Here is a 114475-nt window from a genome sequence, read left to right as displayed (position 1 = left end):
CCTGGTCCGCCCGGTCGGCGACGGCGCGGTGGTCACCCTGCGGCAGCGCTTCGGTGACCTGCCCGCCGGCCACGACGGCCTGGTCACCGTGGCGGTCGCCGACGGCACCGTGCTCTCGGTCAGCTCCTCGCTGTCCCGGGACGCCTCGGCCCCCGCCCCGGCCACCCGCACCGGCGCGCAGGCGTACGCCGCCGCCCTCGCCGACGCCGGCCTGGATGCCACCGGGGTGGCCAGCCACCGGGTGCGCCCGGTCGCCGTGCCCACCCCGCTCGACGGCAACCGGGCCGCGTACGAGGTGACCCTGATCGGCCGGGACAGCGACCACCCGGCCGCCTTCACCACCTACGTCGACGGGATCAGCGGGAAGGTGCTGATCCGCGAGGACCTGGTCGACTTCGACTCCGACAACCCGAGCTGGGCGGTCTACCCGGCCACCCCGCCGCAGGACCTCGCCCCCGGGCAGGACCCCCGGGTCCGCTGGTGCGCCACCCCCGCCGCCGACTGCGTCGCCGCCTTCCGCGACCCGGCGAGCGGGCAGCCCTGGGACGTCGACCTGGCCACCGGCGCACCCACCAACACCACCCGGGGCAACTCCGCCAACACGGTGGTCTCCTGGGGCGCCGGCAGCCCGCTGGTCAACGCCCCCGCCCGCCCGGACCGGCGTTACGAGTACCCGTTCACCGACCAGTGGCACCAGTCCCGCTGCGACCCGGCGGCGTTCACCTCCGCGCAGCGCAACGACGCCGACGCCGCCACCGCCAACCTGTTCGCCATGCACCACCGGATGCACGACTGGGCCTGGCACCTCGGCTTCACCGAGGCCACCTGGAACCTCCAGGCGGTCAACGTCAGCGGGGCCGGCCTCGGTGGCGACGCCGAGCAGGGGCGGGCCCAGCAGGGTGCGCTGAGCGGCAACCGGAACAACGCCAACCAGTCCACCCCGCGCGACGGGCTGCCGCCGACCACCAACATGTACCTGTGGCAGCCGCAGGCCGGTGGGCCGTACCCGCCGTGCGTGGACGGCGACTACGACATGACGGTGATCGGCCACGAGTACACCCACGCGATCACCAACCGGATGATCGCCGGCCCGGACACCGGGATCGGCGGGCACCAGGGCGGGGCGATGGGCGAGTCGTGGAGCGACCTGCTCGCCGCCGAGTACCTCTACGAGCACGGCCTGCGCGCCCCCGGCGAGACGCCCTTCGTCACCGGCGGCTACGTCACCGGCAACCTGGTCAGCGGCATCCGCAACTACGACCTGAGCCGCAGCCCGCTCAACTACTCCGACGTCGGCTACAACACCGGCGGTCCGGCGGTGCACGCCGACGGGGAGATCTGGGGCGCGACCAACTTCCGCATCCGCGCCGCCCTGGTCAAGAAGTACGGCCTGGGCACGCCGCAGCGGCAGCTCGACTGCGCGCAGGGCCGGGTGGCCGCCGAGAACTGCCCGGGTAACCGGCGCTGGGTGCAGCTGGTCTTCGACTCGTTCCTGCTCCAGGCGGCCAGCCAGGTCAGCATGCTCGACATGCGGGACAACCTGCTCACCGCCGACCGGCTGCGCTTCGGCGGGGCCAACCAGGAGCTGATCTGGGCCGAGTTCGCCCGCTCCGGGATGGGCCGGGACGCCGCCACCGTCGGCGCGGCCGACACCGACCCGACGCCGAGCTTCGCCAGCCCCTCCGGCGGCAACGCCACGCTGACCCTGCGTCCCCGGGGCGACAGCACGGACGCGCCGATCCGGCTCTACGTCGGCGACTACGAGGCGCGGGCCACCCCGGTCGCCGACACCGACCCGGCCACCGCGCTGCCGGCCACCTTCGAGGCGGTCGCCGGGACGTACCAGGTGCTGGCGGTCGCGCCGGGCTTCGGCCACCAGCGACTGGAGGTGGTCGCGAAGGCCGGCCAGCAGGGGTACGTCGACCTGCGGCTGAGCCGCAACCTGGCGTCCGTCGCGGCGGGCGCGACGATCACCGGGGACGGGGTGAACGCCGACCGGATCGGCGACGACACCGAGGCCACCAACTGGGCGTCGCTGACCGGGGTGGCCGGCAGGCAGGTGACCGTGCGGCTGCCCGGCGACGCGCCGCAGGTGGTGCAGCGGGTCAACGTCAGCGCGATGCTCCGCCCGGCGATCACCGGCGACGCCGACCCCGGTGCGCAGAACGCGCTGAGCGCGCTGCGGTCGTTCGCGGTGTCGGCCTGCGACGCGACCACCACCGACTGCGCCGATCCGACCCGCTGGACCCGGATCCACACCAGCGCCGACGACGCGTTCCCCGGTGGGAAGTTCCGGGCCTACTCCCGGGACCTCATCCTGCGGTCGTTCCGGGTGCCGACCACCGTCGCCACCCACGTCCGGTTGGAGGTGCTGGCCAGCCAGTGCACCGGCGGCCCGGCGTACGCCGGTGAGCAGGACGACGACCCGGCCACCCGGACCGACTGCGCGACCGCCAGCCCGGCGCGCGACCAGGTGCGGATCGCCGAGTTCCAGGTGTTCGGAAAGTGAAACCCGCCGGGGCCGGGTGGTGGCGCCACCCGGCCCCGGCGGCCCCCGATCACCGTCGGACGGTGGTCCAACGGACCGGTCGACGAACCGGGCGGGCATCGCCCTCCACACCGTCGGACGCGGTCCGGGTCAGCTGCCGCAGCCGCATCAGCAGGCCGACGCCGAGGAAGAGCAGCAGCCCGCCGAGCAGGAAGGCCGCCTGCACCAGACCGAAGCCGCCGCTCTGGTCGGCCGAACGGTTCGCCGCGGCCGGTGGCGGCACCTCGGCGAGCGCCTCCTCGGTCGGTTCGGTCTCCTCCCCCGTCGGCTCCAGCACCTCCTCGGTCGGCTCCGGCGACGCGCTGGTCGGCGCGGGCGCCGCCGTGGTGGGCGGCGGTGCCGTGCCGACGACCTGCCGGGTGGCACTCTGCCGGGCGAGCAGCCGCAGGTTGGGGTCGTACGCCTCGGCGGCCATGGTGATCCGGCCCCGGGTGACGTCCTCGGCGAAGGCCACCCGGTAGGTGGCGGTGACCGTCCGGTCCGGGCAGAGCGTGCCCGGGTCGAGTTGCCGGTCGGTCAGCCGGGCCACCGCCCCCTCGGCCCGGATGTCCAGCGGGAACGAGCCGGTCTCCTCGACCCGGTCCATCTTGACCTGGTCCAGCCGCAGCCCCTGCACCGAGAGCACCATCGACCAGCGGACCTTCACACACCCGCCGTTGCCCTTGCGGGACACCACCGCCGAGACCGTTCGTACCTGGTCACCGGCGGTGAACTCGGCCGGCAGGCCGCTCAGCTGGGTGGCGAAGCGGTCCGCCGCCGATGCCGGCGCCGGCCCGGCGAGCCCTGTCCCCGTGAGGCAGGCCAGCACCGCCCCGACCCGTAGCGCGTTCCGCCACACCATCACCACCGCCTCGTCCTCCCGTCGGTCTTGTCCACTCGCCACGCTATGAGGAGGATGGGAAAGCCGGTAGACGGGCGTGTTCGCGCCGAGCGGCAAGTGCGGGGCCGGTTAACACCGACAGTGGTGAACCGGTCACCCGGCACCGCCGACACGCCGGGTGACGGTGTGGGCTAGGCCGCTTCGTCGGTCCGGCGAGGGTCGACCACGCCGGGGTTCGTGCGACTGACATCCTGGGCGGGTGCCCGAACTCTCCGCCGCCTTCGTCCGGCTGCACGCCCGGCTCACCCCGGTCGCCTTCGTACCCGAGGTGCGGTTGCACCAGGCCGACGAGCCGATCGGCCTGTGGGAGCTGACCGAGGGCGAGTTCCGCAGCGCCCAGCCGCCACCGTTCTGGGCCTTCGCCTGGGCCGGTGGGCAGGCGCTGGCCCGCTACGTCACCGACCATCCGGAGGCGGTCGCCGGCCGCCGGGTGCTCGACCTCGCGTCGGGCTCCGGCCTGGTCGCCATCGCCGCCGCCAGGGCCGGCGCGGCGACCGTGCGGGCGGTGGAGATCGACGAACGGGCCGTCGCCGCCGTCGCCCTCAACGCCGAGGCCAACGGGGTACGCGTCGACGCCGAACTGGCCGACGTCCTCGACGGCGACGCCGGGGACGCCGAAGTGCTGCTCGCCGGGGACGTCTTCTACAGCGAGGCGATGGCCCGTCGGGTGCTGCGCTTCCTGCTGCGGGCCGCCCGGTCGGGTGCCCGGGTGCTGGTCGGCGACCCGGGGCGGGCGTTCCTGCCCCGGGAACGCTTCCGCGAGCTGGCCGCCTACGACGTGCCGGTGCCGGAGGCGCTGGAGAGCGTACGGGTGAAGCACACCACGGTGTGGGAGCTGGACCCCGCCCCGCCCGGGGCCGCCCGCTAGCGTGACCGGATGCTGTTCCGGGGGTGGGAGGCGGCCGTCGACGGGCCCTGGCCGGATGTGGCCACGGTCGTCGACGGGGTCGGCGGCACCCACCTGGTGGTGACCCGGCACGCGCTGGTCCGGCGGGTGCTCGCCGACCCGGTGACCTGGCGACCCGACAACGCCCTGGACGCGGTGACCCCCATCCCGGTGGCCGCGCTGCGGGTGCTCACCGGGCACCGGTTCCGGTTGCCGCCGACGCTTGCCAACAACGCCGGCCCCAGCCACCCGGAGATCCGGGCGATCGTCGCCGAGGCGCTGCACCCGGACCGGGTGGCCGCCCAGCGGCCGTGGCTGACCGCGCTGGTGCGGACCCGGGTGGCCGGGATCGCCGCCGAGCTGGCCGCCGGGCGACCGGTCGATCTGCACGCCCGGCTCGCCGCCGACCTGCCGCTGCTGGCGCTGGCCCGGCTGGTCGAGCTGCCGGACGCCCCGGTGGGCGCGGTGAAGAACTTCGCGCGGGCGGCGCTGGAGCTGTTCTGGGCGCCGTTGGACGCCGACCGGCAGCAGACCCTCGCCGTCGAGGTGGGCCGGTTCCACGCCGTACTGCGGGAGTTCGCCGGTGCCGGTGGCGGGCTGGCCGCCCGGCTGCGTGACGCCGGGCACTCCCCCGACGTGGTGGTCGGGGCGTTGTTCTTCCTGCTGGTCGCCGGGCAGGAGACCACCAGTCAGTTCCTGACCCTGCTGCTGCACCGGCTCACCGGCGAACCCGAGGTGCGTGCCGGGTTGCGGGCCGGCACCGTCGCCGTCGCCGACGTGGTGGAGGAGGGCCTGCGGCTGGAACCGCCGATCGTCACCTGGCGACGGGTGGCCGCGACGGACACCACGCTGGGCGGGACGCCGGTGCCGGCGGGCAGCTCGATGCTGCTGTGGCTGGCCCGCGCCGGCCGCGACCCGGAGGTGGTGGCCGAGCTGGCCGGATTCCGCCCCGGGCAGCGCGGTTCCCGCCGGCATCTGGCCTTCGGGGCGGGGGCGCACCGCTGCGTGGGCGCGCAACTGGCCCGGCTGGAGGCGGCGGTGGTGGTCGCCGAGGCGGCACCGCTGCTCGACGCGGTGACGGTGGTCCGGCCGCCGTGGTGCCCGGACAACCTCACCTTCCGGATGCCCGACGCGTTCGTGGTCCGCCGGACCAGCCGGGACACGGTGGCGGACACACCGGCGGGCGTAGGGGCGTAACCCACCGTCGCGGCGGCGGGTTGAACCCCTTGTCGACGCGCGTCTCGTGAGCACGCCTATCTGCCCGGGGGTGAGGGTGCAGCGCAGGCCGACCATCCTCGTCCCACTGCTCAGCATCGTCCTGCTGCTGCCCGTGGCGGTCACCCTGCGTCCCGACCCGCAACCGTCCGTTCCCGCAACCGCCTCCGCCGGGTGGGGTCCCACGGTCGCCTCCACCTCACCGGCACGAACGGCCACGCCTTTCGGCGCATCATCGCACCGCCTCCCGCACCAGTCATACGCTCGTATTAATCGCGAGCTTCCGGTAACATCAGACATTGACGTACATAAACGTCTGATGGTCGGCCCTGCCCTACCGGACCACGCCGGGGCGGACCGGGCCGGGGGGGAGGTCGGTCCGGCGATCGGACGGGCGGGACGCGGACAGCCATCGACGGAACGACGCGACCCGACAGGGCCGGAATGCCGGAGTGTGCGGGGGACGCTCAGCCGGCGACAGCGGGCAGCGGCCGGTCGGCCGACGACCGACGAACCCGAACCCGGAGCCACGCCGCTCCGATCCAGCGTGCTGCGCTGCTGAGCAGCGGCGATCGGCGCCACCCCGCCTGTCACCGTTCCGCGACCCTCCGGCCGGCCGGCGACGCCCCCGTCGTCCCCAGCCCGCAACAGACCGCCGCCCCCCTGCCTGCGTGCCGCCGCCCGGTGCGCCACGACGGAGGGTGACGACCCGTTGACCGCTGCGCAGCCTCCTGGATGTGAATCGTGCTCTCCACTGTGAACTGGCGCACCCTGCGCGCCGACCTGCCCGCCTCCCTCGTCGTCTTCCTCGTCGCCTTGCCGCTCTGTGTCGGCATCGCCGTCGCCTCCGGCGTACCCGTCGAACTCGGCCTGGTCACCGGCGTGGTCGGCGGGCTGCTCGTGGGCCTGATGCCCGGCAGCAGCATGCAGGTCAGCGGCCCGGCGGCCGGCCTGACCGTGCTGGTCGCCGAGGCCGTGGACCGCTACGGCCTGGCCGGACTCGGCACCATCGTGCTGGTCGCCGGGCTGCTCCAGATCGGGTTGGGACTCCTGCGACTCGGCCGGTGGTTCCGGGCCATCTCGGTGGCCGTGGTGCACGGCATGCTCGCCGGTATCGGCCTGCTGCTCATCGCCGGCCAGGTGCACGTGCTGGCCGGCGCCACCACGCCGCCCATCGGGCTCGCCGCATTCGCCGGGCTGCCGGCGCTGGTCGGTGACCTCACCGAATCCGGTGCGGCCCGGTTGTCGCTCGCCGTGGGGGTGGCCACACTCGCGCTGATGATGCTCTGGAACGCCCTGCCCGGCCGGCAGCGCACGGTGCCCGGCGCGTTGGTCGCCGTCGCCGCGGCGGCCGGCGCGACCGCCGCGCTGGGACTGCCGGTCGACACCATCGACGTGGCGGGGCTGCTCGCGGCGATCCAACCGTCGATCGGGCACCCGAGCCTGCTGGTCGACCTCGGGGTGCTCACCACCATCGCCACGTTCACCCTGGTCGCCTCGGCGGAGAGCCTGTTCAGCGCGGCGGCGGTCGACCGGCTGCACCAGGGGCCCCGCACCGACTTCGACCGGGAACTCGTCGCCCAGGGCACCGGCAACACGATCTGCGGCCTGCTCGGCGCGCTGCCGATGACCGCCGTCATCGTGCGCAGCTCGGCCAACGTGCAGGCCGGTGCGCGCAGCAAGGCGTCCCGGGTGCTGCACGGGCTGTGGCTGCTGGTCTTCGTCGCCGCCGCACCCGGCCTGGTCGCCTTGATCCCGCTGCCCGCGTTGGCCGCCGTCCTCGTGCACGCCGGCGTCAAGCTGCTGCCGCTACGGACGATGCCCGCGCTGTGGCGGGAGCACCGGGGCGAGGCGGTGGTGCTGATGGTGACCGCCGCCGCGATCCTGACCACCGACATGTTCACCGGCGTGCTGGTCGGTCTCGGCCTGGCGGTGGTGAAGACCGCCTGGGAGACGTCTCACCTCCGGGTCATCGTGGGCGACGGCGACGCCGGGCCGGTCGACGTCGCCCTCGTCGGCAACGCCACCTTCCTGCGGCTGCCCACCATCCTCAGCGCGCTGCACGCGCTGCCCACCGACCGCAGTGTCCGGCTGGACCTGCGCGACCTGCGGCATGTCGACCACGCCTGCCGGATGGCCCTGGACACCTGGATCGAAACGCACCACCGCTCCGTCGGCGGCCACGTGCAGGTCGTCGCCCCGCGCTCGGCGCCGGCCGAGCGGCTCGGCCCGGTACGGACCGCCGAGTGAGACCGACCGGCCCGACGAACGGCCGGTGGGCTGCCGCCCACCGGCACCGCCGGTCAGGTGCCCGACCGGTGTCGGTCCGGGTTCAGCCGGCGTCCTCGGCCCAGGTACGCCAGTCGTCGAGCACCCCGTACAGGTCGGGGGTGAGCCAGCCCGGGGCGGACCGGCGGAACACCCCCGGGTCCATCGACCCGGCACCGGTCGGCAGCGCACCCAGCATGTTCGGCACCAGCTCGGTCAGGTTCGCCCAGTGCACCAGCTGCGGCTCCGCCGGCCAGGCACCGATCACCACCCCGGCGGGTACGGCCCGCCGCTCCAACGCCTCCAGGGTGAGCGCGGTGTGGTTGAGGGTGCCGAGCCCGGCCCGGGCCACCACCACCGCCGGAGCGCCCAGCGACACCGCCAGGTCGGCGACCGTCCACGCCTCGCCGGACGGGCGCAGCCCCATCGGCACCAGCAGCCCGCCGGCTCCCTCGACGAGCACCAGGTCGTGCTTGTCGACCTCCGCGCGGATCGCGTCGACGGCGGTGTACAGCTCCAGCGGCTCCAACCCGGCGACCCGGGCCGCCGCCAGCGGGGCGAGCGGGTCCGGGTAGCTGGACAGGGTGCGACCGGTGAGCGGGGCGGCCAGCCGGGTCACCGAGTCGATGTCGCCGGGCTCGCCGGTGGCCGTACCCGTCTGGCCCGGCTTGACCACCGCGACCCGTAGGCCGGCGGCCTGCGCGGCAGCGGTGATCGCCGCCGTCACCACCGTCTTGCCGACCTCGGTGTCGGTCCCGGTGACCAGCACCGCACCCTTCCACCCGCTCACGGCAGGACCTCAGCTCGCGACTGCGGGGCTCGCAAACCCGGCTCACTCCTCGCGCTCACGGCAGGACCTCAGCTCGCGGCTGCGGGGCGCACTCCACTATGGCCTCCAGGGCGTGTTCGAAGTCCGCTCTTGTCACCCCGGTCGAGAGGGTCAGTCGCAGCCGGGAACGGTGGTCCGGGGTGGACGGCGGACGGAAGCAGCCGACGGCGACACCCCGGTCACGGCAGTCGGCCGCCCAGGCGGTGGCGGCCTCCGGGCCGGGGGCGGTCACCGAGACCACCGCGCCGTCGGGGGCGGACACGGTCAGCCCGGCCGCGCCGAGGCGGCGTACCGCGTGCCGGGCCCGGTCGACCAGCTCGGCACGCAGGTCGTCGGCGGTCCGGGCCAGCGCCACGGCGGCGCGTACCCCGGCGGCGACCGCAGGGGGTGGCGCGGTGTCGAAGATGAAGGTGCGCCCGGTCTCCACCAGGTGGCGGACGAACTCGGCCGGACCGGCGACCAGCCCACCGGCGCCCCCGAGCGCCTTGGACAGGGTCGCGGTGACCACCACGTCCGGCGCACCGGCGAGCCCGGCGGCGGCCACCGCGCCGGCCCCGGCCGGGCCGGTGACGCCGAGTGCGTGCGCGTCGTCGACCAGCAGCAACGCGCCGTGCCGGCGGGCCACGGCGTGCAGCGCGGCCAGCGGGGCGAGGTCGCCGTCGACGGAGAAGACGGACTCGGTGACCACCACCGCCGGACGGCCCGGCGCGGCGGCGAGCGCGGCGGCCACGGCGTCGACGTCGACGTGCGCGGTGACCACGGTCTCCGCGCCGGAGATCCGGCAACCGTCGATCAGCGAGGCGTGGTTGTGGGCGTCGGAGACGAGTAGGGTACGTGGCTGGACCAGGCCCCGGACGGCGGCGAGGTTGGCCAGGTAGCCGGAGGAGAAGACCAGCGCCCGTTCGACGCCGAGCCAGTCGGCCAGCTCGTCCTCCAGCGCGTGGTGGACGTCGGTGGACCCGCGCACCAGCCGGGAGCCGGTGGCACCCAACCCGTACCCGGCGAGGGCCCGGCCGGCGGCGGCGACCACCTCGGGGTGGGTGGCCAGGCCCAGGTAGTCGTTGCCGGCCAGGTCGATCATGAGGTCACCGGCGGCGCGGGGGCGCAGGGTGCGGGTGAGCCCCGCCTTCGCCCGCAGTGCGGCGCGGCGGTCCAGGGCCGCCAGCCAGTCCGCCACCGGTCATCGCCTCCGTCCGCCACTCGACCCGCTCCGCCCGGCCCGTGCCACCGGGCCGGCGCCGTCCCGCCCGGCACCTGCTGCCGGACGACCGACCCCGTCCGGCGCGATCCGCCGGACGGGTGGCGGCGCTGCCACCGCCGGGCGAAATTACCATCCGCCGGGCCGGCACCGGCGTGGCGGCGGGCCCGCCGCACCGACGCGTGACGGGTGTGGACGAGGCGGGATCGAAGGGCGGCCCGGGTCGCCCCGACACCAGGCCGGAGGCGGCCGGCGGCCGGTAGCTCGGCCGTTTCCCGGCCCGCGCCCGCCTTGTAGGGTACGAGCCATGCCAGAGATCCTCGACCAGGCCCGGACCCAGGTGCTGGGCAACGGCGTCGGCCTCGACGAGGCCGGCGTCCTCGCCGTGCTGACCCTGCCCGACGAGCACGTCCCCGCCGCCCTCCAGCTCGCCCACGAGGTGCGGATGCGCTGGTGCGGCCCGGAGGTCGAGGTCGAGGGGATCGTCTCGCTCAAGACCGGGGGCTGCCCGGAGGACTGCCACTTCTGCTCGCAGTCCGGCCTGTTCACCTCCCCGGTCCGCTCGGTCTGGCTGGACATCCCGTCGCTGGTCGAGGCGGCGAAGCAGACGGCGGCGACCGGGGCGACCGAGTTCTGCATCGTGGCCGCCGTGCGCGGCCCGGACGACCGACTCATGAAGCAGATGCGCGAGGGGGTCGCCGCGATCCGGGCGGCGGTCGACATCCAGGTCGCCGCGTCGCTGGGCATGCTCAGCCAGGAGCAGGTCGACGACCTGGTCGAGATGGGCGTGCACCGCTACAACCACAACCTGGAGACCTGCCGCTCCTACTTCCCGAACGTGGTCACCACGCACTCCTGGGAGGAGCGCTGGGAGACGCTGCGGATGGTCCGCGAATCCGGCATGGAGGTCTGCTGCGGCGGCATCCTCGGCCTCGGTGAGACGGTGCAGCAGCGCGCCGAGTTCGCCGCACAGTTGGCCCAGCTCGACCCGCACGAGGTCCCGCTGAACTTCCTCAACCCGCGTCCGGGCACTCCCCTCGGTGACCGGCCGGTGGTGGAGGGCAAGGACGCGCTGCGGGCCATCGCCGCGTTCCGGCTGGCCATGCCGCGCACCATCCTGCGGTACGCGGGCGGCCGGGAGATCACCCTCGGCGACCTGGGCACCCGGGACGGCCTGCTCGGCGGCATCAACGCGGTGATCGTCGGCAACTACCTGACCACGCTGGGTCGGCCGGCGACCGACGACCTGAAGCTGCTCGACGATCTGAAGATGCCCGTCAAGGCGCTCTCCGCCACCCTGTGAGGCGATGATGACCGACGCGGGTGACCCGACCACCGACGGCCGCACGGCGGAACTCGCCGTGCTGACGCCGGCCGCGACCTGGTGCGACCGCTGTGGTGCGGACGCCACGGCGGGCCCGCACCCGGGTTGCGCGACGGCCCGGGTGCTGGAGCCGCCCCGCTACTGCGCGCACTGCCGACGGCGGATGAAGGTGCAGGTGCTGCCGGTCGGCTGGTCGGCGGTCTGCGTCGCGCACGGCGAGCGGCGGGGCTGAGGCGTGCTGCGGGGGCGGGCGGTCCTGCTGCGGCCGGTGACGGAGGCGGACGTGCCCGCCCTGACCGCGATCCGGGCCACCCCGGAGGTGCGCCGCTGGTGGCGCGGCGGCGACGACCTGGCCGAATCGGTGCGGGCCGACCTGGCCGACGACGCGCTGACGGTCTACGCGATCGAGCACTCCGACCGGCTGGTCGGGGCGATCCAGTGGTACGCCGAGACCGAACCGGACTACCGCCACGCCAGTCTGGACGTCTTCCTCGACCCGGCGGTACGCGGCACCGGGCTGGGCGGGGACGCGATCCGCACCCTGGTCCGGCACCTGGTCGACGAGTACGGCCACCACCGGTTCACCATCGACCCGGCGGCGGCGAACACGGCGGCGATCCGGGCGTACGCGAAGGTGGGGTTCCGTCCGGTGGGCATCATGCGCCGCTACGAGCGGGGCGCGGACGGACGCTGGCACGACGCGCTGCTGATGGACCTGCTCGCGGAGGAGTTGGCCGACTGAACCGGGCGGGCGTGCCCGGCACCCACGGTGCCGGACACGCCCTGGTTGCCCGGGAACGGATATGCGTCAGCGCTGGAGGGTCAGGACACCCGGCCGCCACGGCAGCCGGTTGTAGTCGTCCTTCGCGTTGGGGTCCTTGCCCTGGTAGAGCAGCTGCAGGTTGCAGGCGTCGACGGTCTTGGTCTGGTCGGGGTTGGTGCGGACCAGGTCACCGTGGCTGATGTCGTTGGTCCACGTCGCGCCGCTGTTGGCCTTGCCGGCGAAGGGGTTGCTCTCGCTGGCGGCCTGCGGGGTCCACGAGCCGCCCAGGCTGGTGGACGTGAACGACCGGAAGTAGCGTTGCCCCTGGCTCCCGATCGCCTCGACGATCATGAGGTACTGGTTCTGGCCCTGCACCTTGTAGACCTCGACGCCCTCGAACAGGTTGTTGGACGAGTCGGTCATGATCGTCGTGTAGCTCGAGCCGAAGCTGCCCGGGAAGTTCCCGAGCGGCATGCTCGACCGGTAGATCTTGCCGTTGTCCCCGGCGAAGAACAGGTACATGTTCTGGTCGTCGCCGATGAGGGTCTGGTCGATCACGCCGTACGGGGCGTCCGGGAGGGTGGCGGTGGACAGCGTCTGCGCCGAGGACCAGCCGTTGGCGTTGGTCGGGTCGCTCGACGTCTTGTAGCTGAACGAGGTCGGCCCCCACTGGTACGCCAGCACCCAGATGTTCTTCGGGGCGAAGTACAGCAGCGTGGGCGCCACGGTGCCCTCGCTCATGCCGTTCTGGCCGGCCGAGGCCATGTCGGACCAGTTGGTGAACGTGCTGAAGTTCATCGAGCTGTACTGGCCGCTGCTGTTGACGTACGACCCGTAGACCAGGTGCTTGCCGTTGTAGACGACGTTGGTGAAGTCCTTGAGCGAGAGCCAGCCGTTCTTCGGGTTCGTCAGCGCGCCGGTCGAGGACCACCGGTAGCTCGACGGGAGCGCGCAGCCACCACCCGGCGGGGGCGTGGTGGTCGGCGGCGGCGTGGTCGGCGGCGGCGTGGTGGTGGGCGGCGTGCTACCACCGAAGTCGGTGCGCCACTGCTGGTTGGTCTGCCCGTGGCAGTCGTACAGCTGGACCTGCTGACCGTTGCCGGTGCCCCAGACGTCCAGGCAGCGGCCGGACTGCACGCCGCTGATGCTGCCGTTGGCGTTGACGTTCCACTGCTGGTTCGCCCCGCTGTTGCAGTCCCAGATGATGATTCCGGTGCCGTTCGCGGTGGCCGCGCCGTTCGCGTCCAGGCACTTGGTGCCGTAGACCCGCAACTGCTTGCTGGCGGTGTAGGTCCACTGCTGGTTCGACTGGCTGTTGCAGTCGTAGAGCTGCACCCGGGTGCCGTTGGTCTGGGTGGAGTTCGGCACGTCGATGCACCGGCCCGACTGCACGCCGGCGATCCGTCCGGCGCCACCGGAGGGCGGTGGGCTCGTGGGCGGGCTCGTGGGCGGGCTCGTCGGCGGGCTCGTGGGCGGTCCCGTGGTCGGCCCGGAGGTCGGGGGGGCCGCGTTGAGCGCGTTGAGGACCGAGTTGTACGCGGCCTTCTTGTTGCCGCCGCCGTCGAACAGCAGCGGGCTCTCGTTCGAGCGCCACGAGTCACTGTCGCGTACGCCCCACACCGTGATGCCGATGCAGCGCGGCACGTTCAGGCACGCCTGGGTCAGCCCGGCGTACTGGGTGGTCGAGGAGTTCGTGACGTCGACCTCGGTCAGCGCCACGTCCACGCCGAGGGCGGCGAAGCTGGACAGCGTGGTCTGGAAGTTGCTCGGCAGCGAGCTGCCGCCGGTGAAGTGGGTCTGCAGGCCGACGCAGTCGATCGGCACGCCCCGGGACTTGAAGTCCTGGATCATGCGGTAGACGCCCTGCGTCTTGCCGTACGACCAGTTCTCGATGTTGTAGTCGTTGTAGCAGAGCTTCACCGACGGGTCGGCGGCCCGCGCGGTCCGGAACGCCACCTCGATCCAGTCGTTGCCGGTGCCCTGGAGGTTGGACTGACGACGGCTGCCGTTCTCCTCGAACGCCTCGTTCACCACGTCCCAGGCGGCGAGCTTGCCCTTGTAGTGGCCCATCACCCCGTTGATGTGGTTGATCATCGCGCTGCGCAGCGCGCTGCCGCTCATGCGCTGCATCCAGGGGGGCTGCTGGCCGTGCCAGGCCAGGGTGTGGCCCCTGACCTTCAGGCCCCGCTGGGTCGCCCAGTTGTAGATCTGGTCGCCGGAGGTGAAGACGAACTGGTTCTGGTTCGGCTCGGTCGCGTCCGGCTTCATCTCGTTCTCAGCCGTGATCATGTTGAACTCGCGGCCGGCGATCGTGCTGTACGTCGAGTCACCGAGCCGGCCGGCCGCGATCGCCGTGCCGAAGTACCGGCCCGACTGCGCGGCGGCCGCGCCCAGCGTGGTCGCGGCGGCGTTCGCCGACGGCATCATCACTGCGACGGCTGCCACCGTCACGACGCTGACCGCGCCGGCGAGCAGCGCTCGGACGGCGGGCGATCGCCGTCGCCGACTCCCGCCGCGAGAAACGGATGGGCTCATTGCCATCGTGGCCTCCTTGCTGGCCAACACCCAGGCCGTCGGGGCGGGACGGCCGGACGTCTCGGTTGTTAAATCTAGTGCCGTCGATGTTTCCATCCTGCACCGGTCCGAACAAAGATGTTTCGGAAAAGTTTCGGAACATTTTTGGCCGGCACGGCCCGACGCGACGTGGCCGGTCACCCAGGGTGCGGTGCCGGCCACGCCACGTCGAGGATCAGGAGACCGTGCAGGCGGCCCCGTTGAGGGTGAAGGCGGTCGGCTTCGGGTTGCTGCCGGTGTGGGTGCCGTTGAACCCGATGCTGGTGGACGCACCCGGGGCGAGCGCACCGTTGTAGCTCATGCTGGTCGCGGTGACCGCCGCACCGGTCTGGGCGAACGTCGCCGACCAGCCCTGGCTGACCTTCTGTCCACTGGTGGGGAAGGTGAAGGCCAGGTTCCAACCGTTGAGCGCGGTCGTGCCGGTGTTGGTGATGCTGATGCTCGCGGTGAAACCGCTGGTCCAGTCGGTGGTGGTGTAACCGACCTTGCACGACGAGGCGGGCGTGGTCGGGGTGGGAGTGGGAGTCGGGGTGGAGGTCGGCGTCGTGGTGTCCGGCAGGGTCCGCACGGTGAGCGTCTTCGACGGGGTGGACGGGTTGCCGGCGGCGTCCACCGCCACCACGTAGAACCCGTACGACGTGTCCGGCGTCAGCCCGGTCACCTGCTGGGTGGTGCCGGTGCCCGTGGCCACGACGAGATGGGCCGGCCAGGACGTCTTGTAGATCCGGTAGGCGAGGACCCCGACGTTGTCGGTGGACGGCGTCCAGCTCAGGGTGAGCCCGTTCGTGCCGATGTTCGACGCGGTCGGGGTGCCGGGCGGGGTCGGACCGGTGGTGTCCGAGCCGGTGCCGGCCGGGGTGGCCACCGCGAGCGGCGACGACCACAACGAGCTGTTGCCGGCGCCGTCGCGGGCCAGGACCGAGAACCGGTAGTTCCTGGCCGGCGAGAGGTTGGTCAGGGTCAGGCTGTTGGTGGTGGTGCGGTGCGACGTCACCACGTCGCTGCCGACCGTCTCGTGCACGACGTCGTAGCCGGCCAGGCCGCTGCCGCCGGTGTCGGTGGACGCGGGCCAGGTCAGCGTGACCGAGGTGGGGCCGATCGCCGAGACGACCGGGGTGCCGGGGACGGTGGGCGGGGTGGTGTCCGTCGGCGTCGAGGTCGGCTCGTCACCCCAGACCCGGGTGGTCCCGGCGTACAACGGCACCTTCGGGTTCGGGCCGGCGGTCGCCTGGTAGGACGGGTCGTTGGTCGGGTCCCAGGTGCCGCCCTCCGGTACGCCGATCTTGAACTGCACCTCCATCCGGTGCTGCGACTGCCCGGCCGGGGCGATCGGGTAGCCGGTGCAGTCCACCTCGACGTACCAGATGTCGCCGGAGAGCTGCTTGGCGGTCGACGGCGACGGGCACCCCTGGGTGTAGCCGGAGGTGACCTGGACGGCGGTGCTGCCCTCCGGGCGGAAGTAGTAGCGGAACTTCCCGTTGGTCAGCGCCCGCGCCGGGAACGCCGACTTGTTGTAGACGACCGCCTTCAGCCCGGTGGCCCGGGGCTCGGCCTGCATCACCGTGGTCTCCACGGTCAGCTCGGCGATGTCCGGGGTCTCCGCGGTGGGGAAGTTGGCGAGCGGGGTGCCGCCGTACTCCTGGGAGAGCCGGGCCAGCGCGGAGGTGAAACCGGCGTTGTAGTCGGTGGCCACCTCGTTCATCACGTAGTCCGACCGGCTGTCGGTGTAGGCGTCGTTGGCCGAGGACGGGCCGCCGACCAGCGCGCCGTAGAGCACGTGCCGGGTCTCCACCGGCACCGTCTGGCTGTCCCACCAGGAACCGTGCGCGGTGCGGTGGTGCGGGTTCTTCGGCGCGTTGGCGCCGAACCCGATCACGTAGCTGGACTTACGTGGGTTGTCGCCGAGCGCGTAGTTGATCTGCCGGACGGCGAAGTCGTGGAACCGCGCCTTGCGGGTGGCGTCGGTGGTCTTGTCGCTGTAGACCAGCGCCGCGAAGCTGGTGTTGGCGGCGTAGCGCAGCGCGCCCCAGGAGTCGAGGACGGCCATCCCGCCCGGCGAGTAGGGCACCTTCTGGCCGTTGATGCCGACCGTCCAGTAGTCGAGCCACCGGTTGGCGTCGTCGACGTACTTCTGCTTGCCGGTCAGGTTGGCCAGCAGCACGTACGCCCCGAACTGCTTGTTGTCCCAGGCGATCGTCCACTTGTAGGACCGGGTGGTGGACTGCGGCTCGGTGCCGAGCTTGTCGTACTCGCTCTCGGCCTTGGTCAGGTAGGCGGCGTCGCCGGTGGCCCGGTGCAGCCAGATCGCCCCCCAGACCAGCTCGTCCTGATAGCCGCTCCACGACTTGTAGAAGCTGGTCGCGTCGGTGATGCACTCGTGGTAGCTCTTCCGCACCGTGTCGGCGAACGTGTAGAGCTGCTTGGCGTGGGTGAGCAGCTTGTCGGCGTACGCGGCGTCGGTGGGCCGGAACACCATCGACGACGCGGCCATCGCCGCCGCCGTCTCCCCCGCCAGGTCCGCGCCCCCACAGCTCGCATCGATCTTGTACGCGGGCCGCGCCATCGGCAGCACCTCGGCCGGACCCCACCACTTGTGGTCGTCGTCGCCCTTGCCGACCTGCCCGTACAGCACGTTCGCCGAGGGGTGCGCCTTGATGAAGTAGTCGTTGACGAAGCGCAGGTTGTTCAACAGCGGGGTGAGCTGACCGGAGGCGACGTACCCGTCGCGGTACTCGACCGCGCCCCAGGCGAGCATGGTGGCGCTGAACGCCATCGGGAAGCCGAACTTCACGTGGTCACCGGCGTCGTACCAGCCACCGGTGAGGTCCACCCCGACGTCCGCGCCGTCGGTCAGCGCGGAGTCGCCCCGCCAGGAGACCCGGTTCCAGGACGGCTTCTTGCCGGACTGCTGCGCCTCATAGAACAGCAGCGACTTCTGCAGCGCCTCGGGGTAGTTGAACATGCCGGTGCCGGCTACCTCGGCGCGCTCGGCAGCGGTGGGCGCGGCCCCGGCGGTGAGCGGGAGCGTGCTGACGGCGAGGGCCAGGCCGCTGGTCAGAGCGACACCGGCGGCGAGCAGGCGGCGGAGCCGAGGTCGGCCCCCGCCCGACCGGCCGGGCCGGTTCGGGTGCTGCATGACGGGACTCCTGTCGGTGGTGCCTCCGGCGGCACCCACCGGACGCGGGGACGGGCGTCGCGGTTGGTGGGGCCGCCGGAGGCGGGTGGTGGTAAGCCCGAAGGAGGCGCGGGAGCGCTCCCATGGATGTGCGCCAATGTAATCGGTCGGTCATCGTTTTGTGAAGAGGCCAACACCGTCGACACCGGAAGTAGCCTCCCGCGCACCTGCCCCGGCCGGCCCGCACCGACCCCGGTCGGAGCGGCCACGGCGGGCCTGCCGGTGACGGCCCACCGGACTAGCCTGGATCGATGTCGATGATCGAGCAGGTGTCGTTGGGGGTGACCGACGACCGTCGCGCCGGCCGGTTCTGGGCCGGGGCCCTCGGTTACGTCCGTCGCCCACCCCGCTATCCGCAGGACGAGTGGATCGTGCTGGAGCCGCCACCCGGCAGCACCGGAGTGGCCCTGGCCATGGACGTCAGCAAGAGCCCGGTGGCGGAGTTCCCCCGCATCCACCTCGACCTGGACGCGGGCGACCGGGACCTCGACGACGAGGTCGACCGGCTACGCGAGCTGGGTGCCGAACGGGTCGACTGGCAGCACTACCCGACCGAGCCGGAGCCCGGCCAACTGCCGTACGTCGTCCTCGCCGACACCGAGGGGAACCGGTTCTGCGTCTCCGGGCACCGCCGGGCGGGCACCTTCTTCGGCTGACCGCCACCCGGTGGCCGGGCGGCCCGGCCCGAGGTACGCGCCCGGCTGCTGCCGCGACGTCCGCAGCCGGCCGGCACCCGGAAATGGGCAGGGCCCCCGCACCGGGGGCCCTGCCTCTCCACCGTCCTCCGCATCGGAGTTCGGCCAGGCACCGGAAGGAAAGCCCCGCCCGGTGCGTACGGGTACGTATCGGTTTCCGGCGGGGTCAGCAGGCCCCGCCGGTCGGGCTCGTCCACCGGGTGCCGCCCACGGCCGCACCGGGGCGGGCGGTCCCCTCGGTGACCGGGCCGCCGCCCGCCGGGGCGACCAGGGGGACGGTCATGGTGAGCAGGGTGCCGTCCCGCTCGATCGCCGCAGGCCGGCCGAGCCGGGCCAGCGTCCGGACCATCGGTGTGTTCTCCGCCTGGGTGTGCAGGACCAGCGCCGCGTATCCGACCCGCTCGCCGTGGGTCAGCAGCCGGCGCAGCAGCGCGGTGCCGAGGCCACGCCGCTGCCAGTCGTCGCGGACCAGCAGCGCCGCCTCCGCCTCGTCGCCCTCGGCGAGCAGGTTGGCCAGCGCGACGACCGACTCCGCCGCCCCGCCGGAGCCGGTCGTCGTCGCCACCAGGGTCAACCCCCGGGCCGGTTCGAGCAGTCGACGCAGCCGGGTCGGTGACGGCAGCGCCGCCCCGCTCAGATAGCGCCGCTGCCGGCTGCGCGCCGAGCAGCCCTCGTGCAACTCCACCACGCCCGCCAGGTCGTCGGCGGTCGCCGGCCGGATGGTCAGCTCCGCCCCGTCGGGCAGCATCAGGGTCACCCGGTCGGCCCCCCGCCGGGCCACCGCCGCCGCCAACTCGACAAGCGCCTGCGCCCGCGCGTACTCCGCCGGGGTGAAGCTGGGCGCCTGCCGGCGCAGCTCGTACGAGCCGCCGGCCGGGTCGGTCAGCAGCATGGTCGTGGTGCCCACCGCGTCGTGCCCGGTGGCGACCGTCGGCCGCCAGGTCACCTCATCCGCACCGAGGGTGGCCCGGAGCACCTCACCCGCCTGTTCCGGGTCGCCGACCAACCGGGTGGCCAGCCCGAGCACCCGGGTCGGCTGGTCGGCCAGGCCCCGCGCCTCGCTGCGCGCCACCCAGCAGTTCCGACCCCGTCCCCGCTCGACGGCGGCGATCAGATCCGCCTCGTCGAGCGCGTCCGGCGCGTCGACGAGGAAGTCGTCGACCGCGCCGACCTCGGTGGTGTGCACCTGCACGGTGAGGATGTTGACCCCTCGCAGCGCGAGACTCGCGGTGAGGACCGACAGGTAACCCGGCCGGTCGTCCACGGTCGCCCTGAGTCGCCACAGCGCCATGTCCACTCCCTTCCCCACCACGAAGCCTGCCCGGGGCCTGTTGCCGTGGCGTTGCCCGGCGGTGTCGCACCGGCAACCGTTCGTCCAGGTCAGGTGACGGTCGTCACCGCCCGGGGGCCGACCAGGTCGAGCCGGTCGCCGAGGATCACCGCGCTGGCCCGGACCAACTGGGCGAGCCGGTCCACCTCGGTGGCGTGGAACCCGGCGGCGGTCAGCGGCTCGGTGTGGTCCCGGGCCACCACCAGCACCAGCCCGGCCCGGCCGAACGGCGCGATCGCGTAGTGCGTGCCGTCGGCCATGGTCAGCGTGCGGGCCCGCAGCGGGGTCACCTCGGGCAGCCGCGGCGGCTCCGGGGCCCGCCAGCTGGCGTGACCGATGGTCGCCGTACCGCCACCGGCCCGCGAGGCCCAGTCGACCGGCACGACGGCGGCCACCGCCCAGTCCGCGGCGAGCAGCCCGGGTACCGCGTCGACCAGGGTGGCCACCCCGTCGGTCGGGTTCGCCGCCACCTGGGCGAGCAGTTCGGCGTCCTGACCCGTGGTGGTCGGTGCCCCGATCGCCCGCCACACCCCGTCGACGCGTACCCCGGGGATGGCGGCGAGACCGGCGAGCAGCCCCTCGACCCGGGCGGCGCCCGGCCAGACCACGGTGAAGTCGTCGACGGCCCGGCCGCCGAGCCGTTCCAGCACCACGACCTGGACGATGTCGGCACCGGAGACGCCGAGCGTGCGGGCCACCTGGCCGAGTGTCCCGGGCCGGTCCGGCAGGGTCACCCGAACTCTCAGCAACATGTCAGTCCCTCCGCTCGGCGGGCCGACCGCACACGGCCGGCAGGCTGTTCCCAGCCTGCCGGTTGACCATTTCGTCCCTGTTGCCGTGGCATGTCCCCGGCGGAAAATTGCTGACCTTGACAACCTGGCTGACCTGCCATCAACTATCCGGATGACCGAGCCGGCCGTCGACGCGTCCCAGGGCGGCGGGTCCCCCGCCGGCCGGATGCCGCACGACGCTCCGCGCGGGCTGGATCTCGACCGGTTGGCCGGTTGGTTGGCCACCCACCGGCCGGAGCTGGCCGACGGGCCGCTGCGGGCCACCCTGATCACCGGCGGCAAGTCCAACCTGACCTACCTGCTGCACTGTGGTGGGCGCGAGGTGGTGCTGCGTCGCCCACCGCTGGGGCACGTGCTGGCCACCGCGCACGACATGGCCCGCGAGCACCGGGTGATCGCCGCGCTCGCGCCGACCGCCGTGCCGGTGCCCGAGGCGCTGCTGCTCTGCGCCGATCCGGCGGTGATCGGCGCACCGTTCTATCTGATGCAGCGGGTGCCGGGCGAGGTGCTGCGCACCCGGGCACAGACCGATCCGCTCACCGACGGGCAGCGCCGTGACCTGGCCTGGGCGATGATGGACACCCTCGCCGCGCTGCACACCGTCGACCCCGGCGAGGTGGGGCTGGCCGACTTCGGTCGCCCCGAGGGCTACCTGGGCCGGCAGGTGCGGCGCTGGGCCGGTCAGCTCGACCGGTCCCGCAGCCGGGAGTTGCCCGGGGTGGACGAGCTGCGGGACGCGCTGGCCGCCTCGGTGCCCGAGGGGGTCAACGCCGGCCGGATCGTGCACGGCGACTACCGGCTGGACAACCTGCTCACCACGGTCGGCCCGGTGTCGGTGCGGGCGGTGCTGGACTGGGAGATGGCCACCCTGGGCGACCCGCTGGCCGACCTCGGGCTGCTGCTGACCTACTGGGACGTGCTCGGTGACAGTGACCTCGCCGAGGGCAACCCGGTCGCCGACGGGCTCGGGCCGCGCGCGGGCTTCCCCACCGGCACCGAGCTGATCGACCGGTACGCCGGGCGCAGCGACGTCGACGTGGGGCCGCTGCACTGGCACCTGGCCCTCGGTTGTTTCAAGCTCGCGGTGATCTGCGAGGGCATCCACTACCGGCACACCCTGGGGCAGACCCTCGGCGGTGGGTTCGACCGGATCGGCGAGATGGTGACGCCGCTGGTCGAGCACGGTCTGCGCGCGGTCGGGGAGAACTGATGGACTTCGGATACGACGACCGCACCGTCGAACTACGCGAGCGGCTCGGCGCGTTCCTGGACGAGTACGTCCTGCCGGCCGAGCCGGTGCACGCCGCGCAGGTCGCGGCGGCGGGTGACCCGTGGGCGCGGTCCCCGGTGCTCGACGGGCTGAAGGTCGAGGCACGCCGACGCGGCCTGTGGAACCTCTTCCTGCCCGATCCGCGCTACGGCGCCGGGCTGACCAACCTCCAGTACGCCCCGCTCGCCGAGCTGACCGGCCGCAGCCCGCACCTGGCCCCCGAGGCGGTCAACTGCGCCGCGCCGGACACCGGCAACATGGAGCTGCTGGCCGAGTTCGGTGCCGAGGCGCAGCGCGAACGGTGGCTCACCCCCCTGTTGGCCGGGGAGATCCGCTCGGCGTTCTGCATGACAGAGCCGGAGGTGGCCTCCTCCGACGCCACCAACATCGCCACCCGGATCGTCCGCGACGGCGACGAGTACGTGATCAACGGACGCAAGTGGTGGTCGTCGGGGGCGATGGACCCGCGCTGCGAGATCTTCATCGTGATGGGCAAGACCGACCCGGGCGCCGACCGGCACCGCCAGCAGAGCATGGTGCTGGTGCCCCGGGACACCCCGGGGGTGCACGTCCGGCGGGGCATGACCGTCTTCGGCTACACCGACGCCCCGCACGGCGGGCACGCCGAGATCGACTTCACCGACGTACGGGTGCCGGCGGAGAACCTGATCGGCGTCGAGGGGGCCGGGTTCGCCATCGCCCAGGCCCGGCTCGGACCGGGCCGGATCCACCACTGCATGCGCCTGGTCGGGATGGCCGAACGGGCCCTGGAGCTGCTCTGCCGGCGGGCCAACCAGCGGATCGCGTTCGGCCGGCCGTTGGCCGAGCAGGGCGTGGTCCGGGAGTGGATCGCCGAGTCCCGGGTGCGGATCGAGCAGGCCCGGCTCCTGGTGCTCAAGACCGCCTGGCTGATGGACACGGTCGGCAACAAGGGCGCGCACACCGAGATCCAGGCCATCAAGATCGCCACGCCGGCGATGGCCGAGTGGGTGATCGACAAGGCGATCCAGGGGTACGGCGGCGCCGGGGTCAGTCAGGACACCCCGCTGGCCGGGCTCTGGGCCCAGGCGCGCACCCTGCGCCTCGCCGACGGTCCCGACGAGGTGCACCGGTCGTCCCTGGCCAAGCGGGAACTGCGCCGCTGGTCCTGACCACCGGCCGCCGGGTCGCCGGCCCGGGTGTGGGCGGGACGCAGCACCGGCCCGGGGGTAGGCGGGACGCCGGGCCGCGTGCCGCACCACCCGGCGGTGACGGGCGGAGTCACCGACCGGACGCACCGCCGACCGGGCGACGGTCCGCCGCGGCGGGGCCGGCACTGCGCAACTGTCGACCCGGACGCGCCGCCGGCCGGGCGGCGACGGCCTCCGGTGGAGGCCCGAACTGTCGAAGCGCTTCAGGTGGAGGCACGCTGAATGAGTTCGGTGTCCAGCAGGACGTGCGGGGTGGGAATCTCGTCGCCGCGGATCCGGGCCACCAGCAGTCGGGCCATCTGCCGGCCCATCTCCTCCACCGGCTGGAAGACCGTGGTCAGCGGCGGATCGGCCTGCTGGGCGACCGGCGAGTCGTCGAACCCGATGATCGCGACGTCCTCGGGCACCCGACGGCCTGCCTCGCGCAGCGTGCGCAGCGCGCCGAAGGCCATCAGGTCGGAGGCGACGAAGACCGCGTCCAGGTCGGGGCAGGCGTCCAGCAGCCGCCGCATGCAGGCCGCGCCGCTGCCCTCGCTGAAGTCACCGTAGGCGATCATGCGGGGGTCGAGCATGCCGACGGTGGACTCCACCGCCTCCCGGTAGCCCACCAGCCGGGCCAGACCGACGCCCATGTCCTGGGTGCCGGCGATGGTGGCGATCCGCCGCCGGCCCCGCCGGGCCAGGTGCTCGACGGCCTTGCGGGCGCCACCGACGTTGTCGGCGTCGACGAACCAGGACGGCCGGGCGCCGGGACGCAGCATCCGGGCCGGCCGACCGCCCAGCACCGTGGGCAGGTCGCGCTCCTCCAACAGGGTGGGCAGCGGGTCGGAGTCGTGCAGCGACAGCAGCAGGACCCCGTCGACGTGCTGGTTGGTCAGGTGGTTCTCGACCCGTTCCCGTTCGATCGGGGACTGCACCATGGCGAGCCAGAGTTGCAGTGGCGTCTCCAGCAGGCCGGAGCTGACGCCCCGGACGATGCCGGCGAAGAACGGCTCGGTGAAGACCCGCTCCCCCGACTCGGAGACCACCAGGGCCACCGAGTCGGTCCGCTGGGTGACCAGTGCCCGCGCCGCCCGGTTCGGGACGTAGCCCAGTTCGGCGATGGCCTGCTGGACGGCGGCCCGCGCCTCCGGGCTGACCTGGGGCGAACCGTTGACCACCCGGGAGACCGTGCCCCGCCCGACACCCGCGCGGGCGGCGACCGCGTCGAGGGTCGGGCGCCCGAGTGACCGGGTGCGTTGCGTTGTCATCGTCTCTCCTCCGACGTCGGACGGTCCCCGCCGTCCGCCCCCGGGGGCGGGCAGCGCGGCGGGGCCGTCCGGAATGCTGGCTGGCCTCTGCCTATTGTGCGGCCAGACCGTTGCGTCGGATCACCTCGGCGTACCACCTGGCACTGGACTTGGGGATACGGGCCTGGGTGTCGTAGTCGATCCAGACCATCCCGAAGCGCTTGGTGTAACCCCAGGCCCACTCGAAATTATCCATCAGCGACCAGGCGAAGTAGCCCCGCAGGGGCACACCCGCACCGATCGCCTCGTGAGAGGCCCGCAGGTGGGCGTCGAAGTACGCCAACCGGTCGACGTCGTCGACCCGACCGTCCTGCACCGTGTCGACGAACGCCGAGCCGTTCTCGGTGACGTAGATCGGCAGATCGGTGTACTCCTCGTGCACCCGGCGCAGCGTCTCCACCAGGCCCGGGGCGTCGATCTCCCAGTCCATGTCGGTGACCGGGACGCCCCGGGTGACGAACCGGACGTCCTCGCTGCCCGGCCAGCAGGACGGGGCCCGCCAGTACTTGTCCGGCTCCTCGCCGGGCACCGGCGCGGCCACCACGTGCCGGCTGTAGTAGTTGACGCCGACCAGGTCCAGCGGGCTGGAGATGATCTCCAGGTCACCGTCGCGGACGTGGCCGAAGTCGGTGATCTCGCTCAGGTCGGCGGTCAGGTCCGCCGGGTACGACCCGTGCAGCAGCGGGTCGAGGAAGAACCGGTTGGCCAGTCCGTCGATCCGGCGGGCGGCGTCGACGTCGGCGGGCGCGTCGCTGGCCGGGGTGACCGGGTAGAGGTTGACCGTGACACCGAGCTGGGCCTGCGGCAGCGTCGCCCGCAGTGCCTGCACGGCGAGACCGTGGCCGAGCATGAGGTGGTGCCCGGCCCGGACCGAGTCGGCCCCGTCGGAGCGGCCGGGGGCGTGCACCCCGGAGCCGTAGCCGAGGAAGGCCGAGCACCACGGCTCGTTGAGCGTGGTCCAGTACTTCACCCGGTCACCGACGGCGTCCGCGACCAGGGACGCGTAGTCGGCGAACCGACCGGCGGTGTCCCGGACCGGCCAACCGCCGGCGTCCTCCAACGGCTGGGGCAGGTCCCAGTGGTAGAGGGTGAGCCACGGTTCGATGCCGTTGGCCAGCAGTGCGTCGACGAGCCGCCGGTAGAAGTCCAGGCCCTGCTGGTTGCCGGCCCCGGAGCCGCCGGGCTGCACCCGGGGCCAGGAGACCGAGAACCGGTACGACTTGAGGCCCAGCTCGGCCATCATCCGGACGTCGTCGGGCATCCGGTGGTAGTGGTCGCAGGCCACGTCGCCGGTGTGCCCGGAAACCACCCGCCCCTCGGTGTGACTGAACGTGTCCCAGATCGACGGGGTCCGGCCACCCTCGGCGGCCGCCCCCTCGATCTGGTACGCGGCGGTCGCCGCGCCCCACAGGAAGCCGGGCGGGAAGGTCAGTTCCGGCCCTTGGTCGAGTACGCCGACAGCGGGCGGGTGGGTCGGGTTGCTCACGACTTGACGGCGCCTTCCATGATGCCGCCGATGATCTGGCGGCCGAACACGATGAACACGATCACCAACGGCACGGTGCCGATGGCGGTCGCGGCGAACACCTGCGAGTAGTCGGTGTAGTAGGCGTAGGACAGGAACGCCAGCGACACCTGCAGGGTCGGGTTCTCGGGGGTGAGCACGGCGTACGGCCACAGATAGGAGTTCCAGGTCTCCATGAAGGTGAGCAGGCCGAGCACGGCGGCGGCGGGGCGCAGCGCCGGCAGCACGATGTTCCAGAAGATCCGGAAGGTGCTGGCGCCGTCGACCCGCCCCGCCTCGATCAGCTCGTCGGAGATGGCCTGGATGGCGTACTGCCGCATCATGAACACGCCGAAGGCGCTGACCAGGAAGGGCACGGTCACCGCGAGGAGGGTGTCGTACCAACCGAGGTCCTGGATCATGCCCCAGAGCGGGATCAGGCCGAGCTGGGTCGGGATCATCATGGTCACGATGATCGTCAGCAGCAGGGCGTTGCGGCCCCGGAACCGCAGCTTGGCGAAGGCGAACCCGGCCAGCGAGCCGGTGATCACCACCGAGACCGTGACCACGGCGGAGACGATCACGGAGTTGAGCAGGCCGGTGAGGAAGTTCGCCGCGTCGTTGTCGAGCACCCGGCCGAAGTTCGCGCCGAACTCGCCGGCCGGGGTGAACGGCGGCGGCACGTCGTTGATCTGGTCGAGGCTACGGGTGGCGATGACCACCATGTAGTAGAAGGGGTAGACCGAGAAGAGCACCGCGACGACGAGCGCGATGTAGAGCAGCGGACTGGTGCGCCAGAGGCGCTGGGATGCCTTGTTCACGGCGCGGTCCTCACTTCACCGAACGGCGGACGAGCAGGAAGTTCACCAGCGAGACCAGGGCGATCATGACGAACATGGCCCAGGCCACCGCAGCGCCGTAGCCGGCGGTGCTGAGGTTCTCGATACCGAGTTCGTACATGTACATCGCCAGGGTCTGGAACTCGCGCTGGTCGCCACCGATGATGTTGCCGTTGCCGAAGACCAGCGGCTCGGTGAAGAGCTGGAGCCCACCGATCGTGGAGAGGGTGACCACGAAGACGAAGGTCGGGGTCAGCATCGGCAGGGTGATCCGCCAGAACTGCTTCCACTGGTTGGCGCCGTCGATCGCGGCGGCCTCGTAGAGGTCCTTCGGGATGGCCTGCATGCCGGCCAGCAGGATCAGGGTGTTGTAGCCGGTCCACCGCCAGTTGACCATGGAGGCGATGGCCGTCCAGGAGCTCCACTTCTGGGCGTCCCAGTCGACAGCGTCGATCCCGACCAGGCTGAGGACCCAGTTGATCAGGCCGAAGTCACGCTGGAAGAGCATGCCGAAGACGATCGCCACGGCGGCGACGGAGACCACGTTGGGCATGAAGATGGCCATCCGGAACAGCGTCCGGGCCCGCAGGAAGGTGCGGTTGAGCATGGTGGCCAGGAAGAGCGCCAGGAGCAGCTGCGGGATCGTCGACAGGATGAAGATGCCGAACGTGTTGATCGTGGCGTTCCAGAAGTACTCGTCGCCGAACAGCCGGGTGTAGTTGTCGAACCCGATGAAGCTGTGGTCACCGATGAGGTTCCAGTCGTGCAGCGACATCCACGCGGTGCGCAGCATCGGGTAGAACCCGAAGATGCCGAAGATCACGAAGAACGGGGCGATGTAGAGGTAGGGCGAGAGCTTCAGGTCGAGGCGGTTCAGGGTGATCGCCCGGCTGCGCCGCCGGGGAGGTGTGGGGGGTGGTGCGCTGGGCGACGGCGGCGCCGTCGTGGCCGAGAGGCTCATGCGGGGTCCTTTCCCGGCTCCGGCGGGGCCGGTGAGGCGGGCGGTACGTGGAACGGGACGCCTTTGGTGGCGCCCGGGACATGCCCGGACGCCACCGCCGGTGGTGGTGCAGTGATCAGAAGGCGCCCTGGGTCTTGGCGTCCTTGAGGAACTGCTCCCAGGCCTTGTCCTTGGGGGACTGCCCGTTCTCGTACGAGCGCAGCGCCGGCTCGAACGCGTTCTCCTTGATCGCCTGGTGCTTCGGGCCGAGGTGCAGCGGCTGGATCTTCTCGACGCTCTCACCGAAGATCTTGCCGGTCGGCGCGCCGCTGAAGTACTCGTTGGTGTAGCCGGTGAAGTCCGGGTTCTTCAGCGCCTCGAGGTTGGTCGGCAGCGGGCCCTTGAGCTTGAACGCCTCGACCTGGCTCTTCGCGTTGGTCAGGTACTCGGCGAGCTTCGCCGCCTCCTTGGGGAACTTGCTCTGGGCCGGCACGGCCAGCCAGGAGCCGCCCCAGTTGCCCGCACCGCCGGGAACCGGCGCCAGGTCCCACTTGCCCTTGTTCTCCGGGCCGGAGTTGTCGGCGACGATACCGAGCATCCACGACGGGCAGAAGGTGGCCGCGAAGGTGCCCTGCTTGAAGCCGGCCGACCACTCGGGCGACCAGGTGGCGCTCTTCGCGGAGATCTTCGCGTCCGACATCGCGACCGCGGTGTCCCACGCGGTCTTCACCGCGGCGCTCTTGTCGGCGATGACGTTGTCCTCCTTGTCGTAGAACAGGTCACCGCCCTGCTGCACCATGACCGCGCTGGCCGCGGTGGTGGCCGAGTCGATCAGGCCCTTGTTGGTGGCCTGCCGGTACTTCTTGCCGGTCTCGATGAAGGCGTTCCAGTCCGGCCAGAGCGCCGCCACCTGGTCCCGCTCGGTCGGCAGGCCGGCCGCGGCGAACAGGTCCTTGCGGTAGCAGACCCCAAGGCTGCCGACGTCGGTGGGCAGGCCGATCAGCCGACCGTCGGCCGCCTTGCCCAGCTCCCACTTCCACGGCAGGTATTCCTTGCTGTGGTCGGCCACCAGCGGGGCCAGGTCGGCCCAGTTGGCCGGGTTGGTCTTGAACTCGTTGAGGATGCCCTCTTCGAGCGCGGTCACGTCCGCCGCGCCCTTGCCGGTGGCGAGCGCCCGGACCACCTTCGGCCGGTACTCGTTGAGCTGCGCGGTCTTGCGCAGCTCCACCTTGATGCCGGTGTCCTTCTCGTACTGCTTGATGATCTCGTCGTATCCGAACTCGCCGAAGGTGTCGACGACCAGCTTGCTGGGCTTGCCGCCGGACTCCTTGGCGTCGTCGTCCTTGCCGCAGGCCGCGAGACCGCCGATGGCGGTGACCGCAGCCAGGGCGGCGACCGCGAAGCGGGTACGCCGCGTGGTGACGCTCATCCTGACCCCTTTTCGATGGTGAGGCTGGGTGGGTGTGGTGGGGGTGCTGCCGCATGTCCCGGGCCGGTCCGACGTCTGCCGCCGGTCGGTCGGAGGTGGCCACGGGTGATCCGCACCACGCCCTTGGGAACGCTCCCATGAGATTGCCGGGAGGTGTCGGGGGTGTCAATAGACCGTTGGGAGCGTTCCCAGATCGTTACCAGCTATGGCGTTTATCTCACTCGACCTGATGACCGGCGCACGCCGACGGGCCGGCAGGGATCAGCAGAAGCGGCGCAGCAGGGTGGTCGTCCGACCTGGGTCGAAGACCGACGGGTCGTACCAGGGGCCGACCCAATCCCGCATCGTGGTGTGCTCCGGGTGGGCCGGATCGGCCAGCGCGGCCAGCAGCAGCACCTGCCCGGCGGGGCCGCCGACCCCCTCCGGTGGGCCCGCCCGCGCCCCCTCCGGGCAGCACGGATAACGCTCGTCCGGGTCGGCGGCGAGAACGTCCTCCACCACCAGTTCGTGCTCCCACCAGTCGCCGAAGTCGTAGAGGTAACCGAACCGGCTGTCCTTGCCGGCCACCGCGTCCAGCCGGGTGTCCAGCTCGTCGCGGACCGCCGGCTCGGCGTGCGGGTCGGGTTCGCCGTACGGTACGCCGTCGATCTCGAACGAGTGCAGGTGACAGTCCCGCCAGCCCATGGCGTGCTGCACCACCCGGTGCAGCCGGTCGAGGGTGTAGCCGCCGGGGACCAGCACCCGCCGCCAGATCGACGGCCGGACGCCGGTGAGGGACACCTTCAGCTGGAAGATCTGACGTGGCATGCTGCCCCCTCCACCCACCGCATAGGCTGCCCGCATGATCTGCCGAGCGTGCCGACAGCGGCGGCACGACGACTGCCCCGGCCGGAAGTGGTGCGACTGCCAGCACCGTACCCCCACACCCACCCCGCCGGTCACCGGTCCGGCCGGCGAATGAGCGTCGGGATTCCGATCTCCCGGATCTGGCCCACGCCGGCCGCCGGTCCGCTGGACGACGCCGCACTGACCGCGCTCTACGCCCGCGCCGACACCCCCCGGTTGCGGGTCAACTTCGTCACCAGCGCCGACGGCGCGGTCAGCCTGGACGGCTACTCCGCCGGGCTCTCCGGGGCACCGGACAAGCGGGTGTTCGGGCTGCTCCGGATGCTCTGCGACGGGCTGCTGGTGGCCGCCGGCACGCTGCGGCACGAGGGCTACCGGGCGATCCGGCTGAACGCGCCGCGGCGGGCCTGGCGACGCGCGCACGGGCTGGCCGAGTACCCGACGCTGGCGGTCGTCTCCGGGTCGCTGCGGCTCGACCCGGCGCAGGCCGCCTTCGCCGACGCGCCGGTGCGCCCGGTGGTGCTGACCACCGAGACGGCCGTCGCGCCGCCCGGCCTCACCGACGCCGTCGACCTGGTCCGGGTGGGCCGGGACACCGTCGACCTCGTCGCCGGCCTGGCCGCGCTGCGCCGACGGGGGCTGGGTCAGCTGCTCTGCGAGGGCGGTCCGCACCTGTTCGGCGCGCTCACCTCGGCCGACCTCGTCGACGAACTCTGCCTGACCGTCGCCCCGCTGCTGGCCGGGGCCGCGCCGGGACGGATCACGGCCGGCCCGGACAGCCCGCCCCGGGCGCTGCCGCTACGGCACGCGCTGGCCGCCGGGGACGGCGTACTCATGCTGCGCTACGCCCGCGACGCGCCCGGTCCGCCGCCCGCCGGGACCGCGCCCACCGGCTGAGGCCCCCGCCCGCGCGGGCGGGGCCCGGTCACGGCGAAGGGCGTGGACCCACCCGGTCGGTGTGCCCACGCCCCCGCGACGAACGCGACGGTCCGGCGGCGACGGAGAAGGAGCCGTCGCCGCCGGACCGGGATCAGCTGACGCTCACGGCCGCCCAGGCGGCGGCGACCGTCTTGTACTCGGTGCTGGTGGCGCCGTACAGGTCGGTGGCGGCCGACAGGGTCGCGGTGCGGGCGCCCTTGTAGTTGGTGGTGGTGGTCATGTAGCGGGTCAGCGCCCGGTACCAGATCGCCCCGGCCTTGGTGTTGCCGATGCCGGCGACGGTGGTGCCGTTGCAGGTCGTGCTGGTGCCGTACGACGAGGTGCCGCTGCCCACGGCGAGCAGGTAGAAGAAGTGGTTCGCCACGCCCGAGGAGTAGTGCACGTCCAGGCCGCCGACCGAGCTGCTCCAGCAGTCCGCCGACTTGCCGTCCTTGGAGGGCTTGTCCATGTAGCGCAGCGGCACGCCGGAGCTGCGCAGCTTCTCGCCGATCAGGTAGTCACCCGGGTCCTTGGCGCTGGCCGCGTAGAACTCGACCAGGGTGCCGAAGATGTCGCTGGTGGCCTCGTTGAGGCCACCGGACTCGCCGCTGTAGCGCAGCCCGGCGGTGTTGCTGGTGACCCCGTGGGTCATCTCGTGCCCGGCCACGTCGAGCGAGGTCAGCGGGTACCAGCCGGAGCCGCCGTCGCCGTAGGTCATGCAGAAGCAGGAGTCGGACCAGAACGCGTTGGCGTAGTTGCTGCTGTAGTGCACCCGGCTGTACGCGCCGACACCGTCGTTGCGGATGCCGTTGCGGCCGTGCGCGCTCTTGTAGTAGTCCCAGGTCTTCTGCGCGCCGAAGGCGGCGTCGGCGGCGGCGGTCTGCCGGTTGGTCAGGCTGCCGTTGCCGAACACGTTGTTGGTGCTGGTGACCAGAGTGCCGGTGCCGCTGGTCCTGCCGTTGAGGTCGTAGGTGCGGTGGTTGCCCCGGGCCGGGTCGGCGAGCTGGTAGGTGCTGCCGGAGAGGTTGCTGCCCACCGAGACCGTGCCCGAGTGGTAGGTGTTGCCGGTGCCCTCACGCTGCACCCCCTCCCACGAGTCGCGGACCGCGCCGGTGGTGGCGTCCACCAGCACGTGCAGCTCGCTCGGGGTGCCGTCGGCGTGCGTGCCGCCCACCACCACCTCGTAGGCGAGGGTGGTCGCGGTGTCGCCGGCGTCGAAGACGAGCTGCGCGCCGGCGACCGCACGGCCGGTGGCGGTCGACGCGGCATAGGCGATCTTGCCGGCGGCGGCCTCGCTGAGCTTGGCCTTCGGGGCGCGCTGCGGAGCGTTGGCGAGGCGGTGGGTCGCGCCGCGCCAGGAGTCGCCCTTGCCGAGGTGGACGACCAGGTCGCCGCCGAGGACGGGCAGGCCGTCGGAGTAGCGGTTGAGCCGGACGTGCTCGGTGCCGTCGGCGTCGGTCACCACGGTGCGCGGGGTGAACGTCTGCCCGTCGGCGGCGAGGCCGGCACCGGAGTGGGCCTTGAGCTGGGCGACGGCGCGGGTGAACGGGTCGGCGGAGCCGGCGGGCGCGGCAGTGGCCGCGGTGGGCACCGTGACGACGGTGGCCAGGAGAGCGGCCGTGGCGAGGCCGCTCATCAGGGGGGTTCGGCGCATGGGGGTTCTGCCTCCACAGGGACAGTCGGGGGGGGTGCCGACTGACGGTGACCCGACGGTGAGGGACCGCGGGCCAGCCAGATGTCCGCAGGTTACGGACGTGGCGACCGGCATCGAAGGACAGAAGATCCTCGATATCGGCTGTGGCTATTCTCAGCCCAACCGGACCTCTTCTGTCACGCCTTGGCCCGAGTTTTTTTCGGGGTATTTCCGTCACCCCCCGCCACCTGCCGAAACGACGCCACCCGCGGCCAACTTCTCGACCGACGGTGACACCCCGATCCCTGCGGGTCACCGAATCGGGGTCCGGTGCGCCCCGGGCGGGCCCGGACCGGCCGCCCGCCGGTGGCCTCCGCCGCGTCGCGTGGCAACCTGTCGCACTCCTCGGGCAGGATGCAGGTCGTGCGCCCTGACCGAGACGACCAGCTGACCGGAGCCCGCGGATGACCGACGACCGGACCGACGGCCGGATCGACAGCCCCGGCGAGCCCGTCGGCCGGGTGCTCGGCACCGCCGACGCCACCCCGTTGCAGTTCTGGACGGCCGTCTCGCCGGGCAGCTACCTGCAGCTCGACGACGTGGTGGTCACCCGCCGCGACCTGCCCGACCGGGAGCCGGTCACCATCGCCGGGGTGGTCACCCAGGTCCGGGCCCGGCACGAGGGCGCCCAGTTCGAGTCGGACGTCTTCGCCATCGCCGACGGCACCCTCCCCGCCCAGGTGCAGGAGGCCGCCGAGATCACCACCACCCGGGTCGACCCCGAGCTGTACGTGCCACCCGCGCCGGGCGCCACGGTCTACCGGGCCGAGGGCGACGCCCGGGCCCGCGCGCTGCACTTCGACCGGATGGAGCGGCGGATCCCGATGGGGATGGGCCGCGACGGCGTCCCCGTCTATCTCAACGCCGACTTCCTCGACGGCAGTCGGGGTGCGCACGTGTCGATCTCCGGCATCTCCGGGGTGGCCACCAAGACCAGCTTCGCCACCTTCCTGCTCTACTCGGTCTTCCGCTCCGGGGTGCTCGGCGGGGACGCCGTCAACGCCAAGGCGCTGATCTTCAACGTCAAGGGCGAGGACCTGCTCTTCCTCGACCACCCCAACGCCCGGCTCGACGATCCCACCCGGGCCGCGTACGCCAAGCTGGGGCTGGCCGCCGGGGCCTTCCCCGACGTGCGGGTGTACGCCCCGCCCCGGGTCGGCGACGCCTCCGGCACCCCCGACGTGAGCAGCCGGCTCACCGGCGTCGACGCCTTCTACTGGACGCTCAGCGAGTTCTGCGCCGACCGCCTCCTGCCCTACGTCTTCGCCGACGCCGACGACGAGCGCCAGCAGTACACGATGGTGGTCCACTCGGTCACCGCCCACCTGGCCCGCTACGCCCAGCCCGCCGACGGTGGGGTCAGCGTCGACGGGGTGCGCCTCGGCTCCTACGCCGACCTGGTCGACCACGTCGTCGAGCAGCTCAACGACGACGAGACCCGGGGCGACTGGGCGGGCAGCGCGGTCGGCCTGGGCACCGTCAACGCCTTCGCTCGCCGGCTGATCGGCAGCAAGAAGGACCTGGGCCGGCTGATCCGGGGCGACCTGGCCACCCGCCGCCCGCACTCGATCAACACCGCCGAGAGCGCCCAGGTCACCGTGGTCGACCTGCACAACCTGCCGGACCGCGCGCAGCGCTTCGTGGTCGGCGTGACGCTGCGCGGCGAGTTCGAGCGCAAGGAGAAGGCCGGCACCGCCAAGCCGCTGCTCTTCGTCGTCCTCGACGAGCTGAACAAGTACGCCCCGCGCGAGGGCTCCTCCCCGATCAAGGAGGTGCTGCTCGACATCGCCGAGCGGGGCCGTTCGCTCGGGGTGATCCTGGTCGGCGCGCAACAGACGGCGAGCGAGGTGGAGCGGCGGATCGTCACCAACTCGGCGATCCGGGTGGTCGGCCGGCTCGACCCGGCCGAGGCGTCCCGCCCGGAGTACGGCTTCCTGCCACCCGCCCAACGGCAACGCGCCCTGCTGGCCAAGCCGGGCACGATGTTCGTCAACCAGCCGGACATCCCGGTCCCGCTCTGCCTGGAGTTCCCCTTCCCGGCCTGGGCGACCCGGGTCTCCGAGGCCGGCCGGGCCCCGTCGGAGACGCTGCGCTCGATCACCGGCTCGATCGACCCGTTCGCCGTGGTCGGCTCGGGCGGCGCCGACGACGACATCCCGTTCTAGGGGGCTGGCAGCCATGAAGATCCTGCACACCTCCGACTGGCACGTCGGCAAGGTGCTCAAGGGGCAGTCCCGGGCCGAGGAGCACAAGCAGGTGCTGGCCGGGGTGATCGAGATCGCCCACGCCGAACGCCCCGACCTGGTGATCGTCGCCGGTGACCTGTACGACACGGCCGCGCCCAGCCCGGAGGCGACCCGGCTGGTCACCCGGGCGTTGACCGCGCTGCGGCGCACCGGGGCCGACGTGGTGGCGATCGGCGGCAACCACGACAACGGCCACGCCCTGGACGCGCTGCGCCCCTGGGCCGAGGCGGCCGGCATCACCCTGCGCGGCGGGGTACGCGAGAACCCGGCCGAGCACGTCATCGACGGCGTCACCGCCGACGGTGAGCGTTGGCAGCTCGCCGCCCTGCCCTTCCTCTCCCAGCGGTACGCGGTCCGCGCGGTGGAGATGTACGACCTGACCGCCGCCGAGGCCACCCAGACGTACGCCGACCACCTCGGCCGGGTGCTGGCCAAGCTGACCGAGGGCTTCACCGAGCCGGACCGGGTGCACCTGGTCACCGCCCACCTCACCGTGGTCGGGGCGACCACCGGCGGTGGCGAGCGGGACGCGCACACGGTGCTCGGCTACGCGGTGCCGGCATCGGTCTTCCCCGGCACCGCGCACTACGTGGCCCTGGGTCACCTGCACCGGTCGCAGCGGGTGATCGGGCCGTGCCCGGTCCGCTACAGCGGCAGCCCGCTCGCGGTCGACTTCGGCGAGCAGGAGAACGTCTGCTCGGTGACGCTGGTCGAGGTGGGCGCGCACTCCGCCGCCCGGATCCGGGAGGTCCCGGTCGCGGCCGCGGTGCCGCTGCGCACGGTGCGCGGCACCCTCGCCCAGTTGACCGAGGCGACCCCACCCGAGGGCTGGCTGCGGGTGTTCGTCCGGGAGCAGCCCCGGGCCGGCCTGCGGGAGGAGGTGCAGGAGCTGTTCCCCCGCGCGTTGGAGATCCGGATCGACCCGGAGCTGCTGCCCACCCCGGGCAGTGGCACCCGGGTCGCCCAGCGGGCCGGCCGCTCCCCCCGCGAGCTGTTCGCCGACTACCTGGGCAGCCGGGGGCACGACGACGACGGGGTACGGGACCTGTTCGACGAGTTGCTGGAGGAGGTGGAGCGCTGATGCGACCGATGCGGCTGGATCTGGCCGGCTTCACCGTCTTCCGTGACGAGACCACCGTCGACTTCACCGACGCCGACTTCTTCGCCCTGGTCGGGCCGACCGGCTCGGGCAAGTCGACGGTGCTGGACGCGATCTGCTTCGTCCTCTACGGCGCGGTCCCCCGCTGGGGTGGCACCCGGGGGTTGGCCAACGCGCTCGCCCCGTCGGCGGTGGAGGCCCGGGTCCGGTTGGTCTTCGAGTCGGCCGGCGACCGGTACGTGGCGACCCGGGTGGTCCGCCGGGACGGCCGGGGCACCGTCAAGACCGCCAACGCCGGGTTGCAGCTGATGCCGCCGGGGTTCGACATCACCAAGCTGGACACCGGGCTCAGCCCGGAGGATCTGGGCGAGGTGTTGGCCGGCACCCCGGCCGAGATGGAACAGGCCGTGCTGGACGCGGTCGGGCTGCCGTACGAGCAGTTCACCTCCTGCGTGGTGCTGCCGCAGGGGCAGTTCGCCGACTTCCTGCACGCCAAGCCGGCCACCCGGCAGCAGATCCTGGTCAACCTGCTCGGCCTCGGCGTCTACGAGAACGTGCAGAAGCGGGCCACCGAACGCGCCGGGCAGGCCGAGGCGAAGCTGGAGGCGGTCGCCCGGGTGCTCGGCGGGTTGACCGACGTCGACGACGAGACGCTGGCCATCGCGACCACGCAGGTCGAGCGGATCCGTGAGCTGTCCGGTGCGGTCGCGGCGGCCGTACCGGAGCGGGAGCGGGCGTGGGCGGCGGCGCGTGAGGCCACGGCGGCGCTGGCCGCGCTCGACGCCGATCTCGCCGGACTGGCGGGGGTACGCGCCCCGGCCGGGGTGGCCGAGGTGGCCCGCACGGTGAGCACCGCGCGGGCGGCGGTCGACGGGGCGGCCCGCACCGTGGCGCTGGCCGAGGAGCGGGAGGAGAAGCTGCGCGGCGAGTTGGCCGGCGCGGGCGACGAGAGCGCCCTGCGGCTGCTGCTGCGGGCGCACGCGGACGCGGAGCGGTTGACCGCCGAGGCCGACACGGTCCGGGTGGCGCTGGACGCGGCGCGGGCCACCCACGACACGGCGGTGGCGGCCCTCGGCGCGGCCCGGGAGGCGGCCGCGCGGGCCGAGGCCGAGCTGGAGGCGGCGTTCCGGGCCCACGAGGAGGCCAAGGCCACCGACCAGGCGGTCGCCTTGCGGGCGCACCTGGTCGACGGTGCGACCTGCCCGGTCTGCGCGCAGTCGGTGCCCCGGGTGCCGGTGATGCCGGCCGGCTCCGCGGTCGCCGCGGCGACCGCGGCCGGCAAGACGGCCCGGGCGGCCAGCAAAGCCGCCCAGGCGCTGGTCGACGAGCGGGACAAGGCCGCGCGGGAGCAGGACCGGGCGCTGGTCCGGCTCCGCGCCCAGCACGACCAGCTGCGCGGCCGGCTGACCGAGCTGGCCGGGCAGCTCGCCGGCGCGGCCACCCCGGCGGCGCTACGCGACCAGCTCGCCGAGCACGCCCGGCTGCGGCAGGCGCTGGAGGAGGCGGCAGCGGCGGTGCGGACCGGCCGGGACGCCGCCCGGCGGGCCCGGGGGCGGCCGACACCGCCGAGGAACGGCTGCGGGCCGCCTGGCGGGACTTCGACACCACCCGGGACGGCCTGGCCCGGTTCGGTCCGCCGGCCGCCGACCGGGACGACGTGGCCGCCGCCTGGACGACCCTGGTCGGGTGGGCCGGCGCACAGGCCGGGCGACGACGCGCCGACCGCGACGGGCTGGTCGGCGCGGTGGGTGCGGCGCAGTCGGCCGCCGAGGCGGTCGAGGAACGGATCGGCGGCCTGCTCGACGCCGCCGGGTTGCGTCCCGCCGACGACCCGGCGCAGGCGGTCGCGGTGGCCGCCGAGCGGGCCGAGGCCGACCTGCGGCGGATCACCGAGCGTCGCGCGCAGGCCCTCCAGCTGCGGGAACAACGCGCCGAGCACGAGCGGCAGGCGCGGACGGCGCGGGCGTTGGCCGGGCACCTGCGGGCCAACAACTTCGAGCGTTGGCTGCTGGCCGAGGCGTTGGACCTGCTGGTCGACGGGGCCTCCGGGATCCTGCGGGAGCTGTCCCAGGGGCAGTACGACCTGGTCCACGACAAGGGTGAGTTCTTTGTGGTCGACCATCACGACGCGGGGCTGCGCCGGGGGGTGCGGACGCTGTCCGGCGGGGAGACGTTCCAGGCGTCGCTGGCCCTGGCACTGGCGCTGTCCGAACAGCTCGCCGGGATGTCCACCACGGCCGCCAGCCTGGAGTCGATCGTGTTGGACGAGGGGTTCGGCACCCTCGACGCGGCCACCCTGGACATCGTCGCCGCCACGCTGGAGAGTCTCGCCGCCCGGGGTGACCGGATGGTCGGCGTGGTGACCCACGTGCCGGCGCTGGCCGAGCGCATCCCGGTGCGCTTCGAGGTCCGCAAGGACGCCCGCACCGCCCACGTCGAACGGACCGGCCGGTGAGCGCGAGGAGCGCAGCGCAGCGGAGCCCCGCAGTCGCGAACGAAAGGCAGGCCCGGTGAGCGCGAGGAGCGCAGCGCAGCGGCGGAGGGTGACGTGACCGGGCCGCAGCTCTTCGTGGACGCCTGGGACCCGTCCTACGGGGCGTCGTTCGAGGCGACCCCGGGCGGGCCGGTGACGCCGAGCAGCACCCAGGTCGACGCCGACGTGGAACTGCCGGCGGTGGACTGGCAGGCGATCGGGCCACGCCCGGGGGTGGCCGCCCCCGCCGTGGTGCTGCTCGTCGACGGGGTACGCCGGATCGACGCCAGCGTGTGGACGGCCGAGGAGGACGGTGCCTCGTACCCGGGGATCGCCGCCTCCTACGCGGCCGGGGTGGTCCGCTGCGACCTGGAGCGCGGCCTGGCGGAGTTGGCCGGGGCACGGGTGGGCCGGGGCCTGTTCACGGCCAGCCCGTCGGCGCAGGAGGTGACCTGCGGGCAGGTGCGCTACCCGGTGCACCGGGTCGGCGGCACGGGTGAGCTGAGCAAGCTGCCGGCGGCGGTGCAGGCCCCGCTGACCGCGTTGGAGGTGGCCGTCTCCGACGCCGCCCGCGCCGACGGGGACCTGCTGGTGGTGGACGGTCCGCTGCGGGCCCGCCGGCAGCTGCCGCGCACCCTGGGCTACATCAAGACCCAGCACAGCCAGTATCTCGACGCCCGGCTCACCGCCGTGGTCACCGGGCTGGGCTCCGGCCAGCGGTCCCCGGTGTTCCGGCTCGGCACCGCCTGGGGCGGCTGGTCGTGGTATCTGCGGCTGCCGGTGACGGTGGGTGCGCCCTGGGCCGGGATCGTCCGGCTGGAGTGCTCGCCCGACCTCGCACCGCAGGACGCGATCGCGCTGGCCGACCTGTCGCTGGTCACCCTGCCCCGGTTCGCCTCCTCGCCGTACAAGGACCCCCGGGCCCCGCAGAACCTGGTGCCGATCGCCGGGTTGGAGCGGCGGCTGCGCGGGCTGCTGGGCGACGCGCGGTTGCTGCACCGGGCCCTGACCATGGCCACCCGCGGTGGGGTGCGCCGCTGATGGGCCGCGATCGTGGGAGGTGCCGCTGATGGGCCGCCGCCGTGGCGACGACCGGATCGTCGTGCCGGTCGACACCGGCCGGGCCGAGCTGGTGCCGGACCCGGACCGGCCCCGCTCGTGGACGCTGCTGCTCGACGACGCCCCGCAGTCGCACGTCGACCTGGCCGACCCGACGCACCTGGAGTTCGAGTACGTCCGTCGGTTCGGTGCGGCGCTGGACCTGCTCGCCCCGCCCGGCACGCCGCTGCGGGTGCTGCACCTCGGCGGCGGCGCGTTGACCCTGCCCCGCTACGTGCAGGCCACCCGGCCCGGGTCGACGCAGCGGGTCGTCGAGGTGGACGGCGCGCTGGTGGAGCTGGTCCGGCGGGAACTGCCCTGGCCGGCCGATCCCCGGCTCAAGGTGCGGGTCGCCGATGCCCGGGCCACCCTGGAGTCCAGCCGCGACGCCGGGTACGACGTGGTGGTCGCCGACGTCTTCGCCGGTGCGCGTACCCCCGCCCATCTGACCAGCGCGGAGTACGCCGGGCAGGTGGCCCGGGTGCTCGCGCCGGACGGCTGGTACCTGGCCAACCTGGCCGACGGTCCCCCGTTGCGGCACGCCCGTGCCCAGGTGGCCACGGTCCGCTCGGTGCTGCCCCGGGCCGCCCTGGTCGGCGACGCGGCCGTGCTGCGCGGGCGGCGGCACGGCAATCTGGTGCTGGTGGCGGGCCGGGTCGAGCCGCCGGTGCCGGAGCTGACCCGACGCGCGGCCGGGGACTGGTTCCCCGGTCGGGTGCTGGCCGGCGACCAGTTGGACCGGTTCGCGGCCGGCGCCGCGGTGGTCACCGACGCGGACGCCACCGGCTCCGTCCCACCGCCGCCAGGAATTTTTTCGGTCCGCCGTTGATCCGCGGGGAAGACCGTTCCGTATCAACGATCGGCGCCCTCCCCGTGGGCCCGCTGATGTCGGTGGACAGCAGGAGGTCTGGATGAGTGCGGTCGCGGCCGGCTTGCACGGCGAATTGGCCAGGCCAGGGTGGATGTTCGCCCGGGCCCAGCCGCAGTCCCGTGCGTCGAGGTCAAGCCGGGGGGTCGACGCCGGCCCCACCGATCGCCAGAATGGCCCGGTGACTCCGCGATCGGCACCTGGGCGGCACCAGGCCCCGGCGACGACCCCGGAGGCGAGCCACTCCGACCAGTTGGTCCGGCTGCTCTACGCCGAGCACGCCGGTCCGCTGCTGATGTTCGTGATGCGGTTGACCGGTGGTGACCGGCAGCGCGCCGAGGACATCGTCCAGGAGACGCTGCTGCGGGCCTGGCGCAACGCGCACCGGCTGGGCGTGCAGGGGCAGGGTTCGCTGCGTCCCTGGCTGGTCACGGTGGCCCGGCGGATCGCCATCGACGAGCACCGCAGTGAGCAGGCCCGCCCGCCCGAGACGTACGACCGGGATCTGACGGCGTTCGCCGAGGCGGACAGCACCGACCGGGTGCTGCGCACCATGACGGTGGCGGACGCGCTGCGGACGTTGAGCCAGTCACACCGGGAGATCCTGGTGGCGACGTACTTCCGCGGTCGGACGGTGCCGGAGGCGGCCGAGGAGTTGGGCCTGCCGCTGGGCACCGCCAAGTCGCGGGTCTACTACGCGCTGCGCGCCCTGCGCACAGCCCTACAGGAGAGGGGGGTGACGGAATGAGCCGGGCAGACCATATGGATGTCGCCGCCTACGCGCTCGGCGTCCTGGACGTGCAGGACACCGAACGGTTCGAGGAGCACCTCGCGACCTGCTGGGCCTGTGCCGCCGAGTTGGAGACCATGGTCCCGGTGGTGGGGCTGCTCTCCGACATCGACGGCGAGACGATGATGGCGATGGAGCAGACCGCGACGGACCCGCGGCTGCTGGACCGTACCCTGGTCGCGGTCCGTACCCACCGGCGCAAGGCCCGGTTCCGGCAGGTGCTCTCGATGGCCGCCGCGGTGGTGGCGGTCGGCGCGCTCAGCGGCGTCGGGGTGGCCACCTTCGGCGGTACGGTCGGCGGTGACGGTCCGGTGATCGCCGAGCCGAGCCGCTCGACGCCGGTGGACGGGCCGGCGAGCCCGCAGCCGACCCGGTCGGGGCCGTCGGTGGGTGGCACCGAGATCGAGGGCGACCAGTTCGACGCCACCGACGGCAGCACCGGGGTGAAGGCCACCATGTGGCTGGCCAGCAAGGAGTACGGCACCTGGATCGGGTTCAACCTGACCCGGCTGCCCGGCCCGCGCACCTGCCGGCTGGTGGTGATCCGTAAGAACGACACCACCGAGGTGATCTCGACCTGGGCGGTGCCGGGGACGGGTTACGGCACCACCGCCAACCCGCAGAATCTCCAGTTGGAGGCGTCCACCTCGGCGCCGCGCGGTGAGATCGCGAAGTTGCAGGTGCAGTCGGTGGACGCCAACGGGGTGGCGAGTCCGCTGGTGACCCTCGTTCCCTGAGACAACCGCCGAAACGGCGTCGACCCGGTCCGGGTCGACGCCGTTTCGGCTTTTCCGGCCCGGAGGATGCCTCTGCTGGCGCACACGTACGGCCGACCGGAACGGTTCAACGGATCGGATGTGAAATGGCCCACTGTCGATCGTTCAACCTTGACAGTGGACGCTCCGTACTACTCGGTGAACCGCCAAGAATGAGGAGGGCACGTGGCAAAGATCAAGCGGACGACCGTCATCGTCGCGAGCGCGGTGGTCGCACTCACGGCCTGCGCACCCGCAGGTTACAACGGAGCGAACTCCAGCGCCGCCGAGCCGGTCGCCGTCGCCGCGGCCGAGCCCACCGCGTCGGTCGAGCCGGATTCCTCGGCTTCCCCCGGAGCGCCCGGTGCCTCTGGCGCCCCCGCCGCCGACCAGGCGCCGCCCCCGGCCAACGTCCAGTTGACCGACCAGCTCGTCGGCAAGAAGATCGCCCGGATGGGCAAGGTGGTGGTGGACCAGGAGGGCTTCATCCTCTACCGCTTCGACAAGGACTCCGACGATCCGCCGTCGTCGAACTGCGTCGACAAGTGCGCGCAGGTCTGGCCGCCCGCGCTGACCGACGGCAACCCGCAGCTCCAGGGCGTCTCCGACGACAAGGTCGGCACCGTCACCCGCCAGGACGGCACCCGCCAGATCACCATCGGTGGTTGGCCGGTCTACCGCTACATCGGTGACAAGAAGGCCGGCCAGTGGAAGGGCCAGGGCGTCGGCGGCACCTGGTTCGTGGTCGACCCGAACGGCAAGAAGAACCTGACCTGCCTGCCGACCGGCACCCCGAAGGCGGTCGCCCCGCCGGCGGCCGGCGACTCGGGCGGCTCGAACAGCGGCGGGGACTACACCTACTGATCCCGCCTCAGCCGAGACACGGTGGCCGGTCGCAGCCGGGGAGGGCGCGGCCGGCCACCGTCACGGATGAGGACCGTCGACGTACCGGCAGCGTCGTACGGTCCCGGCCGCGACGCCGGCCCCCAACCGGGCCGGCGTCGCGGTACCACCCGCCGGACCCTCCCCACGAACCCCCGGAGCGGACAAGGGCGATGGACGCGCCACACGCCAGCGGGCGTGCGCCATCGAAGGTCCCCCCAACCCCGCACCCACGGCCGCTCGGGCGGCCGGTCCGCTTCGGGATGGAGACACCGCCGACGTGCAGGACGTCGGCGGTGTCGTCCATTTCCACCCCGGTTCCACCGCCGGGTTCCGCCCCTGGATCCGCCCCCGGGTTCCACCGCCGGGTCCGCCGCAGGTGGCCCGGATGCCGGCCGGGGACCGGGCTGATTCCCGGCGGGGAGCATGGCACAGTGGCGGGGTGACCTGGGACGAGCCGGCAGCGCGCCGGGTGCTGCGACCGCCGGCCGACTACCGGTTCACCGCCTCCGTCCGGGCCCTCACCTTCAGCCCGTACGACCCGTGCGCACGGGTCGCCGCCGGCACCTTCTGGTGGGCCACCCGCACCCCGACCGGTCCCGCCACCCTGGCCCTGCGCCCCGAGGGCGGCACGCTGATCGCCGAGGGTCACGGGCCGGGCGCCGACTGGGTGGTCGAGCGGGCCGACGCGATCGCCGGCCTGCGCGACGACCTGACCGGCTTCGCCGAGCTGGCCGCCGCCCATCCGCTGGTGGCCGAGCTGGCCGCCCGGCACCGGGGGCTGCGGATGCCCGCCACCGGTCAACTCTTCCCCCGGGTGCTGCGCGCCGTCTTCGAACAGAAGGTCACCGGCACGGAGGCGTACCGGGCGTACGCGGCGACCGTCCGACACTTCGCCGAGCCCGCGCCCGGGCCGTTCCCGCCACTGCTGCTACCACCCGACGCGGCCACCGTGGCGGCGACGCCGTACTGGGTGTTCCACCCGTTCGGCGTGGAGCAGCGCCGGGCCGACACGCTGCGCCGGGCCGCCGCCCTGGCCGACCGGCTGGAACGCTGCGTCGACAGCGCGGAGGCGACCCGGCGGCTCACCGCGATCCCCGGCATCGGCCCGTGGACCGCCGCCGAGGTGGTCCGGATCGGGTACGGCGACCCGGACGCGGTCAGCGTCGGCGACTACCACGTGCCGAACACGGTGGCCTGGGCGCTCGCCGGTGAGCCACGCGGTGACGACGCCCGGATGCTCGGCCTGCTCGCCCCGTTCCGGGGGCACCGGGGGCGGGTCTGCCTGCTGCTGGCCGTCGCCGGCATCCAGGCGCCCCGGTTCGGCCCCCGGATGCCGGTCCGCTCCTTCGCCCGCTTCTGAGCGGCCGCCCCACCGGCCGCCCACCCACCGGCCCGCCCGCCGGCCGCTCCCCGGGCATGCGCGGGTGGCGGACCCCGCCAACCGGCTGCTAGCCGAGCCCACCGGCGAACGGCGTCGACCGCCACTGGTCGAGCATGCCGCCGAGGGCGTCCGCCAGCATCGGCAACTGGGGGGCCAGGGCGAGACAGGCGATGCCGCGCAGCATCCCCACCGCCGTCACGAAGCGCAGCACGTCCTCGTCGAGCTGCCGCATGTTCCGGCGCTGCGCCGCATGCCGGTAGGCGGCCTCGCCGTCCGGACCGACGCCGACGACGTCCCACTCGACGGGCCCCAGCGTCACCATCTCGAAGTCGGCGTAGCGATGCCCGTCCACCCCGGCGACGATGTTCACGGCCGGGGAGTCTCCGTGGACGGGTTGCAGGTCGACCCCCGGAAACGTCCGCTCGAACAGCTCGCGGGAGCGCACGGGAGGTTCCAGCACCTGCCATTCCCGGCGGGCACGGTCCAGGTCCGTCCGGTCGATGAGCTCGGGCCGGCCGTCGAGCATCCTGAGGCCGTCCTCGATGAACTGCGGTTCGGCCGCAGACAGGAAGGACAACTCACCCGGATAGTCGCGCAGGGCGGCGTGCAGCGCGGGGATGAGGCCGCAGTTCGCCACGTAGTCGGGTGCTGCGGCCGGGGCCAGCTCGATCAACTGCCAGAACGTCATCGAGAAGCCGTCGTGCCGCACCGGTTCCCGGCGCACGAGGGAGCTGGGCGCGATGACCGGCATGCCCCGGTCCGCGAGCCACGCCGTCACGGCCAGCTCCGCCCGCTGCCGACCCGACACACTGTCGAGGTCCGCATAGTGCGGCAGGACCGTGGGCACCCGGGCCACGACCGGAGCCGGTGCGAGGTGCACGACCACGGAGAAGGCGTCGTAGAGCACCCGGGCGTCGGTCACGACGAGCCCCTGTGCGCGCCCGGCGTGGACGGCCGAGTCGACCGCGCGCCGGGTCCGGTGGGCGATCTGCTCCGCAGTCATGAAGCTCTTCATGTCCTCATCCTTCGTCGAGCTGCCGGCATCCCGGATCTCCTCCGAGAGATCATTGGATCAGGACTGGTACCCCGCTCCACGACACCTGGTAGGGCGCTGTCGTGCTGCACCTGGTCGACCTACCTCCCTGGTAGGTCGATCCCTACCGGCAGAGGCGGCGCAGGGTGTGGGCCAGCCAGCGCGCGTACCCGTGCTGGACGGCGCGGCCGGCGGGCCCGGCGGCGGTCACGAACCAGCGGTCCGGCCGGCTGAACGCGGTGACCTCGAAGCTGACCCTGCCGTCGTCGTCGCAGCGGACCAGGAACGCCTCCTCCCCGCGTTCCGGATGGCCGGGCAGGGTGCCGTAGCCGAAGCCGGCCTCCCGATCGCCCTCGGTCACCCAGACCACCTCGCACGGCCCCCACACCCGCAGCGGACCCAGCCCGAGCCCCGGGGTGACCCGCATGCCGGGCGCGGCCCACGGCGCGTCGGTGCGCATCCGCACCCCGGCCGCCCGGTGCAGCCGCCAGCTCAGCACGGCCTCGGCGGCGACCAGGAAACTGCCGGGCGGCATCCGGAACGTGTGCCGCAGGTGGTGGTAGCCCGCCGGTAGCGGCCCCCGTCGGGTCGCACCCACCTCGGGGTACGTCAACTCGGACACCGCGCCTCCCTGGGTCCCGCCCAGCCTAGGACCGATGACGTCGACCGGCGACCCGGCCGCCTGCCCGGACCGACGGCCCCCACCGCTCAGCCGGCCTCGCAGCGCCGTCGGAGCCCGTCGGCCTCCAGCCGCAGGTAGCGGCGCACCAGCCGGCCGCCGAGCCAGCCGGTCGGCCCGGCGAGCGGGCCGGTGAACACCAGGGCCAGCTCCACCCGGACCCGACCGTCGGGCAGCGGCACGATCCGGTGTTCGCCCCGGCTGCGCACCCCCGGGGTGGTGGACTCCCAGACGAAGCAGCGGGGCGGGTCGATCTCGGTGACCCGCCAGTACGTCGGACGGAGCCGGGGCTGCTCCAGCCAGGCGGTGGCGCCGAGGACCAACGGCCCGGCCTCACCCCGGCGGGCGGTCCGGACCGAGTCGGTCCACTCGGGCCACCGATCGATGTCGGTCTGCACCGCCCAGACCGTGTCGATGTCCGCGTCGATCTCGGTCGCCGTCTCGAACCGCATGCCGCCTCCGTGGCTCCACCGGCGGCACCCGCGTGCCGCCCGGGTCCAGACGAGGGTGCCGGAGCAATCGTGACCGGGCCACCCTCCGGTCGCCCTCCCGACGGTGTCGGCGGCACCGGTCCGGCCGCCGGACTCAGCCGGCCTCGCGCAGGTCGGCCAGGTCGAGCGGGGTGTGCCGGTGGAGCAGTTCCGCCAGCTCGGCGACGGTGCCCGCCTCGCCGAGCACGTTCTTGCCGCCGCCGAAGCGGGCCGGATAGCGGTGCACCAGGCGGTAGCGGTGCCGACCCCGGACCAGCTCGACGCTGACCCGCCAGCGCCCGCAGCAACCACACTGCCACTCCACCCCGCGACGGTAGCTCTGAGCTGCGGAAACGCATCCGCATCCGCGGGACAGGAGGTACGGACGGGGACACGCCGGACCGGAACCGACAGTGATCTGCCTCACCACTGTCGGTGGTGTCTGGTTGACTGGTCGCCGTGGACCTGCCGATCAATCCCCCGGTCGAGCCGATGCTGGCCAAGAGCGTGGCCCGCCTACCCACCGATCCCGGCCTGACCTACGAGCCCAAGTGGGACGGTTTCCGCTGCATCGTGTTCCGCGACGGCGACGAGGTCGAGCTGGCCAGCCGGGGCGGCAAGTCGATGACCCGCTACTTCCCCGAGGTGGTGGCGCAGGTCCGGGCGCAGTTGCCCGAGCGGTGCGCGGTCGACGGCGAGCTGATCGTGATCCGGCGCGACGGTCCGGACGGTCAGCCCCGACTCGACTTCGAGCAGCTCGCCCAACGGATCCATCCGGCCGCCTCCCGGGTCGCGTTGCTCGCCGAGACGACCCCGGCCGACTTCGTCGCCTTCGACCTGCTTGCCCTCGACGACGAACTGCTGGTCGACCAGCCCTACCCGACCCGGCGGGAACACCTGGTGCGGGCGCTGGCCGGGGTCCGGCCACCGGTGCACGTCACCCAGGTCACCACCGACCCGGAGACCGCCCGGCGCTGGTTCGAGGTGTTCGAGGGCGCCGGGCTGGACGGGCTGATCGTCAAGCCCGCCGACCTGACCTACCAGCCGGGCAAGCGGCTGATGGCGAAGGTCAAGCACGCCCGTACCGCCGACGTGGTGGTGGCCGGGTTCCGTTGGCACAAGTCCGGGCCGGTGGTCGGCTCGTTGCTGCTCGGCCTCTATGACGAGGCCGGGGTGCTGCACCACGTCGGGGTGAGCGCCTCGTTCACCATGGCCCGCCGGCAGGAGCTGCTCGACGAGTTGGCCCCCTACCGGGAGGGCGAGGAGGAGCACCCATGGGTGCACGGCGACCACGAGCGCGGCCAGCGCATTCCCGGCGGGGTCAGCCGCTGGACGGGCACCAAGAACCTCGACTGGGTGCCGCTGCGGCCCGCGCTGGTGATGGAGGTCGGCTACGACGCGATGGAGGGCGACCGGTTCCGGCACACCGCCCGGTTCGTCCGTTGGCGGCCCGACCGTGATCCCCGCTCCTGCCGCTACGACCAACTGGACCGCCCGGTGCGGTTCGACGTCGACCAGGTGCTCCGGGGTGATCCGGCGGTGACCCTGCCCCCGGACGCCGGCACCCCGGCGTAGCCTGGCTGGCACACGATCATGGAGGCCCGCTGGTGACCCGCACTGCCCACCGGATCCGCCAGGTCCGGCTCACCCTGGCCGGGCTCGTCGCGGGCGCGCTGCTCGTCACCGGGTGCACGATGCCGGCGTTCGCCCCGCGTACCGAGGACTCGGCGGCGGCGGCACCCGGCAACGCCCCCACCTGGCGGGCCTGCCCCGAGGTGGCCGACGAGCTGGTGGGTCGGGGCGCCCCGGGCATGCGCTACGAGTGCGCCCGGATCGCGGTGCCCCGCAACTGGGGCACCGGGACGGGGGCCACCGCCGGGCCGGGCAGCGGCGAGACCTTCGAGATCGCCCTGCTGCGGGCCCGGTCGTCGAAGCAACGGGACCGGATCGGTTCCCTGGTGATCAATCCGGGCGGGCCGGGCGGGTCCGGCGTGGACACCGCCGTCTACCTGTCGTTCGGGCCGTCGTTCGGGGGGCTGCCCACGGCGGTCACCGACCGGTTCGACATCGTCGGGTTCGACCCGCGCGGAGTGTCCCGGTCCAGCCCGGTCAAGTGCATCTCCGACGCCGACCTGGACGCCAGCTTCGGCTTCGACCCCGACCCGCGCAGCCAGCAGTCGTTCGACGGCTACCAGGCGCTCAACCGGCGGATCGGCCAGGGGTGCGGCGACCGGTACGGCGACCAGCTCCCGCTCTACGGCACCGAGCAGGCCGCCCGGGACATGGATGCGGTCCGGGCCGCCGTCGGCGACGACAAGCTCACCTACCTCGGCTACTCCTACGGCACCCTGCTCGGCGCGACCTACGCCCAGCTCTATCCGCAGCGGGTCCGGGCGTTGGTGCTCGACGGCGCGGTGGACCCGCAGCAGCAGCTGGTGGCCGGTTCGGAGAGCCAGGCCCGGGGCTTCGAGCGGGCGTTCGGCAACTTCGACCGCTGGTGCGCGGCCAACGCCGGCCGCTGCCCGATCGCACCGGATGCCCGGGGCGCGGTGACCTCGGCGATCGACAAGGCGAAGGTCTCCCCGGTGCGCGGTGCCGGCGGGCGGGAGGCGACCTCCGGTTGGGTCTTCTACGCGGTGATCTCCTCGCTCTACACCGAGTCGGGCTGGGAGGAGCTGGCCCGGGCGATCGACCGGCTCGACGACGGCGACCCGACCGACGTGTTCAAGCTCGCCGACTCGTACGCCGGGCGGGGCGAGGACGGGCGCTACACCAACCTGTTCGACGCCAACCTGGCGGTCAACTGCGCCGACGAGACCGAGAAGCCCAGCGTCGACCAGATCCGCCAGTTGCAGTCCCAGTGGCGGCAGAAGTACCCGCTGTTCGGGCCGGCCCTGGCGGTGGGGATGTTCGGCTGCGTCGAGTGGCCGGGCGGGCGGGACCCGTACCCGACCGGTCGGGCCGACGGTGCGCCACCGATCGTGGTGGTGGGCACCACCGGCGACCCGGCCACCCCGTACGAGCAGACCGCCCGGCTGGCCGCGATGCTGGGCGTCGGCCGGGTGCTCACCTGGGAGGGCGAGGGACACACCGCCTATCCGCAGACCAGCTGCATCACCGAGGCGGTGGACGCCTATCTGATCTCGCTGACCGTCCCCCGGGAGGGACTGCGCTGCCCCGCCCGATGACCGGAAGGACGACCGGCCGCCCGCCCGCCGCCGACCGGTGACCACCACTGGCCGGTGACCCACCACTGGCCGGTGACCACCACTGGCCGGTGACCCACCGCCGGGCGGTGACCACCGCCGACCAGGGCCCGTCGCCGGGCGGTGACCGTTGCCGGGCGGTCAACGGCGGTTGCGGCGTCCCCGCAGTCGTTGCCGGACGAGGGCCGCGTGGTCCGGTGGGGCCGGGGCGGGCGGCAACTCCGGCAGCACGATGCCCTGCCGGGCGGCCAACTCCTCCAGCAGGGCCCGCATCCGGCGCATGTCGTTCTTCAACTCCTCCTGCTCGACGTGCTCGAAGGCGTCGTCATCGACGATGAGCCGGCTGGCGAAGTGCGCGGTGATCAGCGGAATGACCAGCAGCACCATGGTGGAGATCAACAGCGCGGCCAGGACACGCCCCTGCCAACTGGTCGGCGAGATGTCGCCGTAGCCGACGGTGGAGGCGGTGACCACCGCCCACCAGACGGCGTCGGCGGCGCTGCGGTGCTCCACCTGGCCGTAGATCACCCCGGCCACCACGATCATCAACAGGTAGGACGTGATCAGCGTCCGGGGCGAGTTGGCGAAGTACACCAGGCCCCGGTAGACCCACCGGAACGGCAACAACAACGGCTCCATGCCGCACCATGCTGCCTCCCGGCCGCCACCTCCGCCCGGCGATCGACCAGGATCGTTGTGACAGGCTGCCGGCCATGACCGACGTGATCCTCCGCGAGGCGGTCCGGGCCGACCTGCCCGCCGTCCTCGCCCTGCTCGCCGACGACGTGCTCGGCCGGGCACGCGAGCACGCCGAGGTCGACGAGGCGTACGAGCGGGCCTTCGCCGACATCACCGCCGACCCGCGCAACCAGCAGGTGGTGGCCGAACGCGCCGGGGAGGTCGTCGGCTGTTTCCAGCTCACCTACATCCCGGGGCTGGGTCGGCACGGGGCGGAGCGGGCGCTCGTCGAGGCGGTCCGGATCCGGTCCGACCTGCGTGGCCAGGGGCTGGGCATGACGATGATGAGCTGGGCGATCGACCAGGCCCGTCGGCGGGGCTGCGGGTTGGTGCAGCTCACCACCGACAAGTCCCGGACCGAGGCGCACCGCTTCTATCAGCGCCTCGGCTTCGTGGCCAGCCACGAGGGCATGAAGCTCACCCTCTGAACCGGCCCGGCCCGCCCAGGGCCAAGCCGCCCAGGGTCAAGCCGCCCAGGGTCAAGCCGCCCAGGGTCAAGCCGCCCAGGGCCGGTGGCGCGGCGTCAGTCGTCGACGAGTCGGCCGTCGCGCAGGGTCAGCGTCCGGTCGGCCACCTCGATCAGGGCCGGGTCGTGGGTGGCGACCAGGGCGGTCATCCCCCGGGCGTGCACCACCGCGCGGAGCAGGTCCATGATCGCTCGGCCGGTCTCGGAGTCGAGCTGACCGGTCGGCTCGTCGGCGATCAGCAGGTCGGGTTCGTTGGCCAGGGCCCGGGCCACGGCGACCCGCTGCTGCTGCCCGCCGGACAGCTCGTACGGGCGCTGCCCGGCGTGGCCGCCCAGACCGACCAGCTCCAGCAACACCGACACCCGCTCCTCACGTTCCGCCGCCGCCACCCGGGCCAGCCGCAGCGGCACCCCGACGTTCTCCGCCGCCGACAGGATCGGCACCAGCCCGAAGGTCTGGAACACGAACCCGACCGTCCCCCGGCGCAGCCGCAGCAGCTCGGCCTCGCCGGCACCGGTGACGTCGTGCCCGGCCACCCGGACCCGGCCGGCGTCCGGCCGGTCCAGCCCGCCGACCAGGTTCAGCAGGGTGGTCTTGCCGGCACCCGAGCGGCCCCGCACCGCCACCAGCTCGCCCCGGCCGGCGGTGAAGGAGACCTCGCGGACGGCGTGCACGGCGTGCCGCCCCCGGCCGAACGTCCGGCTCACCCCCTCGACCCGCACCACCTCGTCGGTGACCGCCTCGGCGGCCTGGACGGCGGAAACCTGCTCGCTCATGCGTCACTCCCGTTCTGGTCCGGCGTCCGGTCGCCGGGGCGGACCTGCACGTGATCGGGTGCGAGATCGAGGCGGACCCGGTCCCGCAGCGCCAGGGCCGCCACGAAAGGCGCCGGGAGCTGCATCCGGCCGGTCCGGTCCAGCACCGCGTACTCCTCGCTGACCAGTTCGGTGCTGCCGTCGGTGCCGATCCGCGCGGTCCGGCGTACCTCGGAGGCGGTCCGGCCGTCGCGGATCGCGACCGTCCGGCGGACCTGGTCGGCGACGGCGTGGTCGTGGGTGACCACCACCACGGTCACTCCCAGCTCGGCGTTGATGGCGCGCAGCGCCGCGAAGACCTCCGCACCGGTCGCCTCGTCCAGCTCACCGGTCGGCTCGTCGGCGAAGAGCACCTCCGGGTCGTTGGCCACCGCCACCGCGACCGCGCAGCGCTGCTGCTCACCGCCGCTGAGCTGCCCGGGACGCCGGTCCGCGCAGTAACCCACCCCGACCAGCTCCAGCAGCTCGTCGGCCCGCCGCCGCCGGGCCCGGCCGCCACCGCTGCGGCGGGCCAGCCGCATCGGCAGTTCCACGTTCTCCCGCGCGGTCAGGTAGGGCAGCAGGTTGCGGCCGGTCTGTTGCCAGACGAATCCGACGGTGTGCCGCCGGTAGCGCAACCGACGGCGGGCGGAGAGCGCCAGCAGGTCGTAGTCGGCCACCCGGGCGATCCCCGCCGTCGGCGTGTCCAACCCGGAGAGGATGTTGAGCAGGGTCGACTTGCCCGAGCCGGACGCCCCGACGATCGCCACCAGCTCACCCCGGTCGATCACCAGGTCCAGCCCCTGGAGGGCGACCACCTCGACGCCCTCGGTCTTGAAGATCCGGACCAGGCCGTCGCAGACGATGTGCCCCCGCAGCCGGTCCTGCCCACCGGCCCGTTCGGCCGCCCGCTGCGCCGCCCGGCGTTGCAGGTCCGCCAGATCGGGAACGACGGGATTCTCCGCGGTCGTGGTCATCTCAGCTCTCCTCTCCGAGCCGGAGCACCTCGCCGAGGCGCATCCGACGATTGTTCAGGGCCTCCACCGCCATGGCGAAGCCCAGCGCGACCGCGCCGAGCCCGACCGTGGCGGCGACCAGACCGGGCGCGAAGCCCACCCGCACGGGCGTGCCGCTGGTGAACGCGGCGAGCCCGAGCAGCGGGGTGAGCAGCACCGGCAGCAGCGCCCCGACCAGTGCGCCGGTCAACACCGACACCCCCACCAGCGGGGACAGCTCCACCAGCAGCAAACCCCGCCACTGCCGACGGGACAGACCGAGGGTGCGCAGTCGGGACAGCACCTCGCCCCGGGCGCGGGCCCCGGCCAGCACGGTGAACGCGATCGCGAGCAGGGCCAACACCCCGCCGGCCACCGCACCGGCGGTGAACCCGAACGCCAGCAACCCGTTCGCACCACCGCCGCCCAGCCGCAGCCGGGTCTGTGACCAGGTCTCCACCGCCACCCCCCGGGGCCGTTCCCGGCCGGTCACCGCTCCCCCGGTCTGGTAGCGGTGCTGTCCCTCGTCGCCGGCCTGACGCAGTGCCCCGGCGTCGAGCCGGTCGCCGGCGACCAGGAATCCGGTGGGCACCGGCGGACTGTCCCGCCGGGGCAGCGCCTGCCAGGGCAGCACCACGTACCGGGTGGTGTTCGGTCGGGCCAGCGGGAAGTCGACGACGGTGTCGACCGGGGTGAACTCGTACCGCTGGCCCTGCACGGTGATGAAGGCGGACCGCAGGCCGGCGTCGGCCAGGTCGGCGGCGACCGCCGGTGAGACCACCGCCGGCAGCGGCCCGGCACCGGGCCGGGCGTCGCGCAGCGGGCCGGGCACCGGGACGTCCCGGCCGGCGGCCCGCGCCGTGCGGGCCAGCCCGGGCCCGTCGACCAGCAGCACACTGGTGTCGCGCAGCCGGGCGTCGGTGCCGTCGGCGTCGGTCGCCAGGCGTTGCGCCGACTCGTCGACCAGCCCGGTGGCCGCCCGCACCCCGGGCAGCCGCTCCAGCGCCGGGCCGGTGTCCGGGGCGAGCCGGTCGCCCCGGATCAGCGCGTCCGCCGGCACCGCCCGGGTCGCGACGTCGTCGCGGGTGGCCTCGATGCCGGTGGCGATCACGGCACAGAACGCGGCGGTGGCGACCGCGAGCACCACCACGACCAGCGGGGTGGCCCCCGCCGCCCGACCGGCGCGGGCCGTGCCCAGAAAGGCCACACTTCCCCGGGTACGCGCGGCGAGCCGCCCCGCCAGCCGCACCGGCCAGGGATACAGCCGCAGCGCCAGCACCGAGGCGGCGACCGCGACCAGCGCCGGCACCGAGACCAGCAGCGGGTCCACCGACCCGGGGGTGAGGCCCCGCCGCCGCAGCAGCACCACCGCCAGCCCGGCCAGCAGCACCAGGGCGGCCTCCGTGGTGGCCCGCCGCGCGGACGGCCGCAGCCGGCCCAGGTCCCGCCGCCCGACCACCCCGGACGGTACGACCAGCGTCGCCACCGGCAGGGCCAGGGTGACCAGGGCGGTCGCGCCGACGGCGAGCGGCCCGGTGCCGCCGGGCGCACCGGGCAGCAGGCCGCCGAGCAGCCAGCCCAGCCCGGCGGCGGGCGGGACGACCAGCAGCGACTCGGCGAGGCTGCGCCGTACGCCGGTGGTGACCCCGCCGCCCCGGGCGCGGATCAGCACGAACTCGGTGCGGCGTCGGCGCACGGTCAACGCGGCGGCCAGCACCACCAGCCCGGCGAGTGTCGCCAACACCCCGGCCCCGATGACGGCGAGCAGGGTACGGGCCGAGGTGACCGCCCGACCGAACTCGCGCAGCGGGACGTCGACCCCCTGGGTCAGCTCCGTGCCGGTGCCGGTGCTGGCCCGCGCCAGCCGCTGCACCCCGTCGACGAGCCGGTCGATGCGCCGGACGTCGATACCGTCCGCGCCGAGCCGGTACCGCCAGGTGAACGACACCGGCCGGTCCTCGACGGCCTGCCGGTCCAGCGCGGCGACGGAGACCAGCCCGACCAGGATGAACGGTTGGCCGTCCCCCTCCGGCTCGGCCACCTCCAGCACCGAGGGCAGGGTGTCCCAACTGCCGTCGGTGGGGTCGACGGCCCGGAACAACCCGACCACGGTCAGCGGGGTCGGCGGATGTTCCTCGTCGGGTGGGGCGAGCAGGAGCCGGCTGCCGACCCGCAGCCCGAACCGGCCGGCGATGTCGGCGGCCAGGGCCACCTGCACCGGGGCGTCGGCGGCGGCCGCCTCGTCCGGCCAGCGTCCCTCGACCAGGGTGCCCGCCGCCTCGACCCCGGGCATGGCGCGCAGGCCGAGGTGCACCAGGTAGTTGCCCCGGGCCAGGTCGGGGCCGGTGACCCGGTCCTCGGGGGTCTGCGCGGCATACCAACGTTGCGCCACGGCGGCCCGCACGTCGGCGGGCATCCGCTGCTGGAGCGCGTCCAGCTCGGCCGCCTGGCTGCTCACCGGCGGGGCGCCGACGCCGGGACGGGTGGCGTACGTCAGGTCGCGGCGGGCGGCGGGCTCGGCGGCGAGGTGTTCCCGCAGCCCCTGGTCGGCCAACCGGTTGACCACCCTCGGCACCCCGCCGACCAGCAGGGCGATCACCAGCATCAACGCGGCCAGCAGCAGGAACTGCCCGCTGTGGGCCCGTACCCGACGGATCACGGCACCGATGCTCATCGCTGGTCCTCCCCCTGGTGCAGCGGTCCGATCGTCGAGGTCCTCACCGGTCTCCCCCGTTGCGCAGCCGGGCGACGGCGACCCGCCGCCGCAGGCCGGTGGCCATCGCCGCGCTGCCGGCCAACGCGGCCAGCAGCAGCCCCGCCACGGTCCATCCGATCGGGGTCCAGGCCAGGGCGAACGCCGGGGCCGGCACGGGTCGCCCGGCGGCCGGGGTGAGCACGACCAGTGGTGCCATGGTGGCCCCGACCGCCGCGCCGAGCAGCAGGCCGACGCCGACGCCGATCCCGGCCAGGAAGGTCTGCTCGGCGAGCAGCGCCCGGGCCAGCAGCCGGGGCGACGCGCCGAGGGTGTGCAGCACCGAGAACTCACCGATCCGGTGCCGGGCGGTGGCCCAGACGTCCACCACCAGGCCGACCAGGGCGAGCAGCACCGAGCCGAGGGCGGCGGCCAGCAACCCCGTCCGGGCACCCTGCCAGTACGGGTCGTCGGCGGCCACGGCGGCGGCCTGCCGGCGGTCCAGCAGGGTCGTCCCGGGCAGCGCGGCGACGGCCCGGGTCGCCTCGGCGTGCGCTGCGGGGTCGACCCGCAACCACCACTCGGGCACCGGCCGGACGGTGCCGGAGTGGCGGATCAGCCAGTCGGTGGCAGCGGGCAGGTCGAACAGCACGCCGTCGCCGGCGGTAGCGGGCAGCGCGGTCACCTCCCCGACCAGCCGGACCGGCAGGGAGACCCCGGACAGCGCCAGCACCACGGTCTCCCCGGGCCGGACGTTGAGCGCGGCCCGCACGGCGGGGGTCATCAGCGCCGGCACGGCGGTGTCCGGGCCGTCCGGCACCACCGCGAAGCGGGACGACGGCTGGTACGCGTACCGGCCGCCGGCGAGGAACCCGACCGGGTGGGTGGCGGTCAACCCGGCACCGGCCACCGTGACACTGCTCTGCCCGGCGGACTCGGCAGCGGCCACCTGCCACCGGCCGGTGAGCGCGACGGCGGTCGACCGGGCGCCCGGGCCGACGGTGCGCAGGTCGCGTACCTGCAGCGCGTACGTGGTGCCGGCCACGTCCCCGCCGTCGGCCTCGAAGCCGGCCAGTCGCAGCCCGTCGACGGCCGGCAGGGTGACCCGGAACCCGGTGGCCCGCCCGTCGCTGCCGGTGCCCGCCACCGGCAGCCGGTACGCCACCCCGTCGGCCCGGGTGAGCAGCACCGACACGGCGATCCGGTGCGGGACGACGGCCTGGTCGACGGGGGTGCGGACGGTGCCGGTGAGGCTGCGGGCGTCCGCCGGCAGCGGCACACCGCCGGCTGGTTCCCGGGCGGCGGCCAGCGGTGCGAACAGTTCCCGCGCGGGCCGGTCGGCGAGCCGGTCGCTGAACTTGACCACCTCGGCGGCGTGCGCGGTGTCCAGGCCCAGCACGGTGGCCTGCCGGTCGTCCCGGCCGACCCGGATGTCGTCCCGCCAGGCCGGCAGCGCCCGGTCGACCCCGGGCAGGGCGGCGAGCGCGGCGGCCCGGTCGACGGGGGCGACCCCGCTCCGCTCGACCAGCCGCAGGTCCGCGCCGACGGTGTGGTCGGCCTGGTCGACCTGGGACCGTTCCCCGGTGGCGACCAGGGACCAGGCCAGGGTGCTACCGCCGACGGCGAGGGCGAGCAGCAGCACCGGCCCGGCGTGCGGACGCCGGCCGGCCTGCCACATCCCGAAGATGGTCGCGGTCCACAGCCGTCGGTCGACGAACCGCTCGGCGAACCGGGTGGCCGGCGGGAGCAGCCGCAACGCCACCACGGCCCCGGCCAGCACCCCCAGCGTCGGCGCGGCCACCAGCAGCGGGTCGATTCCGAGGTCGTTGCCGGCACCGGCCAGGGGTGAGGAGTAGCTGCGCAGCTGCACCCAGGCCAGCACGGCGAAGGCGACCAGGGCCAGGTCGAGTCCGGCCCGGCTGACCGTGGCGACCCGATCGGGGCGGGACCGGGCGGCCAGGTCGGCCACATAGGTGCCCGCGCCCCGCAGGGTGGGGGCGACCATGGCGACGAGGCAGCCGACGGCGGTGGCGAGGGCGGCCGCCCAGACCCAGCTGCCGCCACCGACGGCGCGGCCCAGGTCGACCGGGCCGCCGGCGGCGAGCCGGCGCAGCGCTTCTCCGGCGAGCAGCGGCCCGAGCAGGGCGGCCGGGACGACCACCAGGGTCGCCTCCCGGGCGGCCAGGCCGGCGAGCTGCCGGCGGGCCGCGCCGCGGGCCCGCAGCAGGGCGGTCTGGGCGCGGCGGTCCTCGTGCAGCAGGGCGGCGATCAGCACCAACGCGTATCCGCCGAGGACGACGATCAGCAGCAGCGGGGTGGCCAGCGCGGAGCGACCGGCCAGGTCGGCCCGGCTGATCCGGTCGATCAGCCGGTCGAGGGTGGTGACCGCCTGTGCCGACGAGCCGAGCCCGGCCGTCTCGGGCACCTCGGTCGCGGCGGTGGCGACGGCCCGGCGCAGCGCGGGCAGCCGGTCGGCCCCGACGGCGGCCAGGTCGGGCGCGACCACCCAGGAGGCGGAGACCGAGCCGGGGAAGGTGGTCGCGAAGTCGGCCGGGTCGAGCACGAACGGCCCGTGCGAGGCGTCGGTGTCCGGGTCGACGCCGAGCCCGGGGGCGAGCCGCCAGTACGGGTCGGCCGGGTCACGGGGCCGCCAGGTGCCGGAGAGCAGCACCTCGGTACGCCGGTCGGCGCTGCGGTCACGCATCGGGACCCGGTCACCGGTCCGCAGACCGAGCGCCCCGGCGACCTTCTCCGGCAGGGTGGCCTGGAGCGGGCCGGCCCCGGCGGTGGGCCAGGCGCCGTCGACGAGGTCGGCGTGCCCGGGCAGGTCGTCCAGGGTGGCCAGGGTGGCGAAGACCGGTTCCTTCCCGGTGCGGATGCCCGGGCCGAGGTCGCCGGTGAGTTCCCGCCCGGTGCCGTAACGGGCGCCGGCGACCCGGACGGGGGTGTCCCCGAGGGCGGCGCGGAAGCCGTCCCGGACGGCACGGTCCCGGCTGGTGAACTCGGCGTGGTCACGTCCGCCGGAGCCGCTGACCAGCAGGCTGCGCTCCTCGACGGGCGCGGCGGCGATCAGGGTGCGCTGTCCGGCGTCGACGGCCCGCCGGTTGTAGTCGGCCAGCCCGGTGACCAGCGCGATCGCCACCAGCGCGGCAGCCACCGCCGCGAGCAGCAGCCCGCGTGCCTCGTGGGCCCGCCTCCACACCAACTTCATCCGTTGCCTCCCGGGGCCCGGGGTCGGGCCGACGGAGACCAAGAGCGGTGACCCGGCGGGAAAGGTTCGCACCCGTTACATGATCGTTACTCCGGGCCGCCCGACCGACCGGGGCCGCCCGGACTCCGCGCCCGGCCGGAGCCGAGGTCGTCCGGGTCGCTGTCGATCTGGTTGGATCGGCGGCATGGAAATCGCCCTCATCCTGTCGAGCACCGCCCTCGTGCTGGCGCTGCTGTTGCAGCTCCCCCGCCGCGACGGCCGGGGAGACGGCTCCTTCCGGCTGGTGGAGATCGAGCGTCGACAGCGGCTGATCATGGATCACCTCGGCATCGTCGACCGGGGGCCGACCCTGCCCGGGGTACGGGACCACCTGGCCCGGGGCGACAAGATCAAGGCGATCAAGGCGTACCGGGAGGCTACCGGCGTGGACCTGCGCACCGCCAAGGAGGCCGTCGAGGCGATCGCCGCCGGACGCTGACGCCGTGATCCCCTCAAGGGGGCCGATGTTGCGCGGTCCCCGCAGCCCGCACACCGCAACGTCACCGACGTCGAGTTGATCACCCAGGCCGGCAGCCACTCCCCGACCAGCCGCGCCGACCACCGCCCGCCGCACCGCCGCCTGTGGTGATCAACTCAGGTGGGCCGATATTGCGGCGTCACAGTGGCTCGCATACCGCAACATCGGCCCACTTGAGTTGATCACCCAGGCCGACAGCCACTCCCCGACCAGCCGCGCCGACCACTGCCCGACGAACGGGATCAGTCCTTCGTCAGCTCCGGCCGGTGCTCGCGGATCCACGCCTCAACGTCGGACTTCCGCCACACCTTGCCCATCGCCAGCACCGCCACGGGTTCCGGAAAGTTCCGCTGATTGGCGATCACGGAGGCGCGCTGCCGGGAAACGCTTCCCAGCATCGCCCTGATCTCCGAGACGCCGACGAGGTCCACGAGTTGACGATGACAGCATGAAGCCGCCTCGACTCCGACAACTGCGCAGGCTGTTGACAGAAGCAACAGCGATGGCAACCGTGGTGGGATGTCCCATACGTCGAACGTCTCGCCTATTCATGATCGGCAGCGGCGGCCGGCCGGCGCGCACCCGCCGATGCGTCCGCTGTGGCGGTGCCGGAGGTGCGCCGCGCCGTGCCGTGTCAACCCGCCCGGCTACTGCTGACCATGGAGTACCGGTGCGACCGGGTGGCGCTCTCGATCTACCTGGCCAGCCAACTGTTCGAGGCCACCGCCAACCTGGTGCGACTCAATCCGCACCCGGGCCCGGCGGAGTTGTTCGACCGCTTCCTGGCCTGGACGGCCCGACCACCCACCCGAGCCGGGATCGCACCCGTGCCGGCGACGTACACCAGCCCGAGCCCGAGCCCGGACCCGGAGCCGAATCCGGAATACGAACCGCAAGCCGGCCCGGACCTGACCCCCACCTCATAGCGGGAGCCCAACCGAGGCCGGAGCCCGACCGAGGCCGGAGCCCGCATCACCCGGATGCCCCCGCCGAACCCGAATGGGGATCGCCCGGACGAGCACGTGCGGGAAGCTATCTGACGAGCAGGGTCAGCAGTCCGGTGAGGGCGACGAGGACCGCCGCCACCCCGGTGAGTACGGCCGGCAGAATCTTGAGGTATTCCAGGATCACGGAATGCCGGCGCGGCGTTCCGCCGACCCGCTGCGCTTTCCTCGTCGTGGCCGCCATGGTGAATCCCCTGTCCGGTGCCCGCGTCCGGCCGGATGAATCGGAGCCGCCCACCGGCACGCACCCCACAGCGAGGGCGTATGCCCTGGTCACACGAGTGCAGCCGACTTCCGCGCATCCCACCTTTCATATTCGACCGTAGGCGTGGCGACCGCACGAGCGCAATCATCAGCACCGGAAAGAGTCGGGCGGAAAGCCATTTTCACGCGTGGGAGTGGCACCTCGGGCAAGTGATTCGCACAAACAGCGGCAGCCGGCCTAACGACAGCCGGCGGGATTTCCGTTTTTCAGCCGGCGATTTCGTCGGCCGGGCGCTTCGCCCGGCTGGGCTGCACCCGTTTCGGCTCCCCGGGCATCTTCGGATGGTCCGGCGGATAGGGCAGGTCGCCCAGGCCCTGCGCCGCGTCCCGCTCCGCCCAGTCGAGCAGAGGCGTGATGTCGGCGGATTCGTCGTCGATGCCCGCGTGCGGGTCACCCCGCTCGGCCAGCCGGAGCGGCACGGTCTGCAGGTCGAAGTCGTCCGGGTCGATGTCGGGCAACTCGTCCCAGGTCACCGGGGTGGAGACGGTGGCCCGGGCGTTGGCGCGCAGCGAGTACGCGCAGGCGATGGTGCGGTCCCGGGCCATCTGGTTGTAGTCGACGAAGACCCGCTGCCCGCGCTCCTCCTTCCACCAGGCGGTGGTGACCAGCTCGGGACGACGACGTTCCAGCTCCCGGGCCAGCGCGATGGTGGCCCGGCGCACCTCGGTGAACGTCCAGCGCGGAGCGATCCGCAGATAGACATGCAGCCCTCGGCCGCCGGAGGTCTTCGGCCAGCCGGTGACACCCAGCTCGGTGAGGATGCCGCGCAGCTCGGCGGCGGCGGTGGCCGCGTCGGCGAAGTCGGTGCCGGGCTGCGGGTCGAGATCCACCCGCAGCTCGTCCGGGTGGTCGACGGCGGCGGCCCGGACCGGCCAGGGGTGGAACACGACCGTGCCCATCTGCGCGGCCCAGGCGACGTGGGCGAGGTCGGTCGGGCGCAACTCGTCGGCACCGCGCCCGCTGGGAAAGGTGATCCCGACGGTCTGCACCCACGGTGGCACCCCCCGGGTGGGCACCCGCTTGGAATAGAACGCCTCCCCCTCGACCCCGTCGGGGAAGCGTTGCAGGGTGGTCGGCCGGTCCCGCAGGGCGCGCATGATGCCGTCGCCCACCGAGAGGTAGTAGTGGAAGACGTCGGCCTTGGTGAAGCCGCGCCCCGGGAAGATCACCCGATCCGGACTGCTCAGCCGGACGGTGTGCCCGGCCACCTCGACCTCGGTCGCCGTCGCCTTCGCGCTGCCCGCCATGGCGCGACCATATGCGACGCCCCCGACATCCGGCGTACGGTTGGCCGGTGAGTCCTGACGAGAACGCATTGCCCCGCACCGAGGACGAGTGGCGGGTCCGGCTGACCCCGGAGGAGTTCCGGGTGCTGCGCGAGGCCGGCACCGAGCGCCCCTTCACGGGCGAGTACGTCGACACCAAGACCGCAGGTGTCTACCACTGCCGGGCCTGCGGGCTGGAGCTGTTCTCCAGCGACACCAAGTTCGACTCGCACTGCGGCTGGCCGAGCTTCGACGACGCCATCCCGGGCCGGGTCAAGGAGATCCAGGACCACAGCCTCGGCATGGCCCGTACCGAGATCCGCTGCGCCCGCTGCGACAGCCACCTGGGCCACGTGTTCCACGGCGAGGGTTTCACCCCGAAGGACACCCGGCACTGCGTGAACTCGGTCTCGATCCGGCTGGAGCCGAACCCGGGCTGAACCCGACACGCCGCAGGAAACGCCGTCCGAACCGACCCATTTCAGGGCATTTACCACCCCTTGCGGCCCCTAAGCGGCAGGCTGGGGGTAGATGTCCGATTCGGGAGGTATGACAGGTGGCTACCTGCGAGGTCTGCGGCAACGACTACTGGATGGCGTTCGAGGTGCGCACGGTCAGCGGTGACGTGCACACCTTCGACAGCTTCGAGTGCGCGGCACACAAGCTCGCGCCGATCTGCGAGCACTGCCAGGTGAAGATCATTGGGCACGGCGTGGAGGTCGGCGGCCGGTTCTTCTGCTGCGCGCACTGCGCCCGTGCGGTGGAGGCCCTGGGAGCCGAGATCCGCGATGCGGTCGGCGCCCGCCCGGCCTGACCCACCGCAGCCCGACATCGCGACGGAGGACGACGCCGCGACAGCGCAGGGCGGCGAGAGAAGGCAGCAGAGCAGGCAGGCAGAGCGGCCCCGGCCAGGCAGCAGAGCAGGCGGTGACGGGTCCGCCTAACATCGCAGGATGGCACCTCAGACCGTCGACGTCCACGTCGCCACGTTCACCGAGTTGGGCGCGCACACCTTCCACGACCTGCTGCGGTTACGCATCGACGTGTTCGTGGTGGAGCAGCGCTGCCCGTACCCGGAGCTGGACGGCCGGGACGTCGAACCCGGCACCCGGCACCTCTGGCTGACCCGCCGCGGCGCTCCGCCCCACGACGACGCCCTGCCCCACGACGGCGCTCTGCCCCACGACGACGCCCTGCCCCACGACGGCGCTCCGCCCCGCGACGGCGACGTGCTGGCGTACCTGCGGCTGCTGGCCGACCCGGGCGGCGTGACGCGGATCGGTCGGGTGGTGGTGGCACCGGCGGCCCGCGGCGGCGGGCTCGCCGGCCGACTGATGACCGAGGCGCTGCGGCTGGTCGGCGACCGGCCGTGCGTGCTGGAGGCGCAGGCCCACCTGGCGGGTTTCTATGCCGGGCACGGCTTCACGGCGACCGGGCCGCAGTACGTCGAGGACGGCATCCCGCACCTGCCGATGCGCCGGGAGCACTGACCGGCCCATCCGGGACCCCGGGCCCGACCGCCCGGGAGAGGGGCCGGACCCGGCACGAGCACGTGCGGGGGGCACGACCCACCAACCCACCGAAACATTGACGGATACCGCTTTCCTATGCAAGCCTGCGGGTAGAGCCGTCGTGGGAGCCGCACAGCAGGCACGGGAGGGGCAACTCCCGGCCGTCCGGGCGTCGTTCGACCGACCCCTTCACCTCGGAGGCTCCATGTCCACCGTCCTACGCAGACGACCCACCGCGCTCGCGGGGTCGCTGCTCACCATCGGCGCGATCATCGCGCTGCTGCTCACCACCGCCCTGGCCAACTCGGCTTCCGCGCACGGCGCGGTGGTGAACCCGGGGTACCGCGCCCACAGCTGCTGGGAGCGCTGGGGCGCCGAGTTCCAGAACCCGAGAATGGCCACCGAGGACCCGATGTGCTGGCAGGCCTGGCAGGCCGACCCGCAGGCCATGTGGAACTGGAACGGCCTGTTCCGGGAGGGTGTCGCCGGCAACCACCAGGGTGCCATCCCGGACGGTCAGCTGTGCAGCGGCGGGCGCACCCAGAACGGCCGTTACAAGGCCCTGGACACCGTCGGCGCCTGGAAGACCGCGTCGGTCGCGAACAGCTTCCGACTGAAGTTCTTCGACCAGGCCAGCCACGGGGCCGACTACATGCGGGTGTACGTGACCAAGCAGGGCTTCAACGCGCTGACGACGCCGCTGGGCTGGAACGACCTGGAACTGGCCGGGCAGATCGGCAACACGCCGGCCTCCCAGTGGGACAAGGACACCGGTGGCGTGTCGATCCAGATCCCGGTGAACGCGCCGGGCCGTACCGGTCGACACATCGTCTACACCGTGTGGCAGGCCAGCCACCTGGACCAGTCGTACTACCTGTGCAGTGACGTCGACTTCGGCGGCGGCCCGACCACGCCGCCGACCACCGCCCCGCCGACCACCGCGCCGCCGACGACTCCGCCGCCGACCACCGCGCCGCCCACCACCGCACCGCCGACCACCGCCCCGCCGACCACGCCGCCGCCGGCCGGTGCCTGCACCGCCACCTACCGGGTGACCACCACGTGGAACGGCGGGTTCCAGGGTGAGGTGGACGTGACCGCCGGTTCCTCGGCGATCAAGGGCTGGACGGTGAACTGGACGTACTCCGGGGGCCAGCAGGTCAGCCAGGTGTGGAACGCCACGCTGGCCAGCAGCGGATCGACGGTGACCGCCCGCAACGCCTCCTACAACGGCGCGTTGGCCGCCGGGGGGAAGACCACCTTCGGCTTCCTCGCGTCGGGCAGCGGCACCAGCCCGACCCCGGTCTGCACCGCGACCCTCTGACCGGTCGGGACACCGTAAGGAAGACGCAACGACAAGGATGGAGTGGCCTCCCGTTGCACGGAGGCCACTCCATCCTTGATCGAGCACGATCTTGCCCGTCGGGGCGGCGCGACCCGGGGCGGCGCGACCCGGGGCGGCGGGGCGGGTGTCAGACCAGGCAGTTGACGATGTCGGCGACCGAGCGACGCCGGCCGGTGTAGAACGGGACCTCCTCGCGGACGTGCCGGCGCGCGCCGGAGGCGCGCAGGTCCCGCATCAGGTCGACGATCCGGTGCAGCTCGTCGGCCTCGAAGGCGAGCATCCACTCGTAGTCGCCGAGGGCGAACGAGGCGACCGTGTTGGCCCGTACGTCGGGGTAGCCGCGCGCCATCTTGCCGTGTTCGGCCAGCAGCTCCCGCCGCTCCGCGTCCGGCAGCAGATACCACTCGTAGGACCGGACGAACGGGTAGACGCACAGGTAGGGGCGGGGCGCCTCGTCGGCGAGGAACGCCGGGATGTGGCTCTTGTTGAACTCCGCCGGCCGGTGCAGCGCCAGCTGGGACCACACCGGGGTCAGCGCCCGGCCCAGGGTGGTCCGGCGCAGCCGCAGGTAGGCGTCCTGGAGGGCGTCGCTGGACGACGAGTGCCACCAGATCATCACGTCCGCGTCGGCGCGCAGCCCGGCCACGTCGTACATGCCCCGGACCACGACGTCCTTGCCGGCCAGCTCCTCGAAGAGCGACTCCACCTCACCGGTGACGTTCTCCCGCAGCGCCGGCAGCCCGCCGGTGGCCCGGTAGACCGACCACATGGTGTACCGGACGGTGGCGTTGAGTTCCTTGAGCCGGGCCGCGTTGGTCTGCTCGGTCGTCTGCTCGGTCATGACCCCGATCCTCCCAGTGCTTCGATGATCTCCCCGGCCGCGCGCTCGCCGGAGCGGACGCAGACCGGGATGCCGACCCCGTCGAAACCGGCGCCGGCCAGCGCCAGCGTGGGGTGCGACGCGCGCAGCGCCGCCCGGACGGCGGTCACCCGGGCGGTGTGGCCGGGCGGGTACTGGGGCAGCGCGCCGCCCCAGCGCTGCACGTGGCCGGCGACGGGCTCGGGCAACGCCACCCCGAGCACCCGGGTCAGCTCCCGGTGCACGGTGGCGCGCAGGTCGTCGTCGGTGAGCTGGAGCGAGGTCTCCTCGCCGTACCGGCCGACGGAGGCGCGGACCAGGGCCAGCCCGTCCGGCGCGGCCAGGTGCCCCCACTTGGTGGTGAAGAAGGTGGACGCCTTGATCAGCAGCCCCTCGGTGGCGGGCACCAGGAAGCCGGAGAGCCGGGGCAACGCCGGGGCCGGCAGGGCCAGGGTGACCAGCGCGACGCTGGCGTAGTCCAGCCTGCCGACGGTCGTCGCCGCCTCGGCGGCGAACCCGGCGAGCAGCCGGGCGGTGGGCCGGGCCGGCGCGGTGAGCAGCACCGCGTCCGCCTCGACCAACTCCGGGTCCCGGGTCGGGCCGACGGTGAGCCGCCAACCGTTCCCGACCGGGGTCAGCTCGCGGACCGCCGCGTGCCGACGGATCGTCGCCCCGCTGGCGGTGGCCGCCGCCTCGACCAGGGTGCTCAGCCCGCCGGCCAGGGTGCCGAAGACCGGTGCGCCGGGGGCGCGGGGTGCGGCGGCCTGGGCGGCCCGGACCGCACCGACCAGGGTGTGTTCGACCCGGGCCGCACGGGCCAGCGCCGGCATGGTGGTGACCAGGGACAGGTCGTCGGCCCGGCCGGCGTAGACCCCGCCGAGCATCGGGTCGACCAGCCGCTGCACCACCTGGTCGCCGAACCGGGCCCGGACCAGGGCCCCGACCGAGACGTCCTGGTCCGCGCCGAGCAGCGGCCGGCCGCCGTCGCGGTCGGCGTCCGCCGTCGGCGTGGCGACCGTCGCCGCCGCCGCCAGATCCCCGGGTACGCCGACCAGCGTGCCGCCGGGGATCGGGCGCAGCCCACCGTCGACGACGAGCGCGGCCTGCCCGACGGTGGGGTGCACGATCTGGCCGGTCAGGCCGAGCCTGCGGGCCAGGGCCACCGCGGCGGACTCACCCCCGGCCGGGTCCCGCATCAGGAAGGACTCCGCGCCGAACTCCACCGGTCGGCCGGCCAGCTCACCGGTGCGCAGCTTGCCACCGAGCGCGCCGGACTGCTCGTACACGGTGATCTCGGTGTCGGCGGGGGCGCGGTCGCGCAGCCGGACCGCGGCGGCCAGGCCGGTGATCCCGCCACCGACCACCGCCACCCGCCACGGCCGCGCGCCCACGGGTCAGCCCTGCTCGGCCCGGCGCGCGGACACCTCGTGCACCAGCGCGACCACCCGGGTGAGCACCTCGGGGTCGGTCTCCGGCAAGACGCCGTGACCGAGGTTGAACACGTGTCCGGGGGTGTCGCGGCCCTGCGCGACGATCCGCCGCACCTCGGCCTCGATCACCGGCCAGGGGGCGAACAGCACGGTCGGGTCGAGGTTGCCCTGGACCGCCCGGTCCGGGCCGATCCGGCGGGTCGCCACGTCCAGCGGGGTACGCCAGTCCACCCCGACCACGTCGGCGCCGGCCTCCCCCATCGCGCCGAGCAACTCGGCGGTGCCCACCCCGAAGTGGATCCGGGGCACCCCCGCGTCGGCGAGCCCGGACAGCACGGCGGTCGAGTGCGGCAGCACGAACCGGCGGTAGTCCGCCTCCGACAGCGCGCCGGCCCAGGAGTCGAAGAGCTGCACGGCGGAGACGCCGGCGTCGATCTGCACCCGCAGGAACGACAGGGTCACCTCGGCGAGCCGGGCGCAGAGCGCGTGCCACAGCTCCGGCTGGCCGTACATCATCGCCTTGGTCTTGGCGTGGGTGCGCGACGGCCCGCCCTCGACCAGGTAGCTGGCCAGCGTGAACGGCGCGCCGGCGAAGCCGATCAGCGGGGTGTCGCCCAGTTCGGCGACGAGCAGCCGCACCGCTTCGTCCACGTAGGAGACGTCGGCCCGGTCGATCCGGCGGATCCGCTCCACGTCCCCGGCGGTGCGCACCGGCTCGGCGACCACCGGCCCGGTACCGGCCACGATGTCCAGGTCGATGCCGGCCGCGGCGACCGGAACGACGATGTCGCTGAACAGGATCGCCGCGTCGACGCCGTGCCGGCGGACCGGCTGGAGGGTGATCTCGGCGACCAGGTCCGGCCGGCGGCAGGAGTCGAGCATCCCCACGTTGGCCCGGATCTCCCGGTATTCCGGGAGGGACCGGCCGGCCTGGCGCATGAACCAGACCGGGGTGTGCGGGACGGACTCCCGGCGGCAGGCCCGGACGAAGGGCGAGTCGGCCGGCCCGCTGCGGCGGGATTCTCCGTCTCGGGCGGCAGTGCCCGTGGTGTCGGTGGTCATCGCGACCATCGTGCCACGCACCCGGTCGGGACCGACGGGCAGCGCCGCCAGGTGTGACCGGCACCCCGGGCCCGGTGGTCCGTACGTCCCGCACCCGGCCGGACGTCGGCGGGACACGGACGCGCTGACGCTTCGGCGCGCCATCCGGGCGGGCGACGGCGCGTCGGCATAGGCTGCCGGTCATGGCCCCCCCGATCGCGCTCCCGGAGACGTTCGCCCGCGCGGTCGCCGGCCTGCGGTCGGTCACCCCCCGGGAGGAGATCGTCCTGGAGGAGGTCGGCGCGCCCCAGCGGCTCGCGCCGTACGCGTTCGCCCTCTCCGCCACCGTGCTGCGCGACGACGACGAGGTGGCCGACGGCCGGCTGATCCTGCTGCACGACCCGGCCGGGCACGACGCCTGGCAGGGCAGCCTGCGGCTGGTCACCTACGTGACCGCCGAGCTGGAGGTAGACCTGGCCGCCGATCCGCTGCTGCCGGGGGTGGGCTGGACCTGGCTCACCGATGCCCTGGAGGCGCACGAGGCGCGCTACCGGGCGGCCGGGGGCACGGTCACCCAGACCGTCTCGACCCGGTTCGGCGACCTGGCCGGTCCGCCCGCCGCCGGGGACGTCGAGATCCGGGCGTCCTGGACACCGCTCGGCGAGGATCTGGCCGCCCACCTGTCGGCCTGGTGCGCCCTGCTCGCCTCCACCGCGGGGTTGCCGCCGCCCGGGGTCACCGCGCTCTCCGAACGCCGGCCGGCCGGCGCGGCCTGACCGCTGCCCGACGTCCCACACCCCGCACGGACCGCGCGACACGCCCGAGCCACACGAGAATGTCCTGAACGCGACAGGGACGTCCCGGGTGGGCGCGAACGTACCCGGCGCGAGGTGGGTGTCCGTACCGTCCGGACCTCCGCCGGACACCCGGACGACACACACCGGACCGGCTGCGCACACCACATCGCCGGGCGCACTAGGGTTGTCAGGTGACCGACGAACCACCCCTGCGCCGTCGGGCCGCCGAAAGCCGCACGGCAGACGTTCCGCCCCCGGCCGTCGCGGAGCCGGCGGACGCGGGCACCGAGCAGCCCACCGGCGGGCCCGTTCCGCTGACCGCACCCCGTGACGGCACCCCTCAGCCGGTGGCGACGGCCGCCGAGCTGGACGAGGTCGTGGCCCGCTTCGCGGCCGGCACCGGCCCGGTGGCCCTGGACGCCGAGCGCGCCTCCGGCTACCGCTACAGCCAGCGGGCCTACCTGGTCCAGCTGCGCCGGGCGGGAGCCGGCACCACGCTGATCGACCCGTTGCCGCTGCCCGACCTGTCCACCCTCGACGAGGCCATCGGCGACACCGAGTGGGTGCTGCACGCCGCCAGCCAGGACCTGGCCTGCCTGGCCGAGGTGGGGTTGCGTCCGCGCCGGCTGTTCGACACCGAACTGGCCGCCCGGCTCGCCGGCTTCGAGCGGGTCGGCCTGGCCGCGCTGACCGAGCAGTTGCTCGGCTACACGCTGGAGAAGCACCACTCGGCGGCGGACTGGTCCACCCGGCCGCTGCCCGAGTCCTGGCTGACGTACGCCGCGCTGGACGTCGAGATGCTTGTCGACCTGCGCGACGCGCTCGACGCCGAGTTGCACGCGCAGGGCAAGTCGCCGTGGGCGGCGGAGGAGTTCGCCGCGCTGATCACCTGGGCCACCCGCCCGCCCCGGGTACGGGCGGAGCCGTGGCGGCGGACCTCCGGCATCCACCGGGTGCGCGGGTCGCGGGCGCAGGCGCGGGTCCGGGCCCTGTGGTACGCCCGGGACCAGATCGCCGTCCGACGCGACGCCGCTCCCGGCCGGGTGCTGCCCGACTCGGCGATCATCGCCGCCGCCGAGCTGGACCCGAAGGACGAGAAGACCCTGCTGACCCTGCCCGGATTCGGGGGCCGGTCGGTGCGCCGGTTGGCCCGCACCTGGCTGGTCGCGCTCGACGAGGCCCGCCAACTGGCGGAGGACGCGCTGCCGGTCACCCCGACGGTGGAGGGGCCACCCCCGCCGCACCGGTGGGCGGAGCGGGACCCGGTGGCCGCCGGCCGGCTGGCCCGGTGCCGGGAGGTGGTGGTGCGGGTCGCCGGTGAGCACCGGCTCCCCCCGGAGAACCTGATCACCCCCGACTCGGTCCGCCGACTGGCCTGGCAGCCGCCCGACGAGATCACCGTGGACACCGTCACGGAAACCCTGCGCGGTTACGGCGCCCGAGAGTGGCAGCTCGGCCTCCTGCTCCCCGCGCTCGCCGAGGCCCTGCTGCCCGTCGCCCGGCCCTGACCTCCGACGGGCCGGGTGTGGTGTGGGCCACACCAGGGGTGGTGACGGCCATGGTTACTGGCGAGTAGCATTCCTCGGGAAACGCCAGTGCCGGCCGACCCTCGCCCGCCGCGTGCCGCCGTCCGCGGCGCTGCGGCCGGGTCGTGGTCGAAGAGGAGGCTCCAAGTGCCCCGAGAAGTTCGGGATGTCGTCTTCGTCGACGGTGTCCGTACCCCCTTCGGCAAGGCGGGTGGCATGTACGCCAACACCCGCGCCGACGATCTGGTGATCCGCTGCATCCGTGAGCTGCTGCGCCGCAACCCCCAGCTGCCCCCGGAACGGGTCGAGGAGGTGGCCGTCGCCGCCACCACCCAGATCGGTGACCAGGGCCTCACCATCGGCCGCACCGCCGCCCTGCTGTCCGGCCTGCCCAAGACCGTGCCCGGCTTCTCCGTCGACCGGATGTGCGCCGGCGCGATGACCGCCGTGACCGCCGTCGCCGGTGGCATCGCCATGGGCGCGTACGACATCGCCATCGCCGGCGGCGTCGAGCACATGGGCCGGCACCCGATGGGCGAGGGCGTCGACCCCAACCCGCGGATCATCGCGGAGAAGCTGGTCGACCCGTCCGCCCTGGTGATGGGGGCCACCGCAGAGAACCTGCACGACCGGGTCCCGCACGTCACCAGGGAGCGCACCGACGCGTTCGCGCTCGCCTCGCAGCTCAAGACCGCCAAGGCGTACGCCGACGGCAAGCTCCAGGACGACCTGGTGCCGGTCGCGATCCGCGACGCCGAGGGCGGCTGGGGCCTGGCCACCGCCGACGAGGCGCCCCGGGAGACCTCGCTGGCGAAGCTGGCCACCCTGAAGACCCCGTTCCGCCCGCACGGCAAGGTCACCGCCGGCAACGCGGCCGGCCTCAACGACGGCGCCACCGCCAGCCTGCTCGCCGACGAGGCCACCGCCCGCGAGCTGGGCCTGCCGGTCGCCATGCGGCTGGTGTCGTACGGCTACGTCGGCGTCGAACCCGAGGTGATGGGGATCGGCCCGATCCCGTCGACCGAGAAGGCGCTGCGCATCGCCGGGCTGACCATCGAGGACATCGGCCTGTTCGAGCTGAACGAGGCGTTCGCCGTGCAGGTGCTCGCCTTCCTCGACCACTTCGGGATCGCCGACGACGACCCCCGGGTCAACCCGTGGGGCGGCGCGATCGCCATCGGTCACCCGCTCGCCTCCTCCGGCGTACGGCTGATGACCCAGCTCGCCCGGCAGTTCGCCGAGCACCCCGAGGTCCGCTACGGCGTCACCGCGATGTGCATCGGCATCGGCATGGGCGGCACGGTCATCTGGGAGAACCCGAACTGGGAGGGCGTCAAGTGAGCGCGAGGAACGAGCCGGGTTTGCGAGTCCCGCAGTCGCGAACGGAGAAGACCCAGTGAGCGCGTTGGTCGCACCGAACGAGGTCGTCACCCGGGCGCTGCTGCGTCAGGTGAGCGTGCCGGGGCTGGACCGGCCGGCCGCCCTGATCACCCTGGACAACGGTCTCGACCACACCAAGCCGAACACCTTCGGCCCGGCCGGACTGGCCAGCCTCGACGAGGCGATCAGCGCCGCGCTGGCCGCGGAGCCGGCGTTCATCGCGGTCACCGGCAAGCCGTACATCTTCTGTGTCGGCGCGGACATCGTCGGCCTGCCGACCCTCGCGGACCGGGCGCAGGCGCTGGAGATCGGCCGGCTCGGCCACCGGGTCTTCGCCCGGCTGAAGGACAGCACCGTGCCGACCTTCGCCTTCGTCAACGGCGCGGCGATGGGCGGCGGCCTGGAACTGGCCCTGCACTGCCACTACCGGACGCTGTCCGGTGGCGCGGCGGCGCTGGCCCTGCCCGAGGTCTCGCTCGGCCTGGTCCCCGGCTGGGGCGGCTCCCAGCTGCTGCCGAACCTGATCGGCATCCCCGCCGCCACCCAGGTGATCATCCAGAACCCGCTGATGCAGAACAAGATGCTCAAGCCGAAGCAGGCCGCCGAGTTGGGCATCGCGGACGTGCTGCTGGAGCCGGCCGACTTCCTGGAGCGGTCCCTGGAGTGGGCCGCCGGGGTGGTTCGGGGCGCGGTCACCGTCACCCGACCCGAGGTCGACAAGGACATGTGGGCGGGCGTGCTGTACTTCGCCCGGCAGACCCTCGACCAGCGGTTGCACGGCGCGGTCCCGGCCGCGTACCGGGCGCTGGACCTGCTGGAGACGGCGAAGGACGCGGACTTCGCCACCGGCACCGCCGCGGAGGACGAGGCGCTGGCCGACCTGATCTTCTCCGAGGAGCTGCGCAGCGGCCTGTACGCCTTCGACCTGGTGCAGCGGCGGGCCAAGCGGCCGGCCGGCGCGCCGGACAAGAGCCTGGCCCGGCCGGTCACCAAGGTCGGCATCGTCGGCGCCGGCCTGATGGCCAGCCAGCTCGCGCTGCTGTTCGCCCGCCGCCTCCAGGTGCCGGTCGTCCTGACCGACCTGGACCAGTCGCGGGTCGACAAGGGCGTCGGCTACGTGCACACCCAGATCGAGAAGGCCGTCAGCAAGGGCCGGATGGACAAGGGCACCGCCGCCAAGCTGTACGGCCTGGTCTCCGGCTCGGTCGACAAGTCCGTCTTCGCCGACGCCGACTTCGTCATCGAGGCGGTCTTCGAGGACCTGGACGTCAAGAAGCAGGTCTGGGCCGAGCTGGAGAAGATCGTCTCGCCGGAGGCGGTGCTCGCCACCAACACCTCGTCACTGTCGATCACCGCGATGGCCGCCGAGTTGGAGCACCCGGAGCGGGTGGTCGGCTTCCACTTCTTCAACCCGGTCGCCGTGCTGCCGCTGCTGGAGATCGTCCGGGGCGAGCGGACCGACGACGCCACCCTGGCCACCGCCTTCGCCGTGGGCAAGCAGTTGAAGAAGTCGTCGGTGCTGGTCTCCGACGCCCCGGCGTTCGTGGTCAACCGGCTGCTCACCCGCTTCCTGGGCACCGTGTTCGCCGCCGTCGACGCGGGCACCCCGCTGGACGTGGCGGACAGCGCACTGGACCCGCTGGGGCTGCCGATGCGCCCGCTCGCCCTGCTCCAGCTGGTCGGGCCGGCCGTGGCCTACCACGTGGGCGGCACCCTGCACGCGGCGTACCCGGACCGGTTCGTCGTCAGCGAGAACCTCCGGCGGATCGCCGAATCGGGTCAGCCGATCGTCGTCGAAGACCGGATCAACGACGAGGTGGCCAAGCTGCTCGTCGTCGGTGACCAGCCGATCAGCGGCGAGCAGGTCCGGCAGAACGCGCTCGACGCGCTGGCGCAGGAGATCCGGCTGATGCTCGACGAGGGTGTCGTCGCCGAGGCGCAGGACATCGACCTGTGCATGATCCTCGGGGCCGGTTGGCCGTTCCACCTGGGCGGGGTCACGCCGTACCTGGACCGGACCGGCACCGCCGAGCGGGTCACCGGGCAGCGTTTCCTGCCGCGTGGGGTCGCCAGCCTGCGCGACTGAGTCATCCCCGCTCCCCCGCGATCGCGGTGGCCGGCGACGTCCTCCCCCGGGGCGTCGTGCCACCGCGATCGCCGTTTGCGTACCCTCGTCAGACTCGGGGGGCTGCGCGGCCGGGCTCCGTCTGGCTACGATCACGCGTTCTCACCCTCGCCTGGAGCTGATCTGATGACCACACCGCCGGTCGATCCCTGGTCCGGGCAGCCGGAGCACGGCTCGCCCACCGGTCACTACCCGCCTCCGTCCGACGGCCCGTCCGCACCGCCCGATGGTCCGCACACCCCGCCGCCGGGTGGCAGCTGGCCCACCACGCCGTACCCGGCGGCACCGACCCCGCAGCCCGGCGGCTGGCCGGCCGACCCGCAGTCCGGTCCGCCGGCCGATCCCTATCCCGGTCCGCAGTACGGCGGCTGGTCGCAGCCCGACCCGGCGCAGGGTGGCTACCCCGCCGCCCCGCAGTCCGGCCCGCCCGGCACCCCGCCGTCCGGCTATCCCGGCATGCCGCAGTCCAGCCCGCCCGCCGGCTACCCCGGCGCGCCGCAGTCCGGCTACCCGGCGGCCCCGCAGCCCGGCTACCAGGGAGCCCCCCAGCCCGGTTACCCCGGCCCGCAGCCGGGCTACCCGGGCGCACCCCGGCCCGGTGGCTACCCGGAGCCCGCCCCGCAGCAGTACGCCGGCTTCGGCGGTGCGCCGTACAGCTCCCCGCCGGGGATGCCGCACGGCCCCGCGCCGCAGCGGTCGAAGCTGCCGCTGCTGCTCACGCTCGGGCTCGCCGGCCTGCTGGTGCTCTGCCTCGGCGGCGGCGGTCTCACCTGGGTCGCCCTGAGCGACGACGATCCGACAACGCCGACGCCGACGCCCACCGCCGCCACCTCGCCCACCCCCAGCCCCACCCCCGTCGAGACGGAGAGCCCGACCCCCGACCCAACCCCCTCCGATGAGGTTGACGACCCCGGCCCGATCCGGCTGGTGACGCCGACGACCCTCGGTGGCCGGTCCAAGAGCACCGACCCGGAGCTGCGCCGGATCGCCGACCAGATGGTCCGCGACATGAAGTCCGAGGTCCGCAACGAGACCGGCGCGGTGAGTGCCTTCTACGGCAGCGCGACCCGCCGCAACATGGTGATGATGGCCGGCGCGTCCGGCCCGGTCATCCTCCCCGAGCAGGAGCTGGAGGACGCGGTCAAGGGGCTGGCCAGCTCGCTGGCGGTCACCAAGATGTCGACCATCGAGCCCGGCCCGCTGGGTGGGGTGGCGAAGTGCGGCGACGGCAAGGCGTCCGGCATCGCGCTCGGCGTCTGCGTCTGGGCCGACCACGGCAGCGTCGGCATGATCGTCATGTACTTCTCCTCGGCGGCCAAGGCGAGGTCCGAGTTCGCCTCCCTGCGGGGCCAGATCGAGAAGCGGGACTGATCCGTCGGGCGGCGGTCACCGGGTCCACGTGGACCCGGTGACCGCCGCCTCCGTGTCCACCCCGCGACCGCGCACCGTCGGCCGCATCGATCCGACTCGAGGCGGACCTGCCGCCGACGGCCCCGGCCGACGCGGAGCGGCGGGGCAACGGCGCCACGGAGCGACGGCGCGGGGCGATGGTTGTCGGTCCCTCTGGCTAAGATCATCCGGCCTTACCCACGAAGTTCTGGAGTCGACCTCATGTCCCAGCCCCCGACCGGTCCGCACGCTTCCCCGCAGGACGGCGGTACGCCCCAGGGCGGCTACCCGCCACCGCAGCAGCCGGACGCCTTCGGCGCGCCGTCGTACGCCGGCCCGCCCGCGCCGCCGGTCAAGAAGCGGTCCCCTGTCAAGATCGTCCTGATCGTGCTGGCCGTGCTGCTGGTGCTCTGCCTCGGTGGCGCCGCCATCGCCGCCTTCGCCCTCAAGGACGACGTCAAGGAGGCGGTGGACGCCGTCAACACGACGGTCTCCGCCCCGGCCACCCTGGCCGGACGCCCGCAGGTGACCGATCCGGCGCTGAAGGCGGTCGCCGACGGGCTGGTCACCGAGATGAAGAAGTCCGTGCAGAACGAGACGAGCACCGCCGGCGCCTTCTACGGCGACCCGGCCAAGCGGGACCTGCTGATGATCGCCGCCGCGTCCGGCGTGATGGCCGACCCGAAGAAGGAGCTGGACGACGCCGTCAGCGGCATCGCCACCCAGCTGAACGTCACCAACATGGCGGCCGTCGACGCCGGTCCGCTCGGTGGCGACGCCAAGTGCGGCGACGGCAAGAGCGAGGGTGTCCCGCTGGGCGTCTGCATCTGGGCCGACCGGGGCAGCGTCGGGATGATCGTGCAGTACTACAAGTCGGCCGCCGACCTGAAGGCCGAGTTCGTCACGATGCGCGGGCAGATCGAGAAGAAGGGCTGACCTGACCGGTCGCCCCGACAGGCCCCGTCCACCCGAGGGTGGACGGGGCCTGTGCCGTCAACGGCGGGGTACGCGACCCGTCAGCCGGTCGTGGCGGCCCGCTCGGCGGCGCTGCGCAGGACGCAGAACTCGTTGCCCTCCGGGTCGGCCAGCACCACCCAGCCGGTGCCGTCCGGCCGCCGCTGGTCGTCGACGTGGACGGCACCCACGGCCAGCAGCCGCTCGACCTCCTCGTCCCGGGTCCGGTCGACCGGCTCCAGGTCGAGGTGCAGGCGGTTCTTCACCGCCTTGCCCTCCGGCACCGCCAGGAAGAGCACCTCCGGCCCACCCTCGGGCAGGAGCATCGCCTCCGGGTCGCCGGGGAGGTCGTCGGGCTGGCGGGGACACTCGAAGACCTGCGCCCAGAAACCGGACAGGGCGTAGGTGTCACGACAGTCGATGCTCAGGTTGTGGATTCGTACGCTCACGGGTCTGCCTCCGAAGCAGTGGGACGCGCCCCGCGACGTGCGGTGTCAGCGGTGGGCGGTGCGGGGCGCGGGACAGGTCATGGTGGACATCAACCGCACCCCCTCTCCCGGACTCGGGCCGACCGGATGATCCTTGCAGCCAGCCGACCGGCCGGCAAGCCGTTATATCCGACCAGGACCGGGGTGTTGCCGGTGTGCCTCGGCCCGGCCGGAACCGGTCGGGACCTGGTCGGCCGACGGCAGCGTGACGGTCACCTCCAGTCCCCCACCCTTCTGGGCGGTGACCTGCACGGTCCCACCGTGCGCGTCGCAGACCGCCCGGACGATGGACAGGCCCAGCCCGGAACCCCGGGCCCCGGTCCGTTCCCGCCCACCCCGGCGGAACGGCTCGAACAGCCCCGGCACGTCGGCCTGGTCCACCTCGAAACCGGTGTTGCGCACCACCAGCCACGAGGAGCGCCCGTCGGTGCCGGTACGCACCCACAGCCGGCCGTGCAGGTGGTTGTAGCGCACCGCGTTCTCGATCAGGTTCCCGGCCAGCCGGTCCAGCAGGCCCGGGTCCCCGGTCACCGGGGCCGGTCGCAGTGAGGACTGCACCCGCAGCCCGATCCGCTCCACCTCCCGCGACATGGCGGACAACGCGTTGGCGGTCCCGGTGGCCAGGTCACACTCCGTACGCCGGGCCAGCAGTCGACCCTTCTGAGCCTCACTCCGGGCCAGCACCAGCAACGCGTCCACCAGACCGTTGGCGCGCTCCGAGGCGTCCCGGACCACGACGGCCATCCGGCGGTACTCGGCGGCGTCCGCCTCGTCGTCGCTGAGTGTCACGTCGATCTCGGTACGCATCACCGCCAGCGGGGTCCGTAGCTCGTGCGAGGCGTTGGCGACGAACCGTTTCTGCGCCTCGAAGGCGGCGGTGATCCGGTCCAGCATCGCGTCGAAGGTCCGGGCCAGCTCGGCCACCTCGTCGTCCGGCCCCGACCAGCCGATCCGCTGGTCGAGCGTGGTCTCGCCGAGCCGACGCGCGGTCGCGGTGACCTGGTGCAGCGGGCGCAGCGTCCGGCCGGCCACCCAGTACGCCCCGGCCACCCCGACCACACTGATCGCCAGCAACGCCAGCAGGCCCTTGACCAGCAGCTCGTCGGAGGCGGCAGCGACCAGTTGGTCCTGCCACACCGCCGCATCCAGCGAGCGCCCGTCGGCCAGCAGCACGGTGGTGCCCGGCCGCAGCTCGTCGGTGGGCCGCAGCGCGTCCCGGACCAGCAGCCAGGCCAGCGTCACCAGGATCGCCCCGGCCCCGACCAGCAGCACCCCGTTGAGCAGCGTCAACCGCAGCCGCAGGGTGGGCCGCAACCGCCGGGTCACGAACCCACCCCGGCCCGCGCACCCGGCTCGCTCCTCGCGCTCACGGGCTGACCGTCCGGTAGCCGGCGCCGACCACCGTCTCGATCAACGGTGGATCGCCGAGCTTCTTGCGCAGGGTCCGCACGGTGACCCGGACGATGGTGGTGAACGGGTCGGTGTTGGCGTCCCAGACCCGTTCCAGCAACTCCTCGCTGGAGACCACCGCGCCGCGCGCCTTGACCAGCTCGCTGAGCACCCCGAACTCCTTGTTGGTCAGGTCGACCGGGGCGCCGGCCCGGGTGACCACCCGGCGGGCCGGGTCGAGCACCACGTCACCCACCTGGAGCACCGGCGGGGCAGCCGGGGTCGCCCGCCGGGCCAGCGCCTGCACCCGGGCCACCAGCTCGTCGAAGGCGAACGGCTTCGGCAGGTAGTCGTCCGCGCCGAGGCCCAGCCCCGCCACCCGGTCGGCCACGGTGTCGCTGGCGGTCAGCATCAGCACCCGGGTGAGGGTGCCGGAGGCGGCCAGCTCGGCGCAGATCTGGTCGCCGTGCATCCCGGGCAGGTCCCGGTCGAGGACCACCACGTCGTACCGGGTGACGAAGGCGGCCTCGTGGCCGGCGTCCCCGTCGTACGCCACGTCGACCGCCATCCCCCGCTTGCGCAGCCCCCGCACGATCGCGTCGGCGAGGTTCCGTTCGTCCTCGACCACCAGCACCCGCATCCCGACCTCCTCGCCGACCTGTCCGACAACCTAGCCCCGTCGGCCAAACGGCCGACCGGAGGAGGGCCGTCCGGGGCACCGTCAGCCCGGCATCCGCCACACCCCGAGGGTGTTGCGTTGCCGCCAGCAGACCAGCACCCCCTGGCGGTGCCAGCAGGCGTCCCACCGCCCGGGCAGCACGTCCCGGACCCGTACCGTGCCGTCGGTCGGATCCAGCTCGGCCAGCACCTGCCGGTCGCCGGAGGCGGGCCGGACGACCAGCAGCGGGACGGTGGGCTGCCACTGGTGGACCACCTCCCACCGGCCCAACTCGACCACGGGTCGGCCGGTCGCCGCGTCGAGCAGCGCCAACCCCTGCTGCCCGTCGGCGCTGACCCCGATCATCCGGCCGGCGACCGACTCGACCGGAGCCCACCAGTCGGAGGTCCAGCGCTCCCGGCCGGTCACCCGATCGAGCACCCGGGTCCCGAACGACGCCCCCAGGCAGACGGCGTCGCCGCAGGGCCGCACGGACCAGCCGTCCGACGTCGGTACGGGCGTGTCCCACCGCCGCCGGCCGGACGCCAGGTCGTACCCGGCCAGCAGACCCGGTTCCCCGTCGACCAGCAGCAGGTCACCGACCGGTTGGGCCACGTGGTGGTGGTCGCCCCGGGCGGGTGGCACCGGGAAGGCGAGCAGGCGCACGCCGGTGCCGACGTCGTACGCCTCGGCCCGGCCGGCGCTGGTCACCACGACGAGTTCCTCGACGCCGCGCACCCCCGTCCGGTAGCCGACCGTGGCTGCCCCGGCGGTGACCGTCCAACGGGCCGCGCCGGTCGCCGGGTCGACCCCGCGCACCGCCAGCCGGTCGACGTGGAGGTCCTCCAGCAGCAACCCGCCGTCCCGGGCCGGCACCGCCACCCCGGGCTGCCGCCACCGGGTCCGCCCGTCGGCGTGGTCGAGCACCATGGAGACCGGTTCGCCGCCAGGGTCGGTGGTGACCACGACGTCGTCGCCGACCCCCTCCAGCACCACCAGTTGGTGCCGGGGCGACAGCGACACCTCCCAGCGGACCCGCCCGTCGGCCAGGTCGATCGCGGTGAGCTGCCGGCTGCCGGCAGGTGACAGGGCCGACGGGTAGGCGAGCACCAGCAGGCCGCCGACGATCAGGTGACTGGGCTCCGGCACGTCCGGCACGGGCACCGGGGCCAACCGGGTCGGCCCGGGTGCCGCGCCGGCCATGGTGAGCAGCACCACCAGGACGATCAGGGCGACGGACGCCGGGTGGCCGGCCGAACGCCGCAACCGGGGCCGGCGCGGCGCCGGGGGCGTCGGCTCGTCGGGGTGACCCACCTCACCCAGGTCGATCACGGTCATCGGGGCAGCCGCCAGACCCCGAACGTGCCGTCGACCAGCCGGCACAGCAGCAACTCCGCGTCGGTCTGGCAGTCACCGGAGACGGCCGGCAGCACGTCGAGCACCCGGACCCGCGCGGCGGCCACGTCCAGGTCGGCGACCACCATCCGACCCTCACCGGCCGGCCGCATCCCGAGCCCCGGCCCGGCCGGCGTGGTCGGCCGGACCAGCTTCCAGATGCCCAGGTCGGCGACCTGCCGCCCGGAGGCGACGTCGAGCACCACCAGCGGATGCCAGCCGCCCCCACCCAGGCTGCTCGCCGCCACCCGACCGCCGTACACCTCGCTGTCGAACCCCCAACGGGCGTCCTGCCAGACCGTCCGCCCGGTCGCCGGGTCCAACGCCCGTACCCCGCCGGCCTCGCCGAGCGCGCAGAGCAGTGACCCGCACGGGGTGAAGAACACCGGCGTCGTCAACGGCACCTCCCATCGACGGTCCAGCCCGTCGAGGCCGTACCCGGTGAGTCGGCCGGTGTTCGCCTGCACGGCGAGCAGCAGGTCGCCGACGATCTCGAACCCGGTGTTCGACGGCGTTCCCTCGTGGTCGAGCTGCGCACGGTGCAGACGTACCCCGCGCCGGGCGTCCCAGACCTCGACCGGGCCGGGCGGTTTCACAGTCACGATCCGGTCCACACCGTCGGCCGCCGTCCGGTACAGGGTGGCTGCCGGCGACATCGACGCCGACCAGCGGGTCCGGCCGGTCGACGGATCGACGGAGTGGACAGTCATCGGCCCCTCCGGACCGAGTTCGGAGAAGAGCACGTCGACTCCTGCCGACTCGCCACCCCCCGTCCGCTGCCAGCGCAGCCGGCCGGTCTCCCGGTCGTAGGCGAACGTCCGGTACGCCCCGTCCGGTCCGCCGGCGGTGCCGGTGACCAGCAACAGGTCGCCGTGCCGGCGCAGCGTCCCGGACCCGCTGGTCACCGGCACCGACACCTGCCACCGCCGCACCGGCCGCGCCCGGGGTGAGGTGGGGATCGTCCAGGCGCTCAACCGACCCGGGGCGGTCGGATCGCCGGTCGGGGCGTGCAGGAAGACCTCCCCGTCGTGGAGCAGCACCGACGTGCCGAGCGAGGCCGGCAGCACGAAGGCCGCCCGGTGCTCCACCGGCGCGGCGGCGGTCAGCACCAGCAGGGTGAACGCCAGCACCGCGGCGAGTCGCAGCGGCCGGCCGACGGCCCGGGGCGCGGGACCGGGCGGCTCCGGCTCGGCGTCGCGGAGCTCACCCAGATCGATGACCGTCACGCGCACCCTCTTTCGACCGCCACACCCCGCCGACCGCACCGCCCTTCGGTGGACGCGGATCGCCACCCACCGGGTCACCGGAGGGGCCGGTCGCCGCCTGTACGATGGCCCGTCGTGGCCGTGCCGGTGGTAGATCCCTCGTTGAACCCGACATCCGCGCCCGACGTCGTCGTGCCCGACCCGGCCGATCCGCACGGGCGGCCCCGCCGACGGCCGGGCCGGGCCGACGCGCTCGCCATCGGAGCCTATGTGCTGATCGGCGTTCTCGTGTGCCTGAACTACTGGGTGGACGTGCAGCACCGGGTGTCGTCCCACCTGCCGACCGACCACAGTTGGTTCGAGTGGCTGTTCACCCACGGCGCGTACTCGGTGCGGCACCTGGAGAACCCGCTGTTCAGCGCCCGGCAGAACGCCCCGGACGGGGTGAACATGATGGCGAACACCTCGCTGCTGGGGATGACCATCCCGCTGGCCCCGATCACGCTGCTGTTCGGCCCGCAGGTGACCTACGCGCTCTATCTGGGCGGGGCGCTGGCCGCGACGGCGGCCACCTCGTACTGGATGCTCTCCCGGCACCTGGTGCGCTCGCGGGCCGGCGCGTTCGTCGGCGGGGCGTTCCTCGGTTTCGCGCCGGGCATCGTGCACCACGCCAACGGGCAGCCCAACTTCGTCTCCAACTTCCTGCTGCCGGTGATCGTGGCCCGGGTGCTGCGGCTGGGCCGGCCCGGCCGGTGGCGACGCGACGGCCTGGTGCTGGGCCTGCTGGTGGCGTACCAGATCTTCATCAACGAGGAGATGCTGCTGCTGACCGCGCTGGCCTGCCTGGTGGCGGTGGCGGCGTACGTGGTGCAGCGGCCCCGCGAGGCCCGCGCGCGGGTCGGTGGCTTCCTGGCCGCGCTCGGGCTGGGCGGTGGGCTGGCGCTGCTGCTCACCGCGTACCCGATCTGGTACCAGTTCAACGGGCCGCAGTCCTACCGGGGGTTGCAGGGCGGGGTGTTCCACAACTGGGGCGAGGACCTGATGGCCTTCGTCACCTTCGCCCGGGACACCGTGGCCGGGGACGAGGCGGTGGAGAAGACCATCGGCCTGACCGAGCAGAACACCTGGTTCGGCTGGCCGCTGGTGCTGGTCGCGCTGGCCGCCCTGGTGCTGCTCTGGCGGCGTTCGCTGGCCGCCCGGATCGCCGGGGTGCTGGTGGTGGTCTTCACCGTGGCGGCGGTCGGCCCGAAGGTGCGGTTCAACGGGGTGGAGACCACCATCGACGGGCCGTGGGCGTACATCTCGGATGATCTGCCGCTGGTCGAGATGATGATGCCGACCCGGCTGACCCTGGTGGTGACCGGCGCGGTCGGTGTCCTGCTCGCGCTGGCCTGGGACGCGGTGGGCGGCCCCGGCCGGCCCCGGGTGCCCGCACCACGCACCGCCGCCGACGACACCGTGGCCGGGGAGACCGTCGCGACCGCCCCGTCGGGGCCGCCGGCCCGCCGCCCCTGGATCCGCCCGGTCGGGTACGCGGCGATCGCGCTGGCGGTGCTGCCGCTGTTCCCCCGTCCGCTGCCCGCGCAGCACATGGACCTGCCGCCGCACTTCATCACCGCCGGCGGCTGGCGGCCGTACGTCCCGGCCGGGCGCACCCTGGTGCCGGTGCCGATCCCGAGCAACGTGCACGGCCTGCCCACGCTGCGGTGGAGCGCGCTGACCGGGCACGAGTTCCCGGTGCCCGGCGGTTACTTCATCGGCCCCAACGAGCTGGACCAGGGCGTCTTCGGCGCCCCGAACCGGCCGACCAGCACCCTGATCTACGCCACCATGGACGCCGGCACGGTGCCCGCGCTGACCGAGGAGAACCGTCGGCAGGCGGTGACGGATCTGCGCTTCTGGAAGGCGTCGGTGGTGGTGCTGGGCGCCCATCCGCGCGAGGCGGTGCTGCGGGACCTGATGACCGGCCTGCTCGGCCCGGCGCAACGGGTCGACGACGTCTGGCTCTGGGACGTCCGCCCCCTGGTCGACTGACCCCGCCGACCCCGACCCGGGTCGGCGGAGCGCCACAGGCCGTCCGGGGCCACCCGAGTGGGCCCAGGTGGTCCGGGGCCGGCGGGTGGGTTCAGGCGGTCCGGGCGGACAGCGGCCGGACGTCCCAGACCCACACGTCGAGGTCCCGGCGGGCGGGGCCCACCAACTGCTCGACGGTCCGGCGCAACGGCTCCGCGTTGTGCTGGCGCAACGGCAGCACCAGCACGGCGGCGTTCCAGTGCCGCAGCTCGTCCAGGCTGCGCCGACGCTGCCGGTCGTCCAGTTTGGTGGTACGCCCGGTGGTGGCCACCTCGTCGAGCAGTTGCCCGATGCCACTGGGCCGCCCGCCGAACCGCCCCGGGTCGCCGGTGTTGCCGTTGCGCGGGGCCAGGAAGTAGCCACCGGGGATCTTGAAGTCCAGGTTGGTGGCCGCCGCCCACCGCATCCCGTGGGTGTTGCCCATGCTGGGCACCGGCACCGGCACCAGGGTCTGCCCGGGTCCGACGTACTCCCGCCAACGGTCGGCGGTGATGAAGTCCGGCACCGGCGGGCGGGAGGTCACCTTCAGCGGCATCGGCACGATCGGCAGCAGGGCCAGCACCAGGGCCGCCACCGTGACGGTCTTGGCGTGCCGCCACTGCGCGCCGCGCAGCGTCCAGGCCCGCTGCACGGCCAGCGCCAGCAGCATGCCGATCACCACGGAGGTGATCAGGGCGAACCGGGTGGGCACCACCGCGTCCAGCAGCGGCAACCGCACCAGCAGCTCCCACGGCCCGGTGACCAGGTCCCGCCCCCACCAGGAGATCCGCTCGCCGAGGGAGAGCAGCGCGAAGAAGGCGCCGGTGACGGCGAGCGCCCGGACCAGTCGTTCGCGGCGCAGCCAGAGCACGATGCCGACGGCGATCAGCGACAGGCTCCAGCCGAAGAAGGCGTTCTCCTCGGAGTAGTTCGGGGCCAGGTTGACGTTGGCCCGCTCGTTGCCGCCGAAGGTGGGTGAGCCGGGGGCGAAGAAGGCGGCGATGTCGTTGCCGTAGTCCTGCACCGCGTCGCTGAGCCCGTGGTACGCCATCGGCCCCGCGAACTGGATGTAGAGCGGGTACGCCAGCAGCGCCCCGGCCAGCACCGCACAGGCGGCCACCCCCTTGGCCAGGGGCCGCCACGCCGCCGACCAGAGTCCCGGCCGCTGGGCCACCATGGCGATCAGGAAGATGCCGCAGGCCAGCGCGGTGAAGAGCAGGATCTCCTCGTTGATGAACGCCTGACCGGTGACCAGCACGGCGAGCAGCAGGCCGTCGCGCAGCGGCCGGGTGGAACGGGTCAGCACCATCACCCGCCACACGATGAACGGCAGCAGGAACTGGCTGATGATGTTGGGGTGCCAGTTGGCGTGCGAGAGCATCGCCGGGGAGAACCCGCAGAACCAGCCGCCGACCGCTGCGGCGAGCCGTCGCCGCACCAGGTGCCGGGACAGCACGTGGTACCAGGCGGCGGCGGTGCCGGCGAGCCCGAGGGTGACCAGCACCACGAAGGAGACCGCCGGTCCGAAGAGCAGCGTGATCGGCACCATCGGGATGCCCAGCGCCAGCACCGCCGTGTTGGCCATCAGGTTGACGCCGTCGGGGAAGTTGAACTGGTCGGTATAGAACGGGAATTCCCCGTGCAGCACCACCCGCACCGAGTGGGCCAGGAAGAACTGCACCTGCGCCGGGTCGCTGCTGTAGAGCGAGGCCACCCGGCCGGCCGGGTCGATCCAGATCCGGCTGGTCACCCAGAGCGCGACGACCAGGAAGATGCCGTAGACCACCAGGTCCTTGCGGCGGGCCGTCCAGCGCCAGCGCCGCCACCACGCGGGCGGCGTCGCGCCGTCACCGTCCGTGTCGGCCACCCCCCGCGCCGGTACGACCACCGCCGCCCCCCGGCCGTCGTCGGCTCCCGACTCACCGGCTGCCCCGACGGGCGGCATCCCCACCGGTGGCGCGTCGACCGGCACCGCCTCGACGGTCCGGTCGACGGGTGCCGGTGCGCCGGTGGTGCGCAGGTCGTCAGGGGTGGTAAGGGTCTCGGGTGGGGGCGCTGTCGCGGTGGCCGTCGTGCCGCGGGCAGCGCCCTCGGAGTCGTCGGGGGCCGGTGCGGAGGCGCCACGGGGCTCGGCAGACGTCACAGTCGGCGGAGTCTACCGGAGCCGAGAAATGGCCCGAAATTCACTCTGGTGTCCCTTGTGGTCATCGGGGACACGGCTGCGGGGCGTCACCGGGCGTTGCGTACCATGTGGGCTTCCGACAACGACGGCGACGCGATCGGGGGCGTACAGGTGGCTTCGGTTCGTCGTCGCGGCACCACGGTCACCGCGCTGCTCGGCCTGCTGCTGGCCGTCCCGGCCTGCGGCCCGGTCGCCGAACGTCAGGCCCGCGAGCTACGGGTCGGCTACGACAGTCTGGACGGTACCCTCGCGGTGTGGCCGCCACGCGGATCGCTCGCCGGGGACACCACGGCGACCGCGGCGGTGACCGCGGCGGTCCGTGCCTGGCGCTCACCGATCGACGACCGCGCCCACCTGCCGTCCTCCGGCATCCTCTGGTCCGGTGAGGTCGACGGCGTCCCGCTGGCCCTGGTCGCCGCAGACGTGCCCGGGGAGAGCGCCTCCTGGCTGCTCCAGCTCACCGGCCGGGCAGGCCGGTACGAGGTGACCCGGGCCAGCGAGTACACCGACCCGGGTTACCTCACCTACGCCGACGTGCTCCCGCTGTACCTGCCCGACGGCCGGCGCTACCTGACCTCCGGCCGGGTGGAGCGACTGCTGGGCCCGGACGGCCGGGCGCTGATGCTGACCGACGGGCTCACCGCCAAGGTGCAGGTGCCCGACTGCCGGGCGGTGCCGGTGACGGCCACCCTGCGGGCCACCGAGTCGCTGCCCCGGGGCCGGGCCGCCGACCGGCTGCTCGACCTGGGCGTCGCCACCGCCGACCCGAGATACCCACTGGTCCGCGACGAGACCGGCTCCGGCCGACGGGCCCTCGACGGGTTGGACACCTGCATGCTCGCCGACGAGCAGGGGCCGTTCGGGAGCATCCCGCGCCGGATCGGCGACCGGGACGCACCCCGGTCGGCGCCCGAGTCGTGGCCGATGGAGAAGGTGGCCGTCCGGGCGATCGGTGAGATGATGCTGGGCGGCGGCGCCGACCCCGGCGACCTGGAGCAGCTGACCTGGGAGACCGGCGCCGGGACGATGACCGCGGTGGTCTACCGCCCGGCCGGCGACGGCAGGCCGGTGGTCTCCCCCGCCGACCGGTCCAACCCGCTCCAGACGTACGTGCTGCCGGTGCCGGGGCAGCCGCTGGTGGTGCTGACCTGGCGGGGCAACCGGGACGCGTCCCTGTCGGTGCCGCCCGGCACCCCCCGACTGGTGGACCGCCCCGGCCTGGTGGTCGTCCCGATGCCCGCCGCCCGGCAGACCTTCAGCCTGGCCACCGCCGAAAAGACCTACTACCGCTCCGCCGGCGGCCGCTGACCCCACCCGCCCCCACCCCCGCCCGGCCCCACGCCCCCGGCGGTTTCCCGGTGATCAAGAGGTTTACGTCACCAGAACCGTTCCCCCTGACCAAAACCTCTTGATCACCGGGGCGGGAGCGGGGGCGAGAGCAGGCGCGGGGAGCGCGGGCGGGGAGCGGGGGGCTGGGCTGGACCGGGGATGTCTGGAGGGCGGTCACGGCGTTGCCGTGACCGCCCTCCAGGCGTCGGAGATGGGGGTGGGGTTCGGTCAGTTGGGGGTGGTGTCGCGGGCGGGGAGGCGGACGGTTTCCACCGAGGGGGTGTCGCCGTCCAGGCCCGAGATCCAACCGGTGACGTCGCGGGCCACGTCCTGTGCGGTCAGGCGCAGGTCGGTGAGGATCTGCGCGCGGGTGCCGTGCGGGTGCCAGTCGGCCGGTACGCCCAGGTCGCGCAGCGGCACCCGGACGTCGGCGTCCCGCATCGCCTGGCCCAGCGCGTCGCCGACGCCGCCGATCCGGACGCCGTCCTCGACGGAGACCACCAGGCGGTGCCCGGCGGCCAGCTCGACCAGCTCGGCCGGCACCGGACGCACCCAGCGCGGGTCGACCACGGTGACGCCGTAGCCCTGCTCGGCGAGGCGGGACGCCACCTCCATGCCGAGTAGCCCGAAGGAGCCCACCGCCACCAGCAGCACGTCGGTACGCGCCGACTCGGCCAGCACGTCGACCGGGCCGACCCGGCGGATCGCCGGCAGGTCGGCGGCGACGGTGCCGGTGGGGAACCGGACGATGGTGGGACCGTCGTCGACGGCGATCGCCTCCCGCAGCTCCTCGCGGAGGCTGGCGGAGTCGCGGGGCGCGGCGATGCGCAGGCCCGGCACCACCCCGAAGACCGACATGTCCCAGATGCCGTAGTGGCTCGGCCCGTCCGGCCCGGTGACACCGGCCCGGTCCAGCACGAAGGTCACCGGCAGCTTGTGCATCGCCACGTCCAGCAGGACCTGGTCGAACGCGCGGTTGAGGAAGGTCGCGTAGACCGCCACCACCGGGTGCAGGCCGCCCATCGCCAGGCCGGCCGCGGAGGTGGCCGCGTGCTGCTCGGCGATGCCCACGTCGTACACCCGGTGGGGGTGCTTGCGGGCCAGGGTGGCGATGCCGGTCGGCTCGGCCATCGCGGCGGTGATCCCCACCACGTCGGGCCGCTCGTCGGCGATGGCGACCAACTCGTCGGCGAAGACCTGGGTCCACTTCACCGACGGGGCGGCGAGCAGCTTGCCGGTCTCGGCGTCGAAGGCGCCCGGACCGTGCAGGCAGTCCGCCTCGTCCTCCTCGGCTGGGCGGTAGCCGTAGCCCTTGCGGGTCACCGCGTGCACGATCACCGGGCCGCCGAAGTTCTTCGCCGCGCGCAGCGCCGACTCGACGGCGACGATGTCGTGCCCGTCGACCGGGCCGACGTACTTGATGCCGAGGTCCTCGAACATCGCCTGCGGGGCGACCGCGTCCTTGATGCCCTTCTTGACCGCGTGCAGCACCTCGTACATCGGCTTGCCGACGAACGGGGTGTTGCCGAGGGCGTCCTTGACCGTGTCGAGGACCTTCTCGTAGCCGGGGTTGAGCCGCAGCGACGACAGGTGGTCGGCGAGGCCGCCGATGGTCGGCGAGTAGGACCGGCCGTTGTCGTTGACCACGATCACCAGCCGGTTGCCGGAGGTGGCGATGTTGTTCAACGCCTCCCAGCACATGCCGCCGGTGAGCGCGCCGTCGCCGACCACGGCCACCACGCTGCGCTGCTCGCCGCGCAGGGCGTACGCCTTGGCCAGCCCGTCGGCGTAGGACAGGGCGGTGGAGGCGTGCGAGTTCTCGATCAGGTCGTGCTCGCTCTCGGCCTGGCTGGGGTAGCCGGAGAGGCCACCGCGCTGGCGGAGCTGGTCGAAGCCGTCCTGCCGGCCGGTGAGGATCTTGTGTACGTACGACTGGTGGCCGGTGTCGAACAGGAGCCGGTCGCGCGGGGAGTCGAAGACCCGGTGCATGGCCAGGGTCAGCTCCACCACCCCCAGGTTGGGGCCGACGTGCCCACCGGTGCGGGAGACCTTGGCGATCAGGAAGTCACGGATCTCGGCGGCGAGGATGTCCAGCTGTTCGCCGGTCATCCGCTTCACGTCCTGCGGACCACGGACGGTGCCCAGCAGCCGACCGTGGTGGGCCGTGTCCTCTTCAACACTCATGACGAGAGAGTCTATCGGCCGCCGCCCACTACGCAGCCCGGCCGTGGATCACCGCAGGTGGGAGCCCAGGTCACCCGCTGAGGCAGCCAGCTCAGCCCCGGGTGGGACGCGCCCGCCCAGGGCTGGCCGGCCCGGACGGCCCGTTCAGCGCTGCACGACCAACCGGCGCGGCGGGACCTGCCCGGTCACCCGGTGCGGCGGCCCGGACGGGGTCCAGGAGCCCAGCACGGCGGCCCGTCGGGCGCCGGTCACCGAGGGCAGCGCGCCCGGCAGCCCGTGCCAGGACAGCCAGCCGAGCAGGGCGAACGCGTACGCCTCCCGGGCCTGGGCGGGCACCCCCAGTTCGTCGGTGGTGCGCAGCACCCAGCGGTCGGCGGCGAGGGCGGCCAGTCGACCCCACAGGGTGGGGTTGCGCACCCCACCACCGGCCGCCACCACCTCGGTCACCCGGTGCCGCGCGCAGGCGGCGGCCACCGTCCGGGCGGTCAGCTCGGTCAGCGTGGCGAACACGTCGTCCGGGGCGACCGGCTCCCCCAGCCCCGCCAGCCGTTCGTCGAGGTAGCCGGGGTGGAACAGCTCCTTGCCGGTGGACTTGGGCGGTGCCGCCGCGTAGTAGGGCTCGGTGAGCAGCAGCGTCAGCAGTCCGGGGTGCACCCGGCCGGCCGCCGCCCTGGCCCCGTCGGTGTCGCAGGGCCGGCCGAGGAACCGGCGGGCCGCCGCGTCGAGCAGGGCGTTGGCCGGGCCCACGTCGTACCCGAGCACGGGTGCGTCCGGCGCGACCACGGTGAGGTTGGCGATGCCGCCCAGGTTGAGCGCCGCCCGTACCCCGCTGCCGGCCGACCCCCGGGGCCCGCCCCCACCGCCGGGTCGCCCGCCCGCACCACCGCCACCGCCGTGCTGCCGGCCCGCGTCGGGGTCGCCCGGGGCGAGCAGCAGGGCGTCGAAGGCGGGGACCAGCGGGGCGCCCTGCCCCCCGGCCGCGACGTCCGCCGACCGCAGGTCCGACAGCACGGGTACGCCCACCCGGGCGGCGACCCGGGCCGGCGCACCGAGCTGGAGGGTGCCGTGCACGGTGCCCCCGTCGACCCAGTGGAAGACGGTCTGCCCGGGGGAGACGACCATGTCGGCGTGCCCGCCGGCCAGCGCGACGCCGAGCGCGGCGGCGTCGGCGAACACCGCGCCGAGGGCGTTGTCGAGCCGGCAGACCGCCTCGATCGTGGTCGGGTTCGGCGGCAGCACCGCCCCGATCCGCTCCCGCAGCTCCTCGTCGTAGCCCAGCTCCCGGTGCCCCAACGGACGCATCCGCAGGGTCTCCCCGACGGCGGTGAACTCGGCGGCGACCACGTCCACCCCGTCGTACGAGGTGCCCGACATCAGCCCGACGATCTTCATCGGGCCAGGTTAGTCAGCGCGACGGCGGCAGGAACAGGCCGATCAGTTCGACGTGCTGGGTCATCGGGAACAGGTCGAAGCCCCGCAGCGCGGCGAGCCGCCAGCCGGCCCGGGCGAAGGTGCGCACGTCCCGGGCGAAGGCGGCCGGGTCGCAGGCCACGTAGGCGATCGCCCGGGGACTGGCGGCGATCATGTCCCGGACCACCGCCGCGCCCGCACCGGTACGCGGCGGATCGAGCACCACCAGGTCGACCGGGCCGGTGACCCGACGGCGGGCCAGCGCGGTCTCCACCCGGGCGGCGACCACCTCGACCCGGGGCAGGTCGGCCAGGTTCCGCCGGGCGGCGGCGACCCCCTCGGCGGCGGACTCGACCATGGTGACCCGGGCGTCCGGGCCGACCCGGCCGGCGAGCGCGGCGGCGAACAGGCCGGCCCCGCCGTACAGGTCCCAGGCGGACTCGCCGGGCTGCGGGGCGAGCAGGTCGAGGACCGCGTCGACCAGGGTGTCAGCGGCAGCCGGGTGCACCTGCCAGAAGCCCTCGGCCGGCAGCGTCCAATCCCGACCGGCAGCCACCTCCCGCACCGGCGTCGACCCGTCGACCTCGACCGCCGCCGACCCGACCGGCCCGTCGACCTGGGCCGTCGGCCGGCCCGGCAGATCAGCCTCGACCACCACCGGCCCGCCCACGATGTCAGCCTCGGCCACCACCGGCCCGCCCGGGACGTCAGCCTCGGCCACCACCGGCCCGCCCGGGACGTCGACGGCCGGCGGCGGGCCGGAGAGGTCGACCCGGGTGCGCACCCCGTCGGCCAGGGCGGTGACGACGACGTCCCCGCCGGTCGAGGCGACTGCCTCCACCGAATCGGCCGTCGGCCAGTGCCGACCGAGCACCGGCAGCTGCTGGATCGCCGGGTGGGCGATCAGGCAGCGGTCGATCGGCACCACCTCGTGCGAGCGGTGCTTGAGCAGCCCCGCCCGGCCGGCGGCGTCGACCGCGTAGCGGACCCGGGACCGCCAGCCCAGCGGTCCCCCGGGCAACGGCTCGACCGTGACCCGCAACGCGTCGATCTCGGCATCGGTGAGCCCACCCAGGCGGGTGAGCTGCTCGCGGACCACGGCCCTCTTCCAGTCGAGCTGGGCGGCCGGGGCCACGTGCTGGAGGTCGCAGCCGCCGCAACCACCCGGCCGGGCGTACGGGCAGGGCGGGGTGACCCGCTCCGGTGCCGCCTCGACGATCTCGACGGCGTCGGCACGGGCGAAGCCCCGGTGCAGCTCGGTCACCTCGGCGACCACCCGCTCGCCGGGCAGCGCGTGCCGGACGAAGACCACCTGGCCGTCGACCCGGGCCACGCAGTGCCCGCCGGGGGCGACCGCGTCGACGGTCAACTCGACCCGCTCGGCCTCCTCCAGCCCGGGGCCCCGCTCCTGCCCGGAACCACCGGACGGACCAGCCGACCGGACCGCATCAGACCCGACGGCATCAGACCGGACCGCGTCAGACCGGACCGCGTCAGACCGAGCCGCGTCAGACCGAGCCGCGTCGGACCGGGTCGCGGCCGATCGGGGCGCGTCGGACCGGGTCGGGGCGGTGCGGGCGGTGGTGACGGGGCGGGCGGGGCCGGGGCGGGCGGTCACGGGCGGTCTCCGGTCGACGGGCCGGGCTCGCCCGGCGGGGCGGCGGCCACCGGCGGGACGGGCGGCGGCAGGGTGCTGTGCGGCGCGACCCGGGGCCCCCGGGCGGGGGTACGACTCAGCGTCTCGTCCAGCCGGTCGAGGTTCTTGGTCGCCGTGGAGGCCAACTGCCAGGGCACGCTGGTCACCATCACGCCCGGCTCGAAGAGCAGCCGACCCTTGAGCCGCAGCGCGCTCTGGTTGTGCAGCAGGTTCTCCCACCAGTGGCCGACGACGTACTCGGGGATGAAGACGGTGACCACGTCGCGCGGCGACTCCCGGCGGGTGTTGGCCACGAAGCTCAGGATCGGCCGGGTGATCTCCCGGTACGGCGAGTCGACCACGGTCAGCGGCACCGGCACCTCGCGCCGCTCCCACTCCTGCTGGAGCTGCCGGGTGTCCTTCTCGTCCACGTTGACGGTGACCGCGGTCAGCGTGTCCGGCCGGGTGGCGCGGGCGTACGCGATGGCCCGCAGGGTCGGTTGGTGCAGCTTGCTGACCAGCACGATGGCGTGGTTGCGGGCGGGCAGCACGCCGCGTATCTCGGTGGGTTCCAGCTCGGCGGCGATCCGGTCGTAGTGCCGGCGGATGGCCAGCATCAGCACGTAGATCACCGCCATCGCGGCGATGGCGATCCACGCGCCGAGCAGGAACTTGGTGAGCAGCACGATGACCAGGACGGTGCCGGTCATCGCCATGCCGAACGCGTTGATCGCCCGGGAGCGGAACATCCGGCGGCGGGCCTCCGGGTCCCGCTCGTGGCGCAGGTGCCGGTTCCAGTGCCGGATCATCCCGGCCTGGGAGAGCGTGAACGAGACGAAGACGCCGACGATGTAGAGCTGGATCAGCCGGGTCACCTCGGCCTGGAAGCCGACGATCAGCACGATCGCGAAGACGGCGAGGAAGACGATGCCGTTGGAGAAGGCCAGCCGGTCGCCCCGGGTGTGCAGCTGCCGGGGCAGGTAGCGGTCCTGGGCGAGGATCGAGCCGAGCACCGGGAACCCATTGAACGCGGTGTTCGCGGCCAGGAAGAGGATCAGCGCGGTCATCCCGGCGACCACGTAGAGCAGCACCGACCCGCCGCCGAAGACCGTCTCGCCGAGCTGGGTGGTGACGGTCTTCTGCACGTACCCGTCGGGGCCGGAGAGGATCTGCGTCTGTGGGTCCTCGACGAACTGGAGGCCGGTCAGCCGGGCCAGCCAGATGATGCCGACCAACATGGTGACCGAGATGGTGCCGAGCAGCAGCAGCGTGGTGGCCGCGTTGCGGCTCTTCGGGGCCTTGAACGCGGGCACCCCGTTGGAGATCGCCTCGACCCCGGTCAGCGCGGCGCAGCCGGAGGAGAAGGTACGCAGCAGCAGGAAGACCAGCGCGAAACCGGCGACGCTGTGCTCGGCCTGGATCTCCAGCCCGGCGCTGGGGGCGCGCAGGTCGTCGCCGAGGACGAAGTACCGGACCAGCCCGGTGAGGATCATCCCGCCCATGACGATCACGAAGCCGTACGTCGGGATGGCGAACGCGGTGCCGGACTCGCGCAGCCCACGCAGGTTCATCGCGGTGAGCAACACCACCGCGGTGACCGCGACCAGCACCTTGTGGGTGGCCACGAAGGGCACCACCGAGCCGAGGTTGGCCACCCCGGAGGAGACCGACACCGCGACGGTGAGCACGTAGTCGACCAGCAGCGCGCTGCCCACCGCCAGCCCCGCCCGGGGGCCCAGGTTGGCCGTGGCCACCTCGTAGTCACCGCCGCCGGAGGGGTAGGCGTGCACGTTCTGCCGGTAGCTGGCGACCACGGTCAGCATGACCACGACCACCGCGAGGGCGATCCAGGGGGAGAACAGAAAGGCCGACGCCCCGGCGATGGACAGGGTCAGCAGGATCTCGTCCGGGGCGTACGCGACGCTGGACAGCGCGTCGGAGGCGAAGACCGGCAGGGCGATGCGCTTGGGCAGCAGGGTGTGCTGGAGCCGGTCGGACCGGAACGGTCGACCGACGAGGAGTCGCTTCAGCAGCGAGGTGGGACTGGCCACAAGCGCTAAGGGTACGACCACCGGATGGTGGCCGCCGGGGGGTGCCTGATCCCGTTCCCACGCCCCGGCGCGGTACGGTTCGGTCCCCCGTCGGCCGGGTGGACGTGGCAGGCTCGCAGACGACAGTCGCCGGGACGCAGGCGCACCTTGGGAGGGACACCGTGCACGTCGTGATCATGGGCTGTGGGCGGGTCGGCTCGACGCTGGCCCACAGCCTGGAGTCCCGGGGGCACTCGGTGGCGGTGATCGACCAGGACGCCGACGCGTTCCGCCGCCTCGGCCCCGACTTCGCCGGGATCATCGTCACCGGCGCCGGCTTCGACGGCGAGGTGCTGCGCCAGGCCGGTATCGAGCGGGCGGACGCCTTCGCCGCCGTCTCCAGCGGCGACAACTCCAACATCATCTCGGCCCGGCTGGCCCGCGAGACGTTCGGCGTCTCCCGGGTCGCGGCCCGCATCTACGACCAGCGCCGGGCCCAGGTCTACGAGCGGCTCGGCATCCCCACCGTCGCCACCGTCCGCTGGACGGCCGACCGGATGCTGCGCCACCTGGTCCCCGAGGGCAACGTGGAGATCTTCCGGGACCCGACCAGCACCGTGTCGATCATCGAGGTGCCGGTGCACAAGGACTGGATCGGTCGGCCGCTGCGCCAACTGGAGGAGACGGCGGGGACCCGGGTGGCGTACCTGACCCGGTTCGGCATCGGCATGCTGCCCACCGCCTCCAGCGTCGTACAGGAGGGTGACCAGCTCTACGTGCTGGTCACCGACGACATCGCCGCCTCGGTCACCGCGGTGGCCGCGACGCCGCCCGAAGGAGGGCACTGAGCCATGCGGATCGCCATCGCGGGTGCCGGCAACGTGGGCCGGTCGATCGCCCAGGAGCTGATCGACAACGGCCACCAGGTGATGCTGATCGAACGGCAGCCGCGGATGCTGCGCCCGGACCGGGTGCCCACCGCCGACTGGGTGCTGGCCGACGCCTGCGAGCTGGCCAGCCTGGAGGAGGCGAACGTCGCGGGCTGCGACGTGGTGGTCGCCGCCACCGGCGACGACAAGGTCAACCTGGTGGTGTCCCTGCTGGCCAAGACCGAGTTCGCGGTGCCCCGGGTGGTGGCCCGGGTCAACCGGGCCGAGAACGAGTGGCTCTTCAACGAGCAGTGGGGCGTCGACGTGGCGGTCAGCAAGCCCCGGGTGATGGCCGCGCTGGTCGAGGAGGCGGTCACCGTCGGCGACCTGGTCCGGTTGATGACCTTCCGGCAGGGCGAGGCGAACCTGGTGGAGATCACCCTGCCGCCGACCGCGCCCTACGTCGGCCAGCCGATCCACGCCGTGCCGCTCCCCCGGGATGCCGCGCTGGTGGCGATCCTGCGCGGCAAGCGGGTGCTGGTGCCCAGCCCCGACGACCCGATAGAGGCCGGCGACGAGCTGATCTTCGTGTGCACCGCCCAGGTGGAGGACGACGTGCGCGCGGTGATCCTCGGCCCGGACAGCGTGGAACGGACCCGGGGCGCGACCTGAGCCGCCGCGGCGCCAGGTGGCCAGCTCAGGCGTCCCGCAGCCGAACGGACGCAGGATGCTCCGGCTCAGCCGCCGGGCAGCGGCTGGGGGGCGGATTCCCGGGTCACCCGACGCACCGTCCAGACCGTGATCAGCAGCAGCAGCGCGTACGGCGGGTAGCCGAGGGCGAGCCGGGCCACCCCCAGGGCGGTGTCCTGGTGGGCCAGGTAGAGCCCGGCCTGCACCCCGACCTTGGCCAGCCACACCACGCCCCAGAGCACGGTGAGCTGGGTGAAGGTGCGCACCAGCCGGGGATCGTCGCGCCACTCGGAGCGCCCCTTGGCCACCAGCACCGACCAGATCCACCCCACCAGGGGCTGCCGGATCACCGCGGAGAGCAGCAGGGCGATGCCGTAGCCGATGCCGTAGAGGATGCCCGGGAGGTAGAAGTCCCGCTCGTCCCCGGTACGCCAGGCGATGGCCGCCCCGATCCCGACGCCGAAGAGCCCGTTGACGGCGTGCCGGACCGGGCGGCGCTGGACCAGCCGGACCACCGCGATCAGCAGCGCCACCCCGATCGAGGCGATCACCGCCGGCCGCAGCTCCCCGACCACGTTGGCCAGCACGAAGACCACCACCGGGATGCTGGACTCGACCAGCCCGCGCCAGCCGCCCAACTGGTCGGCCATCTGCTCGGCGAGGCTGGGCAGCTGTTCGTCGTCCGCCGGGGTGGTCTGCGGCTCGGTGGCCGGGGGCTGTCCCGTCGTCACTTCGGCGACTCCAGCTCGTAGTACGGGTTGTAGATGACCTTGCGGTCGTCCCGGACGGACACCCGGCCCCGGGCGGTGAGGTGCCGGCCCGGCTCGATGCCGACGATGTGCCGTCGACCCAACCAGACCAGGGTGACCACGTCACTGCCGTCGTAGAGGTCGGCCTCCAGGGTAGGCAGGTTGGTACGCGGCGTGTAGACCACCGTGCGGAGCCGCCCGGCGACCGAGACCACCTGCCCCCGCATGCACTGACGGGCCAGCACGCCACCGGACTCGGCGCTCTCCCGGCGTAGCTCCTGTGCATCGATCTCGGCCTCGCTGGCGGTGAACCGGCGCAGGATGCCCCGGAGCGACATCCGGCTCTCGTCGGTCGACATGACCTCCGCGTCACCTCTCCACGCTGACCGGTCGGCACCGGCGCTGCCCGACCCCGGAGCGGGACCGTGCCGCCAGCGTACGCCGATCGGCCCCCGACGGCGTCGGTGCGGTGAGCCCGTCCCGGCCGACGCCCGACCCGCCCGGCCGGAGGCCACCCGGCCCGACGCCCCGCCGCCACCGCCCGGCCCGGGGTGTCTCCGGCCGCAACCCCGACGAGGGTGCCGACGGACCCCGTGCCGGGACGCCACCACCACCGGACAGCGGTCCGGGCCGGACGCGGCCACCTCGGGTGGCGGCGTCCGGCCCGGACCGCGTCGGTCAGGTCTCGCGCGGGGCGGTCGCCGCGGCGTCGCCGCCCTCGACCTGGTCGGCCATCTCCCGGGGCAGCCGCAGCGGCAGCGGCTCGCGGACCGGTTTCGCCTCCTGCCCCCGGTCGACCACCAGGCCGTCCAGGCAGGTGGCGAGCGGGCCGGCCGCGGCCGGGTCGGTGGCGACGGCACCCTGGTAGACGCCCCGCACCATCCAGCGCGGCCCGTCGATGCCGACGAAGCGCAGGTCGGTCGGCCCGTCCGGGGTATTCACCCGGGCGTGCAGCTCGATGCCGTACTCGCCCTGGGCCTCCTGGGCGGTGGCGCCGTCGCCGATCAGCGACTGCCGGATCTCCTCACGCACCTCGTCCCAGATGCCCTCGGAGCGGGGCGCGGCGAAGACACCGAGCTGGAGGGCGTTGTCCCCGTGCACCAGCACCACCTGCTGCACGACGCCCTGGGGGTCGGCCTGCACCCGCACCTCGACCCCGGACACCGCCGGGATGTGCAGGCTGCCCAGGTCGAGGCGCTGCACGTCGTCCGGTGCCTCGGCGAGGTCGTACGGGCCACGGGCCGGGCCCGCCGCCTCGGACGAGTCGAGGACGTCGGCCCGCTGGTCACGGGCGTGCCGCCCACCGTCGGCCCGCTTTCGGGAGAAGATCACTGCGCCCACCCTCCGCTGTTCGCACTCACCCTGCCACCTCTTCCGTCCGTTTGCCCGCCCGGTCGGCGCCCTCGGGCCCGGTCGGGCCACCGGGCGGGGGCACGAGCCCGGCGTGGCCGCCGGTCGACCCGTGTCCGCCGGTCCCCCGTCGGGACCCGGGCAGCACCGCCACCGGTTGGAAATCGGCCCGCTCCACCCGCTGGACAACGAGTTGCGCGATGCGATCGCCACGGGAGATCTTCGCCGGTGCGTCCCGATCATGGTTGATCAGGTTGACCAGGATCTCACCCCGGTAGCCGGCGTCGACCGTACCGGGCGCGTTGAGCACCGTCACGCCGAGCCTGGCGGCCAGCCCGGAGCGCGGGTGGACCAGGCCGACGTAGCCCTCCGGCAGGGCCAGCGCCACGCCGGTGGGGACCAGGGCCCGGCCGCCGGGGGGCAGCTCGACGTCCGCGGCGGCCACCAGGTCGGCCCCGGCGTCACCGGGATGGGCGTACGCGGGCAGCGGCAGCTCCGGGTCGAGCTGCCGCACGGGCACGGGTACGACGTGGGTCACGATCTGCCTCTTCCGTCGGCGTTCACGGGGTGCCCCTGCCATCCTGCCGGGTCGTCCGGCCGTCGTGTTCCGTACCCTTCGAGTGTGAGCCTGTCGCCTTCCCCGTCGTCGTCGCCGACGCCGCGCGTCGCGGCCGTCCCGGCGTACTCCGAGCGGCTCGGTCTGCCGTGGTGGTGCTGGCTGGCCGGGCTCGCCCTGGCCGGGCTCGCCGCCACCGAGCTGTGGATGGGTGCCGAGGGGGTGCGGGCCTGGCTGCCCTTCGTGCTGCTGCTGCCGGCCGTCCTGGCCGGGCTGTGGTGGCTGGGCCGGGTCCGGGTCGCGGTCGACGGCGGTGAGCTGCGGGTCGACGACGCCCACCTGCCCGTGCGGTACGTCGCCGACGCCGTCCCGCTCGACGCCGAGGGCCGGCGCGAGGCGCTCGGGGTGGGCGCGGACCCGTTGGCCTTCGTGGTGCAGCGGCCGTGGATCGGCGGCGCGGTGCAGGTGGTGCTCGACGATCCGGCGGACCCGACCCCCTTCTGGGTGGTGAGTTCCCGCCGGCCGACCGAGCTGGCCGCCGCACTGCTGGCCGCCCGCGACGCGGCCTGAACCAGCCCGGCCTGAACCAGCGCGGTCAGGGCAGCGCGGGTCGGCCGCCGGGGGGCAGCTCCCGGCGTTGCTTGCGCAGGTCGCGGCGGAGCTGATCGGCCAGCGACCGGGTGGCCCGGCGGTTGAGGTAGCTGGCGACGGCGGCCCCGGTGAGGAACGGACCCAGCGTGGTCAGATTGCGGCCGAAGCGCTTGAGCAGGGTGTCGCGTAGTTCCTTGCGGGCGGCGGTGCCGAGCACCGCGCCCACGCCGACGCCCGGCATCATCGGGTTGACTCCCCGCTGGCTGGCCCAGGACTGGACCAGGGCGACGGTCCGGGGGGTCCCGCCGGTAGGCAGCGGCGCGCCGTAGATCTCGTGCAGCTCGCCGATCAGCTTCAGCTCGATCGACACCACGGCCACCGTCTCGGCGGCCAGCAGCACCGGGGCGGAGAGCAGGGTCGGGGCGACGGCCCACTCCACCGCGGCGACGCCGCCACCTGCCGCACCCACCCCGGCGGTGGCCCGGGTGGCGTTGCGGACGAGCCGGTCGGCGAGTGCCTCGTCGTCCAGGCCGGGGAAGTGCCGCCGCAGGGTGGCCAGGTCCCGGACCGGGATGTGCGGCGCGACGTCGGCGACCGTGTCGGCCATCCAGCGCAGCGCCGCCCTCGGCTTGAACAGGTCGGCGAGACCCCGGCTGCGGGCCTGACCGACCAGCCGGGTGAGCAGTTGCCGACGCCGGGCGGGCGCGATGTCGTCGGCGGTCAGCGCCGCCACCGTCGCACCCAGCTCGTCGCCGGCCCGGGCAGCAGCCGGATCACCCCCGGAGGCCCCGTTCCCGGGTACGGCGACGGGCGGTCCGGCATCGGACAGCGGACCGTCCGGGTCGGACTCGCCGTGCCGCTCGCCGTGCTCGTTCATCCGCCTGCCCTCCCGAGGTTCCCACCGGTTGTGGTGGACGCCTACACGAGTCAAGCAGCAACCCGCCGTATGCGCACGGCGGCTCGGGCAGCGGCGGCCCCGCAGGGAGGCCGCCGCCGGTGTGGTGGGTACTCAGACGCACTCACGGCAGATCAGGTCGCCGTTGCGCTCGACTGCCAACTGGCTGCGGTGGTGCACCAGGAAGCAGCGTCCGCATCGGAACTCGTCCTGCTGCATCGGGAGGACCTTCACGGTCAGCTCCTCGTCGGCCAGGTCGGCGCCGGGCAGCTCAAAGCTCTCGGCCACCTCGGCCTCGTCGACGTCCACGGCGCCCGACTGTGAGTCGACCCGCCGGGCCTTGAGCTCTTCCAGGCTGTCCTCGCCGAGGTCGACCTCGTCGCGACGCGGGGCGTCGTAGTCGGTGGCCATCGGTTTCACTCTCCCATATCGATGTTGTCGCTTCCGGTTGTAACGCCGGGCGACGCTGTTTCGGTTCCCACTGGCCGGCCACCAATGTGTGTCGGTCGCCCCACCCGACGGCCTCTGGATCGAGGCCTCCGGGGCAAGCCCCGACGAGCGCGGTACCTTACCCCCTCCCAGGCGAGGCATGTATACCGCCCTCGCGGCTGAGATGTACGCCCCAGCACCCCAAGATGTTCCTAATGTGACTCAGGCGACACGAAGATAGGGGTAGTAGTACCCCGTTCCCGGTTGGCGCGCCGGCATGTCGGACTGTTTCCACGCGACTGCCGGACAACCGTTAACCTCAGCGGCGTACTCGACGGCCGACGACGCTGCCCGCCGCCGACGTTCGCCGCCACCACCCACTGTCCGGGAGCACCCAGATGAGCTTTGCGCGAGTGCGAGCACTCGTTGTCGTCGGCCTGCTGGCGGCCGTCGCCCTGATCTTCGTCGTCGTCGCCGTGGTCCGCGACACCCAGGGCAGCGGGGCCAGCGCCAGGGGTTGCCCCGAGGGTTGGCCGCTGGCCGACCTGTCCCTGCGCACCTACAAGGATGTCAAGATCAACATCCTGAACGGCACCAGCGAGCCGGGCCTGGCCAGCAGCGTGGGCGACGACTTCCGGAACCGGAAGTTCCAGGTCAAGAAGGAGGGCAACGCCGCGCACTTCGACGGTGTCGCCCTCCTGCGCTTCGGCCCCAAGGGCGTCGGCTCCGCGCACCTGCTGCGGGCCTTCTTCCTCAACAACGCCGAACGGGACTACGACGCGAAGCGCCAGGACGACACGGTCGACGTGGTGCTGGGCGACGGCTTCCAGCAACTGGCCACCACCACCGAGGTCAACCAGTCCCTCGGCGACCTGGGCGCACCGACCGCACCCGAGGGCTCCTGCCCGATGCCGGTCGAGAACAAGTAACCGGCTGCCGGTCGCGGGACGCGTACCCGCCCGGTGGTCGCGGGACGGCTCACCGCCCAGGCCGGGTCGCACCGCCACCGCCGGACCGGCCGGAGTCAGACCACCCGCCGGACCGGGCCGGGTTCAGGGCCCGCCGGAGGCGTCCAGGGCGGCCAACCGGGTGTGCAGCGGCGTGAACAGCGCCGGAGGGGCCGCGATGACCAGGTCGGGGCCGGGCGGTTCGCCGTTCAGCCCGGTCACCCGTAGCCCGGCCTCCGCAGCGACCAGCCCACCGGCGGCCAGGTCCCAGGCGGCCAGCCCCTTCTCGTAGTAGGCGTCCACCCGCCCCTCGGCGGCCAGGCAGAGGTCCAGTGCCGCCGCCCCCATCCGCCGGATGTCCCGGACGTCCCCGATCAGCTCGGCGACCACCCGGGCCTGGTGCAGGCGACGGCCGGAGTCGTAGCCGAAGCCGGTGGCGACCAGCGCCTGCCCCAGATCGGTCTCGGCGGAGCAGCGCACCCGCGCACCGTCGCGCCAGGCGCCGCCGCCCACGGTGGCGGTCCACTCCTCGCCGGTCGACACGTTGCGGACCACCCCGGCGACCACCTCGCCGTCCACCTCGGCGGCGAGCGACACCGCGCAGTACGGCAGCCCGTAGAGGTAGTTCACCGTGCCGTCGATCGGATCGACGATCCAGCGCACCCCACCCGCCCGGACCGCCCCGGCCTCCGCGCCGCCGTACTCCTCACCGAGCACCACGTCGTCCGGACGGGCCGCGCGCAGGGCCTCGCGGACCTGTCGCTCCACCGCCCGGTCGGCGGCGGTGACCACGTCGGTGGCGGTGCTCTTGGTGGCCGCGACCGAGACCCCCTCGGCCCGCATCCTGGCCGCGGTCGTGGCGGCGTCCCGGGCCACCTTGATCGCGATCTCCAGCAGGTTCTGCGGTGTCGGCGTCGAACCGGTCATCGAAACTGCCCCTTTCGCGCCGCGATACGGGCACCGGACGCACCGGCGGAGACCCGGGACCCGACGGACCCGCCCCTGTCGTCCGGCGCGACACGCGTGCCCCGCGGCACATCACCGATCTCGTCCGGACAGCATAGGCAGGCGCGGTCGCACCCCCGACGCTCACCGGTGTGGCGGCAGGTCCGGGCACCGACCGACCGCGCTCCCGGCCCGGTCGACCGGCTGGCCACAAAGTCGACATCCGGGCCGAACCGGCGGTACAGACGGCCGGTTGCCGTGCGCCGCAGGATGATCGCGGCAACCGGGGTTACAATTCACCCTGCCCACGCGCCACGGACCGCAGCCGCACAGCCGGCCCGGGACACGGGGGTCACTCAACGACATCGCACGGCACGGCACGCCACGCTGCGCCGGACGACCCCGGCCGTGCTCGCTCTTCGCCTCCGGAAGGTCATTCGTGACAGAACCCCGCCAGCCCGGCGCCGACGTTCGCTCGCTCACCGACACCCTGATCGCCCACGCCCAGAGCGCCGGTGGTCAGCTCACGTCGGCCCAGCTCGCGCGCACCGTCGAGACCGCCGAGGTGACCCCGGCCCAGGCCAAGAAGATCCTGCGGGCGCTCTCCGAGGCGGGCGTCACCGTGGTGGTCGACGGCTCCGCCAGCACCCGCTCCCCCCGCCGGGTGGCGGCTGCGCGATCGGCCACCCCGGCCTCGCGCGCCACCACCGCCAAGACGACCAAGAAGGCCGCCGCGCCGGCCCCGAAGCAGGCACCCGCCGCCGAGGAGACCACCGCGCCCACTCCGCGCAAGGTGGCCCCCCGCAAGGCGACCACCACCGCGGGGGTGGCCGCCAAGGCCGCCACCCCGGCCGCCAAGGCGACGAAGTCCACCCGCGCCACCAAGGCGACGGTGGCCGCTGCCGGCGCCGGCAAGGCCGCCGGGAAGGCCAAGGGCGAGGGTGCCGAGGGTGAGATCGATCCCGAGCAGCTGGCCGCCGAGATCGAGGACGTGGTGGTCGAGGAGCCGGCCGAGCTGACCCGGGCCGCCGAGACCGATGCCGCCGCCTCCGCCACCGACAACGACTTCGAGTGGGACGACGAGGAGTCCGAGGCGCTCAAGCAGGCGCGGCGGGACGCGGAACTCACCGCCTCCGCCGACTCCGTCCGGGCGTACCTCAAGCAGATCGGCAAGGTTCCGCTGCTCAACGCCGAGCAGGAGGTCGAGCTGGCCAAGCGGATCGAGGCCGGACTCTACGCCGCCGAGCGGCTGCGTGCCGCCGACGACGGCGAGGAGAAGCTCACCCGGGACATGCAGCGAGACCTGCTCTGGATCTCCCGGGACGGCGAGCGGGCCAAGAACCACCTGTTGGAGGCCAACCTCCGGCTGGTCGTGTCGCTGGCCAAGCGCTACACCGGGCGGGGGATGGCCTTCCTCGACCTGATCCAGGAGGGCAACCTCGGCCTGATCCGCGCGGTCGAGAAGTTCGACTACACCAAGGGCTACAAGTTCTCCACGTACGCCACCTGGTGGATCCGGCAGGCGATCACCCGGGCGATGGCCGACCAGGCCCGCACCATCCGCATCCCGGTGCACATGGTCGAGGTGATCAACAAGCTCGGCCGGATCCAGCGCGAGCTGCTCCAGGACCTGGGCCGCGAGCCCACCCCGGAGGAGCTGGCGAAGGAGATGGACATCACACCCGAGAAGGTGCTGGAGATCCAGCAGTACGCTCGGGAGCCCATCTCGCTCGACCAGACCATCGGTGACGAGGGCGACAGCCAGCTCGGTGACTTCATCGAGGACTCGGAGGCCGTGGTCGCCGTCGACGCCGTCTCGTTCTCGCTGCTGCAGGACCAGCTCCAGCAGGTCCTGCAGACGCTCTCCGAGCGCGAGGCGGGGGTGGTACGGCTGCGTTTCGGCCTGACCGACGGCCAGCCGCGTACGCTCGACGAGATCGGCCAGGTCTACGGGGTGACCCGGGAACGGATCCGGCAGATCGAGTCCAAGACAATGTCCAAGCTCCGGCACCCGTCGCGCTCCCAGGTGCTTCGGGACTACCTGGACTGAGCCGGTTACGTCAACCCGTCGTGTCGGTTTGATCACCAGGCGTAGAACATCCGAAGGTGACCGGTCCAATACGTGTTTGTGATCGTTGACGTGGCACCCTGGTGGCACGGCACACTGTCCTTCCCGCCGTCAGGTGTGACCTCGGTCCCCCGCGGGCACACTGGGAAGGCGGGGCCCGGTAAGGGTGTTGCACGATGAGTGAGCAACGACCGAAGAGAGTGTTCATCGGTGACGACCAGAGGAGGAAGGCGATGACCCCGACCCTCACGCCGCCGCCCGAAACGGTGGCTCCCCCAGCCGCCGATGAACGGTGCGACCGCTGCAATGCTGCCGGCAAGCTCCGTATCAGTCTGGCGGGTGGGAGCGAGTTGGTGTTCTGTGGGCACCACGCGAACAAGTACGCCGAGGATCTCGTGAAGATCACGGTGAAGTTCGCAACGGACCCGGAGTTCAGCTGGCGAGGCGCCGATCTGATGGCGAACTGACGGTAACCCCTACGACGACATAGGCCGGCCGGAGGCACCCAAAGGTGCCTCCGGCCGGCCTATGTCCACCCCACCCACCCCCACCTCGCCCCCCACCGCACCCGCCGACTCCGGTGATCAAGAGGTTTTGGTCACCGGAGCGCCGTTTGTTGACCAAAACCTCTTGATCACCGGACTCAGGGTGGGGGTGGAGCGGGGGGCGCAGGGGTGGGCGGGGTTAGAGGGTTTGGAGGGTGGCTATGCGTTCTTCCAGTTGCTCGATGGTGGCCTGGGCGCTGGGGGGGCCGCCGCAGAGTCGGCGGAGTTCCGCGTGGATCTTGCCGTGGGGAAGGCCGGTGCGGTGGTGCCGGGCGGCCACCAGAGCGTTCAGCTGACGCCGTAGCGCCACCCGGCGCTGGGCGGCACTCAGGGGTACCACGGGGGCGGCGGGGGCCGGAGCGGCCGGCTCAGCGGTCTGGACGGCCGCTCGGCGGCGCTGCGCGGCGAGCTGATCGGCCTGGCGCTTGGTCAGCAGCTGCGACACCTGGGCGGCGGTGAGCAGACCGGGTAGCCCGAGGTACTCCTCCTCCTCTGGGGTGCCGGCCTGGGCGGCGGTGCCGAAGGAGGCCCCGTCGAAGATCACCTGGTCCAGCTCGGCGGTCGCGGAGAGCGCGGTGAACCGCTTCTCCAGCTCGCCGCTGGCCTGGTCGTCGCGCTGGGCCCGCTCCAGCAGTTCGTCGTCGAAGCCCTCCCGGTCCTTGGGCTTGCCGAGCACGTGGTCCCGCTCGGCCTCCATCTCGCTGGCCAGTCCGAGCAGGTGCGGCACGCTCGGCACGAAGACCGAGGCCGTCTCGCCGGCGCGACGGGCCCGGACGAACCGACCGATGGCCTGGGCGAAGTAGAGCGGGGTGCTGGCGCTGGTGGCGTACACCCCGACGGCCAGCCGGGGGATGTCGACGCCCTCGGAGACCATCCGGACCGCCACCAGCCACCGCTGCTGGGACACCGCAAACGTCGCGATCCGCGCGGACGCCCCCTGGTCGTCGGAGAGGACCACGGTGGCCTTCTCGCCGGTCACCTGCTCGATCAGCTTGGCGTACGAGCGGGCGTTCTGCTGGTCGCTGGCGATGATCAGGCCACCGGCGTCGGCCATCCCGGCGTTGCGCAGCACGGTCAGCCTGGCGTCGGCCGCCCGCAGCACCTGCGGCATCCAGTCGCCGGCCGGGTCGAGCGCGGTGCGCCAGGCCTGGGCGACGAGGTCCTGGGTCATCGGCTCGCCGAGCCGCGCCGCCAACTCGTCGCCGGCGTTGGTGCGCCACCGGGTCTCCCCCGAGTACGCCAGGAACAGCACCGGACGCACGACCCCGTCGCGCAGCGCGTCGGAGTAGCCGTAGACCGAGTCGGCACGGGACCGCAGCAGCCCGTCGCCGCCGCGCTCGTAGGTGACGAATGGGATCGGGTTGTCGTCGGAGCGGAACGGCGTGCCGGTGAGCATCAGCCGGCGTACCGCGGGGTCGAAGGCGTTCTTGACCCCGTCGCCCCAGGAACGGGAGTCCCCGGCGTGGTGGATCTCGTCGAGGATGACCAGGGTGCGGCGGGTCATGGTGCGCCGCCGGTGCACCTGGGGGGCCATTCCGACCTGGGCGTAGGTGACGACCGCGCCGTGGAAGTCGGCGGCGGAGTGCAGGTCGGCGTTGCGGAACGCGGAGTCGAGCTGGATGCCGACCCGGGCGGCGGCCTGCGCCCACTGGGTCTTCAGGTGCTCGGTCGGGGCGACCACGGTGACCGCCTCGATGGTGCCGTCGACCAGCAGCTCGGCGGCGATCCGCAGGGCGAAGGTGGTCTTGCCGGCGCCCGGGGTGGCCACCGCCGTGAAATCGTCGGTACGACGGCGCAGGTACTCCACCATCGCCTTGCGCTGCCAGGCCCGCAGGGGCGGGAACGTCTCCAACGCCGGCAACCGGGGTGCCACCCGAGGCTCCTCTCCGACCGCACGAGGCGGATCCGGGCCGAGGGCCACGGTTCCGCCGCCCATGAAAACGCCTCCGCGCCGGGCATGCCGCGAAGGCCGGCCCAGCATAACCAGCCGGGCCCGGCAACCCCAGCCGACACCACGCCGACCGACCCTCAGGAGGGTGGGCGGCCGACGCCGGTCTCCGGGGGCCGCATCGCCGCCACCGGGGCCGACCAGCGCCGTCGCAGCGCCACCAGGCGCAGGACGAAGACCAGCAACGCCGCTGCGGTCAGCCCGCCCACCCCGGCGTACCCGAGCCCCGCCAGCAGCACCACCATGATCGAGCCGGCGAGGGCGGCGACGGCGTAGATCTCCCGGCGCAGCACCACCGGGATCTCGGCGGTGAGCAGGTCCCGCCCCAGGCCGCCGCCGATCGCGGTGAGCATGCCGATCACCACGGCGCCGACCGCCGGCACCCGGGCGTCGAGCGCCTTGAGCGTGCCGGTGACGGTGAACAGGCCCAGGCCGGCGGCGTCCAGCACCAGCACGGTGGTGCGCAGCCGGGCGAGCTGCGGGTGCAGCCAGAACACGGCGGTGGCGGTGACCGCGGCGGTGGCGGCGTAGCGCCAGTCGGCGAAGGCGAGCGGTGGGACCTCGTCGATGACCAGGTCGCGGAAGATCCCACCGCCCAGCGCGGCGACGAACCCGACGAAGACGACGCCGAACAGGTCGAGCCGCTTGGCCACCGCCGCGGAGGCGCCGGAGGCGGCGAAGACGGCCACCCCGGTCAGGTCGGCCAGGAGCAGGGCGGTGGAGGTGTTCACACCGCCGTAGGTTACGCCGGGCGGCCCGCCCGGCCGCCCGGGATCACTCGCGGTACGAGTCGTAGATCTCCTTGCACTTGGGGCAGACCGGCGAGCCGGGCTTGGCGGCCTTGGTCACCGGGAACGTCTCGCCACAGAGCGCCACCACGTAGGTGCCCATCACGGCGCTCTCGGCGATCTTCTCTTTGCGTACGTAATGGAACATCTCGGGACCGGTGTCGGCGTCCTTCAACTCCGGACGCTCAAGAACCTCTGTACTCACAGTCACACCTCCAACTGCACAAGTTTGGCAGGTCGACCGGGTCCGGTCCACCGCAGCCCACCTCGACGGCGGCCAGTTACGGTAACGGACGTGACCATTTTTCACCTCCGCCTCGGCACCGAGGTCGCCGACGCCCTGCGTGACGGCCGTCCCGTCGTCGCCCTGGAGAGCACCATCGTCTCGCACGGGCTGCCCCGACCGGACAACCTGCGGGTCGCCCGCGAGATCGAGCAGACGGTACGGGACGCCGGGGCCGTCCCCGCCACCATCGGCATGGTCGGTGGCGAACTCGTCGTCGGCCTCGACGACGCCCAACTGACCCGCCTCGCCACCGTCGACGGTGTGGCCAAGCTCTCCGTCCGCGACCTCGCGGTGGCCGCGGCCACCGGCGCGGACGGCGCCACCACCGTGGCCGCCACCAGTGCGGTGGCCGCCGCCGCGGGAATCGGTGTCTTCGCCACCGGCGGGTTGGGCGGGGTGCACCGGGAGGCGGCACAGACCTTCGACGAGTCGGCCGACCTGGGCACCCTGGCCCGTACCCCGATCGCGGTGGTCTGCGCGGGGGTCAAGTCGATCCTCGACGTCGGCGCCACCCTGGAGCGGCTGGAGACCCTCGGCGTGGGGGTGGTCGGCTACCGCACCCGACGCTTCCCCGGTTTCTACCTGACCGACGCCGGGTTCGACCTGGACTGGTCGGTGGACTCCCCCGAGCAGGTCGCCGAGGTGCTGGCCGCCCGGGAACAGCACGGCGTGCACAGCGGCGGCCTGCTCGTGGCCAACCCGCTCCCGGTCGACGAGCAGCTCGATCCGGCACTGCACGACCGGACCCTCACCGAGGGGCTGGCCCGGCTGCACCGCGACGGCGTCACCGGCAAGGCGGTCACCCCGTTCCTGCTGGCCCACTTCCACTCGGCCACCGAGGGCGCCAGCCTGGCGGTCAACATCCGGATCATCCTGCGCAACGCCGACCTGGCGGCCCGGATCGCGGTCGCGTCGGCCCGACGCGGCACGGCATGACCGGTCCGGGTCGGATCGTGGTGGTCGGCGACCTGATCACCGACGTGGTGGCGGTGCTCGCCGGAGCACTGGCCACCGGCTCGGACACCCCGGCGACCATCAAGGTCACCGGCGGTGGTCAGGCGGCCAACACCGCCGCCTGGATCGCCGCCCAGCACGCTCCGGTGACGCTGGTCGGCGCGGTCGGCGACGACAGCGCCGGTCGGGACCGGGTGGCCGAGCTGGAGCGGGCGGGGGTGGACTGCGCGATCGAGGTGCATCCGCAGGCCAGCACCGGGACGGTGATCGTGCTGGCCACCGCCGACGAGCGGACCATGGTCACCGAGCGGGGTGCCAACCTGCGGTTGACCGCCGGGCACGTCGACCGGGCCCTGGCGGCGACGCCCGACGCGACCCACCTGCACCTGTCCGCGTACTGCCTGCTGGATGCCGGGTCGCGACCGGCCGGGCTGCGGGCGTTGGCCGCGGCCCGCGAGCGTGGGCTGACCACCAGTGTCGACGCCGCCTCCGCCGCGCCGCTGCGGCGCATCGGCGCGGCGGCCTTCCTGTCCTGGGTACGCGACATCGACCTGCTGCTGGTCAACGCGGACGAGGCGGGGGTGCTGGCCGGCGGGCTGGACCCGGCGGCACAGGCGCGAGCGTTGTCGGCGGCGGCCCGTCGGGTGGTGGTCAAGCGCGGCGGCGCGGGCGCGATCTGGGTGGACCGGCGGGCCACCGTCGGGGTGACCCCCTCGCTGCGGGTCGCCGTGGTGGACGTCACCGGCGCGGGGGACGCCTTCGCGGCGGGTCTGCTCACCGCGTGGACGACCGGCGCGACACCGCGTGCCGCGCTGACCCGGGCCGCCGACCTGGGCGCCCTGGCGGTGTCCACGGTGGGTGCCCGTCCGGAGGCGACCGGCGGGTAGCGGTGCCGGCACCGGAGCGGCGGTCAGGGTTCGACGTCGATGATCCGGTGCGGGCGCTCCTCGGCGGTGAGGCTCATCGGTGGGGTCTCGTCGCGGTGGCGGGGCTGGAACCTGTTGGCGAGGCGGTGTTCCTCCTTGGGCGGACGGTCGTTGGCGAGCAGCACCGCCAGCCAGGGAATGAGGATCATGCCCAGCGCCACCAGGGGCAGCCAGAGCCAGAGCAGCGGGGCCTTCGTGCCGACCAGGACCGCTCCGGCGATCACGCAGGCCACCCGGATGCCCATCATCAGCACGTACCGCTTCTGTCTGCTGGTGAGCTGGTCGTCCTGGCTGCGCGAGGCGTCGGTGATCAGAATCGGCTGGTACGCCTGACGCTTCACCATGGACCTCCTGAGGAATTGCCCCCATCCTGTCACCGCACCGCCTTGATCAGCGAAAATCGTCGCACCGAGGTGCGTGTTACGTGCGTGGTACGCTGCCCCGGTGGGCAGCCGGTTCAGCTTCACCGACGAGGCGTTGGCCAACCTGCGGGTCTACGACGTCACCCCCGGGGAAGTCTGGGAGGCGCTGCACAGCACCCGCCGGGTGATCCGGCACCTCGGCGAGGACCTGACGGTCGTCTACGCCGCGAGCCGGCACGGTCGACGCCTGGCCGTTCTGCTCGCCGAGGCCGACGGCACCGACCACGACTGGGACGTCCTCTCCGCCCGCGAACTGAGCGACGTCGAGGCCAAGCGCTACGACGAGACCGTGCGGAGAACGCGCCGATGAGGAGGCGACGGCGATGAACCGTAACGAGGCCATCAAGCGATTCCACGGCGGCGACGACGCGTTCGCCGAGCTGATCGACGACAGCCCGCCGGTGGAACTGCCCTCCCCCGACACCGACGTGCCGATGGTCAGCCGCTCGGTACGCCTGCCGATGGACACCTACGAGCGGGTCCGGGCGGCAGCCGAGGCCCGCGGCATCGGGGTGACCACGCTCATGCGGCAGTGGATCGAGGCCGGCCTGGCCGACCTGGACGACTCGGCCACCGTGTCGCTCGCCGACGTACGCCGGGCGCTCGCCTCGCTCTCCCGCCCCACCGCCGCGTGACCCGCCCCAGCACCGTGACCCGCACTGCCGCCGCGTGACCCGCCCCAGCGCCTGACGCGCGACCCCGGCAGCGGGGCGGTCTCAGAGGGCCGGGTGGGGCTGCTCCGGGGCCTGCCCGCGGGCCCGGCGGTAGTCGGCGACGGTGATCGCCGCCAGCACGGTGGCCGCCGCGGCCAGCGCCAGCACGGTGGCCGTCCGGGTCGCGACGGGCACCAGCACGGCCAGGGCGAACACCCCGATGATCCGGGACCGGGAGACCCGCCCGAAGATCTCGTACTCGAAACGGGCCCGGGCGAGCAGGAAGACCGCCGGGCCGCCCATCAGGAAGACCGCCCAGGACAGCTCGGTGCGCTGGTACGGGTGCACGATGGCCAACTCGTAACCGACCGCCGTGGCCAGCACTCCGGCGACGATCACCAGGTGCGTCCAGCTCGCCGACTCCCCCAGCCGGCCGGGGCTCCGGGCCACCCGGATCGCCTCGGTGAGCAGGTGACCCGCCCGGTGGAAGTAGATCCGCCAGAGCAGCACGGTGGTGACGAAGGACAGCAGGAAGGCGCCCGAGCTGACGCCGGAGAAGCTGTGCCCGCTGAAGGACAGCCCGATGATGAGGATGTTCTCGCCGAGGGCGATCAGGAAGAACTGCTGGTACCGCTCGGCCAGGTGCTCCCCCAGCACCGCCCAGGTGGAGGTGCGGGTCGCCCCGAGGCGGGGCACGGGCCAGCCGAACATCAGCCCGGCGTAGTCGACCACCACGGCCAACGACCAGCAGGCCAGCCGCCACGGCCCGGTCGACACCGCACCGAGCACCCAGGGCACCGCGCTCATCGCCGCCCAGGACGCCACCCGAATGGTGACCAGCCGACGTGGATGTCCCCGCAGCGCCAAGGTGAGGAAGAGCGGTCGACCCACCTGCACCGCCACGAACGCGAGAGCGAAGGCCAGCCCCCGGCTGTCGAAGGCCCGGGGGGTGGCGACCGCCATCACCAGGCAGCCCAGCATGGTGTAGACCACCACGAACTGGATCTCCGGACGCTCCGGCTCGTACCGGCTGGTGACCCAGGCGGTGAACGTCCAGACCGCCCAGAAGGCCAGAAAGATCAGCAGGGTCTGGGCGATCTCGGCCGGCAGGTCCTGGCGGGTGGCGCTCAGGTCGTCGATGATCCGCTGGGAGACCCGGGTCAGCGCGAAGACGAACACCAGGTCGAAGAAGAGTTCCAGGAAGGTCGCCCGGGGCGAACTCACCCCGCCGCGCAGCAGCGCCGCACCCCGCTCGTCCGCCATCGCCCACCCGTCGCCGCTGTCGCGGATCTCAACGAACTGCCCCGGCTCCGGTTGCGTCAGCCCCGGTCGGCCTTCGCCGCCGCCTTCACCTGCTGCTTGTGCGCGCGGACCCGGCGCAATGACTCCGCGTCGGTGACGTCGGCGACCGACCGGTAGGTGTCCGCGTCGCCGTAGCCGCCGGCGGCCTCCCGCCAGCCGTCCGGGCGGACGCCGTACCGCTTGCCGAGCAGGGCGACGAAGATCTGTGCCTTCTGGGTGCCGAAGCCCGGCAGGTCGGTGATCCGGCGCAGCAGTTCCCGCCCGTCGGTGACGTCCGCCCAGAGTCGGCCGGCGTCGCCGTCGTACCGGTCGACCAGGAGCCGGCACAGCTCCTGCACCCGGCCGGCCATCGCCTTCGGGAAGCGGTGCAGCGCCGGCGGTCGGGCGAAGACCTCCACCAACGCCTGCGGGTCGTAGCCGGCCAACTCCCGGGCGTCCGGGTCGTGACCCAGCCGCTGGGCGAGCACGTACGGCGAGGAGAACGCCTTCTCCATCGGCACTTGTTGATCAAGGAGCATCCCCGTCAGCAGGCCCAGTGGGCTGCGCTCCAGCAGCCGGTTGGCCTCGCCGTCGATGGGCAGCGAGAGCGTCATGGCCCCATCCTGCCCGCCCGCCCCACCCGGACCGCCGACATCCGCCCGACCCGCCACGCCCGACCCGCCACGCCCGGACCGCCACGCCCGGACCGCCGGGATCGGACGAGCCGGGATCGGACGAGCCGCCGCGCCGGGCCGTCGGGGACCGGTCAATGGTGCGCCGGCCTTCGGTGGACGCGACGCGGCCCGGTGGACACCGCGGGTGTCCACCGGGCCGTCGGTGCCGGAGGGCGTCAGTTCACGACGAAGAGCAGCCGGTTCGGCGAGCCCGAGCCGGGGCTGGTCACCACGCCGGTGGTGGCGCTGCTGGTCAGGGAGCTGGCGACCTGGGCCGGGGTGTAGGAGGGGTTGGCCGACAGGACCAGGGCGGCGGCGCCGGCGACGTGCGGGGACGCCATCGAGGTGCCGTCGATCGTGTTGGTGGCGCTGTCGTTGGTGTTCCAGGACGAGGTGATGCGCGACCCGGGGGCGAAGAGGTCCACGCAGCTGCCGTAGTTGGAGTAGGAGGCCCGCGCGTCGGTGCTGGTGGTCGCGCCGACGGTGATCGCCGAGGCGACCCGCGACGGCGAGGAGCTGCACGCGTCCGCGTTGGAGTTGCCGGCGGCCAGGGCGTAGGTGACGCCCGAGCTGATCGAGTTGGCGACCGCGGTGTCGAGGGTGGTGCTGACGCCGCCACCCAGGCTCATGTTGGCCACCGCCGGCTTGACCGCGTTGGCGGTGACCCAGTTGACGCCGTTGATCACGCCGGTGGTGCTGCCCCGGCCCCGGCAGTTGAGCACCTTCACCGCGATCAGCTGGACGCCCTTGGCGACGCCGTACTTGGTGCCGCCGACGGTGCCGGCGACGTGGGTGCCGTGGCCGTTGCAGTCGGTGTTGTTGGAGTCGACCGTGTTGGTGCCCCAGGTGGCCCGCCCGCCGAAGTCGGTGTGGGTGGTCCGGATGCCGGTGTCGATGATGTAGGCCCGCACGTTGGTGGCCGTGTTCGGGTAGGTGTAGCTGGAGTTCAGCGGCAGGTTGCGCTGGTCGATGCGGTCCAGGCCCCAGGACGGCGGGTTTGCCTGGGTCGCCTGGGTGGTCATCACCCGGTCCTGCTCGACGTAGGCCACCGACGGGTCGGCGGCGAGCCGCCGGGCCTGGCTGGCGCTCATCTTCGCGCTGAAGCCGGTGAGCGCGGCGCTGTAGACGTCGGCGACGTTCCCGCCGTACCGCTTGGTGAGGCTGGCGGCCCGGTCCGGCACGGCGGTCCGGGCGGCGCGGCTGTTGGCGGCGCCGACGGCGTCACCCTTCAGCACGACCAGGTAGCTGCCGCCGATCGCGTCCGGGGCGGAGGCGTAGCGGATCTGGCCGGTGGGGGCGGCGAGGGCGGGTGCGCCCGCGGCGACGGAGAGGGCCGCGGCGGCGGCCGCGACGGCGACCGCGCGGATCGCGCGACGCCGGGGGACGGACACGTCGGACATCGTCTGAGCTCCCTACCGGGTACGACCGGACAGGCGGGGCCGCCCGAACGTCCCATCGACTGATGTTGAGGGAATGCTAACTAGACATCGACAGACGTAAAAGAGATAACGGCTGAAGGATTGAGCCGGTGTTATGGATGTCCCGGGTGCCCGCCACCGGACGCCCCCGCGCCAGGCAGGATGGCGGGGTGGACCGTGACGACATGCTGCTCTCCCCCGCCGGCGTCGAGGCGCTACGCGCCGCGCTCACCAGCGCCGACTTCACCGCCAACGGCATCGCCGGCCGGCTCGGCCCGCAGGCCACCGGCGGGGTGGCCCGCAACGACTTCCGGGCCGCGCTGCGCGCCACCGAGGACCGGGACCCGCTGGCCACCCTGATCCGGGTGTTCATCTGCGACCAGACCGAGCCGGAACCGGTGGTGGCCGCCGCGCTCGCCCCGCTCGACCTCGCCGAGGCGGTCGCCGCCGGGCTGGTCGAGCCGTCCGGTGACGGCCTGCGCGCCGGGGTGGACCTCGAGCCGTACGGGGACGACTGGTGGGTGCTGGCCGACGCACCGGCCAGCGCGCGGCCGGGTCGACCACTGCACAGCGAACACGTGCTCGGCATCGGCGGGGCCACCCAGACCCTGATCGGCGCGACCGTCCGCCAGCCGGTGCGCACCGCGCTCGACCTGGGCACCGGGTCCGGCGTGCAGGCCCTGCACCTGGCCACCCACGCCGGGCAGGTCACCGCCACCGACGTGTCGGATCGGGCGCTGCGGTTCGCCGCCACCACCGCCGCCCTGAACGGGCAGGACTGGGAACTGCTGCGCGGCGACCTGGTCACCCCGGTGGCCGGCCGGCGGTTCGACCTGGTGGTCAGCAACCCG

Annotated in this window: 100 protein-coding genes and 1 pseudogene (2 of these 101 cut by a window edge); 48 read left to right on the top strand and 53 right to left on the bottom strand. The window is 73.4% G+C overall.

Annotation, left to right across the window (positions count from 1 at the left end; all coding sequences use genetic code 11):
• Positions 1-2509 carry the 3' portion of a M36 family metallopeptidase gene (locus ACQP1S_RS08845; RefSeq protein WP_432905049.1) on the top strand. Its footprint begins 422 nt before the window's first position, so only the last 2509 of its 2931 coding nucleotides appear in the window; the start codon falls outside the window, past its left edge; its stop codon occupies positions 2507-2509.
• 49 nt (positions 2510-2558) lie between these two features.
• Here ACQP1S_RS08845 and ACQP1S_RS08840 read toward each other — a convergent pair whose 3' ends face one another.
• A complete protein-coding gene (locus ACQP1S_RS08840) occupies positions 2559-3431 on the bottom strand; it encodes a hypothetical protein (RefSeq protein ID WP_432905047.1) in 873 nt (290 codons plus the stop codon).
• 196 nt (positions 3432-3627) lie between these two features.
• Between ACQP1S_RS08840 and ACQP1S_RS08835 the strand changes: the two genes are divergently transcribed.
• The 3 genes from ACQP1S_RS08835 (at position 3628) to ACQP1S_RS08825 (ending at position 7779) form a co-directional block, all read left to right on the top strand.
• Positions 3628-4296, top strand: coding sequence for a class I SAM-dependent methyltransferase (locus ACQP1S_RS08835; protein ID WP_091249831.1), 669 nt, complete (start codon positions 3628-3630; stop codon positions 4294-4296).
• Positions 4297-4305: 9 nt separating this feature from the next.
• Positions 4306-5511 carry a cytochrome P450 gene (locus ACQP1S_RS08830; RefSeq protein WP_432905044.1) on the top strand — a complete coding sequence of 402 codons (1206 nt, stop codon included), beginning with the start codon at positions 4306-4308 and terminating at the stop codon, positions 5509-5511.
• Positions 5512-6273: 762 nt separating this feature from the next.
• Positions 6274-7779, top strand: a complete 1506-nt coding sequence (locus tag ACQP1S_RS08825; protein ID WP_432905042.1) for a SulP family inorganic anion transporter — start codon at positions 6274-6276, stop codon at positions 7777-7779.
• An 82-nt stretch (positions 7780-7861) separates the two neighbouring features.
• Here the strand turns inward: ACQP1S_RS08825 and bioD are convergent, their stop codons facing one another.
• Positions 7862-8566, bottom strand: a complete 705-nt coding sequence (gene bioD / locus ACQP1S_RS08820; protein WP_091249886.1) for a dethiobiotin synthase — start codon at positions 8564-8566, stop codon at positions 7862-7864.
• Between the two features lie 76 nt (positions 8567-8642).
• Positions 8643-9803 carry an 8-amino-7-oxononanoate synthase gene (locus ACQP1S_RS08815; RefSeq protein WP_432905039.1) on the bottom strand — a complete coding sequence of 387 codons (1161 nt, stop codon included), beginning with the start codon at positions 9801-9803 and terminating at the stop codon, positions 8643-8645.
• A gap of 328 nt (positions 9804-10131) precedes the next feature.
• Between ACQP1S_RS08815 and bioB the strand changes: the two genes are divergently transcribed.
• Genes bioB through ACQP1S_RS08800 form a run of 3 tightly spaced genes read left to right on the top strand, consistent with a single transcriptional unit; the run spans position 10132 to position 11890 of the window.
• Positions 10132-11127 (top strand): biotin synthase BioB, encoded by a 996-nt coding sequence (bioB, locus tag ACQP1S_RS08810; protein WP_091249816.1) that lies wholly within the window; start codon positions 10132-10134, stop codon positions 11125-11127.
• A gap of 7 nt (positions 11128-11134) precedes the next feature.
• On the top strand, positions 11135-11380 hold the full coding sequence (locus ACQP1S_RS08805; protein WP_091249883.1) for a hypothetical protein: 246 nt from the start codon (positions 11135-11137) through the stop codon (positions 11378-11380).
• Between the two features lie 3 nt (positions 11381-11383).
• Positions 11384-11890, top strand: a complete 507-nt coding sequence (locus ACQP1S_RS08800) for a GNAT family N-acetyltransferase (protein WP_363666610.1) — start codon at positions 11384-11386, stop codon at positions 11888-11890.
• 66 nt (positions 11891-11956) lie between these two features.
• On the opposite strand, the gene ACQP1S_RS08795 is transcribed toward ACQP1S_RS08800, so the two are convergent.
• Positions 11957-14452, bottom strand: a complete 2496-nt coding sequence (locus ACQP1S_RS08795; protein WP_432905035.1) for a non-reducing end alpha-L-arabinofuranosidase family hydrolase — start codon at positions 14450-14452, stop codon at positions 11957-11959.
• A gap of 208 nt (positions 14453-14660) precedes the next feature.
• Positions 14661-17621: a glycoside hydrolase family 9 protein gene (locus ACQP1S_RS08790; RefSeq protein WP_432905032.1), complete on the bottom strand. Its 2961-nt coding sequence runs from the start codon at positions 17619-17621 to the stop codon at positions 14661-14663.
• A gap of 290 nt (positions 17622-17911) precedes the next feature.
• On the opposite strand from ACQP1S_RS08790, the gene ACQP1S_RS08785 reads away from it, so the two are divergent.
• Positions 17912-18316, top strand: a complete 405-nt coding sequence (locus ACQP1S_RS08785) for a VOC family protein (RefSeq protein WP_357896937.1) — start codon at positions 17912-17914, stop codon at positions 18314-18316.
• Between the two features lie 205 nt (positions 18317-18521).
• Here ACQP1S_RS08785 and ACQP1S_RS08780 read toward each other — a convergent pair whose 3' ends face one another.
• Positions 18522-19646, bottom strand: a complete 1125-nt coding sequence (locus tag ACQP1S_RS08780) for a GNAT family N-acetyltransferase (protein WP_091249806.1) — start codon at positions 19644-19646, stop codon at positions 18522-18524.
• 89 nt (positions 19647-19735) lie between these two features.
• On the bottom strand, positions 19736-20437 hold the full coding sequence (locus tag ACQP1S_RS08775; protein WP_357896941.1) for an amino acid-binding protein: 702 nt from the start codon (positions 20435-20437) through the stop codon (positions 19736-19738).
• Positions 20438-20588: 151 nt separating this feature from the next.
• On the opposite strand from ACQP1S_RS08775, the gene ACQP1S_RS08770 reads away from it, so the two are divergent.
• Together ACQP1S_RS08770 and ACQP1S_RS08765 are read left to right on the top strand one after the other, a co-directional pair.
• Positions 20589-21686 carry a phosphotransferase family protein gene (locus ACQP1S_RS08770; RefSeq protein ID WP_432905027.1) on the top strand — a complete coding sequence of 366 codons (1098 nt, stop codon included), beginning with the start codon at positions 20589-20591 and terminating at the stop codon, positions 21684-21686.
• Entirely contained in the window at positions 21686-22897 is a 1212-nt protein-coding gene (locus ACQP1S_RS08765) for an acyl-CoA dehydrogenase family protein (protein WP_432905024.1), read from the top strand. The genes ACQP1S_RS08770 and ACQP1S_RS08765 overlap by 1 nt, the downstream gene beginning before the upstream one ends.
• Positions 22898-23139: 242 nt before the next feature.
• Here ACQP1S_RS08765 and ACQP1S_RS08760 read toward each other — a convergent pair whose 3' ends face one another.
• The 6 genes from ACQP1S_RS08760 to ACQP1S_RS08735 all read right to left on the bottom strand — a co-directional run bounded on the left by ACQP1S_RS08760 (position 23140) and on the right by ACQP1S_RS08735 (position 29744).
• Positions 23140-24186, bottom strand: coding sequence for a LacI family DNA-binding transcriptional regulator (locus ACQP1S_RS08760; protein WP_091249793.1), 1047 nt, complete (start codon positions 24184-24186; stop codon positions 23140-23142).
• 91 nt (positions 24187-24277) lie between these two features.
• Entirely contained in the window at positions 24278-25711 is a 1434-nt protein-coding gene (locus ACQP1S_RS08755; protein WP_432905021.1) for a GH1 family beta-glucosidase, read from the bottom strand.
• Positions 25708-26550, bottom strand: coding sequence for a carbohydrate ABC transporter permease (locus ACQP1S_RS08750; protein ID WP_091249786.1), 843 nt, complete (start codon positions 26548-26550; stop codon positions 25708-25710). Before ACQP1S_RS08750 ends, ACQP1S_RS08755 begins: the two co-directional genes overlap by 4 nt.
• 10 nt (positions 26551-26560) lie before the next feature.
• Positions 26561-27529: a carbohydrate ABC transporter permease gene (locus ACQP1S_RS08745; RefSeq protein WP_091249782.1), complete on the bottom strand. Its 969-nt coding sequence runs from the start codon at positions 27527-27529 to the stop codon at positions 26561-26563.
• Positions 27530-27644: 115 nt separating this feature from the next.
• Positions 27645-28937: an ABC transporter substrate-binding protein gene (locus ACQP1S_RS08740; RefSeq protein ID WP_091249779.1), complete on the bottom strand. Its 1293-nt coding sequence runs from the start codon at positions 28935-28937 to the stop codon at positions 27645-27647.
• A 261-nt stretch (positions 28938-29198) separates the two neighbouring features.
• Entirely contained in the window at positions 29199-29744 is a 546-nt protein-coding gene (locus tag ACQP1S_RS08735; RefSeq protein ID WP_432905016.1) for a plasmid pRiA4b ORF-3 family protein, read from the bottom strand.
• A 150-nt stretch (positions 29745-29894) separates the two neighbouring features.
• Here ACQP1S_RS08735 and ACQP1S_RS08730 point away from each other — a divergent pair, with 150 nt between their 5' ends.
• Complete coding sequence (locus ACQP1S_RS08730) at positions 29895-30680, top strand: pyrimidine reductase family protein (protein ID WP_432905013.1); 786 nt, start codon at positions 29895-29897, stop codon at positions 30678-30680.
• 133 nt (positions 30681-30813) lie between these two features.
• Here the strand turns inward: ACQP1S_RS08730 and ACQP1S_RS08725 are convergent, their stop codons facing one another.
• On the bottom strand, positions 30814-32355 hold the full coding sequence (locus ACQP1S_RS08725) for a M4 family metallopeptidase (RefSeq protein WP_432905010.1): 1542 nt from the start codon (positions 32353-32355) through the stop codon (positions 30814-30816).
• Between the two features lie 443 nt (positions 32356-32798).
• Here ACQP1S_RS08725 and ACQP1S_RS08720 point away from each other — a divergent pair, with 443 nt between their 5' ends.
• From ACQP1S_RS08720 to ACQP1S_RS08680, 9 genes and pseudogenes are all read left to right on the top strand, one after another.
• Positions 32799-34559: an ATP-binding protein gene (locus ACQP1S_RS08720; RefSeq protein WP_091249766.1), complete on the top strand. Its 1761-nt coding sequence runs from the start codon at positions 32799-32801 to the stop codon at positions 34557-34559.
• 13 nt (positions 34560-34572) lie between these two features.
• Entirely contained in the window at positions 34573-35721 is a 1149-nt protein-coding gene (locus tag ACQP1S_RS08715) for an exonuclease SbcCD subunit D (protein WP_091249762.1), read from the top strand.
• Positions 35721-38194, top strand: a pseudogene (locus tag ACQP1S_RS08710) (AAA family ATPase). The gene ACQP1S_RS08715 and the pseudogene ACQP1S_RS08710 overlap by 1 nt, the downstream one beginning before the upstream one ends.
• 93 nt (positions 38195-38287) lie before the next feature.
• Positions 38288-39253 carry a hypothetical protein gene (locus ACQP1S_RS08705; RefSeq protein ID WP_432905006.1) on the top strand — a complete coding sequence of 322 codons (966 nt, stop codon included), beginning with the start codon at positions 38288-38290 and terminating at the stop codon, positions 39251-39253.
• Positions 39254-39281: 28 nt separating this feature from the next.
• Positions 39282-40139, top strand: coding sequence for a spermidine synthase (locus ACQP1S_RS08700; RefSeq protein WP_432905004.1), 858 nt, complete (start codon positions 39282-39284; stop codon positions 40137-40139).
• An 82-nt stretch (positions 40140-40221) separates the two neighbouring features.
• Entirely contained in the window at positions 40222-40926 is a 705-nt protein-coding gene (locus tag ACQP1S_RS08695; RefSeq protein WP_219468769.1) for a sigma-70 family RNA polymerase sigma factor, read from the top strand.
• On the top strand, positions 40923-41705 hold the full coding sequence (locus tag ACQP1S_RS08690) for an anti-sigma factor family protein (RefSeq protein WP_091249750.1): 783 nt from the start codon (positions 40923-40925) through the stop codon (positions 41703-41705). Before ACQP1S_RS08695 ends, ACQP1S_RS08690 begins: the two co-directional genes overlap by 4 nt.
• A 204-nt stretch (positions 41706-41909) precedes the next feature.
• Positions 41910-42587 carry a COG4315 family predicted lipoprotein gene (locus ACQP1S_RS08685; protein WP_091249747.1) on the top strand — a complete coding sequence of 226 codons (678 nt, stop codon included), beginning with the start codon at positions 41910-41912 and terminating at the stop codon, positions 42585-42587.
• 460 nt (positions 42588-43047) lie between these two features.
• Positions 43048-43968: a DNA-3-methyladenine glycosylase family protein gene (locus ACQP1S_RS08680; RefSeq protein WP_432905000.1), complete on the top strand. Its 921-nt coding sequence runs from the start codon at positions 43048-43050 to the stop codon at positions 43966-43968.
• Positions 43969-44056: 88 nt separating this feature from the next.
• On the opposite strand, the gene ACQP1S_RS08675 is transcribed toward ACQP1S_RS08680, so the two are convergent.
• The 4 genes from ACQP1S_RS08675 to ACQP1S_RS08660 form a co-directional block, all read right to left on the bottom strand.
• Complete coding sequence (locus tag ACQP1S_RS08675) at positions 44057-45004, bottom strand: hypothetical protein (RefSeq protein ID WP_432904997.1); 948 nt, start codon at positions 45002-45004, stop codon at positions 44057-44059.
• A gap of 142 nt (positions 45005-45146) precedes the next feature.
• Complete coding sequence (locus tag ACQP1S_RS08670) at positions 45147-45644, bottom strand: DUF1990 family protein (RefSeq protein ID WP_432904994.1); 498 nt, start codon at positions 45642-45644, stop codon at positions 45147-45149.
• A gap of 86 nt (positions 45645-45730) precedes the next feature.
• The gene (locus ACQP1S_RS08665) at positions 45731-46153 is read right to left on the bottom strand and encodes an SRPBCC family protein (protein ID WP_091249735.1); all 423 of its coding nucleotides are present in this window, start codon (positions 46151-46153) and stop codon (positions 45731-45733) included.
• A 133-nt stretch (positions 46154-46286) separates the two neighbouring features.
• Entirely contained in the window at positions 46287-46496 is a 210-nt protein-coding gene (locus ACQP1S_RS08660) for a hypothetical protein (RefSeq protein ID WP_432904991.1), read from the bottom strand.
• Between the two features lie 134 nt (positions 46497-46630).
• Here ACQP1S_RS08660 and ACQP1S_RS08655 point away from each other — a divergent pair, with 134 nt between their 5' ends.
• Positions 46631-47746 (top strand): ATP-dependent DNA ligase, encoded by a 1116-nt coding sequence (locus ACQP1S_RS08655; RefSeq protein ID WP_432904989.1) that lies wholly within the window; start codon positions 46631-46633, stop codon positions 47744-47746.
• A 29-nt stretch (positions 47747-47775) separates the two neighbouring features.
• A complete protein-coding gene (locus ACQP1S_RS08650; RefSeq protein WP_432907898.1) occupies positions 47776-49359 on the top strand; it encodes an alpha/beta hydrolase in 1584 nt (527 codons plus the stop codon).
• Positions 49360-49518: 159 nt separating this feature from the next.
• On the opposite strand, the gene ACQP1S_RS08645 is transcribed toward ACQP1S_RS08650, so the two are convergent.
• Positions 49519-50016 (bottom strand): potassium channel family protein, encoded by a 498-nt coding sequence (locus ACQP1S_RS08645; protein ID WP_432904986.1) that lies wholly within the window; start codon positions 50014-50016, stop codon positions 49519-49521.
• A 74-nt stretch (positions 50017-50090) separates the two neighbouring features.
• Between ACQP1S_RS08645 and ACQP1S_RS08640 the strand changes: the two genes are divergently transcribed.
• Positions 50091-50543, top strand: coding sequence for a GNAT family N-acetyltransferase (locus ACQP1S_RS08640; RefSeq protein ID WP_091249724.1), 453 nt, complete (start codon positions 50091-50093; stop codon positions 50541-50543).
• 95 nt (positions 50544-50638) lie between these two features.
• Here the strand turns inward: ACQP1S_RS08640 and ACQP1S_RS08635 are convergent, their stop codons facing one another.
• The 4 genes from ACQP1S_RS08635 to ACQP1S_RS08620 are packed head-to-tail and all read right to left on the bottom strand — an operon-like array spanning position 50639 to position 58274.
• The gene (locus ACQP1S_RS08635) at positions 50639-51358 is read right to left on the bottom strand and encodes an ABC transporter ATP-binding protein (protein ID WP_357896982.1); all 720 of its coding nucleotides are present in this window, start codon (positions 51356-51358) and stop codon (positions 50639-50641) included.
• Entirely contained in the window at positions 51355-52353 is a 999-nt protein-coding gene (locus tag ACQP1S_RS08630) for an ABC transporter ATP-binding protein (protein ID WP_432904981.1), read from the bottom strand. The genes ACQP1S_RS08635 and ACQP1S_RS08630 overlap by 4 nt, the downstream gene beginning before the upstream one ends.
• A gap of 1 nt (position 52354) precedes the next feature.
• The gene (locus tag ACQP1S_RS08625; protein ID WP_432904979.1) at positions 52355-55045 is read right to left on the bottom strand and encodes an FtsX-like permease family protein; all 2691 of its coding nucleotides are present in this window, start codon (positions 55043-55045) and stop codon (positions 52355-52357) included.
• 43 nt (positions 55046-55088) lie between these two features.
• Positions 55089-58274, bottom strand: coding sequence for an FtsX-like permease family protein (locus ACQP1S_RS08620; RefSeq protein ID WP_432904976.1), 3186 nt, complete (start codon positions 58272-58274; stop codon positions 55089-55091).
• Positions 58275-58458: 184 nt separating this feature from the next.
• On the opposite strand from ACQP1S_RS08620, the gene ACQP1S_RS08615 reads away from it, so the two are divergent.
• Positions 58459-58752, top strand: coding sequence for a hypothetical protein (locus ACQP1S_RS08615; RefSeq protein WP_091249710.1), 294 nt, complete (start codon positions 58459-58461; stop codon positions 58750-58752).
• A 281-nt stretch (positions 58753-59033) separates the two neighbouring features.
• On the opposite strand, the gene ACQP1S_RS08610 is transcribed toward ACQP1S_RS08615, so the two are convergent.
• Positions 59034-59222, bottom strand: coding sequence for a hypothetical protein (locus tag ACQP1S_RS08610; RefSeq protein WP_432904973.1), 189 nt, complete (start codon positions 59220-59222; stop codon positions 59034-59036).
• A gap of 174 nt (positions 59223-59396) precedes the next feature.
• On the opposite strand from ACQP1S_RS08610, the gene ACQP1S_RS08605 reads away from it, so the two are divergent.
• Positions 59397-59717, top strand: coding sequence for a hypothetical protein (locus tag ACQP1S_RS08605; RefSeq protein ID WP_432904970.1), 321 nt, complete (start codon positions 59397-59399; stop codon positions 59715-59717).
• A gap of 106 nt (positions 59718-59823) precedes the next feature.
• Here ACQP1S_RS08605 and ACQP1S_RS08600 read toward each other — a convergent pair whose 3' ends face one another.
• Together ACQP1S_RS08600 and ligD are read right to left on the bottom strand one after the other, a co-directional pair.
• Positions 59824-59979, bottom strand: coding sequence for a hypothetical protein (locus ACQP1S_RS08600; RefSeq protein ID WP_176739087.1), 156 nt, complete (start codon positions 59977-59979; stop codon positions 59824-59826).
• Positions 59980-60266: 287 nt separating this feature from the next.
• Positions 60267-61307: a non-homologous end-joining DNA ligase gene (ligD, locus tag ACQP1S_RS08595; protein ID WP_432904967.1), complete on the bottom strand. Its 1041-nt coding sequence runs from the start codon at positions 61305-61307 to the stop codon at positions 60267-60269.
• 11 nt (positions 61308-61318) lie between these two features.
• Between ligD and msrB the strand changes: the two genes are divergently transcribed.
• From msrB to ACQP1S_RS08575, 4 genes are all read left to right on the top strand, one after another.
• Positions 61319-61765: a peptide-methionine (R)-S-oxide reductase MsrB gene (msrB, locus tag ACQP1S_RS08590; RefSeq protein ID WP_432904964.1), complete on the top strand. Its 447-nt coding sequence runs from the start codon at positions 61319-61321 to the stop codon at positions 61763-61765.
• A 116-nt stretch (positions 61766-61881) separates the two neighbouring features.
• On the top strand, positions 61882-62139 hold the full coding sequence (locus ACQP1S_RS08585; protein WP_088645482.1) for a Prokaryotic metallothionein: 258 nt from the start codon (positions 61882-61884) through the stop codon (positions 62137-62139).
• A gap of 139 nt (positions 62140-62278) precedes the next feature.
• Positions 62279-62815: a GNAT family N-acetyltransferase gene (locus tag ACQP1S_RS08580; RefSeq protein WP_432904961.1), complete on the top strand. Its 537-nt coding sequence runs from the start codon at positions 62279-62281 to the stop codon at positions 62813-62815.
• A 226-nt stretch (positions 62816-63041) separates the two neighbouring features.
• Complete coding sequence (locus tag ACQP1S_RS08575; protein WP_432904958.1) at positions 63042-64160, top strand: lytic polysaccharide monooxygenase auxiliary activity family 9 protein; 1119 nt, start codon at positions 63042-63044, stop codon at positions 64158-64160.
• Positions 64161-64308: 148 nt separating this feature from the next.
• On the opposite strand, the gene hemQ is transcribed toward ACQP1S_RS08575, so the two are convergent.
• From hemQ to hemE, 3 genes are read right to left on the bottom strand one after another with little or no spacing between them, the layout of a single operon-like run.
• Positions 64309-65022 carry a hydrogen peroxide-dependent heme synthase gene (hemQ, locus tag ACQP1S_RS08570; RefSeq protein ID WP_357897004.1) on the bottom strand — a complete coding sequence of 238 codons (714 nt, stop codon included), beginning with the start codon at positions 65020-65022 and terminating at the stop codon, positions 64309-64311.
• Positions 65019-66431 (bottom strand): protoporphyrinogen oxidase, encoded by a 1413-nt coding sequence (hemG, locus tag ACQP1S_RS08565; protein WP_432904955.1) that lies wholly within the window; start codon positions 66429-66431, stop codon positions 65019-65021. The genes hemQ and hemG overlap by 4 nt, the downstream gene beginning before the upstream one ends.
• Before the next feature lie 3 nt (positions 66432-66434).
• Positions 66435-67532, bottom strand: coding sequence for a uroporphyrinogen decarboxylase (gene hemE, locus ACQP1S_RS08560; RefSeq protein ID WP_432904952.1), 1098 nt, complete (start codon positions 67530-67532; stop codon positions 66435-66437).
• A 182-nt stretch (positions 67533-67714) separates the two neighbouring features.
• Here hemE and ACQP1S_RS08555 point away from each other — a divergent pair, with 182 nt between their 5' ends.
• The 6 genes from ACQP1S_RS08555 (at position 67715) to ACQP1S_RS08530 (ending at position 75664) form a co-directional block, all read left to right on the top strand.
• The gene (locus tag ACQP1S_RS08555; protein ID WP_432904949.1) at positions 67715-68287 is read left to right on the top strand and encodes a DUF3000 domain-containing protein; all 573 of its coding nucleotides are present in this window, start codon (positions 67715-67717) and stop codon (positions 68285-68287) included.
• 212 nt (positions 68288-68499) lie between these two features.
• Positions 68500-69816: a ribonuclease D gene (locus ACQP1S_RS08550; protein ID WP_432904946.1), complete on the top strand. Its 1317-nt coding sequence runs from the start codon at positions 68500-68502 to the stop codon at positions 69814-69816.
• A gap of 165 nt (positions 69817-69981) precedes the next feature.
• The gene (locus ACQP1S_RS08545) at positions 69982-71175 is read left to right on the top strand and encodes a thiolase family protein (RefSeq protein ID WP_432904944.1); all 1194 of its coding nucleotides are present in this window, start codon (positions 69982-69984) and stop codon (positions 71173-71175) included.
• Positions 71176-71230: 55 nt separating this feature from the next.
• A complete protein-coding gene (locus tag ACQP1S_RS08540) occupies positions 71231-73300 on the top strand; it encodes a 3-hydroxyacyl-CoA dehydrogenase NAD-binding domain-containing protein (RefSeq protein WP_432904941.1) in 2070 nt (689 codons plus the stop codon).
• Between the two features lie 165 nt (positions 73301-73465).
• Positions 73466-74710, top strand: a complete 1245-nt coding sequence (locus ACQP1S_RS08535) for a hypothetical protein (protein ID WP_432904938.1) — start codon at positions 73466-73468, stop codon at positions 74708-74710.
• 240 nt (positions 74711-74950) lie between these two features.
• Positions 74951-75664, top strand: a complete 714-nt coding sequence (locus ACQP1S_RS08530; RefSeq protein WP_091249671.1) for a hypothetical protein — start codon at positions 74951-74953, stop codon at positions 75662-75664.
• An 80-nt stretch (positions 75665-75744) separates the two neighbouring features.
• On the opposite strand, the gene ACQP1S_RS08525 is transcribed toward ACQP1S_RS08530, so the two are convergent.
• The 5 genes from ACQP1S_RS08525 to ACQP1S_RS08505 all read right to left on the bottom strand — a co-directional run bounded on the left by ACQP1S_RS08525 (position 75745) and on the right by ACQP1S_RS08505 (position 80838).
• Positions 75745-76131, bottom strand: a complete 387-nt coding sequence (locus tag ACQP1S_RS08525; protein ID WP_432904935.1) for a VOC family protein — start codon at positions 76129-76131, stop codon at positions 75745-75747.
• Between the two features lie 162 nt (positions 76132-76293).
• Positions 76294-77496: a sensor histidine kinase gene (locus ACQP1S_RS08520; protein WP_432904932.1), complete on the bottom strand. Its 1203-nt coding sequence runs from the start codon at positions 77494-77496 to the stop codon at positions 76294-76296.
• A gap of 40 nt (positions 77497-77536) precedes the next feature.
• A complete protein-coding gene (locus ACQP1S_RS08515; RefSeq protein WP_091249660.1) occupies positions 77537-78199 on the bottom strand; it encodes a response regulator transcription factor in 663 nt (220 codons plus the stop codon).
• A gap of 81 nt (positions 78200-78280) precedes the next feature.
• A complete protein-coding gene (locus ACQP1S_RS08510) occupies positions 78281-79555 on the bottom strand; it encodes a PQQ-binding-like beta-propeller repeat protein (protein WP_091249657.1) in 1275 nt (424 codons plus the stop codon).
• Positions 79552-80838 carry a PQQ-binding-like beta-propeller repeat protein gene (locus ACQP1S_RS08505; protein ID WP_432904927.1) on the bottom strand — a complete coding sequence of 429 codons (1287 nt, stop codon included), beginning with the start codon at positions 80836-80838 and terminating at the stop codon, positions 79552-79554. The genes ACQP1S_RS08510 and ACQP1S_RS08505 overlap by 4 nt, the downstream gene beginning before the upstream one ends.
• A gap of 126 nt (positions 80839-80964) precedes the next feature.
• Here ACQP1S_RS08505 and ACQP1S_RS08500 point away from each other — a divergent pair, with 126 nt between their 5' ends.
• The gene (locus tag ACQP1S_RS08500) at positions 80965-82851 is read left to right on the top strand and encodes a hypothetical protein (RefSeq protein ID WP_432907896.1); all 1887 of its coding nucleotides are present in this window, start codon (positions 80965-80967) and stop codon (positions 82849-82851) included.
• Between the two features lie 91 nt (positions 82852-82942).
• Here the strand turns inward: ACQP1S_RS08500 and ACQP1S_RS08495 are convergent, their stop codons facing one another.
• On the bottom strand, positions 82943-84814 hold the full coding sequence (locus ACQP1S_RS08495) for a hypothetical protein (RefSeq protein WP_432907893.1): 1872 nt from the start codon (positions 84812-84814) through the stop codon (positions 82943-82945).
• A gap of 348 nt (positions 84815-85162) precedes the next feature.
• Between ACQP1S_RS08495 and ACQP1S_RS08490 the strand changes: the two genes are divergently transcribed.
• The gene (locus ACQP1S_RS08490) at positions 85163-86359 is read left to right on the top strand and encodes a hypothetical protein (protein ID WP_432907890.1); all 1197 of its coding nucleotides are present in this window, start codon (positions 85163-85165) and stop codon (positions 86357-86359) included.
• A 249-nt stretch (positions 86360-86608) separates the two neighbouring features.
• Here ACQP1S_RS08490 and dxs read toward each other — a convergent pair whose 3' ends face one another.
• The 4 genes from dxs to ACQP1S_RS08470 form a co-directional block, all read right to left on the bottom strand.
• Complete coding sequence (gene dxs, locus ACQP1S_RS08485; RefSeq protein ID WP_432904925.1) at positions 86609-88564, bottom strand: 1-deoxy-D-xylulose-5-phosphate synthase; 1956 nt, start codon at positions 88562-88564, stop codon at positions 86609-86611.
• A gap of 144 nt (positions 88565-88708) precedes the next feature.
• Positions 88709-89956 carry an anhydro-N-acetylmuramic acid kinase gene (locus ACQP1S_RS08480; RefSeq protein WP_432904922.1) on the bottom strand — a complete coding sequence of 416 codons (1248 nt, stop codon included), beginning with the start codon at positions 89954-89956 and terminating at the stop codon, positions 88709-88711.
• Positions 89957-89969: 13 nt separating this feature from the next.
• A complete protein-coding gene (locus ACQP1S_RS08475) occupies positions 89970-91343 on the bottom strand; it encodes a class I SAM-dependent RNA methyltransferase (RefSeq protein ID WP_432904919.1) in 1374 nt (457 codons plus the stop codon).
• 245 nt (positions 91344-91588) lie between these two features.
• Complete coding sequence (locus ACQP1S_RS08470; protein ID WP_091249640.1) at positions 91589-93661, bottom strand: APC family permease; 2073 nt, start codon at positions 93659-93661, stop codon at positions 91589-91591.
• A 161-nt stretch (positions 93662-93822) separates the two neighbouring features.
• On the opposite strand from ACQP1S_RS08470, the gene ACQP1S_RS08465 reads away from it, so the two are divergent.
• The gene (locus ACQP1S_RS08465; RefSeq protein WP_091249637.1) at positions 93823-94488 is read left to right on the top strand and encodes a potassium channel family protein; all 666 of its coding nucleotides are present in this window, start codon (positions 93823-93825) and stop codon (positions 94486-94488) included.
• A gap of 3 nt (positions 94489-94491) precedes the next feature.
• The gene (locus ACQP1S_RS08460) at positions 94492-95181 is read left to right on the top strand and encodes a potassium channel family protein (RefSeq protein WP_363666719.1); all 690 of its coding nucleotides are present in this window, start codon (positions 94492-94494) and stop codon (positions 95179-95181) included.
• 65 nt (positions 95182-95246) lie between these two features.
• On the opposite strand, the gene ACQP1S_RS08455 is transcribed toward ACQP1S_RS08460, so the two are convergent.
• From ACQP1S_RS08455 to dut, 4 genes are all read right to left on the bottom strand, one after another.
• Positions 95247-95930: a DUF3159 domain-containing protein gene (locus tag ACQP1S_RS08455; RefSeq protein WP_432904914.1), complete on the bottom strand. Its 684-nt coding sequence runs from the start codon at positions 95928-95930 to the stop codon at positions 95247-95249.
• Positions 95927-96307, bottom strand: coding sequence for an OB-fold nucleic acid binding domain-containing protein (locus ACQP1S_RS08450; RefSeq protein WP_432904911.1), 381 nt, complete (start codon positions 96305-96307; stop codon positions 95927-95929). Before ACQP1S_RS08450 ends, ACQP1S_RS08455 begins: the two co-directional genes overlap by 4 nt.
• 319 nt (positions 96308-96626) lie before the next feature.
• Positions 96627-97280 carry a DUF3710 domain-containing protein gene (locus tag ACQP1S_RS08445; RefSeq protein WP_091249623.1) on the bottom strand — a complete coding sequence of 218 codons (654 nt, stop codon included), beginning with the start codon at positions 97278-97280 and terminating at the stop codon, positions 96627-96629.
• Between the two features lie 25 nt (positions 97281-97305).
• The gene (gene dut / locus ACQP1S_RS08440; RefSeq protein WP_245722644.1) at positions 97306-97878 is read right to left on the bottom strand and encodes a dUTP diphosphatase; all 573 of its coding nucleotides are present in this window, start codon (positions 97876-97878) and stop codon (positions 97306-97308) included.
• 48 nt (positions 97879-97926) lie between these two features.
• On the opposite strand from dut, the gene ACQP1S_RS08435 reads away from it, so the two are divergent.
• Positions 97927-98424: a DUF3093 domain-containing protein gene (locus ACQP1S_RS08435; protein ID WP_432907887.1), complete on the top strand. Its 498-nt coding sequence runs from the start codon at positions 97927-97929 to the stop codon at positions 98422-98424.
• A gap of 25 nt (positions 98425-98449) precedes the next feature.
• Here the strand turns inward: ACQP1S_RS08435 and ACQP1S_RS08430 are convergent, their stop codons facing one another.
• Both ACQP1S_RS08430 and ACQP1S_RS08425 read right to left on the bottom strand, forming a co-directional pair.
• Positions 98450-99322 (bottom strand): hypothetical protein, encoded by an 873-nt coding sequence (locus ACQP1S_RS08430; RefSeq protein WP_357897051.1) that lies wholly within the window; start codon positions 99320-99322, stop codon positions 98450-98452.
• A gap of 132 nt (positions 99323-99454) precedes the next feature.
• The gene (locus ACQP1S_RS08425; RefSeq protein ID WP_067315205.1) at positions 99455-99751 is read right to left on the bottom strand and encodes a DUF4193 domain-containing protein; all 297 of its coding nucleotides are present in this window, start codon (positions 99749-99751) and stop codon (positions 99455-99457) included.
• Between the two features lie 431 nt (positions 99752-100182).
• Here ACQP1S_RS08425 and ACQP1S_RS08420 point away from each other — a divergent pair, with 431 nt between their 5' ends.
• Positions 100183-100698 (top strand): LytR C-terminal domain-containing protein, encoded by a 516-nt coding sequence (locus ACQP1S_RS08420; protein WP_432904906.1) that lies wholly within the window; start codon positions 100183-100185, stop codon positions 100696-100698.
• Positions 100699-100821: 123 nt separating this feature from the next.
• Here ACQP1S_RS08420 and ACQP1S_RS08415 read toward each other — a convergent pair whose 3' ends face one another.
• Complete coding sequence (locus ACQP1S_RS08415) at positions 100822-101643, bottom strand: inositol monophosphatase family protein (protein WP_091249606.1); 822 nt, start codon at positions 101641-101643, stop codon at positions 100822-100824.
• A gap of 457 nt (positions 101644-102100) precedes the next feature.
• On the opposite strand from ACQP1S_RS08415, the gene ACQP1S_RS08410 reads away from it, so the two are divergent.
• Positions 102101-103711 carry an RNA polymerase sigma factor gene (locus ACQP1S_RS08410; protein ID WP_432904903.1) on the top strand — a complete coding sequence of 537 codons (1611 nt, stop codon included), beginning with the start codon at positions 102101-102103 and terminating at the stop codon, positions 103709-103711.
• Positions 103712-103962: 251 nt separating this feature from the next.
• Positions 103963-104196, top strand: a complete 234-nt coding sequence (locus ACQP1S_RS08405; RefSeq protein WP_091249861.1) for a DUF7455 domain-containing protein — start codon at positions 103963-103965, stop codon at positions 104194-104196.
• A gap of 217 nt (positions 104197-104413) precedes the next feature.
• Here the strand turns inward: ACQP1S_RS08405 and ACQP1S_RS08400 are convergent, their stop codons facing one another.
• The 3 genes from ACQP1S_RS08400 to ACQP1S_RS08390 form a co-directional block, all read right to left on the bottom strand.
• Complete coding sequence (locus ACQP1S_RS08400) at positions 104414-106147, bottom strand: DEAD/DEAH box helicase (protein WP_432904901.1); 1734 nt, start codon at positions 106145-106147, stop codon at positions 104414-104416.
• A gap of 155 nt (positions 106148-106302) precedes the next feature.
• The gene (locus tag ACQP1S_RS08395) at positions 106303-106953 is read right to left on the bottom strand and encodes a trimeric intracellular cation channel family protein (protein ID WP_432904897.1); all 651 of its coding nucleotides are present in this window, start codon (positions 106951-106953) and stop codon (positions 106303-106305) included.
• Between the two features lie 43 nt (positions 106954-106996).
• Positions 106997-107221: a DUF3039 domain-containing protein gene (locus tag ACQP1S_RS08390; protein ID WP_176739083.1), complete on the bottom strand. Its 225-nt coding sequence runs from the start codon at positions 107219-107221 to the stop codon at positions 106997-106999.
• Positions 107222-107305: 84 nt separating this feature from the next.
• Between ACQP1S_RS08390 and ACQP1S_RS08385 the strand changes: the two genes are divergently transcribed.
• Positions 107306-108232, top strand: coding sequence for a pseudouridine-5'-phosphate glycosidase (locus tag ACQP1S_RS08385; RefSeq protein WP_432904893.1), 927 nt, complete (start codon positions 107306-107308; stop codon positions 108230-108232).
• Complete coding sequence (locus ACQP1S_RS08380) at positions 108229-109137, top strand: carbohydrate kinase family protein (protein WP_432904890.1); 909 nt, start codon at positions 108229-108231, stop codon at positions 109135-109137. Before ACQP1S_RS08385 ends, ACQP1S_RS08380 begins: the two co-directional genes overlap by 4 nt.
• A 23-nt stretch (positions 109138-109160) precedes the next feature.
• Here the strand turns inward: ACQP1S_RS08380 and ACQP1S_RS08375 are convergent, their stop codons facing one another.
• Positions 109161-109520 carry a DUF3099 domain-containing protein gene (locus tag ACQP1S_RS08375; RefSeq protein ID WP_176739082.1) on the bottom strand — a complete coding sequence of 120 codons (360 nt, stop codon included), beginning with the start codon at positions 109518-109520 and terminating at the stop codon, positions 109161-109163.
• Between the two features lie 100 nt (positions 109521-109620).
• Here ACQP1S_RS08375 and ACQP1S_RS08370 point away from each other — a divergent pair, with 100 nt between their 5' ends.
• Together ACQP1S_RS08370 and ACQP1S_RS08365 are read left to right on the top strand one after the other, a co-directional pair.
• A complete protein-coding gene (locus ACQP1S_RS08370) occupies positions 109621-109908 on the top strand; it encodes a hypothetical protein (RefSeq protein WP_245722642.1) in 288 nt (95 codons plus the stop codon).
• A gap of 13 nt (positions 109909-109921) precedes the next feature.
• Complete coding sequence (locus tag ACQP1S_RS08365) at positions 109922-110233, top strand: hypothetical protein (protein WP_091249586.1); 312 nt, start codon at positions 109922-109924, stop codon at positions 110231-110233.
• 81 nt (positions 110234-110314) lie between these two features.
• Here ACQP1S_RS08365 and ACQP1S_RS08360 read toward each other — a convergent pair whose 3' ends face one another.
• From ACQP1S_RS08360 to ACQP1S_RS08350, 3 genes are all read right to left on the bottom strand, one after another.
• Positions 110315-111514, bottom strand: a complete 1200-nt coding sequence (locus ACQP1S_RS08360) for a low temperature requirement protein A (RefSeq protein ID WP_432904886.1) — start codon at positions 111512-111514, stop codon at positions 110315-110317.
• Positions 111515-111570: 56 nt separating this feature from the next.
• On the bottom strand, positions 111571-112146 hold the full coding sequence (locus ACQP1S_RS08355) for an HhH-GPD-type base excision DNA repair protein (RefSeq protein ID WP_432904883.1): 576 nt from the start codon (positions 112144-112146) through the stop codon (positions 111571-111573).
• Between the two features lie 236 nt (positions 112147-112382).
• Complete coding sequence (locus tag ACQP1S_RS08350; protein ID WP_432904880.1) at positions 112383-113606, bottom strand: S8 family peptidase; 1224 nt, start codon at positions 113604-113606, stop codon at positions 112383-112385.
• A gap of 188 nt (positions 113607-113794) precedes the next feature.
• On the opposite strand from ACQP1S_RS08350, the gene ACQP1S_RS08345 reads away from it, so the two are divergent.
• Positions 113795-114475, top strand: partial view of a DUF7059 domain-containing protein gene (locus ACQP1S_RS08345; RefSeq protein ID WP_432904878.1) — the start only. The gene runs 804 nt beyond the window's last position; 681 of the gene's 1485 nt are visible here — the first part of the coding sequence; its start codon is at positions 113795-113797; the stop codon falls past the right edge of the window.

The sequence above is a fragment of the Micromonospora matsumotoense genome (assembly GCF_050951065.1).
In the GTDB taxonomy this organism is placed as follows: domain Bacteria; phylum Actinomycetota; class Actinomycetes; order Mycobacteriales; family Micromonosporaceae; genus Micromonospora; species Micromonospora matsumotoensis.
This window is presented reverse-complemented; position numbering and strand designations above follow the sequence as displayed.

Excerpts from the sequence above, each read along its gene's own strand:
- ACQP1S_RS08830 (WP_432905044.1), top strand. The coding sequence starts at position 4,306 with ATGCTGTTCCGGGGGTGGGAGGCGGCCGTCGACGGGCCCTGGCCGGAT.
- bioB (WP_091249816.1), top strand. The coding sequence starts at position 10,132 with ATGCCAGAGATCCTCGACCAGGCCCGGACCCAGGTGCTGGGCAACGGC.
- ACQP1S_RS08805 (WP_091249883.1), top strand. The coding sequence starts at position 11,135 with ATGACCGACGCGGGTGACCCGACCACCGACGGCCGCACGGCGGAACTC.
- ACQP1S_RS08795 (WP_432905035.1), bottom strand. The coding sequence starts at position 14,452 with ATGGCAATGAGCCCATCCGTTTCTCGCGGCGGGAGTCGGCGACGGCGA.
- ACQP1S_RS08790 (WP_432905032.1), bottom strand. The coding sequence starts at position 17,621 with ATGCAGCACCCGAACCGGCCCGGCCGGTCGGGCGGGGGCCGACCTCGG.
- ACQP1S_RS08785 (WP_357896937.1), top strand. The coding sequence starts at position 17,912 with ATGTCGATGATCGAGCAGGTGTCGTTGGGGGTGACCGACGACCGTCGC.
- ACQP1S_RS08780 (WP_091249806.1), bottom strand. The coding sequence starts at position 19,646 with ATGGCGCTGTGGCGACTCAGGGCGACCGTGGACGACCGGCCGGGTTAC.
- ACQP1S_RS08775 (WP_357896941.1), bottom strand. The coding sequence starts at position 20,437 with ATGTTGCTGAGAGTTCGGGTGACCCTGCCGGACCGGCCCGGGACACTC.
- ACQP1S_RS08770 (WP_432905027.1), top strand. The coding sequence starts at position 20,589 with ATGACCGAGCCGGCCGTCGACGCGTCCCAGGGCGGCGGGTCCCCCGCC.
- ACQP1S_RS08765 (WP_432905024.1), top strand. The coding sequence starts at position 21,686 with ATGGACTTCGGATACGACGACCGCACCGTCGAACTACGCGAGCGGCTC.
- ACQP1S_RS08760 (WP_091249793.1), bottom strand. The coding sequence starts at position 24,186 with ATGACAACGCAACGCACCCGGTCACTCGGGCGCCCGACCCTCGACGCG.
- ACQP1S_RS08745 (WP_091249782.1), bottom strand. The coding sequence starts at position 27,529 with ATGAGCCTCTCGGCCACGACGGCGCCGCCGTCGCCCAGCGCACCACCC.
- ACQP1S_RS08740 (WP_091249779.1), bottom strand. The coding sequence starts at position 28,937 with ATGAGCGTCACCACGCGGCGTACCCGCTTCGCGGTCGCCGCCCTGGCT.
- ACQP1S_RS08735 (WP_432905016.1), bottom strand. The coding sequence starts at position 29,744 with ATGCCACGTCAGATCTTCCAGCTGAAGGTGTCCCTCACCGGCGTCCGG.
- ACQP1S_RS08730 (WP_432905013.1), top strand. The coding sequence starts at position 29,895 with ATGAGCGTCGGGATTCCGATCTCCCGGATCTGGCCCACGCCGGCCGCC.
- ACQP1S_RS08725 (WP_432905010.1), bottom strand. The coding sequence starts at position 32,355 with ATGCGCCGAACCCCCCTGATGAGCGGCCTCGCCACGGCCGCTCTCCTG.
- ACQP1S_RS08720 (WP_091249766.1), top strand. The coding sequence starts at position 32,799 with ATGACCGACGACCGGACCGACGGCCGGATCGACAGCCCCGGCGAGCCC.
- ACQP1S_RS08715 (WP_091249762.1), top strand. The coding sequence starts at position 34,573 with ATGAAGATCCTGCACACCTCCGACTGGCACGTCGGCAAGGTGCTCAAG.
- ACQP1S_RS08700 (WP_432905004.1), top strand. The coding sequence starts at position 39,282 with ATGGGCCGCCGCCGTGGCGACGACCGGATCGTCGTGCCGGTCGACACC.
- ACQP1S_RS08695 (WP_219468769.1), top strand. The coding sequence starts at position 40,222 with ATGAGTGCGGTCGCGGCCGGCTTGCACGGCGAATTGGCCAGGCCAGGG.
- ACQP1S_RS08690 (WP_091249750.1), top strand. The coding sequence starts at position 40,923 with ATGAGCCGGGCAGACCATATGGATGTCGCCGCCTACGCGCTCGGCGTC.
- ACQP1S_RS08675 (WP_432904997.1), bottom strand. The coding sequence starts at position 45,004 with ATGAAGAGCTTCATGACTGCGGAGCAGATCGCCCACCGGACCCGGCGC.
- ACQP1S_RS08665 (WP_091249735.1), bottom strand. The coding sequence starts at position 46,153 with ATGCGGTTCGAGACGGCGACCGAGATCGACGCGGACATCGACACGGTC.
- ACQP1S_RS08645 (WP_432904986.1), bottom strand. The coding sequence starts at position 50,016 with ATGGAGCCGTTGTTGTTGCCGTTCCGGTGGGTCTACCGGGGCCTGGTG.
- ACQP1S_RS08640 (WP_091249724.1), top strand. The coding sequence starts at position 50,091 with ATGACCGACGTGATCCTCCGCGAGGCGGTCCGGGCCGACCTGCCCGCC.
- ACQP1S_RS08635 (WP_357896982.1), bottom strand. The coding sequence starts at position 51,358 with ATGAGCGAGCAGGTTTCCGCCGTCCAGGCCGCCGAGGCGGTCACCGAC.
- ACQP1S_RS08630 (WP_432904981.1), bottom strand. The coding sequence starts at position 52,353 with ATGACCACGACCGCGGAGAATCCCGTCGTTCCCGATCTGGCGGACCTG.
- ACQP1S_RS08625 (WP_432904979.1), bottom strand. The coding sequence starts at position 55,045 with ATGAGCATCGGTGCCGTGATCCGTCGGGTACGGGCCCACAGCGGGCAG.
- ACQP1S_RS08620 (WP_432904976.1), bottom strand. The coding sequence starts at position 58,274 with ATGAAGTTGGTGTGGAGGCGGGCCCACGAGGCACGCGGGCTGCTGCTC.
- ACQP1S_RS08615 (WP_091249710.1), top strand. The coding sequence starts at position 58,459 with ATGGAAATCGCCCTCATCCTGTCGAGCACCGCCCTCGTGCTGGCGCTG.
- ACQP1S_RS08600 (WP_176739087.1), bottom strand. The coding sequence starts at position 59,979 with ATGGCGGCCACGACGAGGAAAGCGCAGCGGGTCGGCGGAACGCCGCGC.
- ligD (WP_432904967.1), bottom strand. The coding sequence starts at position 61,307 with ATGGCGGGCAGCGCGAAGGCGACGGCGACCGAGGTCGAGGTGGCCGGG.
- msrB (WP_432904964.1), top strand. The coding sequence starts at position 61,319 with ATGCGACGCCCCCGACATCCGGCGTACGGTTGGCCGGTGAGTCCTGAC.
- ACQP1S_RS08580 (WP_432904961.1), top strand. The coding sequence starts at position 62,279 with ATGGCACCTCAGACCGTCGACGTCCACGTCGCCACGTTCACCGAGTTG.
- ACQP1S_RS08575 (WP_432904958.1), top strand. The coding sequence starts at position 63,042 with ATGTCCACCGTCCTACGCAGACGACCCACCGCGCTCGCGGGGTCGCTG.
- hemQ (WP_357897004.1), bottom strand. The coding sequence starts at position 65,022 with ATGACCGAGCAGACGACCGAGCAGACCAACGCGGCCCGGCTCAAGGAA.
- hemE (WP_432904952.1), bottom strand. The coding sequence starts at position 67,532 with ATGACCACCGACACCACGGGCACTGCCGCCCGAGACGGAGAATCCCGC.
- ACQP1S_RS08555 (WP_432904949.1), top strand. The coding sequence starts at position 67,715 with ATGGCCCCCCCGATCGCGCTCCCGGAGACGTTCGCCCGCGCGGTCGCC.
- ACQP1S_RS08535 (WP_432904938.1), top strand. The coding sequence starts at position 73,466 with ATGACCACACCGCCGGTCGATCCCTGGTCCGGGCAGCCGGAGCACGGC.
- ACQP1S_RS08530 (WP_091249671.1), top strand. The coding sequence starts at position 74,951 with ATGTCCCAGCCCCCGACCGGTCCGCACGCTTCCCCGCAGGACGGCGGT.
- ACQP1S_RS08515 (WP_091249660.1), bottom strand. The coding sequence starts at position 78,199 with ATGCGGGTGCTGGTGGTCGAGGACGAACGGAACCTCGCCGACGCGATC.
- ACQP1S_RS08510 (WP_091249657.1), bottom strand. The coding sequence starts at position 79,555 with ATGACCGTGATCGACCTGGGTGAGGTGGGTCACCCCGACGAGCCGACG.
- ACQP1S_RS08495 (WP_432907893.1), bottom strand. The coding sequence starts at position 84,814 with ATGCCGCCCGTCGGGGCAGCCGGTGAGTCGGGAGCCGACGACGGCCGG.
- dxs (WP_432904925.1), bottom strand. The coding sequence starts at position 88,564 with ATGAGTGTTGAAGAGGACACGGCCCACCACGGTCGGCTGCTGGGCACC.
- ACQP1S_RS08480 (WP_432904922.1), bottom strand. The coding sequence starts at position 89,956 with ATGAAGATCGTCGGGCTGATGTCGGGCACCTCGTACGACGGGGTGGAC.
- ACQP1S_RS08460 (WP_363666719.1), top strand. The coding sequence starts at position 94,492 with ATGCGGATCGCCATCGCGGGTGCCGGCAACGTGGGCCGGTCGATCGCC.
- ACQP1S_RS08450 (WP_432904911.1), bottom strand. The coding sequence starts at position 96,307 with ATGTCGACCGACGAGAGCCGGATGTCGCTCCGGGGCATCCTGCGCCGG.
- dut (WP_245722644.1), bottom strand. The coding sequence starts at position 97,878 with ATGGCAGGGGCACCCCGTGAACGCCGACGGAAGAGGCAGATCGTGACC.
- ACQP1S_RS08430 (WP_357897051.1), bottom strand. The coding sequence starts at position 99,322 with ATGAACGAGCACGGCGAGCGGCACGGCGAGTCCGACCCGGACGGTCCG.
- ACQP1S_RS08425 (WP_067315205.1), bottom strand. The coding sequence starts at position 99,751 with ATGGCCACCGACTACGACGCCCCGCGTCGCGACGAGGTCGACCTCGGC.
- ACQP1S_RS08415 (WP_091249606.1), bottom strand. The coding sequence starts at position 101,643 with ATGACCGGTTCGACGCCGACACCGCAGAACCTGCTGGAGATCGCGATC.
- ACQP1S_RS08405 (WP_091249861.1), top strand. The coding sequence starts at position 103,963 with ATGACCCCGACCCTCACGCCGCCGCCCGAAACGGTGGCTCCCCCAGCC.
- ACQP1S_RS08380 (WP_432904890.1), top strand. The coding sequence starts at position 108,229 with ATGACCGGTCCGGGTCGGATCGTGGTGGTCGGCGACCTGATCACCGAC.
- ACQP1S_RS08375 (WP_176739082.1), bottom strand. The coding sequence starts at position 109,520 with ATGGTGAAGCGTCAGGCGTACCAGCCGATTCTGATCACCGACGCCTCG.
- ACQP1S_RS08365 (WP_091249586.1), top strand. The coding sequence starts at position 109,922 with ATGAACCGTAACGAGGCCATCAAGCGATTCCACGGCGGCGACGACGCG.
- ACQP1S_RS08360 (WP_432904886.1), bottom strand. The coding sequence starts at position 111,514 with ATGGCGGACGAGCGGGGTGCGGCGCTGCTGCGCGGCGGGGTGAGTTCG.
- ACQP1S_RS08355 (WP_432904883.1), bottom strand. The coding sequence starts at position 112,146 with ATGACGCTCTCGCTGCCCATCGACGGCGAGGCCAACCGGCTGCTGGAG.
- ACQP1S_RS08350 (WP_432904880.1), bottom strand. The coding sequence starts at position 113,606 with ATGTCCGACGTGTCCGTCCCCCGGCGTCGCGCGATCCGCGCGGTCGCC.